The organism is Streptomyces sp. NBC_01142 (assembly GCF_026341125.1).
GTDB lineage: Bacteria > Actinomycetota > Actinomycetes > Streptomycetales > Streptomycetaceae > Streptomyces.
Genome location: NZ_JAPEOR010000001.1, coordinates 1,542,303 through 1,657,645 on the forward strand (window position 1 = coordinate 1,542,303; position 115,343 = coordinate 1,657,645).

At 69.5% G+C, this 115,343-nt stretch carries 84 protein-coding genes, 1 tRNA gene, 3 rRNA genes and 1 pseudogene (2 of these 89 cut by a window edge); 61 read left to right on the plus strand and 28 right to left on the minus strand.

The window, feature by feature from the left end:
- From OG883_RS07270 to OG883_RS07290, 5 genes are all read right to left on the minus strand, one after another.
- On the minus strand, positions 1-833 hold the 5' portion of the coding sequence (locus OG883_RS07270) for a serine hydrolase (RefSeq protein ID WP_266536539.1). 349 nt of this gene lie to the left of the window's left edge; only the first 833 of its 1,182 coding nucleotides appear in the window; it begins with the start codon at positions 831-833; the stop codon falls past the left edge of the window.
- A 75-nt stretch (positions 834-908) separates the two neighbouring features.
- Positions 909-1,658 carry a response regulator transcription factor gene (locus OG883_RS07275; RefSeq protein ID WP_266536540.1) on the minus strand — a complete coding sequence of 250 codons (750 nt, stop codon included), beginning with the start codon at positions 1,656-1,658 and terminating at the stop codon, positions 909-911.
- Positions 1,655-2,884, minus strand: a complete 1,230-nt coding sequence (locus OG883_RS07280) for a sensor histidine kinase (RefSeq protein WP_266541327.1) — start codon at positions 2,882-2,884, stop codon at positions 1,655-1,657. The genes OG883_RS07275 and OG883_RS07280 overlap by 4 nt, the downstream gene beginning before the upstream one ends.
- Before the next feature lie 166 nt (positions 2,885-3,050).
- Positions 3,051-3,761: a glycerophosphodiester phosphodiesterase gene (locus OG883_RS07285; protein WP_266536543.1), complete on the minus strand. Its 711-nt coding sequence runs from the start codon at positions 3,759-3,761 to the stop codon at positions 3,051-3,053.
- Between the two features lie 20 nt (positions 3,762-3,781).
- Positions 3,782-4,810: an adenosine deaminase gene (locus OG883_RS07290; protein WP_266536552.1), complete on the minus strand. Its 1,029-nt coding sequence runs from the start codon at positions 4,808-4,810 to the stop codon at positions 3,782-3,784.
- A gap of 110 nt (positions 4,811-4,920) precedes the next feature.
- Here OG883_RS07290 and OG883_RS07295 point away from each other — a divergent pair, with 110 nt between their 5' ends.
- Positions 4,921-5,649, plus strand: a complete 729-nt coding sequence (locus tag OG883_RS07295; RefSeq protein ID WP_266536565.1) for a DUF4190 domain-containing protein — start codon at positions 4,921-4,923, stop codon at positions 5,647-5,649.
- An 85-nt stretch (positions 5,650-5,734) separates the two neighbouring features.
- On the opposite strand, the gene OG883_RS07300 is transcribed toward OG883_RS07295, so the two are convergent.
- A complete protein-coding gene (locus tag OG883_RS07300) occupies positions 5,735-6,307 on the minus strand; it encodes an NADAR family protein (protein ID WP_266536567.1) in 573 nt (190 codons plus the stop codon).
- A gap of 175 nt (positions 6,308-6,482) precedes the next feature.
- On the opposite strand from OG883_RS07300, the gene OG883_RS07305 reads away from it, so the two are divergent.
- The 6 genes from OG883_RS07305 to OG883_RS07330 all read left to right on the plus strand — a co-directional run bounded on the left by OG883_RS07305 (position 6,483) and on the right by OG883_RS07330 (position 13,666).
- Complete coding sequence (locus OG883_RS07305; protein ID WP_266536569.1) at positions 6,483-7,997, plus strand: gamma-aminobutyraldehyde dehydrogenase; 1,515 nt, start codon at positions 6,483-6,485, stop codon at positions 7,995-7,997.
- A gap of 72 nt (positions 7,998-8,069) precedes the next feature.
- A complete protein-coding gene (locus OG883_RS07310) occupies positions 8,070-9,317 on the plus strand; it encodes a spermidine/putrescine ABC transporter substrate-binding protein (RefSeq protein ID WP_266536571.1) in 1,248 nt (415 codons plus the stop codon).
- 36 nt (positions 9,318-9,353) lie between these two features.
- Positions 9,354-10,505, plus strand: a complete 1,152-nt coding sequence (locus OG883_RS07315) for an ABC transporter ATP-binding protein (RefSeq protein ID WP_266536573.1) — start codon at positions 9,354-9,356, stop codon at positions 10,503-10,505.
- Positions 10,502-11,428 carry an ABC transporter permease gene (locus tag OG883_RS07320; RefSeq protein ID WP_266536574.1) on the plus strand — a complete coding sequence of 309 codons (927 nt, stop codon included), beginning with the start codon at positions 10,502-10,504 and terminating at the stop codon, positions 11,426-11,428. Before OG883_RS07315 ends, OG883_RS07320 begins: the two co-directional genes overlap by 4 nt.
- Positions 11,428-12,225, plus strand: a complete 798-nt coding sequence (locus OG883_RS07325; protein WP_266536576.1) for an ABC transporter permease — start codon at positions 11,428-11,430, stop codon at positions 12,223-12,225. Before OG883_RS07320 ends, OG883_RS07325 begins: the two co-directional genes overlap by 1 nt.
- A gap of 28 nt (positions 12,226-12,253) precedes the next feature.
- A complete protein-coding gene (locus OG883_RS07330) occupies positions 12,254-13,666 on the plus strand; it encodes an FAD-binding oxidoreductase (protein WP_266536577.1) in 1,413 nt (470 codons plus the stop codon).
- Between the two features lie 100 nt (positions 13,667-13,766).
- On the opposite strand, the gene OG883_RS07335 is transcribed toward OG883_RS07330, so the two are convergent.
- Together OG883_RS07335 and gabT are read right to left on the minus strand one after the other, a co-directional pair.
- The gene (locus OG883_RS07335) at positions 13,767-14,564 is read right to left on the minus strand and encodes a phosphatase PAP2 family protein (protein ID WP_266536578.1); all 798 of its coding nucleotides are present in this window, start codon (positions 14,562-14,564) and stop codon (positions 13,767-13,769) included.
- A gap of 129 nt (positions 14,565-14,693) precedes the next feature.
- On the minus strand, positions 14,694-16,028 hold the full coding sequence (gene gabT / locus OG883_RS07340) for a 4-aminobutyrate--2-oxoglutarate transaminase (protein ID WP_266536580.1): 1,335 nt from the start codon (positions 16,026-16,028) through the stop codon (positions 14,694-14,696).
- 271 nt (positions 16,029-16,299) lie between these two features.
- On the opposite strand from gabT, the gene OG883_RS07345 reads away from it, so the two are divergent.
- The 11 genes from OG883_RS07345 (at position 16,300) to OG883_RS07395 (ending at position 32,103) form a co-directional block, all read left to right on the plus strand.
- Positions 16,300-18,441: an ATP-binding protein gene (locus OG883_RS07345; protein ID WP_266536582.1), complete on the plus strand. Its 2,142-nt coding sequence runs from the start codon at positions 16,300-16,302 to the stop codon at positions 18,439-18,441.
- Between the two features lie 117 nt (positions 18,442-18,558).
- Positions 18,559-20,124 carry a PucR family transcriptional regulator gene (locus OG883_RS07350; protein WP_266541329.1) on the plus strand — a complete coding sequence of 522 codons (1,566 nt, stop codon included), beginning with the start codon at positions 18,559-18,561 and terminating at the stop codon, positions 20,122-20,124.
- A 147-nt stretch (positions 20,125-20,271) separates the two neighbouring features.
- The gene (locus OG883_RS07355) at positions 20,272-21,717 is read left to right on the plus strand and encodes an aldehyde dehydrogenase family protein (RefSeq protein ID WP_266536585.1); all 1,446 of its coding nucleotides are present in this window, start codon (positions 20,272-20,274) and stop codon (positions 21,715-21,717) included.
- 206 nt (positions 21,718-21,923) lie between these two features.
- Positions 21,924-23,870: an acyl-CoA dehydrogenase family protein gene (locus OG883_RS07360; protein WP_266536588.1), complete on the plus strand. Its 1,947-nt coding sequence runs from the start codon at positions 21,924-21,926 to the stop codon at positions 23,868-23,870.
- Positions 23,871-24,021: 151 nt separating this feature from the next.
- Positions 24,022-24,828, plus strand: coding sequence for a hypothetical protein (locus OG883_RS07365; protein ID WP_266536590.1), 807 nt, complete (start codon positions 24,022-24,024; stop codon positions 24,826-24,828).
- A 46-nt stretch (positions 24,829-24,874) separates the two neighbouring features.
- Complete coding sequence (gene dxr / locus OG883_RS07370; RefSeq protein WP_266536592.1) at positions 24,875-26,137, plus strand: 1-deoxy-D-xylulose-5-phosphate reductoisomerase; 1,263 nt, start codon at positions 24,875-24,877, stop codon at positions 26,135-26,137.
- The gene (locus OG883_RS07375) at positions 26,134-27,435 is read left to right on the plus strand and encodes an RIP metalloprotease (RefSeq protein ID WP_266536594.1); all 1,302 of its coding nucleotides are present in this window, start codon (positions 26,134-26,136) and stop codon (positions 27,433-27,435) included. The genes dxr and OG883_RS07375 overlap by 4 nt, the downstream gene beginning before the upstream one ends.
- A gap of 161 nt (positions 27,436-27,596) precedes the next feature.
- Positions 27,597-28,775, plus strand: coding sequence for a flavodoxin-dependent (E)-4-hydroxy-3-methylbut-2-enyl-diphosphate synthase (ispG, locus tag OG883_RS07380; RefSeq protein ID WP_266536596.1), 1,179 nt, complete (start codon positions 27,597-27,599; stop codon positions 28,773-28,775).
- A gap of 128 nt (positions 28,776-28,903) precedes the next feature.
- Positions 28,904-29,746 carry a GNAT family N-acetyltransferase gene (locus OG883_RS07385; RefSeq protein WP_266541332.1) on the plus strand — a complete coding sequence of 281 codons (843 nt, stop codon included), beginning with the start codon at positions 28,904-28,906 and terminating at the stop codon, positions 29,744-29,746.
- A gap of 30 nt (positions 29,747-29,776) precedes the next feature.
- A complete protein-coding gene (locus tag OG883_RS07390) occupies positions 29,777-30,346 on the plus strand; it encodes a GNAT family N-acetyltransferase (protein WP_266536599.1) in 570 nt (189 codons plus the stop codon).
- A 65-nt stretch (positions 30,347-30,411) separates the two neighbouring features.
- Positions 30,412-32,103: a proline--tRNA ligase gene (locus OG883_RS07395; protein ID WP_266536602.1), complete on the plus strand. Its 1,692-nt coding sequence runs from the start codon at positions 30,412-30,414 to the stop codon at positions 32,101-32,103.
- Positions 32,104-32,341: 238 nt separating this feature from the next.
- Here OG883_RS07395 and OG883_RS07400 read toward each other — a convergent pair whose 3' ends face one another.
- Genes OG883_RS07400 through OG883_RS07410 form a run of 3 tightly spaced genes read right to left on the minus strand, consistent with a single transcriptional unit; the run spans position 32,342 to position 34,112 of the window.
- A complete protein-coding gene (locus OG883_RS07400) occupies positions 32,342-33,217 on the minus strand; it encodes an aminoglycoside phosphotransferase family protein (protein WP_266536605.1) in 876 nt (291 codons plus the stop codon).
- 17 nt (positions 33,218-33,234) lie between these two features.
- Positions 33,235-33,666, minus strand: coding sequence for a ferritin-like domain-containing protein (locus OG883_RS07405; RefSeq protein WP_266536607.1), 432 nt, complete (start codon positions 33,664-33,666; stop codon positions 33,235-33,237).
- Positions 33,666-34,112, minus strand: a complete 447-nt coding sequence (locus tag OG883_RS07410; RefSeq protein ID WP_323180891.1) for a hypothetical protein — start codon at positions 34,110-34,112, stop codon at positions 33,666-33,668. The genes OG883_RS07405 and OG883_RS07410 overlap by 1 nt, the downstream gene beginning before the upstream one ends.
- 192 nt (positions 34,113-34,304) lie before the next feature.
- Here OG883_RS07410 and rimP point away from each other — a divergent pair, with 192 nt between their 5' ends.
- From rimP to OG883_RS07455, 9 genes are all read left to right on the plus strand, one after another.
- Positions 34,305-34,802 carry a ribosome maturation factor RimP gene (gene rimP / locus OG883_RS07415; protein WP_266536612.1) on the plus strand — a complete coding sequence of 166 codons (498 nt, stop codon included), beginning with the start codon at positions 34,305-34,307 and terminating at the stop codon, positions 34,800-34,802.
- A gap of 2 nt (positions 34,803-34,804) precedes the next feature.
- Positions 34,805-35,809, plus strand: a complete 1,005-nt coding sequence (gene nusA, locus OG883_RS07420) for a transcription termination factor NusA (RefSeq protein ID WP_266536614.1) — start codon at positions 34,805-34,807, stop codon at positions 35,807-35,809.
- A 119-nt stretch (positions 35,810-35,928) separates the two neighbouring features.
- Positions 35,929-36,207: a YlxR family protein gene (locus tag OG883_RS07425; protein WP_266536617.1), complete on the plus strand. Its 279-nt coding sequence runs from the start codon at positions 35,929-35,931 to the stop codon at positions 36,205-36,207.
- A 148-nt stretch (positions 36,208-36,355) separates the two neighbouring features.
- On the plus strand, positions 36,356-39,478 hold the full coding sequence (gene infB, locus OG883_RS07430; protein WP_266536620.1) for a translation initiation factor IF-2: 3,123 nt from the start codon (positions 36,356-36,358) through the stop codon (positions 39,476-39,478).
- Positions 39,479-39,644: 166 nt separating this feature from the next.
- Entirely contained in the window at positions 39,645-39,938 is a 294-nt protein-coding gene (locus OG883_RS07435) for a DUF503 domain-containing protein (RefSeq protein ID WP_266536623.1), read from the plus strand.
- A gap of 25 nt (positions 39,939-39,963) precedes the next feature.
- Positions 39,964-40,419, plus strand: coding sequence for a 30S ribosome-binding factor RbfA (gene rbfA / locus OG883_RS07440; RefSeq protein ID WP_266536625.1), 456 nt, complete (start codon positions 39,964-39,966; stop codon positions 40,417-40,419).
- The gene (gene truB, locus OG883_RS07445) at positions 40,416-41,315 is read left to right on the plus strand and encodes a tRNA pseudouridine(55) synthase TruB (RefSeq protein WP_266536628.1); all 900 of its coding nucleotides are present in this window, start codon (positions 40,416-40,418) and stop codon (positions 41,313-41,315) included. Before rbfA ends, truB begins: the two co-directional genes overlap by 4 nt.
- A 212-nt stretch (positions 41,316-41,527) precedes the next feature.
- Entirely contained in the window at positions 41,528-45,382 is a 3,855-nt protein-coding gene (locus OG883_RS07450) for a trypsin-like peptidase domain-containing protein (RefSeq protein WP_266536630.1), read from the plus strand.
- Positions 45,383-45,423: 41 nt separating this feature from the next.
- Entirely contained in the window at positions 45,424-46,389 is a 966-nt protein-coding gene (locus OG883_RS07455; protein WP_266536632.1) for a bifunctional riboflavin kinase/FAD synthetase, read from the plus strand.
- Positions 46,390-46,445: 56 nt separating this feature from the next.
- Here the strand turns inward: OG883_RS07455 and OG883_RS07460 are convergent, their stop codons facing one another.
- The 8 genes from OG883_RS07460 to eccE form a co-directional block, all read right to left on the minus strand.
- Entirely contained in the window at positions 46,446-47,420 is a 975-nt protein-coding gene (locus OG883_RS07460; protein ID WP_266536635.1) for an ABC transporter ATP-binding protein, read from the minus strand.
- A gap of 38 nt (positions 47,421-47,458) precedes the next feature.
- Complete coding sequence (locus OG883_RS07465; RefSeq protein WP_266536637.1) at positions 47,459-48,439, minus strand: ABC transporter ATP-binding protein; 981 nt, start codon at positions 48,437-48,439, stop codon at positions 47,459-47,461.
- Positions 48,436-49,341, minus strand: coding sequence for an ABC transporter permease (locus tag OG883_RS07470; protein WP_266536640.1), 906 nt, complete (start codon positions 49,339-49,341; stop codon positions 48,436-48,438). The genes OG883_RS07465 and OG883_RS07470 overlap by 4 nt, the downstream gene beginning before the upstream one ends.
- Positions 49,338-50,387, minus strand: a complete 1,050-nt coding sequence (locus OG883_RS07475; protein WP_266536642.1) for an ABC transporter permease — start codon at positions 50,385-50,387, stop codon at positions 49,338-49,340. The genes OG883_RS07470 and OG883_RS07475 overlap by 4 nt, the downstream gene beginning before the upstream one ends.
- A 3-nt stretch (positions 50,388-50,390) precedes the next feature.
- On the minus strand, positions 50,391-52,310 hold the full coding sequence (locus OG883_RS07480) for an ABC transporter substrate-binding protein (protein ID WP_266536645.1): 1,920 nt from the start codon (positions 52,308-52,310) through the stop codon (positions 50,391-50,393).
- Positions 52,311-52,520: 210 nt separating this feature from the next.
- On the minus strand, positions 52,521-55,655 hold the full coding sequence (locus tag OG883_RS07485; protein WP_266536647.1) for an SCO5717 family growth-regulating ATPase: 3,135 nt from the start codon (positions 55,653-55,655) through the stop codon (positions 52,521-52,523).
- 286 nt (positions 55,656-55,941) lie between these two features.
- On the minus strand, positions 55,942-56,661 hold the full coding sequence (locus tag OG883_RS07490; RefSeq protein WP_266536648.1) for a hypothetical protein: 720 nt from the start codon (positions 56,659-56,661) through the stop codon (positions 55,942-55,944).
- A complete protein-coding gene (gene eccE / locus OG883_RS07495; RefSeq protein WP_266536651.1) occupies positions 56,661-57,956 on the minus strand; it encodes a type VII secretion protein EccE in 1,296 nt (431 codons plus the stop codon). The genes OG883_RS07490 and eccE overlap by 1 nt, the downstream gene beginning before the upstream one ends.
- A gap of 222 nt (positions 57,957-58,178) precedes the next feature.
- Here eccE and eccB point away from each other — a divergent pair, with 222 nt between their 5' ends.
- The 4 genes from eccB (at position 58,179) to OG883_RS07515 (ending at position 61,817) form a co-directional block, all read left to right on the plus strand.
- On the plus strand, positions 58,179-59,729 hold the full coding sequence (gene eccB / locus OG883_RS07500) for a type VII secretion protein EccB (RefSeq protein WP_266536654.1): 1,551 nt from the start codon (positions 58,179-58,181) through the stop codon (positions 59,727-59,729).
- Positions 59,730-59,744: 15 nt separating this feature from the next.
- Positions 59,745-60,992: a type VII secretion-associated serine protease mycosin gene (gene mycP / locus OG883_RS07505; RefSeq protein WP_266536657.1), complete on the plus strand. Its 1,248-nt coding sequence runs from the start codon at positions 59,745-59,747 to the stop codon at positions 60,990-60,992.
- A gap of 149 nt (positions 60,993-61,141) precedes the next feature.
- Positions 61,142-61,480, plus strand: coding sequence for a WXG100 family type VII secretion target (locus tag OG883_RS07510; RefSeq protein WP_266536660.1), 339 nt, complete (start codon positions 61,142-61,144; stop codon positions 61,478-61,480).
- 43 nt (positions 61,481-61,523) lie between these two features.
- Positions 61,524-61,817, plus strand: a complete 294-nt coding sequence (locus tag OG883_RS07515; protein ID WP_266536663.1) for a WXG100 family type VII secretion target — start codon at positions 61,524-61,526, stop codon at positions 61,815-61,817.
- Positions 61,818-61,911: 94 nt separating this feature from the next.
- Here OG883_RS07515 and OG883_RS07520 read toward each other — a convergent pair whose 3' ends face one another.
- Complete coding sequence (locus tag OG883_RS07520; RefSeq protein WP_266536666.1) at positions 61,912-62,157, minus strand: DUF397 domain-containing protein; 246 nt, start codon at positions 62,155-62,157, stop codon at positions 61,912-61,914.
- Between the two features lie 99 nt (positions 62,158-62,256).
- Positions 62,257-66,210 (minus strand): type VII secretion protein EccCa, encoded by a 3,954-nt coding sequence (gene eccCa, locus OG883_RS07525; RefSeq protein WP_266536669.1) that lies wholly within the window; start codon positions 66,208-66,210, stop codon positions 62,257-62,259.
- 194 nt (positions 66,211-66,404) lie between these two features.
- On the opposite strand from eccCa, the gene eccD reads away from it, so the two are divergent.
- The 6 genes from eccD to OG883_RS07555 all read left to right on the plus strand — a co-directional run bounded on the left by eccD (position 66,405) and on the right by OG883_RS07555 (position 73,441).
- Entirely contained in the window at positions 66,405-67,883 is a 1,479-nt protein-coding gene (eccD, locus tag OG883_RS07530) for a type VII secretion integral membrane protein EccD (protein ID WP_266536671.1), read from the plus strand.
- Between the two features lie 181 nt (positions 67,884-68,064).
- Positions 68,065-68,355, plus strand: coding sequence for a 30S ribosomal protein S15 (gene rpsO / locus OG883_RS07535; protein ID WP_093600212.1), 291 nt, complete (start codon positions 68,065-68,067; stop codon positions 68,353-68,355).
- Positions 68,356-68,620: 265 nt separating this feature from the next.
- The gene (locus OG883_RS07540) at positions 68,621-70,837 is read left to right on the plus strand and encodes a polyribonucleotide nucleotidyltransferase (RefSeq protein ID WP_266536677.1); all 2,217 of its coding nucleotides are present in this window, start codon (positions 68,621-68,623) and stop codon (positions 70,835-70,837) included.
- Complete coding sequence (locus tag OG883_RS07545) at positions 70,834-72,213, plus strand: pitrilysin family protein (protein ID WP_266536678.1); 1,380 nt, start codon at positions 70,834-70,836, stop codon at positions 72,211-72,213. The genes OG883_RS07540 and OG883_RS07545 overlap by 4 nt, the downstream gene beginning before the upstream one ends.
- Positions 72,214-72,230: 17 nt before the next feature.
- The gene (gene dapB, locus OG883_RS07550) at positions 72,231-72,983 is read left to right on the plus strand and encodes a 4-hydroxy-tetrahydrodipicolinate reductase (protein ID WP_266536681.1); all 753 of its coding nucleotides are present in this window, start codon (positions 72,231-72,233) and stop codon (positions 72,981-72,983) included.
- Between the two features lie 5 nt (positions 72,984-72,988).
- Entirely contained in the window at positions 72,989-73,441 is a 453-nt protein-coding gene (locus OG883_RS07555) for a hypothetical protein (RefSeq protein WP_266536683.1), read from the plus strand.
- A 173-nt stretch (positions 73,442-73,614) separates the two neighbouring features.
- On the opposite strand, the gene OG883_RS07560 is transcribed toward OG883_RS07555, so the two are convergent.
- Together OG883_RS07560 and OG883_RS07565 are read right to left on the minus strand one after the other, a co-directional pair.
- A complete protein-coding gene (locus OG883_RS07560; RefSeq protein ID WP_266536686.1) occupies positions 73,615-74,172 on the minus strand; it encodes a hypothetical protein in 558 nt (185 codons plus the stop codon).
- Between the two features lie 94 nt (positions 74,173-74,266).
- Positions 74,267-74,506 (minus strand): hypothetical protein, encoded by a 240-nt coding sequence (locus OG883_RS07565; RefSeq protein WP_266536688.1) that lies wholly within the window; start codon positions 74,504-74,506, stop codon positions 74,267-74,269.
- 176 nt (positions 74,507-74,682) lie between these two features.
- On the opposite strand from OG883_RS07565, the gene thyX reads away from it, so the two are divergent.
- The 7 genes from thyX (at position 74,683) to OG883_RS07600 (ending at position 84,539) form a co-directional block, all read left to right on the plus strand.
- Entirely contained in the window at positions 74,683-75,423 is a 741-nt protein-coding gene (gene thyX / locus OG883_RS07570) for an FAD-dependent thymidylate synthase (RefSeq protein WP_266536691.1), read from the plus strand.
- Between the two features lie 189 nt (positions 75,424-75,612).
- A complete protein-coding gene (gene dapA, locus OG883_RS07575) occupies positions 75,613-76,512 on the plus strand; it encodes a 4-hydroxy-tetrahydrodipicolinate synthase (protein ID WP_266536694.1) in 900 nt (299 codons plus the stop codon).
- Between the two features lie 129 nt (positions 76,513-76,641).
- On the plus strand, positions 76,642-78,327 hold the full coding sequence (locus OG883_RS07580) for a ribonuclease J (protein WP_266536697.1): 1,686 nt from the start codon (positions 76,642-76,644) through the stop codon (positions 78,325-78,327).
- A gap of 547 nt (positions 78,328-78,874) precedes the next feature.
- A 16S ribosomal RNA gene (locus tag OG883_RS07585) occupies positions 78,875-80,400 on the plus strand.
- 299 nt (positions 80,401-80,699) lie between these two features.
- Positions 80,700-83,822 (plus strand): 23S ribosomal RNA (locus OG883_RS07590).
- Positions 83,823-83,901: 79 nt separating this feature from the next.
- Positions 83,902-84,018 (plus strand): 5S ribosomal RNA (gene rrf, locus OG883_RS07595).
- The 16S, 23S and 5S rRNA genes sit together here with 1 tRNA gene alongside, the layout of an rRNA operon.
- 448 nt (positions 84,019-84,466) lie before the next feature.
- A tRNA-Thr gene (locus OG883_RS07600) sits at positions 84,467-84,539 on the plus strand.
- Between the two features lie 47 nt (positions 84,540-84,586).
- On the opposite strand, the gene OG883_RS07605 is transcribed toward OG883_RS07600, so the two are convergent.
- A complete protein-coding gene (locus OG883_RS07605) occupies positions 84,587-87,238 on the minus strand; it encodes a SpoIIE family protein phosphatase (RefSeq protein ID WP_266536699.1) in 2,652 nt (883 codons plus the stop codon).
- 268 nt (positions 87,239-87,506) lie between these two features.
- Here OG883_RS07605 and OG883_RS07610 point away from each other — a divergent pair, with 268 nt between their 5' ends.
- The 10 genes from OG883_RS07610 (at position 87,507) to OG883_RS07655 (ending at position 102,348) form a co-directional block, all read left to right on the plus strand.
- On the plus strand, positions 87,507-92,993 hold the full coding sequence (locus OG883_RS07610; protein ID WP_266536702.1) for a HAMP domain-containing protein: 5,487 nt from the start codon (positions 87,507-87,509) through the stop codon (positions 92,991-92,993).
- Positions 92,994-93,237: 244 nt separating this feature from the next.
- Positions 93,238-93,915, plus strand: coding sequence for a two-component system response regulator (locus tag OG883_RS07615; RefSeq protein WP_266536705.1), 678 nt, complete (start codon positions 93,238-93,240; stop codon positions 93,913-93,915).
- A gap of 115 nt (positions 93,916-94,030) precedes the next feature.
- Complete coding sequence (locus OG883_RS07620) at positions 94,031-96,856, plus strand: DNA translocase FtsK (protein WP_266536708.1); 2,826 nt, start codon at positions 94,031-94,033, stop codon at positions 96,854-96,856.
- Positions 96,857-97,045: 189 nt separating this feature from the next.
- Positions 97,046-97,894 (plus strand): helix-turn-helix domain-containing protein, encoded by an 849-nt coding sequence (locus tag OG883_RS07625; protein WP_266536709.1) that lies wholly within the window; start codon positions 97,046-97,048, stop codon positions 97,892-97,894.
- Between the two features lie 105 nt (positions 97,895-97,999).
- The gene (gene rimO, locus OG883_RS07630) at positions 98,000-99,466 is read left to right on the plus strand and encodes a 30S ribosomal protein S12 methylthiotransferase RimO (protein ID WP_266536712.1); all 1,467 of its coding nucleotides are present in this window, start codon (positions 98,000-98,002) and stop codon (positions 99,464-99,466) included.
- On the plus strand, positions 99,463-100,128 hold the full coding sequence (gene pgsA / locus OG883_RS07635; protein ID WP_266536714.1) for a CDP-diacylglycerol--glycerol-3-phosphate 3-phosphatidyltransferase: 666 nt from the start codon (positions 99,463-99,465) through the stop codon (positions 100,126-100,128). The genes rimO and pgsA overlap by 4 nt, the downstream gene beginning before the upstream one ends.
- On the plus strand, positions 100,125-100,634 hold the full coding sequence (locus tag OG883_RS07640) for a CinA family protein (protein ID WP_266536723.1): 510 nt from the start codon (positions 100,125-100,127) through the stop codon (positions 100,632-100,634). The genes pgsA and OG883_RS07640 overlap by 4 nt, the downstream gene beginning before the upstream one ends.
- Positions 100,635-100,743: 109 nt before the next feature.
- A complete protein-coding gene (locus OG883_RS07645; RefSeq protein WP_266536726.1) occupies positions 100,744-101,127 on the plus strand; it encodes a helix-turn-helix domain-containing protein in 384 nt (127 codons plus the stop codon).
- A gap of 183 nt (positions 101,128-101,310) precedes the next feature.
- Entirely contained in the window at positions 101,311-101,781 is a 471-nt protein-coding gene (locus tag OG883_RS07650; RefSeq protein ID WP_266536729.1) for a Dps family protein, read from the plus strand.
- Positions 101,782-102,108: 327 nt separating this feature from the next.
- The gene (locus OG883_RS07655; protein WP_266536731.1) at positions 102,109-102,348 is read left to right on the plus strand and encodes a hypothetical protein; all 240 of its coding nucleotides are present in this window, start codon (positions 102,109-102,111) and stop codon (positions 102,346-102,348) included.
- On the opposite strand, the gene OG883_RS07660 is transcribed toward OG883_RS07655, so the two are convergent.
- The 3 genes from OG883_RS07660 to OG883_RS07670 are packed head-to-tail and all read right to left on the minus strand — an operon-like array spanning position 102,296 to position 108,549.
- Entirely contained in the window at positions 102,296-103,060 is a 765-nt protein-coding gene (locus OG883_RS07660) for an SDR family NAD(P)-dependent oxidoreductase (protein WP_266536734.1), read from the minus strand. The genes OG883_RS07655 and OG883_RS07660 overlap by 53 nt on opposite strands.
- A gap of 32 nt (positions 103,061-103,092) precedes the next feature.
- A complete protein-coding gene (locus OG883_RS07665) occupies positions 103,093-103,881 on the minus strand; it encodes an Fpg/Nei family DNA glycosylase (protein ID WP_266536736.1) in 789 nt (262 codons plus the stop codon).
- 42 nt (positions 103,882-103,923) lie between these two features.
- Complete coding sequence (locus tag OG883_RS07670; RefSeq protein WP_266536739.1) at positions 103,924-108,549, minus strand: ATP-dependent helicase; 4,626 nt, start codon at positions 108,547-108,549, stop codon at positions 103,924-103,926.
- A gap of 91 nt (positions 108,550-108,640) precedes the next feature.
- Here OG883_RS07670 and OG883_RS07675 point away from each other — a divergent pair, with 91 nt between their 5' ends.
- The 3 genes from OG883_RS07675 to OG883_RS07685 all read left to right on the plus strand — a co-directional run bounded on the left by OG883_RS07675 (position 108,641) and on the right by OG883_RS07685 (position 110,741).
- Positions 108,641-109,474, plus strand: a complete 834-nt coding sequence (locus tag OG883_RS07675; protein WP_266536742.1) for an AraC family transcriptional regulator — start codon at positions 108,641-108,643, stop codon at positions 109,472-109,474.
- Positions 109,475-109,659: 185 nt separating this feature from the next.
- Complete coding sequence (locus OG883_RS07680; RefSeq protein ID WP_266536745.1) at positions 109,660-110,436, plus strand: AzlC family ABC transporter permease; 777 nt, start codon at positions 109,660-109,662, stop codon at positions 110,434-110,436.
- Complete coding sequence (locus OG883_RS07685) at positions 110,433-110,741, plus strand: AzlD domain-containing protein (protein WP_266536748.1); 309 nt, start codon at positions 110,433-110,435, stop codon at positions 110,739-110,741. Before OG883_RS07680 ends, OG883_RS07685 begins: the two co-directional genes overlap by 4 nt.
- A 57-nt stretch (positions 110,742-110,798) precedes the next feature.
- On the opposite strand, the gene OG883_RS07690 is transcribed toward OG883_RS07685, so the two are convergent.
- Positions 110,799-111,734, minus strand: a complete 936-nt coding sequence (locus OG883_RS07690; RefSeq protein ID WP_266536751.1) for a hypothetical protein — start codon at positions 111,732-111,734, stop codon at positions 110,799-110,801.
- Between the two features lie 79 nt (positions 111,735-111,813).
- Here OG883_RS07690 and OG883_RS07695 point away from each other — a divergent pair, with 79 nt between their 5' ends.
- From OG883_RS07695 to recX, 4 genes and pseudogenes are all read left to right on the plus strand, one after another.
- A complete protein-coding gene (locus tag OG883_RS07695; protein WP_266536753.1) occupies positions 111,814-112,008 on the plus strand; it encodes a DUF3046 domain-containing protein in 195 nt (64 codons plus the stop codon).
- A 284-nt stretch (positions 112,009-112,292) separates the two neighbouring features.
- Entirely contained in the window at positions 112,293-113,480 is a 1,188-nt protein-coding gene (locus OG883_RS07700) for an AI-2E family transporter (protein WP_323180922.1), read from the plus strand.
- 464 nt (positions 113,481-113,944) lie between these two features.
- Positions 113,945-115,075, plus strand: a complete 1,131-nt coding sequence (gene recA / locus OG883_RS07705) for a recombinase RecA (protein WP_266536755.1) — start codon at positions 113,945-113,947, stop codon at positions 115,073-115,075.
- Positions 114,964-115,343 (plus strand): annotated as a pseudogene (gene recX / locus OG883_RS07710) (recombination regulator RecX); its annotated part runs 325 nt beyond the window's last position; the annotation flags it as partial. The gene recA and the pseudogene recX, both read left to right, overlap by 112 nt.

Sequence of the window (115,343 nt, forward strand, 5' to 3'; positions counted from 1 at the left end):
ATGATGTCGCCCGCGGCCCAGCCGTCGGTGGGGCTCCACACACTCACATCGCGCAGACCGGTGGTGCCGTCCGACAGCTTCATCTTCTGGTAGCCGCGGTTGTGCGGGCCGTGGATCCGGGGGTCGGTGCCGGGGAAGGAGGTGCCGCGCAGACCGAGAGGCCCGATGATGCGGCGGGCGACCTCGTTCTCGTACGAGTGGCCCGTGACCTTCTCGATCAGCAGCCCGGCCACCGTGTAGCCGATGTTGCTGTAGTTCTGCTTCGTGCCGGCGGGGAACAGCTCCCTTTTCGCCGTCGCGGAGGCGACCATCTCGCGGGGCGTGAAGACCTGGAAGCGGTTGGCGTACCAGTCCTCCACGGTCTTCCCGGGGAAGTCGGGGGTGGGCAGGCCGCTGGTGTGGTTCAGCAGCTGGCGCACGGTGACCTTCTCGTACGCCGCCGGGATCAGCTCCGGCAGATAGGTGCGGACCGGGCGGTCGAGGCCGACCTTCCTCTCGGCGGCGAGCTGAAGCACCACGGCGGAGGTGAAGACCTTGGTCACCGAGCCGGCCCGGAACCGGGCATGCGGGTCGGCCTTGCGGCCGGACGGGAGGTCGTGGACGCCCGTGCTGCCGCGCCAGCTGCCCTCCGTGCCGCCGACCCGGGCCAGGGCGGCAGTCGCGTCGGCATTCGGCAGCGCGGCGATCGCGGCGTCCAGGGCGTCACTGTCCGGGGCCCGGTGCCCGGTCGTGAGGGAGGCAAGGGCAGGAGCGTCGGCGAAGGCGGGGGCCGCCGGCCCCGCCACTGCGAGAACCAGGGCGGCGGCAAGGACGGTACGGGTACGGGCGTTCATGGTGGTGAGCCTCCTGGGCGTGGAATGCGTAACTGCCGGCGCACTCCATCCTGTTGATCAGAAGGCTTCGGCGGATCACCGGAGCGAGCGGTCCTCGCCCGTCGGTTTCCTCCCCTGCGCGGGGGAGACGAGGGCGGCGTCTCCCTCCGCGGAGGGAGCGATCAGCCCGGTCTCGTACGCACAGATGACCGCCTGGATACGGTCGCGCAGCCCCAGCTTGGCCAGCACATTGCCCACATGGGTCTTCACCGTGTGCTCGCTGACGACCAGCGCGGCCGCGATCTCCGCATTGGACAGGCCGCGCGCCAGATGCAGCAGCGTCTCGCGTTCGCGGGCGGTCAGCAGGCCCAGCAGGCCGAGCCGGGCGGAGGGCTGATGGGCGGAGGGCAGGCGGACTGCTGCCGGGCGCGCGGTGTAGTCGGCGATCAGACGGCGCGCCACGGAGGGCGCCAGCAATGAGTCGCCGGCCGACACCACCCGTACCGCATGCACCAGATCGTCGCGGCGTACATCCTTGAGCAGAAAACCGCTCGCGCCCGCGTGCAGCGCCTCGTACACGTACTCGTCGGAGTCGAAGGTGGTCAGCATGACCGCACGGCAGCCGCTCTCGGCGCAGATGGTGCGGCAGGCCTCGATGCCGTCCGTGCCCGGCATCCGGATGTCCAGAAGCGCCACGTCCGGGGCCAGCCTGCGCACCGCGTCCACCGCCTGCGCGCCGTCCCCGGCCTCGGCGACCACCTCGATGTCCGGCTGTGCGTCCAGGATCATCGCGAAGCCGCTGCGTACCAGCTCCTGGTCGTCGGCCACCACCACACGGATCGTCAATTCCCCACCTCCAGCGGCGAGGTTACTAGCGGCAGCCTGACACGGACGCGGAAGCCCCGGCCGCCCGGACCGGGGCCGGTGTCGGCCGTGCCGCCGTGCGCGGCAGCGCGCTCCCGGATGCCGATCAGACCGTGACCCTGACCCTGACCCTGACCCTGGCTCCGGCCCTGGCTCTGGCTCTGGGCGTGGCTGTCACGGTCGGCGGCCGTGATGCCGGGGCCGCGCCCGTCGTCGGTGACCGTGAGCATCAACTCCTCATTCCCGTACGTCAGTTGTACGGTCACCGCACTCGCGGACGCGTGCTTGACCACATTCGTCAGCGCCTCCTGGACCACCCGGAAGACCGTGGCCTCGGTGTCCATCGGCAGTGGGCGGGCGCGTCCGGCGGTTTCGTACGAGACCCGCAGGCCGCTTCCCGCCACCCGCTCCACCAGCGCGGGCAGTTCGGCCAGTGCGGGCTGAGGCTCCCGCGGGGCGTCCGGAGGAGCGCCGTCCTCCCGCAGTACGCCGAGAAGCCGCCGCAGCTGCACCATCGCGTCCCGGCCGGTCTCCGAGATCGAGTCGAAGGCGGCCTCGGCGCGCTCGGGTGCGCTGCGGATGGCGACGGGGCCCGCCTCCGCCTGGACGATCATGATGCTGACCGCGTGCGAGAGGATGTCGTGCATCTCGCGGGCGATACGGGCGCGTTCACGGGCCGCCGCCTGCTCGGCCTCGATCCGGTGGGTCCGCTCCAGCTGGGCGGCCCGGTCCTCCACGGCGCGGGTGTACGCCTGCCGGGTATGGGTCAGCCGGCCCAGAACATACGCGGCGGTGAAGACGATGAGCGAGAACAGCAGCTCCCGTACCTCGCCCGAATTCCACCGGACCGAGGGGAAGACGCTCGCGATCACCAGCCCGCCCGCGATCTGGCGCCTGGGTGACGGCGACAGGGTGGCGATGGTGTAGAGGGCGACCAGGCCGACGTACGGAAGGGTCTGGCCGGGGCCGTCGATCGCGCATACGTAGAGAAGCTGCGCCGCTCCGACGGCCAGGAGCACGCCGACGGGTGCCCTGCGGCGCCAGATCAGCGGCACCACGGTGAGCGTGGTCAGCAGATACGCGACGAGTGTCGCGTCCGGCATGCCGGGCTGACGGGGGATGAGCCAGGGAACGGTCATCACCGCCTGCACCAGCAGCGCGACACCGATGTCCAGGACCCGGGGCCGGGCGCTGACGGCGCGGCGCATGTCCGTCAGTTGCCCGCGAGGCACCGCTCTGCGTGGCACCTCTCTGCGAGGCACGTGTCCGTGACGCGTCTGTCTGTCGGACACCTGTCTGTGGGGCGCTTCTCCGTCAGCCATCTGTCCGCCGCTCCTCCGGTGCCGGAGTGTGGCTGCCATCATGGCGCAACGATCAAGAAGCCTTGCCCGCGGGGGCGTTGAGCGAAGCAAGAAGTACGCCGGACAGCGCATCCACCCGGTTGGTGGTGATCGAGTCGACGCCGAACCCGATCAGCCGGCGCATGGTGCGCCGGGTGTCGGCCGTCCAGGCCGAAACCAGAAGCCCGTCCCGGTGGAGGCGGTCCGTCAGCTCCCGGCCGACCAGGCCGAAACGGTAGTTGAGCCAGCGGGCCCCCACCGCCTCCAGCAGCGCGGGGCGGGGCGGCGCCGCCGTCGTCCAGGTCATCGCGAGCTCGGCGGACGGATCGGCGGCGCGGACGGCGAGCATGGTGGCGGGGCCCGCGCAGTAGTACACGCGCTCGCTCGCCCCGCACTCGCGGACCGCGGCGACCACCGTCCGTACCGACTGCTGCGAAGCCCCGGGCAGATCGATCATCACGCGGTGCTCCCCGACCGCGAGCAGCGCCTCGTGCAGCGTCGGGACCCCGCCGCCGGTCAGCGCCCGGACCTGCGCGCGGGTGAGTTCGGCGAGTGGCCGGTCGTGACCCCACAGCCGCTTCAGCGAGGCGTCGTGCAGCAGCACGGGCTCGCCGTCGCGGGTGAGGCGTACATCGATCTCGACCGCGTCCGCGCCCCGCTCGATCGCCGAACGGAGCGAGGGCAGGGTGTTCTCGCGGATACGGTACGGATCGCCGCGGTGACCCACGACAGTGACGGTGCGCATGGGCCTGTTGCCGGCGCCGGTCAGCGGGCCGCGAGCCACGCGGTGGTGTACGCGTCGATCTCCGCGGCAATCCGCGCCTTGCCTGCCGCGTCGAGGAACGACGCCTCGACGGCGTTCTTGGCGAGTTCGGCGAGGCCGCGTTCGTCCAGCTCCAGCAGCCGGGCGGCGACCGCGTACTCGTTGTTGAGGTCGCTGCCGAACATCGGCGGGTCGTCGCTGTTGATGGTCACCAGCACACCGGCAGCGACCATCTCCTTGATCGGGTGCTGGTCGATGTCGGTGACGGCGCGGGTCGCGATGTTCGAGGTGGGGCAGACCTCCAGCGGAATCCGATGCTCTGCGAGGTACGCCAGCAGCGCCGGGTCCTGCGTCGCGCTGGTGCCGTGACCGATGCGCTCGGCGCCCAGTTCGTTCAGCGCGTCCCAGATGGTCTGCGGACCGGTCGTCTCGCCGGCGTGCGGCACGGAGTGCAGCCCCGCGGCGATCGCCCGGTCGAAGTAGGGCTTGAACTGCGGGCGCGGCACACCGATCTCGGGACCGCCCAGACCGAAGGAGACCAGGCCCTCGGGGTGCAGATCCACCGCGAGGCGGGCGGTCTCCTCCGCGGCCTCGAGCCCGGCCTCGCCGGGGATGTCGAAGCACCAGCGCAGTACGACCCCGAGCTCGGCCTCGGCCGCCCTGCGGGCGTCCTCGATCGCCGCCATGAAGGACTTCTCCTCGATGCCGCGGCGGGTCGAGCTGAAGGGCGTGATGGTCAGCTCGGCATACCGGATGTTCTGCCGGGCCATGTCACGGGCGACCTCGAAGGTGAGCAGCCGTACGTCCTCCGGCGTGCGGATCAGGTCCACGACGGAGAGGTAGACGTCGATGAAGTGCGCGAAGTCGGTGAAGGTGAAGTAGTCGGCGATCGCCTCGGGATCGGTCGGAACCTTCGAGTCCGGGTGACGGGCCGCCAGTTCGGCGACGATGCGCGGGGATGCGGAACCGACATGGTGCACATGCAGTTCGGCTTTGGGAAGCCCCGCGATGAAGGGGTGCAGATCGGTCATCGGGGTCCTCCGTGTGCAAGGGGCCGTTCGGGTCAGGGATCATCGTAGGCGGCCCGGTCCGGCAGGGGGCACTGGCCGTAGCATGACCGAACCACCGATGGGGGAGAACCATGCCAGACAACCAGGCCCAGCCGTCCGGCGGGCCGGAGCCGCGCGACCCGTGGGCTCCGCCGGAGAGCAGCTCCGGCAGCTCCGGCGCACAGAACAAGGTGCCGCTCGACAAGCCCGCTGCCACGCCGCACCCGCACGTGCACGACCAGCAGACGGTCACCTCGATACCCGGCGTCGGAAGCGGTCCCGACACGGGCGCCGTGCCGCCGCCCCCGATAGCCCCGGGCGGACCGGCCCAGCCCGCCGCCGGTCCTTACGGCTACCCCGCGGCCCCGGCCACCCCCCAGTCCGCGTCCGGTGCGTACGGTCCCGCCACCGGCGCCGATCCGTACGGCAGCGGCTACCCCGGCTACCCCGGATACCAGGGCTACACCCAGCCCGGCTGGCAGGCCGGCCCCGCGAACGGCATGGGCATCACCGCGATGGTGCTCGGCATCCTCTCCGTCTGCCTGTTCTGCCTGTACGGAGTGGTCGCGATCGTCCTGGGCGTGCTCGCCCTGATCTTCGGCATCATCGGCAGGAAGCGCGCCCAGCGGGGCGAGGCCACCAACGGCGGCATGGCCCTGGCCGGCATCATCCTCGGCACCATCGGCATCGTCATCGGAGCGATCGTCATCGTCCTGATCGCCTGGGGGATCACCACGGCGATCAACGAGGAGAACAAGAAGGACAGCGAAAGCGACTACGACACCTACTCCAACTCCCTGGTCGTCGACGTCACTCGCTAGCCGTCACTCGCCAGCCGTCACCTGCCGGCCGCAGAGCGGGCCGCCGCCCGCTGACCGTCACCGTCCGGCCACCGGCCACCGGCTGCTAGCCGGCGACCGCCGGCCGCAGCGGCTCCCGCGCCCGCAGCTCCTCACGTGCCTCCATCAGCGCGAACCCCAGCAGATTGAGCCCGCGCCAGCGCGCGGGATCCTGTGCCCGCTCGTCGTCCGCGGCCAGCCCGATGCCCCAGATGAGGTCCAGCGGGCTGGCCTCGACGAGCACCCGGTCCCCCGTGGCCAGCAGAAAGCCGCGCAGCGCGGGATCCTGCCCGAACTTGTGCACACTGCCCGAGCGCACGATGGCGAGCCGTTCGCGCTTCCATATCGTCTCGTCGAAGCCGCGCACCAGCCGCCCTGCCTTCTTGGCCGCCGCCGGACTGTCCGCATCGACCGCCGCCCGCTCGGCTTCCGCATCGCCGAAAAGCCGCGCCTTGGACGCCATCATCCAGTGCTCCGCGGTGGCATAACGCACGCCGTCGACCACGAACGGTGACGGCCACCACTGGCTGAGGCAGCTCGCGTCGAGCCTGTCCTCGCGGCGCGGCGTATGGCCCCAGAAGAGCAGATACTTGATTCGATTCCCGCTGCTGACCCGGTTCATCAGTTCTTCCATCCCCATGCACGCGAGTCTGGCATTCACCACTGACACTCCGTACGGCTATCTGCCGGACGACGCGACACATGGTCGACCGATTCCGTTGCGTAACCAAAAGGCAACAACGGAATCACTTGTTGAGGAAGTCGCGCTCTGCCAGGATCGGCACTCAAATCGAGCTGGAACAACGGAGAGCGTCATGGGCAACCGCTTCCAGGTGCAGCACCGCTTCGCGGACGGCGCACAGTACATCGGCGGGCAGCTGCGGCCCGGCACATCAGGACGTACGCAGGACATCGTGAACCCCGCGACCGGCGAAACGGTCCACACCTACGAGCTGGCCGGCACCGCGGACGTGGACGCGGCCGTGGCCGCGGCCCGAGAGGCCTTCCCCGGCTGGGCGGGCGCCACCCCGGGCGAGCGCTCCGACGCCCTGCACAGCTTCGCGTCCGTACTCGCGGGCCAGGCGGCCGACCTCGCGGAGGCCGAGTCCCTGCAGTGCGGCAAACCCATCAAGCTCACCACCGAGTTCGACGTGCCGGGCACCATCGACAACACCGCGTTCTTCGCCGGTGCCGCCCGTCATCTCCAGGGGCAGTCCGCGGGTGAGTACAGCGGCGACCACACCTCCTACGTACGCCGGGAGCCGATCGGTGTCGTCGGCTCCATCGCCCCCTGGAACTACCCGCTCCAGATGGCCGCCTGGAAGGTCCTGCCGGCCATCGCCGCAGGCAACACCATCGTGCTCAAGCCCGCCGAGATCACCCCGCTCACCTCGCTGATGTTCGCCCAGGCGGCGAAGGAGGCCGGGATCCCCGACGGCGTCGTCAATGTCATCAGCGGCGCGGGCAAGGACGCGGGCGAACATCTCGTCGGCCACCCCGATGTCGCCATGACCTCCTTCACCGGCTCCACCCCCGTCGGCAGGCGCGTCGCCGAGATCGCCACCGCCACCGTCAAGCGACTCCACCTGGAACTCGGCGGCAAGGCTCCCTTCCTGGTCTTCGACGACGCCGACCTCGAGGCCGCCGTGCACGGCGCGGTCGCGGGATCGCTCATCAACACCGGCCAGGACTGCACCGCCGCCACCCGCGCCTATGTCCAGCGGCCCCTGTACGACGCCTTCGTCAGCAACGTCGCCGACCTGATGGCGACCGTCCGCCTCGGCGACCCCTTCGATCCGTCCACCGACCTCGGCCCGCTCGTCTCGCACCTCCAGCGCGACCGGGTGGCGGGCTTCGTCGACCGGGCGCGCGCCTACGCCACCGTCGTCACCGGCGGCGAAGCGCCCCAGGGAAAGCTCAAGGACGGCGCGTACTACCTCCCCACCCTGGTCGCCGGCGCCGCCCAGGACAGCGAGATCGTCCAGTCCGAGATCTTCGGGCCGGTCCTGGTCGTCGTCCCCTTCGACTCCGACGACGAAGGCATCGCGCTCGCCAACGACACCCCCTACGGCCTCGCCGCCTCCGCCTGGAGCCGCGACGTCTACCGCGCCAACCGCGCCACCCGCGAGATCAAGGCGGGCTGCGTCTGGGTCAACGACCACATCCCGATCATCAGCGAGATGCCGCACGGCGGCTACAAGGCCTCCGGCTTCGGAAAGGACATGTCGGTGTACTCCTTCGAGGAGTACACGCAGGTCAAGCATGTGATGTACGACAACACGGCGGTGGTCCGCAAGGACTGGCACCGCACGATCTTCGGGGACCGCTAGCACCGCATCCACTCGCGGCCACCGCCGCGCGGCCGCCCGACCAGCGGCCACCATCCCGAAAGGGCACAGCTCATGGATCAGAACGAGCCGGACGGCCTGTCCGCAGCCCAGCTGGCGGCGATGCGCCGCAGCCTGACGAACGGCCGGGGTGCCCTCTCCCGCCGTTCACTGCTGCGCGCGTCGGGTGTCGGCGCGCTGACGGTCGGCGGCGCCGGAGTACTGAGCGGCTGCGGGATCCCGCCCGCCAAGCGGGAGGGCGACGCAGCCGCCTCGAACGACCACTCGGACCAGGAGAAGCAGATCAACTTCTCCAACTGGACCGAGTACATGGACATCAGCGAGGACGGGAAGACCCGGCCCACCCTGGCGGCGTTCACCAAACGCACCGGGATCAAGGTCAGGTACACCGAGGACATCAACGACAACGTCGAGTTCTTCGGCAAGATCCAGCCGCAGCTCGCGGCGGGCCAGGACACCGGCCGTGACCTGATCAATGTCACGGACTGGCTGGCGGCCCGGATGATCCGGCTCGGCTGGGTGCAGAAACTCGACGCGTCGCTCCTCCCGCACGCGTACGCCAACCTCTCGCCCCAGTTCCGCAGCCCGGACTGGGACCCGGGGCGTGCCTACTCGTACCCCTGGACCGGAATTCCGGCCGTCATCGCCTACAACATCAAGGCCACCGGCGGCCGCAAGGTCGACTCCGTCACCCAGCTCCTGGACGACCCCACCCTCAAGGGCCGGGTCAGTTTCCTCACCGAGATGCGCGACACGGTCGGCCTGACCCTGCTCGACCTGGGCAAGGACCCCGCCAAGGTCAACGACGCCGACTACGACGCCGCCATCAACCGGCTCCAGAAGGGCGTCGACAAGAAGCAGATACGCCGCTTCACCGGCAACGACTACACCTCGGACCTGGACAAGGGCGACATCGCCGCCTGCGTCGCCTGGGCCGGTGACCTCATCCAGCTCCAGGTCGACAACCCGGACATCAGATACGCGATCCCTGCTGCCGGCTTCATGACAGCCACCGACAATCTGCTGGTCCCGGCGCAGGCACGGCACCAGAAGAACGCCACCCGGCTGATCGACTACTACTACGAACTCCCCGTCGCCGCGCAGCTCGCCGCGTACATCAACTACGTGTGCCCGGTCGCGGGCGTCGGCGCCGAACTCGCCAAGATCGACCCCAAGCTGGCCAAGAACCCGCTGATCCTCCCGGGCGAGGCCATGGCCGCCAAGTCCCACTCCTTCCGCTCGCTCTCCTCCGAGGAAGAGACGGCATACGAAGAGAAGTTCGCCAAGCTCATCGGCGCCTGACCTCCCCCTCCCCCGACACCACTGGGACCGCGACCCATGACTGAAAAGACAGAGGGCGGCGATGTCCGCCTCTCCGGGATCAGCAAGACCTACGGCTCCTTCACGGCCGTGCAGCCTCTCGATCTGACCGTCCCGCAGGGCTCCTTCTTCGCCCTGCTCGGCGCGTCCGGCTGCGGAAAGACCACCACGCTGCGGATGATCGCCGGCCTGGAGGATCCCACCTCCGGCAGCGTCTTCCTCGGCGACAAGGACGTCACCGACCTGCCGCCGTACAAGCGCCCGGTCAACACCGTCTTCCAGTCGTACGCGCTCTTCCCGCACCTCGACATCTACGAGAACGTCGCGTTCGGGCTGCGCCGCCGCGGCATCAAGTCGGTGAAGAAGCAGGTCGGCGAGATGCTCGACCTCGTGGAGCTCGGTGACTTCGCCAAGCGCAAGCCGCACCAGCTCTCCGGCGGCCAGCAGCAGCGCGTCGCCGTCGCCCGCGCGCTCATCAACCACCCCCAGGTGCTCCTCCTCGACGAGCCCCTCGGCGCCCTCGACCTCAAACTGCGCCGCCAGATGCAGCTGGAGCTCAAGCGCATCCAGACCGAGGTCGGCATCACCTTCGTCCATGTCACCCACGACCAGGAGGAGGCCATGACCATGGCCGACACGGTCGCGGTGATGAACGCCGGCCGTGTCGAGCAGCTGGGCGCGCCCGCCGATCTCTACGAGAACCCGCAGACGACCTTTGTCGCCAACTTCCTGGGCACCTCCAACCTCATCGAGGCCGAGGTCGTCGAGAACAGCGGTGGCGAAGTGGTCGTCACGGCCGCCGACGCCAAGCTCCGGCTGCCTGCCGAACGCTGTGCCACACAACCCCGGACCGGCGGAAAGCTGCTGGTCGGCGTACGCCCGGAGAAGATCTCCCTGGCGTACGCGGAAGACGCGGGCACCATCGCCGGCGGCCGCAACCGGTTCACCGGCACGATCGCCGACTCCAGCTTCATCGGCGTCTCCACCCAGTTCGTCATCGACAGCCCGGTCTGTCCGGAGCTCGAGGTGTACGTACAGAACATCGAGCGGGACCCGCGCCTCGTCCCGGGCGCCGAGGTCGTCCTGCACTGGAACCCCGAGCACACCTTCGGGCTCGACGCCGCTCAGGACATCGACGCCGGTGTGGAGACGGTCGAGGTGACGCCGTGACCGTCACCGAGGCGCCCGCCCCGCCCGCCTCCGGGCCGCCGGTCGTCCACAAGAAGTCCGTCCGCCGCCGACTGGTCCCGTACTGGCTGCTGCTGCCCGGCATTCTGTGGCTGGTGGTCTTCTTCGCGCTGCCGCTGGTCTACCAGGCCTCGACCTCCGTGCAGACCGGCTCGCTCGAGGACGGCTTCAAGGTCACCTGGCACTTCCAGACCTACTGGGACGCGATCACCGAGTACTACCCGCAGTTCCTGCGCTCGCTGCTCTACGCCGGCACCGCCACGATCCTGTGTCTGCTGCTCGGCTACCCGCTCGCGTATCTGATCGCGTTCAAGGCGGGCCGCTGGCGCAATGTGCTCCTGGTCCTGGTCCTGGCACCGTTCTTCACCAGCTTCCTGATCCGTACGCTCGCCTGGAAGACGATCCTCGCCGACGGCGGACCGGTGGTGGAGGTCCTCAACACCATCGGCTTCCTGGACGTCACCAGCTGGCTCGGGATGACCGAGGGCGACCGGGTGCTGGCCACCCCGCTCGCGGTGGTCACCGGTCTGACGTACAACTTCCTGCCGTTCATGATTCTGCCGCTGTACACCTCGCTGGAGCGGATCGACCCCCGCCTCCACGAAGCGTCAGGCGACCTGTACGCGAAGCCGTCGACCACCTTCCGCAAGGTGACCTTCCCGCTGTCCATGCCGGGCGTCGTCTCCGGCACGCTGCTGACCTTCATCCCGGCCAGCGGCGACTACGTCAATGCCGAACTCCTCGGCTCCACGGACACCAGGATGGTCGGCAACGTCATCCAGTCGCAGTTCCTGCGGGTGCTCGACTACCCGACAGCAGCCGCGCTGTCCTTCATTCTCATGGCGGTCGTGCTGATCATGGTGACCGTCTACATCCGCCGGGCCGGGACGGAGGATCTCGTCTGATGCGTTGGATACGGCGCAACCTCGTGGTCATCGCGGGCTTGCTCACGCTCGCGTACATGATCCTGCCGAACATCGTCGTGATGGTGTTCTCGTTCAACAAGCCGGCCGGGCGCTTCAACTACACCTGGCAGCAGTTCTCCACCGACGCCTGGAAGGACCCGTGCGGCGTCGCCGACATGTGCGGCTCGCTCGTCCTCTCCCTCCAGATCGCCTTCTGGGCGACCGTCGGAGCGACCGTGCTCGGCTCGATGATCGCCTTCGCGCTGGTCCGTTACCGCTTCCGGGCGCGTGGCGCGATCAACTCGCTGATCTTCCTGCCGATGGCGATGCCCGAGGTCGTCATGGCCGCCTCACTGCTGACGCTCTTCCTCAACCTGGGTGCGCAGCTGGGCTTCATGACCATCCTCATCGCGCACACCATGTTCTGCCTCAGCTTCGTCGTGGTGGCGGTCAAGGCGCGTGTGCTGTCGATGGACCCCCGGCTCGAAGAGGCCGCGCGCGATCTGTACGCCGGACCGGTGCAGACCTTCGTACGCGTCACGCTGCCGATCGCCGCACCCGGTATCGCCGCCGGTGCGATGCTCGCGTTCGCGCTCTCGTTCGACGACTTCATCATCACCAACTTCAACTCGGGCAACACCGTCACCTTCCCCATGTTCGTGTGGGGTTCGGCCCAGCGCGGTACGCCCGTCCAGATCAACGTCATCGGTACGGCCATGTTCGCCATCGCCGTACTGATCGTGGTGGCCGGCCAGGCCATCAGCAACCGGCGCAAGCGCATCGCACAGCCCAAGTAAGCACGCAGGTCCCGAAGGAGTGGAAACCATGGCCCCAGCTGCCATGACCTTTGCCTCATCACTTTCCGACGCCCAGCCCGTCTCCTTTTGGCTGGACGACCCCGCAAAGCCCGGCGCGCTGCCGGCGCTGACCGGCGACGAACACTGCGATCTCCTTGTCATCGGTGGCGGCTACAGCGGACTGTGGACCGCGCTGCTGGCCAAGGAGCGCGACCCCGGGCGGGATGTCGTACTGATCGAGGGGCACGAGGTGGGCTGGGCCGCCTCGGGCCGCAACGGCGGATTCTGCGCCGCCTCCCTCACCCACGGCCTCGGCAACGGACTCGCCCGCTGGCCCGGTGAGCTGGCGAAACTGGAGGAACTCGGCGGCCGGAACCTCGACGCCATCGAGGCGGCGGTCGCGGCCTACTCCATCGACTGCGACTTCGAGCGCACCGGCGAGATCGACGTCGCCACCGAGCCCCACCAGCTCGAGGAACTCCACGAGACGTACGAGGAGGCGAGCAGGCTCGGCTTCACCGGTCTCGAACTGCTCGACCAGGACGCGGTCCGCGCCGAGGTGAACTCCCCGACCTTCCTCGGCGGGCTGTGGGACCGGCGCGGGGTCGCCATGCTCCACCCGGCCCGGCTCGCCTGGGGCCTGAAGCAGGCCTGCCAGGACCTGGGCGTACGCATCTACGAGAACACCCGCGGCACGGAACTGGCCGCGTCCGGCGCCGGGACGGCGGTCCGCACGCCGTACGGCCGGGTCTTCGCCCGCAGCGTCGCGCTCGGCACGAATGTCTTCCCTTCGCTGGTACGGCGCGTACGCGCCTACACCGTCCCGGTCTACGACTATGCGCTGATGACCGAACCGCTCACCGCCGAGCAGCTCGCCGCCATCGGCTGGAAGCGACGGCAGGGCCTGGGCGACAGCGCCAATCAGTTCCACTACTTCCGGATCACTGCCGACCACCGCATTCTGTGGGGCGGCTATGACGCGATCTATCCGTACGGCGGCAGGGTCAGCCCCGAGATGGACCACCGGCCGGAGACCTATCTGAAACTCGCCTCCCACTTCTTCGACTGCTTCCCGCAGTTGGAGGGCGTGCGCTTCAGCCACGCCTGGGGCGGCGCGATCGACACCTGCTCACGGTTCTCCGCCTTCTTCGGCACCGCGCACGGTGGCAAGGTCGCCTATGCCGCCGGATACACGGGCCTGGGCGTCGGCGCGACCCGCTTCGGCGCGGAGGTGATGCTCGACCTGCTCTCCGGAGAGCAGACCGAGCGTACGGAGCTGGAGATGGTGCGCAAGAAGCCGCTGCCGTTCCCGCCCGAGCCCGTCGCCTGGGCCGGTATCGGCCTCACCAAGTGGGCGCTGGCCAGGGCCGATGCGAATGGCGGACGCCGCAATGTGTGGCTGAAGGCGATGGACAGGATCGGCCTCGGCTTCGACAGCTAGGGCGCCCGGAGGCAGTTGTGGACCGGCTTCCCGGTCGCCGCCGACACCACAGGGTTTTCCCCCTGCGGCCTGATGACCTGGTCGAACAACCGGGACCTCGTCAACCAGTGGCAGTTCTCGAGGAACTTCGCCGCGTGTTTCGCACACGCGGCCACCTCGAGCTGATCAGCAGCAGCATCCCGCACAGACACCAACTGCCCAGTACATCAAGGGGCCAGTGGTAGCCGCGCAGTACCAGGCCGATGCCCGTCGCCACCGTCAGCAGGACGGCGACGGGCATCAGCCGTACGGATACGAGCAGGGCCGCGCCGCAGTACGCCACCATCGCCGTCGCCGCGTGTCCCGACGGGTAGTAGCCGGTGTCGGCGGTCAGCGGCCCCACCCGGTCGACGACCGCTTTCAAAGGTGCGACCAGGGCCGGTACGAGCGCCATGGCGAGCGCGACGGCCAGGGCGTCACGGCGCCGGCCGCGCCATACGGCATAGGCGATCGCGGCCGCCAGAACAGGCAGTGCGACGGCCATATTGCCGAGATCGGCGAGGAACTCCGCGAGAGGGAGCGGTCCGTGGCCCGCCACCGCACGGCTTGCGCGCTCGTCCAGCGCGCGCAGCGGCCCGCCGGCAGCGACCTGCCAGGTGATCAGCGCGAAGACAAGGGCGCACAGCGCCGGAAAAAGAGAAGCCGGCCGCCTCGGAACCGGGGGGGTGGTTCCGAGAAGGCCGGCCGGACCGGTTTGCCGCGCGCCCCGGGGGGTTTGGGGCGGGCGGCCATCCGATCGGTGAGGAGTTCCGGAGCCAGAGGCTCCAGTGGTGTGCGCGAGGGCACGACCAGAACGGGGCTGGGGAGGCTCCGCCCTGGAGTCGCCCGCAGTCGCCTGCGAGCGGGGTGTTTCTCTCATCTGCAGGAACCGTACGGCAGGGTGCGAGGGGCCGACAGCCGGATCTCCATCCCGCCATCGGCCCCCCACAGCTTCTTCACAGGCCCCGACTACGGGACCCGGGTGTCCCCGGAACGCAGGGACAGCGCGTCACACGCCCGCGAGCGCCTGCTCGATGATGTCGAGCCCCTCGTTCAGCAGGTCCTCGCCGATGACCAGCGGGGGCAGGAAGCGCAGCACATTGCCGTACGTGCCGCAGGTGAGGATGAGCAGACCCTCGGCGTGGCAGGCCTTGGCGAGCGCGGCGGTCGCCTCCGGGTTCGGCGTCTTGGACACGGGGTCCTTGACCAGCTCGATCGCGATCATCGCGCCGCGGCCACGGATGTCGCCGATGATGTCGTACTTCTCCTGCATCGCGGCGAGGCGGCCCTTCATGACCTCCTCGATGCGCTTGGCCTTGCCGTTGAGGTCGAGCTCCTTCATCGTCTCGATGGAGCCGAGCGCGGCGGCGCAGGCCACCGGGTTGCCGCCGTAGGTGCCGCCGAGGCCGCCCGCGTGCGCGGCGTCCATGATCTCGGCGCGGCCGGTGACGGCGGCGAGCGGGAGGCCGCCGGCGATGCCCTTGGCGGTGGTGATCAGGTCGGGGACGACGCCCTCGTCCTCGGAGGCGAACCACTGGCCGGTCCGGCAGAACCCGGACTGGATCTCGTCCGCCACGAACACGATCCCGTTGTCCTTCGCGAACTTCGCGATGGCGGGCAGGAAGCCCTTGGCCGGCTCGATGAAGCCGCCCTCGCCGAGGACCGGCTCGATGATGATCGCGGCGACGTTGTCGGCGCCGACCTGCTTGGAGATCTGGTCGATGGCCTGGGCGGACGCCTCGGCGCCGCAGTTCTCCGGGCCGGTCGGCCAGCGGTAGCCGTAGGCGACCGGGACGCGGTAGACCTCAGGGGCGAACGGACCGAAGCCGTGCTTGTACGGCATGTTCTTGGCGGTCAGCGCCATCGTCAGGTTGGTACGCCCGTGGTAGCCGTGGTCGAACACCACGACCGCCTGCCGCTTGGTGTGGGCACGCGCGATCTTGACGGCGTTCTCGACGGCCTCCGCGCCGGAGTTGAAGAGCGCGGACTTCTTGGCGTGGTCGCCGGGGGTGAGCTCGGCGAGTTGCTCACAGACCTCGACGTACCCCTCGTAGGGCGTGACCATGAAACAGGTGTGGGTGAAGTCGGCGAGCTGCGCGGCGGCGCGGCGTACGACGGCCTCGGCGGAGGCGCCCACGGAGGTCACGGCGATGCCGGACCCGAAGTCGATGAGGCGGTTGCCGTCCACGTCCTCGATGACACCGCCGCCGGCGCGGGCGGTGAAGACGGGCAGGACGGACCCCACACCACCGGCGACCGTGGCGGTACGGCGGGCCTGCAGCTCGATCGACTTCGGGCCGGGGATGGCGGTGACGACGCGGCGCTCCTGCGGGATTGCGGTCATGAGGGGCTCCTGGGGGTGATCCGGACGCTACTTCTCTTTCTCCGCAGGCTAGGCGCGGGAACCGGACCCGGGCATGCTCCGTTCGGGAGTGTTGGAGGGTGTGTCGTTGTCCCCCGCGGACAAGGGCGCCGGGGGCCGGGTTCTGTCTGCCGGCCGGGGACGAACGGCGCACGCCGCACCCCGGGGGGCGCCGATCGCCGAACTGCCCCTGCAGGGGCACTAGATTGACGGGTGCACAGAGCGGGCCTGGCTGGTCAGGGGGCAGCGGTTCATGGAATCCGAAGGCACATTCGACGCACGGGGCGCGAGCGGTGCGCGCGGTATGCGCGGCAATCCTGTGCCGCGTCCCGCCGGGCCACCCCCGGCCGTGCCCCCCGCCGTCCCACCCGGCATCCCCGCGCTTCCCGGTCACGCCCCCATCACCCGGCCCGCCGTCGTCGACTGGCTGCGCACCCCCCGCCCGGCCGCCGCTCCCGGCATCTGGCGCATCGGCCACCGCGAGCGTCCCGAGGAGGAGCCCGAGCGCGTCCCCGCACGCCGTCTCTTCGCCGGCGCCCTTGTCGCACTGCTCAGCGGCTGGCTCCTGTGGTCCCTGCTCTGGAACGGCTACCTCGGCCGCTACTGGCTCTGGCCCCTCCTCGTCCTGACCCCGGACTCCTGGCGTTCCGACCCGCCCGCCTGGGCCACCGCCAGCTACGTCTACTACGCGATCATCGGCGGCGGACTGCTGGTGTTCTTCGCCCGCATCGGGCACGTCCCGGAGATCTGGCACCGCTACGTACGCCGTGCCGACAAGCCCGTCACCGCCCCTCCACCGCCTCCCGAGGCCGACCCCGCCGACTGGCCGGACCTGCGCTCCGCCGGTCTGCTGGAAGCCGCCGCGCAGCTCGCCGAGGCCACCCGCGCCGGGACGCTCGGCGATGTCGACTACGCCAGGATCAAGCGCGCCTGGCAGGGCGTGCACGCCAGGCCCGACCGGCTGGCCGCCTTCACCGACACCGTGCGCCGGCACGGCGCGGCCGCCTGCGCCCATCCCTCCGGCGTACGGGACCTGCCGGTCCGCAGCGCCACGCACGATCTGGCCACCGCACAGGTCAAGATCGGCACCGCCGTCGACGACCCCCGCAACCCCTACGCGCGGCGCACCACCGGCGTCGCCCTGGAGCCCGCGCTGCTCGGCACCTCGCTGGTGGCCGTCGGGCCCTCCGGGTCCGGCAAGAGCGTGCGGCTGGTGCGCCCCGTCGTCGAGTCGATGTGCCTGCTCGCGCTCGCCAACCGTGCCGCCGTCGTCGCCGTCACGGCGTACGGCACCGGACTCGCCCCCGACGACGCCTTCGACCTCGTCATCGCCGTCGGCCGCCCCGACTCCACCCATGACCTCGACCTCTACGGCGGCGCCGACGACCCCGACGAGGCCGCCCGGATGCTCGCCGAAGCCCTCGTCGGAGACCTCGCCGCCACTCTCCCCAGCGGTGACAGCAGGCGCGCCGCCACCGCGCTGGCCCAGCTGATCGGCCCGTATCAAAGCGTCCACGGCCACTTCCCTCCCGTACCGGAGCTGCGCGAACTGCTCGGCGGCGCACCCGCCGCAGTCGATGCGCTGCGCACCGCCCTGGACGCCTCGGACGACCCCGGCGCCGCCGCCCAGCTGCGTGAACTGGACGCCCGTGAGCGGCAGTCCGCCCGCGCCGACGACATCGGCGTACTGCTGTCCGAGCGGATCGCCTTCCTGGACCGGCCCGCGTTCGCGCAGTTCTTCCGTACCGACGGCGGCGGCCGGCAGTTCTCGCTGCGCGCCATCGAGCACCCGCTGCGGGTCCGTATCGACCTGCCCGAGCGCGGCCACGCCGAGGCCTCCCGGATCCTCGCCCGCCTGGTCCTCGCACAGTTCACCGAGGCCGCGCTCACCCGCTCCGACCAGTCGCTCTTCGCCTGTCTGGTCCTGGACGACGCGACGTACACCGTGACCGGCGACTCGGTGCGCGCGGTACAGCGGCTGCGGTCGGCCAACGCCGGGGTGGTGCTGGCGCTGCGCACCCTGGAGGACGTACCGGAGCCGCTGCGCGGCCCGCTGCTCGGCGCGGTCGGCTGCCGGATGGCGTTCGCCGGACTCGCCCCCTGGGACGGCGGCCGCTTCGCCGAGACGTGGGGCACCGAATGGGTGCAGACCCGGGACGTCACCAACCGGCAGATCATCTCCGACGAGCCGCTGACCAAGGCGCTGCACCTGATGCGCCGCCTGGTCACCGGAAAGGCCGCAACCGCCGAGGCGATCACGGTGCGCGAGGTCGAGCGTGCCCGCTGGTCCGCGTCCGACCTCGCACATGCCGTGCCCGCGGGGCACGCCGTGCTCTCGCTGACGACCGTACGGGGGGAGCACGCGCCGCCCCTGCTGGTGGATCTGCGGACCTGACCTGGCCCCGGCACTGCTACGCCCTGGCAGAATCGACGTATGCCGTTCATACGGGACGGCGAAATGCGCTGCACCTTTCTGCCCCTGCACCTCCAGCTCGAAGGGCCTACGGTCCCCATGCCGCCCACGCTTGCCTCGCTCGTCCAGCACTCGGCGCTCAAACTCACCGTGCGCGCCGGGGAGGACCGGCTGGAGACACCCGTGCGCTGGGCGCATGTCAGTGAGCTCGCCGACCCCGTTCCGTACATGGAGGGCGGCGAGCTGCTGCTCGTCACGGCGATGACCCTGGACGCCGAGGATCACGAGGCGATGCGCCGCTATGTGCGCAGGCTGGTGGGCGCCGGCGTCGTCGGGCTCGGCTTCGCCGTCGGCGTGTACTACGAGGACATCCCCGACGCGCTCGTCGACGCGGCGAAGGAGGAGGGGCTGCCGCTGCTCGCCGTCCCGCGCCGCACCCCCTTCCTCGCCATCAGCAAGGCGGTCTCGGCCGCGAACGCCGCCGACCAGTACCGGGCGGTGACGGCTGGCTTCGAGGCCCAGCGCGAGCTGACGCGCGCCGCCCTCGCCGAGGGCCCCGACGGTGTCGTCGCCCGCCTCGCCACGCACATCGACGGCTGGGCGGCGCTGTACGACGCCTCCGGCGCGGTCGTCGCCGCCGCGCCCGAGTGGGCGGCGCGGCGGGCTGCCAGGCTCACCGGCGACGTGGAGCGGCTGCGCGAGCGCCCGGCGCCCGCCAGCGCGGTGGTCGGCGACACGGACGACGACCGGGTCGAGCTGCAGTCACTGGGCACCGGGCGTCGCGTGAGGGGCGCGCTGGCAGTCGGCACGGGAGCGCCCCTGGGCACCGCCGAGCGGTACGCCGTGCACTCCGCCGTCGCCCTGCTGACGCTGTCCACGGAGCGTTCGCGCGCCCTCCAGGCGGCGGAGCAGCGGCTCGGCGCGGCGGTGCTGCGGATGCTTCTCTCCGGCCAGCAGGACCATGCGCGGGCGGTTGCCGGTGATCTGTACGGCGGCCTGCTGGACGCCCCCTTCCGGCTGCTGATCGCCGAATCCGCCGGAGAGCCGGATCCCGCGGCCGAGCATCCGCTCCAGGCGTTCGCCGAGTTGCTGGAATCGGCGGCCGCGCGGGCCGGCGAGGCGGTCCTGGCCGTACCGGACATCGACGACCGGCTGGTGGTGCTGGCCGCGGACGGCGGCGCGGTCGTCGCGGCCTGCGCGACGGCGTACGCGGACAAGGAGTCCGAGGACGCCGCGGTGGTCGTCGGGCTCTCGGCAACGACCGGGCCGATAGCCGCCGCAGGCGCCTACAAGCAGGCCGAGCAGGCCCTCTCGGTCGCCCGGCGCCGCGGTCGCGCCCTGGTCGAGCACGAGGAGCTGGCGTCCGGGTCGATCCTCCCGCTTCTCGCCGACGACGCGGTCCGCGCCTTCGCGGACGGGATGCTGCGCGCGCTGTACGAACACGACGCGACCGGCCGAGGCGACCTGGTCGCCTCGCTGCGGGCCTGGCTCTCGCGCCACGGCCAGTGGGACGCGGCCGCCGCCGACCTGGGCGTACACCGCCACACGCTGCGATACCGGATGCGCCGGGTGGAGGAGATCCTGGGCCGCTCGCTGGACGATCCGGACGTCCGGATGGAGCTGTGGCTGTCGCTGAAGACGACCTCGGCGCCGTCGACGGAGTAGCGGGCGCGGCGCGCGGGGCGCTGGTACGACGAAGTGGCGTGCGGCCCTCCCCGTACGCTCCACCCCGGACAAACGCGCAGACGCCGTCCCGGTCCTACGGTGGGGCGAGACACCCCCAACTACCTCGGAAGGGCCGGGACCCGAATCATGACTTCCACCCACGCCTTCTGGCTCGCCGGCCGCCAGGCCACCGGCGAGGCCACCTTCGACGTCACCTCCCCCTGGGACGGCCGGCTCGTCGGTCAGGTCTCCGTCCCGACCGAGGCCCAGATCGAGGAGGCCGTCGCCGCCGCGCACGCCGTGCGGGACGAGTTCGCGGCCACCCCGGCCCATGTGCGCGCCGCCGCCCTCGACCATGTCTCGCGCCGGCTCGTCGAGCGCACCGAGGAGATCGCCCAGCTGATCTCCGCCGAGAACGGCAAGCCGGTCAAGTGGGCCCGCGGTGAGGTCGGCCGTGCGGTCTCCGTCTTCCGCTTCGCGGCCGAGGAGGCCCGCCGCTTCAACGGCGGCGAGGCCCAGCGCCTCGACACCGACGCCGGCGGCCAGGGCCGGCTCGCGCTGACCCGCCGTTTCCCCAAGGGCACCGTCCTTGGCATCGCGCCGTTCAACTTCCCGCTGAACCTGTGCGCGCACAAGATCGCCCCGGCCCTCGCCGTCGGCGCGCCGATCATCCTCAAGCCCGCCCCGGCGACGCCGCTGTCCGGGCTGATCCTCGGTGAGCTGCTCGCCGAGACCGAGCTGCCCGCCGGTTCCTGGTCCGTGCTCCCGGTCCCGAACGACCGGATGCCCGCCCTCGTCCAGGACGAGCGGCTGCCGGTCATCTCCTTCACCGGCTCCGACAAGGTCGGCTACGCGATCATGGACTCGGTCCCGCGCAAGCACTGCACCCTGGAGCTGGGCGGCAACGGCGCGGCCGTCGTCCTCGCCGACTTCGCGAGCGAGAAGGACCTGGACTGGGCGGCGACCCGCATCGCCACCTTCTCCAACTACCAGGGCGGCCAGTCCTGCATCTCCGTGCAGCGCGTGATCGCCGACGCGTCGGTGTACGACCGCCTCCTGCCGAAGATCGTCGCGGCCGTCGAGACCCAGGTCACCGGCGACCCGTCCGACTCCGCCACCGACGTCGGCCCGCTGGTCAGCGAGGACGCCGCCAAGCGCGTGGAGTCCTGGGTGGAGGAGGCCGTGCAGGCCGGCGCGAAGCTGCTGGCCGGCGGCAAGCGCGACGGTGCCTCCTACGCGCCCACCGTCCTCGCCGACGTCCCGGCGGACACCACCCTCGCCTGCGAGGAGGTCTTCGGACCGGTCCTCACTGTCACCAGGGTCGACGGCGAGGCCGAGGCCTTCGCCGCTGTCAACGACTCCAAGTACGGCCTGCAGGCGGGCGTGTTCACGCACGATGTGCAGACCGCCTTCCGCGCCCACCGCGCACTCGAGGTCGGCGGCGTGATCGTCGGCGACGTCCCCTCGTACCGCGCGGACCAGATGCCGTACGGCGGCGCCAAGCAGTCCGGCGTCGGCCGCGAGGGCGTGCGGTACGCGATGGACGACTACACGTACGAGCGGGTGCTGGTCCTCACCGGACTGGCGCTGTAACGCGCGTACGCCCAGGACGACGGCCGGAGCCCACTGTGCGGGGGCTCCGGCCGTCCGTCGTGGCCCCCCGGGCGTGTCATCTGCTGTGCGCGCACTGGTGGAGAGGTCGGTAATCGGGTACTACGGACGAGTAGCAACTGTCGGCACGGCGCCCCGCGCCCCGGCCTACGCCCTGGAAGTCCCCGACTCGCGGCGAGGTGACCCTCATGTCCGCTCCACTCGAAAAGACCCAGCCTCCGAAGGTCAGTGAGCGCGAAGCACGACAGGTCGCCGAGGCCGCGCGCGAACAGAACTGGCGCAAGCCCAGTTTCGCCAAGGAGCTGTTCCTCGGCCGCTTCCGGCTCGATCTGATCCATCCGCATCCGATGCCGGCCGGCGAGGACAGCCGGCGGGGCGAGGAGTTTCTCTCGAAGCTGCGCGTCTTCTGCGAGACGAAGGTCGACGGCGCCCTCATCGAGCGCGAGGCGCGGATTCCCGACGAGGTGATCAATGGGCTCAAGGAGCTCGGCGCCCTCGGTATGAAGATCGACATCAAGTACGGCGGCCTCGGTCTCACCCAGGTGTACTACAACAAGGCGCTGGCTCTGGTCGGCTCGGCGAACCCGGCGCTGGGCGCGCTGCTCTCCGCCCACCAGTCGATCGGCGTCCCGCAGCCGCTGAAGCTCTTCGGCACGCAGGAGCAGAAGGACGCCTTCCTGCCGCGCCTGGCCCGCACCGACATCTCCGCCTTTCTGCTCACCGAACCCGACGTCGGCTCCGACCCCGCACGCCTGGCCACCTCGGCGATCCCGGACGGTGACTCGTACATCCTCGACGGCGTCAAGCTCTGGACGACGAACGGCGTGGTCGCCGACCTCCTCGTCGTCATGGCCCGCGTCCCCAAGTCGGACGGTCACAAGGGCGGCATCACGGCCTTCGTCGTCGAGGCGGCGAGCGAGGGCATCACCGTCGAGAACCGCAACGCCTTCATGGGCCTGCGCGGCCTCGAGAACGGCGTCACCCGCTTCCACCAGGTGCGCGTCCCCGCCGCGAACCGCATCGGCCCCGAGGGCGCGGGCCTCAAGATCGCCCTGACCACCCTCAACACCGGCCGCCTCTCCCTCCCCGCGATGTGCGTCGGCGCCGGCAAGTGGTGTCTGAAGATCGCCCGCGAATGGTCGACGGTGCGCGAGCAGTGGGGCAAGCCGGTCGCCCGGCACGAGGCCGTCGGCGCCAAGATCTCCTTCATCGCCGCCACCACCTTCGCCCTCGAGGCGGTCGTCGACCTCTCCTCGCAGATGGCCGACGAGGACCGCAACGATATCCGTATCGAGGCGGCGCTGGCCAAGCTGTACGGCTCCGAGATGGCCTGGCTGATGGCCGACGAACTGGTCCAGATCCGCGGCGGCCGCGGCTTCGAGACGGCGGACTCGCTGGCGGCCCGCGGCGAACGGGCCGTCCCGGCCGAGCAGATGCTGCGCGATCTGCGCATCAACCGCATCTTCGAGGGCTCGACCGAGATCATGCACCTCCTGATCGCCCGCGAGGCGGTCGACGCCCACCTCGCCGTGGCCGGCGACATCATCGACCCCGACAAGCCCCTGTCGGCCAAGGCCAAGGCGGGCGCGAACGCAGCGGCCTTCTACGCCCGCTGGCTCCCGAAACTGGTCACCGGACCGGGCCAGCTCCCGCGTACGTACGGTGAGTTCCACCCGCCCGGATATCCGGACCTCTCCTCGCACCTGCGCTACGTCGAGCGCTCGTCCCGCAAGCTGGCCCGCTCCACCTTCTACGCCATGTCCCGCTGGCAGGGCCGTATGGAGACCAAGCAGGGCTTCCTCGGCCGGATCGTCGACATCGGCGCGGAGCTCTTCGCGATGAGCGCGGCCTGCGTACGGGCCGAACTGCTGCGCACCTCCGAGGAGTACGGCCACGAGGCGTACCAACTGGCCGATGTCTTCTGCCGCCAGTCCCGTATCCGGGTCGAGGAACTCTTCACCCGCCTGTGGTCCAACACCGACGACCTCGACCACAAGGTGGTGAACGGCGTCCTGTTCGGTTCGTACACCTGGCTGGAACAGGGCATCGTCGACCCCAGCGGCGAAGGCCCCTGGATCGCCGACGCAAGCCCGGGCCCGGCCGAACGGGACAACGTGCACCGCCCGATCCGCTGAGGCGTACGGGGCGCGTCCACCCGCCCGCGGACGCGCCCCGCAAACGCACTTCTTGCAACCCAATGCCCCAACCCCGGGCCCCGTTCCCTCCCCGTGCCCCACAATCGGTCCCTCAGTGCGCGATCACGGGCAACACGGAATCGGGGCAGGGATGTTCGGGGCGGGGATGTTCGGGGCGCGGAATCAGGGCAGCCGGCAGCGGCGGCGTGGTGCGGTCACCGCGCTCGCCGTGCTCGCCGGGGCCGTGCTGAGCGGCGTCGCCGCGTGCGGCAGCGGCGACAGCGACGGCGACAGGAGTGGCAGCGACGAGACCGGCGGCAAGCCGTCCGCATCCGTCTCTGGGCCCGGGCGGGGGACCGAGTCCCTCACCGAGGCGCAGCTCAAGGCCGCCGCCTTCACCGACGGGGAGCGGATCGGCAGGTACACCGCCTCCGAGTCCGCCCTCGGCGCGCCCCTGGGGGAGGACTACACCGCCGACCCCGCCGTATGTCAGCCCCTCGTCAGCCTCGTCGAGGGCGCGACCGGCCACGATCCCGCCGCCGAGGTCCACCGCGAGGTCGATGTCGCCGACGAGATGATCGGGATCAGTGTGCTCGTACAGCTGCGCTCGTACGGGAGGGGCGAGGCCGCGGCCGTCATGAAGGAGCTGGCTGCCGCGGGCACCGAGTGTGCCGAGGGCTATGTCGAGGAGCGCGCCATCGCGAAGGCGAAGGTCCTCACGGTGGAGCCCGCCAAGGCGCCCGCCCTCGGCGACGAGGCGAAGGCGTACCGCTTCACCACCCTCGACGTGAAGGGGAAGCTGAAGCTCTACGAATACCTGACCGTCGTCCGGTCCGGTTCGACCACGCTCTCCTTCCGTGCCGACTACCTCGGCACCAAGGACATCGGGGCAGTGCCCGAGGAGGTCATCACGGCGCAGTGGGAGAAGTTCCGGACGGGCCACAAGTCCGGCGCATAGGGGACGCACTGTCCGGACGGACAGGAGGAGCGGCCACAATGGGGGGATGAGCGACAGCCCATCCCCCCTCGCCGACCCGCACATCGCCTTCGACGCGTCCGACGGCCGCCGGGACATCGTCGTCCTCGGCTCCACCGGGTCCATCGGCACGCAGGCCATCGACCTGGTCCTGCGCAATCCCGACCGCTTCCGCGTCACCGCGCTCTCCGCAGCGGGCGGCCGGGTCGGACTCCTTGCCGAGCAGGCACGGCAGTTGCGTGTCGACACGGTCGCGGTGGCCCGCGAGGACGTGGTGCCCGCGCTGCGCGAGGCGCTGGCGCAGGAGTACGGAAACGACTCCGTACCCGAGATCCTGGCCGGCCCCGACGCCGCCACCGAGCTCGCCGCCTCCGCCTGCCACACCGTGCTCAACGGCATCACCGGCTCCATCGGCCTCGCCCCCACCCTTGCCGCGCTCGAAGCCGGCCGGACGCTTGCCCTCGCCAACAAGGAATCGCTCATCGTTGGCGGGCCGCTGGTCAAGGCCGTCGCCAAGCCGGGACAGATCATCCCCGTCGACTCCGAGCACGCCGCCCTCTTCCAGGCCCTGGCGGCCGGGACGAGGGCCGATGTACGCAAGCTCGTCGTCACCGCCTCCGGCGGGCCCTTCCGGGGCCGTACGCGAGCCGAGCTGGCGAACGTGACCCCCAAGGACGCCCTCGCGCACCCCACCTGGGCGATGGGCCCGGTGATCACGATCAACTCCGCGACCCTCGTCAACAAGGGCCTGGAGGTCATTGAGGCGCATCTCCTCTACGACATCCCCTTCGACCGTATCGAGGTCGTCGTCCACCCCCAGTCGTACGTCCACTCGATGGTGGAGTTCACGGACGGCTCGACCATGGCCCAGGCCACCCCGCCCGATATGCGTGGTCCGATCGCCATTGGCATCGGCTGGCCGGAGCGGGTCCCGGACGCGGCCCCCGCCTTCGACTGGTCGAAGGCCTCGGCCTGGGAGTTCTTTCCGCTCGACACGGAGGCCTTCCCGTCGGTGGGACTCGCCCGGCAGGTGGGGGAGCTGGGCGGAACGGCCCCGGCGGTGTTCAATGCCGCGAATGAGGAGTGCGTGGACGCGTTTCTCGCCGGTCGGCTGCCGTTCAACGGAATCATGGATACGGTCACCCAAGTCGTCGCGGAACACGGCGCCCCCGCCGCGGGAACCTCACTCACGGTGGCGGACGTCCTCGAAGCGGAGACCTGGGCCCGGTCCAGGGCCCGTGAGACGGCAGAGAAATTCAGTGAAGGACGGCCCGCGGAGGCTCGCGCATGACGATTCTGTTGACGGTCCTCGGCATAGCGCTGTTTGCCGTGGGGCTGCTGTTCTCCATTGCCTGGCACGAACTGGGCCATCTCTCGACGGCCAAGCTCTTCGGCATCCGGGTGCCCCAGTACATGGTCGGCTTCGGTCCGACCGTGTGGTCCCGGCACAAGGGCGAGACGGAGTACGGCGTCAAGGCCATCCCCATGGGTGGCTACATCCGCATGATCGGGATGTTCCCGCCGGGGGAGGACGGCCGGATCGAGGCCCGGTCCACCTCGCCCTGGCGCGGGATGATCGAGGACGCCCGCTCGGCGGCCTTCGAGGAGCTCGAGCCGGGTGACGAGAAGCGGCTCTTCTACACGCGCAAGCCGTGGAAGCGCGTCATCGTGATGTTCGCGGGACCGTTCATGAACCTGGTCCTCGCCGTCGTGATCTTCCTCGGTGTGGCCATGTCCTTCGGCTTCCCGACCCAGACCACCGATGTGGCCGGGGTCCAGAAGTGCGTCATCTCGCAGAGCGAGAAGCGCGACACGTGCAAGAAGGGCGACCCGGTCTCGCCCGCCCAGGCCGCGGGCCTCCAGGAGGGCGACAAGATCGTTGCCTTCAACGGGCAGCGCGTCGAGGACTGGTCCACGCTCTCCCGCCACATCCGCGAGACGATCGGCCCGGCCACCATCACCGTGGAGCGCAACGGCCAGGAGGAAGTCCTCAAGGCCACGCTCGCCAAGAACATGGTCGCGGCGAAGGACGCGGACGGTGAGGTCATCCCCAAGAAGTTCGTCGAGGCCGGCTACCTCGGCTTCGCGGCCAGGACCGAGATCCTCCCGCTCACCTTCACCGATTCCGTGGACCGCATGGGCGACATGATCCAGAACGGTGCCGAGGCGATCATCGTGCTGCCGTCCAAGGTCCCCGACCTGTGGAACGCGGCCTTCGGTGACGGAGAGCGCAAGGACGACTCCCCGGTCGGTGTGGTCGGCGCCGCCCGCATCAGCGGTGAGCTGATGAACGTGGACGCCCCGACACAGAACATCGTGGCGTGGTTCATGCTGCTGCTCGCGGGCTTCAACCTCTCGCTGTTCCTGTTCAACATGCTGCCGCTGCTGCCGCTGGACGGCGGGCATATCGCGGGAGCGCTGTGGGAGTCCGTACGCCGTAAGGTCGCGAAGGTGTTCCGGCGCCCCGACCCCGGTCCGTTCGACGTGGCCAAGCTGATGCCGGTCGCGTACGTCGTGGCGAGCATCTTCATCTGCTTCACCCTGCTCGTGCTGGTCGCCGACATCGTCAACCCGGTCAAAATCAGCTGAGTGGTTCCCTTTGTGACGGCCGGGCACTCTTTTTGCCCGGCCGTCGCCTTTGGGTGGATTTTGCGGAGCGGTGTGCTGGGCGGAACCTCAGTGCCGTAATCTCGAAGGCTGGAGCCCGCCGATCTCGGGACCTTGATCCACACCTTGGGGTTGCACAGCAGATGACTGCAATTTCTCTCGGAATGCCGTCCGTTCCGACGAAGCTCGCCGACCGGAGGGTCACCCGCAAGATCCAGGTCGGCTCGGTGGCCGTGGGCGGGGATGCCCCCGTGTCGGTGCAGTCGATGACGACGACCAGGACTTCCGATGTCGGGGCGACGCTGCAGCAGATCGCCGAGCTGACGGCGTCGGGCTGTCAGATCGTGCGGGTGGCCTGTCCCACTCAGGACGACGCGGACGCGCTGGCGACGATCGCGCGCAAGTCGCAGATCCCGGTGATCGCGGATATTCACTTCCAGCCGAAGTACGTCTTCGCGGCGATCGACGCGGGCTGTGCGGCGGTCCGGGTCAATCCGGGCAATATCAAGCAGTTCGACGACAAGGTCAAGGAGATCGCCAGGGCGGCCTCCGCGGCCGGCACCCCGATCCGTATCGGCGTCAACGCCGGTTCGCTGGACGCGCGGCTGCTGAGGAAGTACGGCAAGGCCACCCCGGAGGCGCTGGTGGAGTCCGCGCTGTGGGAGGCGTCCCTCTTCGAGGAGCACGGTTTCCGTGACATCAAGATCTCGGTCAAGCACAACGATCCGGTCGTGATGGTCAACGCCTACCGCCAGCTGGCCGCGCAGAGCGACTACCCCCTGCACCTCGGCGTCACCGAGGCCGGTCCCGCCTTCCAGGGCACCATCAAGTCCGCGGTCGCCTTCGGTGCGCTGCTGAGCGAGGGCATCGGCGACACGATCCGTGTCTCGCTCTCCGCGCCGCCCGTCGAGGAGGTCAAGGTCGGCCTCCAGATCCTGGAGTCGCTCAACCTCAAGCAGCGCCGCCTGGAGATCGTCTCCTGCCCCTCCTGCGGCCGCGCCCAGGTCGACGTCTACAAGCTCGCCGACCAGGTCAGTGCCGGTCTGGAGGGCATGGAGGTGCCGCTGCGCGTCGCGGTCATGGGCTGTGTCGTCAACGGCCCGGGCGAGGCGAGGGAAGCGGACCTCGGTGTGGCGTCGGGCAACGGCAAGGGCCAGATCTTCGTGAAGGGCGAGGTCATCAAGACCGTTCCCGAGTCGAAGATCGTCGAGACCCTCATCGAAGAGGCGATGAAGATCGCCGAGCAGATGGAGAGGGACGGCGTCCCCTCCGGGATGCCGGTGGTCGATGCCGTGGGCGAGCCCGAGGTCTCCGTCCGCTGACGACGCAGAGCGCCGCACACGGGCCCCGTCGCACCGAGCGGCGGGGTCTCGTCGTGCACGGGGCACGCCGCGGACCTGCCAGGTACAGTTTCGGAGACCAGCAGACCGTATGGTGAGGCCCCCTCGTGTTGACGCAGACCACCACCCGGGTCCTCGAACCCAGCGACCTCGGCGCAGCGCTCGCCATCCTTGAGAGCGAGCCCGTGGCGAACGCTTTCGTCACATCCCGTGTCCAGGTCGCCGGGCTCGACCCCTGGCGCCTCGGCGGCGAGATGTGGGGCTGGTACGCGGACGGACGGCTGCGCTCGCTCTGCTACTCCGGCGCCAATCTTGTTCCCATCTGCGCCACCCCCGAAGCCGTGCGCGGCTTCGCCGACCGGGCACGCAGGGCGGGCCGTCGTTGCTCCTCCATCGTCGGCCCGGCCGAGTCCACCGCCCAGTTGTGGCGTCTCCTCGAGCCGGGCTGGGGCCCGGCCAGGGACGTACGCGGCCATCAGCCGCTCATGGTGACCGAGCAGCTCGCGGACGGCATCGAGCCCGATCCGTACGTCCGCCGCATCCGCAAGGACGAGATGGACGTGATCATGCCGGCGTGCATCTCCATGTTCACCGAGGAGGTCGGCATCTCGCCGATGACCGGCGACGGTGGACTGCTCTACCAGGCGAGAGTGGCCGAACTGGTCGGCGCCGGGCGGGCGTTCGCCCGCATCGACGACGGCAAGGTCGTCTTCAAGGCCGAGATCGGCGCGGCCACGTCCCAGGCCTGCCAGATCCAGGGGGTGTGGGTCGCCCCGGAGTTCCGCGGCCGCGGGCTGTCCGAGACCGGTATGGCGGCGGTGCTGCGCTACGCGCTGGCGGACGTCGCGCCGGTGGTCAGCCTGTACGTCAACGACTACAACACCGCGGCCAGGGCGGCGTACCGGCGGGTCGGCTTCAGTGAGGTCGGTGCCTTCATGAGCGTGCTGTTCTGACCGAGCGTGGGGACAAGTAGGGTTTCGCGCATGGCAGCACTTTCTGGAGGCGGACCCGCGACACCCAGCGTTGCGATCGGACCGGTCGATCTCGCCGACCGGGTGGACGACGCCCTCGCGGTGCAGGCCCTCGCCTTCGGTCTCAGCGACGACGAGATCGACGTACGCCGCTTCATCGTGCTCCGGCACCTCCTCCACCCCGGGGCCCGCGCGCTCGGGGCGATGACGGAGTCCGGCCGGCTCGTCGGATTCGTGTACGGAATGCCGAACGACCGCACCCACTGGTGGTCCACCGTCGTCGAACCGTATCTGCGCAACACCGGCTCCGACGCGTGGCTCGACGACTCCTTCGTCATCACCGAACTTCATGTCCACCCCGACTTCCAGGGGCGGGGCATCGGCCGCACACTGATCACCACGATCACCGACGGGGCCGGCCAGCCGCGCTCCATCCTGTCCGCCATCGACATCGAGAGCCCGGCCCGCGGCCTGTACCGCAGGCTCGGATACCAGGACCTCGCGCGCCAGGTGATGTTCCCCAGTGCGCCCAGTCCGTACGCCGTGATGGGCGCCACGCTGCCGCTGCTCCGCGAGAACTGATTTCCGCCTGCCGGTGCGCCCCGGCTAACCTCCTGCTCATCACACATTCCGAGCAGGAGTTCACCATGGCCCAGGTCCAGCGCATGTCCCGTCTGATGATCAAGACATTGCGCGACGACCCGGCGGACGCCGAGACGCTCAATCACAAGCTGCTGGTGCGCGCCGGGTATGTCCGCCGCAACGCCGCGGGCATCTGGAGCTGGCTGCCGCTCGGCAAGCAGGTCCTGGAGAACGTCACGCGTGTGGTGCGCGAGGAGATGGACGCGATCGGCGCGCAGGAGGTGCTGCTGCCGGCGCTGCTGCCCAAGGAGCCGTACGAGGCAACGGGCCGCTGGGAGGAGTACGGCGCCGAGCTGTTCCGCCTCAAGGACCGCAAGGGGGCCGACTATCTCCTGGGCCCGACGCACGAGGAGATCTTCACCCAGCTGGTCAAGGACCAGTGCACGTCCTACAAGGACCTGCCGGTGATCCTCTACCAGATCCAGACGAAGTACCGCGACGAGGCACGTCCGCGCGCGGGCATCCTGCGCGGCCGTGAGTTCCAGATGAAGGACTCGTACTCCTTCGACACGACCGACGAGGGCCTGGCCGAGTCGTACGCCCTGCACCGCGAGGCGTACATCAAGATCTTCCAGCGGCTGGGCCTGGACCACCGGATCGTCTCGGCGATCTCGGGCGCGATGGGCGGCTCGGCGTCGGAGGAGTTCCTGGCACCGGCCCCGGCCGGCGAGGACACCTTTGTGGACTGCCCGAACTGCGAGTTCGCGGCCAACACCGAAGCCGTGACCTTCAGGACCGAGCCGGAGGACGCCTCCGGGATCGGCCCGGTCGAGGAGCTGGACACCCCCGACACCCCGACGATCGAGTCGCTCGCCGCGCACCTGGGTGTACCGGCTTCCGCCACCCTGAAGAACCTGCTGGTCAAGGTGGACGGCGAGATCGTCGCGGTGGGCGTGCCGGGCGACCGCGAGGTGGACCTCGGCAAGCTCTCCGACCACCTGGCCCCGGCAGTCGTCGAGCTGGTCACCGCAGAGGACTTCGCCGACCGCCCAGACTTGGTGCGCGGCTATGTCGGCCCGCAGGGCCTGAAGATCCGCTACATCGCTGACCCGCGCGTCGCGCCGGGCACGGCCTGGGTCACCGGCGCCAACAAGCCCGACACGCATGCGAAGAATGTCGTTGCCGGCCGCGACTTCGAGGTCGACGAGTACCTCGACGTCGTCGTGGTCGAGGACGGCGACCCCTGCCCGCTGTGCGGCAGCGACCTCAGCCTCGACCGCGCGATCGAGATCGGTCACATCTTCCAGCTGGGCCGCAAGTACGCCGACGCCTTCCAGCTCGATGTACTGGGCCAGCAGGGCAAGCCGGTCCGCGTGACCATGGGCTCGTACGGCATCGGCGTCTCGCGCGCGGTGGCGGCGCTGGCCGAGCAGACGGCCGACGACAAGGGTCTGTGCTGGCCGCGCGAGATCGCGCCGGCGGATGTCCACGTGGTGGCGGCGGGCAAGGCGCTCCAGACGGAGCTGGCGATCGAGGTCGCGGAGAAGCTCGCGGCGGCGGGCCTGCGGGTGCTGGTCGACGAGCGCCCCGGAGTCTCCCCGGGCGTGAAGTTCACCGACGCGGAGCTGATCGGCGTCCCGAAGATCCTGGTGGCGGGCCGTCGCTCGGCCGAGGGCGTGGTGGAACTCAAGGACCGCCGCACCGGAGAGCGCGAGGAACTGACGGTGGCCGAGGCGATCGCCCGCCTCAGCGCCTGACGGTCTGACGGCCTGACGGCCCGGGGGGTGGGGCGGTGGACTGGCCCCGCCCCACCCTCCCCGCTCGCGCGGGCCACGTGTGCCGCCTGGGCGGGGAGTGGGCGCCTTCGAGCATCGGCCCGCGTCCGGCCCCCTGCGGAGCCGCCGAGTTCCGGGGCCTTCACGCCGTAAAGCCGGTGCTTTCCGGGGGTGTGGCGGCGTCAGCCCCCCGTTCAACTCCCCCCGAGAAGGGGGAAAACTACAGCCAGGACGCGAACTCCAGCGCCAGTTCGCCCTCCTGGCGGCGTCCCGCCCTGATCGCCCGCGTTCCCGACTCCACCGCGCGGAACAGCGTCCAGCCGCGCAGGCGTTCGCGGTCCACCTCCAGGGAGTCCGCGAGCCTGTTGACCCTGCGGCGGGCCGCCGCTGCCCCCGCGGAGGCGGCGATCAGGTCCTCCACCCGGTCGCGGACCAGGCGCGCCAAGTCGTAGGCGCGTTCGCCGACGAGTGGTTCCGGGCCGACCGCCAGCCACGGCGTACGGTCGCCGCCGAGCACCTTGCCCTGGCGGAAGTTGCCGTGCAGCAGCAGGAGTTCGGGCGAGGACGCGGTGAGCTCGTCGCGGGCGGCCACGGCCGCCGAGACCAGCCCGGCCGCCGTCGGGTCGCCGAAGCCCCGCACCGCCTCCGCCTCGCGCGCCGTGCGCTCGGCGACCGTCTCGAAGCCGTGGCCGGCGGGCGGCTCGATCCACAGCCGCCGTACCGTTCCCGCCGCCTCCAGCAGGGCCTTCGCCTCCGGCAGGGACCGCAGCGAGACCTCCGGGTGCAGCCGCTCCAGCAGCAGGGCGTCCTCCGCACGTGCGAGCAGACGCACCGCGCCCCACCCGTCCCAGTGCTCCAGCGCCGCTTGTTCCAGCGCGGGGGAGGCGAGGGGCGGCGCGATCTTCAGGGCCGCGGGGGTGCCGTCGGGCCGGCGTACGAGAACGACCAGGCTGCTCCGGCCGCCCGGCACCACCACGCGCTCGACCTCCAGCCCGTGCCGGTCCACCGCCTCCTGGGCGATCTTGGGCAACTGCCCGAGCCAGTCGTCACTCTCGCCGAGTGCCCGGACGAGCCGCTGTGGCGGTTCGAAAGCCATACGTTGGTTGTTCCCTTTCAGCGCGCTCGACTGCCGGTCCGCTCGGCGAGCCCAGGAAAGGCTACGCCGCTGCCGCGCCAGCGCACCGCACGGACGGCCGCCTCGCGCAGCGCGCCCGCGGCCTCCTGCCGCAGCGGCCCCTCCGCGGCCCGTACGAGATCGGAGTAGACGCCCGCGACCCGGTCCTCCAGCACCGCGGCGAGGCGGACCGCCGCGGCCGCGTCCGGCACCGGGAAGGGCAGAGCGTACGCCGCCTCCGACGCGACCGGCTTCCCGTCCAGGTCACGCACGGTGCGCGCCAGCGCGTCCCGCCGGGCCCGGTGCGCGTCGTACCCGGCGGTGGCCTCGCCCTCGCGGTCCTTGCCGATCCGGGCGCCGACGACCCCGTATCCGTACACCGCCGCATGTTCCGCGGCGAGCGCGGCCTGTACGGCGTCCAGTGTGCTCATCAGGAGTCCCCCTTCGACAGCAGGTACGCATGCGCGGCGCCGGCCGCCGCGACCGAGGCGAGCAGCCGTGCCAGCTCGGGCTCCGCGTCCGCGAGGGCGGTGGTGTACGCGTCGGAGGTACGGCGCTCTGCCGCGCCCAGTGCCTTCAACGCGGCCCCGGGATCGCCCGCCGACGCAGCCGCGGCGGGCGCGGCGGGCGATCCCCCGAGCGCCTTCGCGTGCTCGGCCACCGCCTCCCGCATGTCCGTCAACTTGCGTGCCAGCGAGGGATGTTGCGCGATGACGGCGTCGTACTGGTCCCGCAGCGCGCCGCTCGCCGCGGCGAGTCCGCGACGCAGCGCGGCCTCGGTGCGGGCGGAGTCGGGAGCGGAACCGGACGTACGCCGCCCCTCGGGCTCCTCGCTCGAACAGCCCGTCAACAGGGAGGCAGCGGCAGCCCCCGTCACGATGAGCGCACGCCTTCGTGTTGTCCCGGTGCGCCCCACGCGTGTCTCCCTCGGGCTCGCAGTGATCATCGCCGCAGGCGAGCGTACCTGCGGGTCCGGCGGAGGTGGACGGCAACACCCCCTGGGACCGGATACCCTTTGATCTGACACGACGATCCCCACAACAGCACACGCGGCCGAGGAGTCACCCGGATGAGCACCACCCAGAGCGACAGGCTGCGCGGGCTGCTGGAACCGCTCGTCAGCGCCGCGGACCTGGATCTGGAAGAGATCGAGGTGTCCCGGGCGGGCAGACGCGGCATGCTGAGGATCATCGTGGACTCCGACGAGGGCGTCGAGCTGGACGCCTGCGCAGAGCTCAGCCGCGCCATCTCCGAGAAGCTCGACGAGAGTGACGCGATGGGAGAGGGCGAGTACGTCCTCGAGGTGAGCTCGCCCGGAGCCGACCGTCCCCTGACCCAGCACCGCCACTATGTGCGCGCCGTCGGACGGCTGGTGAAGCTGCAGCTGCACGAGGGCGGCGAGCTGGTGGCCCGCATCCTCACCGTGGACGACGAGGGACTCGACCTCGAAGTGCCGGGCGTGAAGGGGCGCAAGCCCACCGCCCGCCGTGTCACCTTCGCGGACATCGCCAAGGCCCGCGTGGAGATCGAGTTCAACCGCAAGGACAAGAAGGAAGAGGAGGCGTAGCCGTGGACATCGACGTGAAGCTCCTGAAGGGCTTGGCACAAGAGAAGGAGATCCCCTTCGACCTGCTGGTCGAGGCGATCGAGTCGGCCCTCCTCATCGCGTACCACCGCACCGAGGGCAGCCGCCGCCACGCGCGCGTCGTGCTCAGCCGGGACACCGGCCATGTGACGGTGTGGGCGAAGGAGGAGGCGGCCGACCTCGAAGAGGGCCAGGAGCCCAAGGAGTTCGACGACACCCCGTCGGACTTCGGCCGGATCGCCGCCACCACCGCCCGCCAGGTCATCCAGCAGCGGCTGCGGGACGCGGAGAACGACGTCACCTTCGGCGAGTACGCCCGCCGTGAGGGCGATGTCGTCGCCGGTATGGTGCAGCAGGGCAAGGACCCCAAGAACGTCCTGGTCAAGCTGGACGACAAGCTCGAGGCGATCCTGCCGGTGCAGGAGCAGGTGCCGGGCGAGGAGTACACCCACGGCCTGCGGCTGCGTACGTACGTGGTCCGGGTGGCCAAGGGTGTGCGCGGACCGTCCGTGACGCTGTCCCGTACCCACCCCAACCTGGTGAAGAAGCTCTTCGCGCTGGAGGTCCCGGAGATCGCGGACGGCAGCGTCGAGATCGCGGCGATCGCCCGCGAGGCCGGCCACCGCACCAAGATCGCCGTCCGTTCGACCCGCTCGGGCCTCAATGCCAAGGGCGCCTGCATCGGCCCGATGGGCGGGCGTGTGCGTAATGTCATGGCCGAGCTGCTCGGCGAGAAGATCGACATCGTCGACTGGTCGGACGACCCGGCCGAGATGGTGGCGAACGCCCTCTCGCCGGCCCGCGTCAGCAAGGTCGAGGTCGTCGATCTGGGCGCACGTTCCGCGCGGGTGACCGTGCCGGACTACCAGCTGTCGCTGGCGATCGGCAAGGAAGGGCAGAACGCCCGGCTGGCCGCCCGCCTCACCGGCTGGCGCATCGACATCCGCCCCGACACGGAGCAGCCCGACCAGGGCTCCGACCAGGGCTGAGGAATGTTTCCAGGCGGGATCCGGTTCCGTTGATGGCGGGATCTCGCCGAGATCAGGACAACAACCGTTCGATTCTTGCCCCAAAGGGGTGAGGTCGGTGCGGGGAGGTAGACTTAAACGTGTCTGGCCGGACGCAGACCCGCGTATGCCCTGAGCGAACCTGTGTGGGATGCCGGGAGCGAGCGGTCAAGCGCGATCTGCTGCGCATCGTGATGACCGAGGACGCCTGCGTCCCCGATGATCGCGGTACGCTGCCCGGCCGGGGTGCGTACGTTCACCCCGCCTTGGTCTGTCTCGACCTGGCGGTCCGCCGCCGGGCGTTTCCCCGGGCCTTCAGGGTCAAGGGACCACTCGGTACCGCCGAAATCAGGCGGTACGTCGAGCAGGCAGCACTGTAAGAAGAAGTACGGCACGGAACCCCGTGCGGTCAGGTACCTCGCGAGTTGGAAGTAGGTCGAGATTGCGATGAGCACTCGATGAGTACGCGATGAGTACGCCCATGAAGTAGCGACGGTCCGGCGGTAACCCGGACCTAAAAGGAGCGAAGTGGCTAAGGTCCGGGTATACGAACTCGCCAAGGAGTTCGGCGTCGAGAGCAAGGTCGTCATGGCCAAGCTCCAAGAACTCGGTGAATTCGTCCGTTCGGCGTCCTCGACGATCGAGGCGCCGGTTGTACGCAAGTTGACTGACGCACTGCAGGGGCCCGGCGGCAACGCCGGCAAGTCCGCTGCCAAGCCTGGCGCGCCTCGCAAGGCCGCGCCTGCCAAGCCCGGCGCGCCCTCCCCGGCGCCGTCGGCACGTCCCGCTGCCCCCAAGCCCGGCGCCCCGGCTCCCAAGCCGGCCGCGGCCGAGGCACCCGTGAGCAGCACCCCCACAGCGCCGTCTCCGACGGCGGGTGGCCCCCGTCCGGGTCCCAAGCCCGCGCCGGCCAAGCCCGCTCCGGCGGCTCCGGTGCCCGCAGCCGAGTTCTCGGCTCCGGCTCCGGCCCAGCCCGCCGCACCGCAGGCCCCGCGTCCCGCGGGTGCCACGCCCGGCCCGCGTCCCGCCCGTCCGGCTCCGGCCGGCGGTCAGCGTGACGGCGGTCAGCGCGACGGTGGCCAGCGTGACGGTGGCCGTGGTGGCGAGCGTCCCGCACGTCCCGCCGGTCAGGGCGCCCCGCGCCCCGGCGGCAACCGTCCGGCCGGTCCCCGTCCGGGCAACAACCCCTTCACCTCGGGTGGCTCCACCGGAATGGCGCGCCCGCAGGCGCCCCGTCCGGGTGGCGCTCCGCGTCCCGGCGGTGCCGGTGCCCCCGGTGGCGCCCCGCGTCCGCAGGGTGGTCCCGGTGGCGCTCCGCGTCCGCAGGGCCAGGGCGGCGCCCGTCCGAGCCCGGGCGGCATGCCCCGCCCGCAGGGCGGCGCTCCGCGTCCCGGCGGTGCCCCCGGTGGTAACCGTCCGAACCCCGGCATGATGCCGCAACGCCCTGCTGCCGGTCCCCGTCCTGGTGGCGGTCCCGGTGGCGGCGGAGGCCGTGGTCCCGGTGGCGGCGGCGGTCGTCCCGGCGGTGCCGGTGCCGGTCGTCCCGGTGGTGGCGGCGGCTTCGCCGGCCGTCCTGCCGGTCCCGGTGGCGGTCGTCCCGGTGGCGGCGGCGGCTTCGCCGGTCGTCCCGGTGGCGGTGGCCCCGGTGGTGGCGGCGGCTTCGGTGGCGGCGGTGGCCGTCCCGGCTTCGGCGGACGTCCGGGTGGTCCCGGTGGCCGTGGTGGCACACAGGGCGCGTTCGGCCGTCCCGGCGGGCCTGCCCGTCGCGGTCGCAAGTCGAAGCGGCAGAGGCGCCAGGAGTACGAGGCCATGCAGGCCCCGTCGGTCGGCGGTGTGATGCTGCCTCGTGGCAACGGACAGTCCGTCCGTCTGTCGCGCGGTGCGTCCCTCACCGACTTCGCGGAGAAGATCAACGCCAACCCGGCGTCGCTCGTCGGCGTGATGATGAACCTCGGCGAGATGGTCACTGCCACGCAGTCCGTCTCCGACGAGACGCTGAAGATGCTCGCGGACGAGATGAACTTCGTCCTCGAGATCGTCAGCCCGGAGGAGGAGGACCGCGAGCTTCTCGAGTCCTTCGACATCGAGTTCGGTGAGGACGAGGGTGGCGAGGAGTTCCTCGTCGCGCGTCCGCCGGTCGTGACCGTCATGGGTCACGTCGACCACGGTAAGACCCGACTGCTCGACGCGATCCGCAAGACGAACGTCGTTGCGGGCGAGGCCGGCGGTATTACGCAGCACATCGGTGCGTACCAGGTCGGTACCGAGGTCAACGGCGAAGAGCGCAAGATCACCTTCATCGACACCCCCGGTCACGAGGCGTTCACCGCCATGCGTGCCCGTGGTGCGAAGTCCACCGACATCGCGATCCTCGTGGTGGCGGCGAACGACGGTGTGATGCCCCAGACGATCGAGGCGCTGAACCACGCCAAGGCGGCCGGTGTGCCGATCGTGGTCGCGGTCAACAAGATCGACGTCGAAGGCGCCGACCCCGTCAAGGTGCGCGGTCAGCTCACCGAGTTCGGTCTGGTGGCCGAGGAGTACGGCGGCGACACGATGTTCGTCGACATCTCCGCCAAGCAGGGTCTGCACATCGACTCCCTGCTGGAGGCCGTGGTCCTGACCGCGGACGCCTCGCTCGACCTGCGTGCCAACCCGGAGCAGGACGCACAGGGTATTGCGATCGAGGCCCACCTCGACCGCGGTCGCGGTGCTGTCGCCACTGTGCTCGTCCAGCGCGGAACGCTCCGCGTCGGTGACACGATGGTCGCCGGTGACGCGTACGGCCGTGTCCGGGCGATGCTCGACGACAACGGCAACAACGTCGAGGAAGCGGGTCCTGCGACCCCCGTCCTGGTCCTGGGTCTCACCAACGTCCCCGGCGCCGGCGACAACTTCCTGGTCGTCGACGAGGACCGCACCGCCCGTCAGATCGCCGAGAAGCGTGCCGCTCGTGAGCGGAACGCCAACTTCGCCCGCAAGGGTGTCCGGTTCTCCCTGGAGAACCTGGACGAGGCGCTCAAGGCCGGTCTGGTGCAGGAACTCAACCTCATCATCAAGGGCGACGCGTCCGGTTCGGTGGAGGCTCTCGAGTCCTCGCTGCTCCAGCTCGACGTCGGCGAAGAGGTCGACATCCGCGTCCTGCACCGTGGTGTGGGTGCGGTCACGGAGTCGGACATCGACCTGGCGATGGGCTCCGACGCCATCGTCATCGGCTTCAACGTCCGTGCGGCCGGCCGTGCTCAGCAGATGGCCGAGCGCGAGGGCGTCGACGTCCGCTACTACTCGGTGATCTACCAGGCCATCGAGGAGATCGAGGCGGCCCTGAAGGGTCTGCTCAAGCCGGAGTACGAAGAGGTCGAGCTCGGTACGGCGGAGATCCGCGAGATCTTCCGCTCGTCCAAGCTGGGCAACATCGCGGGTGTTCTCATCCGTTCCGGCGAGGTCAAGCGCAACACCAAGGCCCGGCTCATCCGCGACGGCAAGGTCATCGCGGAGGACCTCAACATCCAGGGTCTGCGCCGCTTCAAGGACGACGTCACCGAGATCCGCGAAGGCTTCGAGGGCGGTATCAACCTCGGAAACTTCAACGACATCAAGATCGACGACGTCATCGCGACGTACGAGATGCGCGAGAAGCCGCGAGGCTGATCCGCACCACCCGGGGGCGCAGCCCCCTGGGCACTGCAGTGGTCGGGGCCGGTCGACGGGTCATATATCCGTCGATCGGCCCCGGCCGTTGCGTGTACGGTTCTTGTGTCCCTGCCAAGCTTCGGAGGGACCCTCTAACCCGTACCGGCGGGACATCCGGACATACATGTACGTGGGGACGCTGTCCTTCGATCTGCTCCTCGGCGACGTACGGTCGCTGAAGGAGAAACGCTCCGTCGTCCGCCCGATAGTCGCCGAGCTGCAGCGGAAATTCGCAGTCAGCGTGGCGGAAGTCGGTGACCAGGACCTTCACCGCAGGGCCAGGATCGGCCTGGCGGTGGTGTCGGGGGACACGGGGCATCTCACAGACGTACTGGACCGGTGCGAGCGCATGGTTGCCGGCCGGCCCGAAGTGGAACTGCTGTCGGTACGACGGCGGCTGCACAGCGACGAAGACTGAGCAAGGAAATGAAGGAGAAGGACCAGTGGCCGACAACGCGCGGGCGAAGAAGCTGGCGGACCTCATCCGGGAGGTGGTGGCCGAGAAGCTGCAGCGCGGCATCAAGGACCCTCGCCTGGGGACACACGTGACCATCACGGACACCCGTGTCACCGGTGACCTGCGGGAGGCCACGGTCTTCTACACGGTCTACGGCGACGACGAGGACCGGGCGAGCGCGGCAGCCGGACTGGAGAGTGCCAAGGGCATTCTGCGCTCGGCGGTCGGTGCGGCGGCGGGGACGAAGTTCACGCCCACCCTGACGTTCGTGGCGGACGCACTCCCGGAGAACGCCAAGACGATCGAGAACCTGCTGGACAGGGCGCGGGCCTCCGACGCCAAGGTGCGGGAGACGTCCTCGGGCGCCATGTACGCGGGCGAGGCGGACCCGTACCGCAAGCCCGGTGACGAGGACGACGAGGACGGCGCCGCCGCGGAATGAGCACTGCAGCAAAGACGCCCGACGGGCTTGTCATCGTGGACAAGCCGTCGGGCTTCACTTCGCACGACGTCGTCGCCAAGATGCGCGGGATCGCCAGGACCCGCCGGGTCGGACATGCGGGGACGCTGGACCCGATGGCCACCGGTGTACTGGTGCTGGGCGTCGAGAAGGCCACCAAGCTTCTCGGGCACCTCGCACTGACCGAGAAGGAGTACCTCGGCACCATCCGGCTGGGGCAGAACACCGTCACCGACGACGCGGAGGGTGAGATCACCTCCTCGGCCGATGCCTCCGGGGTCACCCGGGAGGGCATCGACGCGGCGGTCGCCCGGCAGACCGGCGCCATCATGCAGGTGCCGTCCAAGGTCAGCGCCATCAAGATCGACGGCAAGCGGTCGTACGCGCGTGTGCGCGGGGGCGAGGAGTTCGACATCCCGGCCCGGCCGGTGACCGTCTCCTCCTTCCAGGTGTACGACGTCCGGGAGGCGGTGGCCGAGGACGGTACGCCGGTCGTGGACCTGGTTGTCTCCGTGGTCTGCTCCTCCGGTACGTACATCCGCGCCCTCGCCCGTGACGTCGGCGCCGAACTGGGCGTCGGTGGGCATCTGACGGCGCTGCGGCGCACCCGGGTCGGTCCGTACGGACTGGATGCGGCGAAGACGCTCGACCAGCTCCAGGAGAAGCTGGTCGTGATGCCGATCGCCGAGGCCGCGGCGGCCGCGTTCCCGCGCTGGGACGTGTCCGAGAAGAACGCCAAGCTGCTGACCAACGGCGTACGGCTGGACATGCCGGCGTACGACACTTCGCCAGTGGCCGCCTTCGCCCCCGACGGCCGCTTCCTGGCGCTGGTGGAGGAGCAGAAGGGCAAGGCCAAGAGCCTCGCCGTCTTCGGCTGAGCTCTCGCGCGCGATCTCGCGGCCCATTGCCGCACCGTGGAACGGGCAGGGTCGCTGCCCGTTCCACGATCCCCCTCGCAGAGGGTCTATCCGCCGTGCCCCCGGGATTCACCCCATCGGCCCAGCGCTCGGAGTGAACCGCGGGTGCAGTGGGGGGCGCTTTTGCCGCGCGTTCTTCTCTTGGTGATCACTGCCGACCTACCGTCGACACCATGGGAAGCGAGGACCTGGCGACGCTGGTCCGGATCTGCGATCCGGCCGGGCGGCCGCGCGGGACCGGGTTCGTCGCCGACGATCTGGGCACGGTCGTCACCGGCCATGAGGCCGTCGACGGGCTCGCACGGGTCGTACTGCACGCCCCCGGCGAGCGGACGTGCCTCGCCGAGGCCGATGCCATCACCGCACTGCCCGAGGCGGGGCTCGCCCTGGTGCGCACCGAAGGGCTCGGGGTGCGGCCGCTGCCCATCAGCGCGCGGGAGCGGGTCGAGCCCGGGACGTATGTACGGCTCGTGGCCCGCGGCTGGCGCGAGGCGCGCGTCCTCGGTACCGCACAGGTGACCTACACCGCGATCGACCGCTCCCATCTGGTCGGCGACGCCATGGAGTTGGCGATCGGGACGGACGGCAGTGACGCGCTGCGGCTGGGCGGCGAGGCGGCCGGCGGACCGGTGCTGGACGCCGGGACCGGTGCGGTGCTGGCCGTGCTCGGCACCGCGCTGCAGTCCGGGCACCGGGCGGCGGGATTCGCGCTGCCGCTGCGGGCCGCGGCGCTGGAGCCGGACGGGCCGCTCACCGCACTGCTGCGGCGCAACGCGAGGACCGTCCCCGCCTATGGGCACGACCTCAACCTCGCCGCCGTGCTGGAGCTCACCGCCACCTCCGTCGGCCCGTACGGCGGGCCGAGCGTCTGGCCCGACCCCGTGGAACGGCTCGACACGGTACGGGAGTTCGCGTCCTTCACCGCCCTGGTGATGGGGCTCGTCGGCGATCCCGGCACGGGCCGTACGACCGAACTCGCCGCGCTCGCCGATCGCCGGGCGTGCGGGGAGGAGCCCGCGCCCACCGTGTGGCTGCGCGGCGCCGATCTGCGCGCCGACGACACCTCGGTCGCCGACGCCGTGGCCCGCACCCTCCACCGGGCCGGCCGTATCCTCGCCGCGTCGGGCGTGCGGGGAGACATGGACGTTCTCACTCCGGAGCGGGTGGCGCGCCTTGCCCGCGAGGCCGGGCGGCCGCTGCTCGTCCTGCTGGACGGATCCGAGGAGATGCCGCCCGCACTGGCCCATCGGCTGCCCGGCTGGACGGCGGGGACGGTGAGCTGGCTGAGATCGTGCGGCGTGCGGCTGGTCGTCGGCTGCCGGCCCGAGCACTGGGAGCAGGCCGGGGCGCTCTACCCGCCGGAAGTCCTGCACCGGCCTTCCGGGCCCTCGGACCGGCCGGCCGGGCCCCTGCACCGGCCCTCAAGTCCCGTACAGCGGCCCTCGGGTTCCCTCCACCGGCCCTCGGCTTCCCTCCATCGGCCCGCAGGTCTCCTGCAGCGGCCTTCCGGGCCCGCACACCGCCCGGCTGGGTCACCGCACCAGCCTTCCGGGACCGGGGACCGGCTGCCGCCCGCACTCCGCCTGGCCGATCTGTCCGCGGGCGAGGCACAACGCGCGCGTGAGCGGTACGGGCTCCCGGCCGGAGCCCTCGCCGCCGCTGACGAGCGGCATCCGCTCGCGCTGCGGCTGCTCGCGGAGGTAAGGGAGGCGCTGCCCGCAGCGGTGCCGGGGAGGCCCGGCCGGGAGGACGTCTTCGCAGCCCATCTGGATCTGCTGTGCCTGCGCATCGCGGTCCGTGTCGCCGCGGCACGCCGGCCGCCGCTGCGCGGCTCGGCCGTGCGCCGCCTCGCCGCGAAAGTGGCGGGCCAGGTCCACGAGGCGGCCCGGCGCTGCCTCGGCCCCGGGCAGGGGGAGCTGGACCGCGAGTCCTTCGAGGAGATTTTCCCGTGGAGAACGGGCTGGGCCTCCGCGGTGCTGACCGAGGGCCTGCTGGTCCCGGCGGGTGTCGGCTACCGCTTCGCGCACGAGGAACTCGCGGACTGGGTCCAGGGCGCGCACCTGGACCTCGACGCGGCGCTCCACTCCCTGGTCCACTCCCTGGTCCACTGCTGGCGCGCCCGGCCGCCTACGGGCCTGCAGCCCGGGCCGGGCACGGGCGGCCGGGGAAGCGCGTGCGTCCCCCCGCCGACGGGCTCTGCCGCTCCCGAAACCCGCCCCTTCCCGGTCCCGCGTCACCGCCTGGGCCCGGTTGTCCAGTCCCTGCTGCTCCTCGACCGGTCCGGCCGTCGGTCCCAACTGGTCGGCAGGCTGGAGGAGTTGGTGGAAGCGCTGAACAGGCTGGAAGCGATGGCCGGACCGTGCGGCTCCAAAGAAGGGCGCGGCTCCGAAGAAGCGTGCGGCTCCGAAGAGGCATGCGGCCTTGACGGGGCGTACGGCTTTGAGGGGGCACCGCACTCCGGGCACGGACAGGGCAGGGGCGAGGCCGGCGCGCGGCTCGACGATGCCCGGTGGTGGGCGGCCAGGCTCCTGAGGGAGACATTGCTCCGGGTGCCCGACGCGGGGGCGTACCTCCCCGTGCTGCGGCTGCTCGCCGCACGCATCACCCGGCGGTCCGCATCCCGAGGAGCGTCCCCGTGGCTCGGCGGCCCGGACGAGTTCGGGCCCTGGTTCTGGGAGCGGCTGCGGGTGACCGAGGCCGACCGGATCGATCTGCTGCGCCGGCTCGTGCCCGCCGACGCCCCACCCGGTCCCGGGACCGGGCCCCGCTATCTGGACGCCGTCGCCGCGCGGCTCGCCGCCGAGCCCGGCGCCGTACAACCGCTGCTGTGCCGCTGGTTCAGCGACGAGACGCCGCTTCCCGCCGCCCCGGACGCCGAGCTGCGGCCCACAGTCGCCGCCGCCGCGCAGGCGCTGCTGTACGCCCGTCGCCACCTCGCCGTCGACGACCTCACCGATGCTCTCGTCGCCACCGTCCACCCCCGCGCCGACGAGCTGCTCGCCGCAATCGCCGAGGACGAGCCGTCCGCCCTCTGTCGCGCTGTCGACCGCTGGGCCCACGACCCCCGGCCCGAGCGGCGCGTCGCCGCCGCCGCGTACGGGTCGGCCGTCGTGGACCGCGCCACCACCGGATCCGACCGCGAACTGCTCCGGTACTCCGCCCGTGCGCTGCTCGCCCGCCCCGCCGACACCGCCCTGCACGGTCCGGCACTCAGCCTCCTCGTCCGTGATCCGCACACCCGTTCCGGGTATCTCGCCGAGGCGCTGACGGCCTTCGGGGCGGGCGAGCTGCCCGCGGACGCCCTCGGCGTCGCGCTCACCACGCACCCCGAGCCCGTGCTCGCCGCCTTCCAGGCGCGGCTGCACCGGCCGGGCGAGGGTGCGGCCGACGTACTGCGCGTTCTCGCCGAGGTCACGACCCCCGCCCTGGCCCGCCGGTCCGCCGCGCTCGTCTGCGAGTACATCGACCTCCGGCCCGAAGGCGCGGTACACGCCGCCGCGTACGTCGACCGCCGCCTCGAGCAGGGCCCGGGCGCCCGCGCCATGCTCTTCCCGCTCGTCACCGGCCTGCTGCGGGGCCGCCCGGTCCCGGTGCGCCGTGCGCTCGCTCTCGTACTGGCAGCGCCCGGCAGTGCGGCCTCGTGGCCGCTGCGGGCCGAGCTCCTCGAGATGCTCCTCGAGTACGAGCAGTACGCGGCACGGGACCTGGGCGTCCTGGACGCCGTGCTGCGGGCCGCCGCGCTCGGCTGCGGGGCCCGCGCCGAGGCCCGCACCCGGGAGCTCGTGCACCGCACCGGGCTGCTCCTGGTCCGTACGCCCGAGGGCGCGACCTGCTTCGACCGGCAGCTGGTCCAGCTGGCCCGCGAGGTCCCCGGCTTCGCCGCGCTTGTCTCGGAGTGGCTGGCCCGCGCCCCGCAGGACTGGGCCGTGGTGGTCGGTCCGAGCGCACGCCGGATGGTCGAGACCCTGGGCAGCCCGATGCCGATGCGGACCGGGAGCCACGGGCATGGCAGTCTTAGACCTGCGTAATCGGCAATCACGTACACGGGTTCGGGCGAGGAGCGGTCACAGTGCAGCGCTGGCGTGGCTTGGAGGACATCCCCCAGGACTGGGGACGCAGCGTCGTCACCATCGGCTCCTACGACGGAGTGCACCGCGGGCACCAGCTGATCATCGGCCGGGCCGTGGAGCGGGCGCGTGAGCTGGGGGTGCCGTCGGTCGTGGTGACCTTCGACCCGCACCCCAGCGAGGTCGTACGCCCCGGCAGCCACCCGCCGCTGCTCGCACCGCACCACCGGCGTGCCGAGCTGATGGCCTCGCTCGGTGTCGACGCGGTGCTCATCCTCCCCTTCACCACCGAGTTCTCGAAGCTCTCGCCGGCCGACTTCACCGTGAAGGTACTGGTCGACAAGCTGCACGCGCGGGCGGTCATCGAGGGCCCGAACTTCCGGTTCGGTCACAAGGCGGCCGGCAATGTCGCGTTCCTGTCCGAGCTGGGTGCGACGTACGACTACGAGGTCGAGGTCGTCGACCTGTTCGTGAGCGGCGAGGCGGGCGGCGGAGAGCCGTTCTCCTCGACGCTGACCCGCCGCCTTGTAGCCGACGGCGATGTCGAGGGCGCCGCCGAGATCCTGGGCCGCCCGCACCGCGTCGAGGGCGTGGTGGTGCGGGGCGCGCAGCGCGGACGTGAGCTGGGCTACCCGACGGCGAACGTGGAGACGCTGCCGCACACGGCGATTCCGGCGGACGGGGTCTACGCGGGGTGGCTGACGGCGGACGGCGAGCGGATGCCGGCGGCCATCTCCGTGGGGACGAACCCGCAGTTCGAAGGGACGGAACGGACGGTGGAGGCGTACGCGATCGACCGCGTGGGTCTTGATCTGTACGGGCTGCATGTGGCGGTGGACTTCCTGGCGTATGTGCGGGGCCAGGAGAAGTTCGACTCGATCGAGGGGCTGCTGGAGGCGATCGGCGCGGACGTGAAGAAGTGCCGCGAGCTGACGGAGTCGTACGACGCGGGCTCGGCCCGCGGCTGAGGCTTCCCGGCCCGGCGGGACCGGCGCCGGGGGCCCGCGTCCGGGTACCCCCGCCGCTACCGTGCGGACCAGTGGCAGGCCACCCCTGCCCCCGTCCCGCTCGGCAGGATCGGGAGGTCCCTCGTGCGGCAGCTCTCCGCCACGCCCGCCCGGTCCGCCTCGCCCGAGGCCAGCACCTGGCAGCGTGCATGGAAACGGCAGCCCGCCGGGATACGGGACGGGTCCGGTGGTTCGCCCGTCAGCACCACCGGGGCGCCCTCCGACTCCGGCAGGACCGACAACAGCGCCTGGGTGTACGGGTGCCGGGGCGACGTCAGTACCTCCTCCACCGAGCCCGACTCCACGATCCGGCCCAGGTACATCACCGCCACGCGGTCCGCGATGTTCCACGCCAGCCCCAGATCGTGCGTCACCACCAGTGCGGACAGGCCCAGTTCGTCCCGCAGGCGCAGCAGCAGGGCCAGGATCTCGCCGCGTACGGACGCGTCCAGCGAGGCCACCGGCTCGTCGGCGACGATCAGTTCGGGCTCGAGGACCAGCGCGCCCGCGATGACGACACGCTGGCGCTGACCGCCCGAGAGCTCGTGCGGGTAGCGGAGGAAGAAGCGCTCGGGCGGCCGCAGCCCGGCCCGCGAGAGCGCCTCGGCGACGGCCTCGCGCTCGTCGCCGGCGTACCCGTGGATCCGCAGGCCCTCGGCCACCGCGTCGTACACCGTGTGCCGCGGATTGAGCGAGCCGCTCGGATCCTGGAGCACCAGCTGGACGCGCTTGCGGTACGACTTGAGGGCGCGGGAGGTGTACGCGAGCGGCACACCGCCGAAGGTGACACGTCCCGACGTCGGCGGCACCAGGCCGAGCAGGGAACGGGCCAGCGTCGTCTTGCCGCATCCGGACTCGCCGACCAGCGCGACGATCTCGCCCGTACCGATGTCCAGGTCGACGCCGTCGACCGCACGGGCGGACGGGCCGCCGCGCCGCCCGGGAAAGGCGACGTGCAGATCGGCGGCCGACAGCAGGGGAGTGGTGGTCACGACGGGCTCCTGACTGCCGGGTGAAGCGGGCAGCGCGGTCACAGGCTCTTCTCCGACCGCACCGCGCCCACATGCACGCACGCCGCCCGGTGTCCGTCCGCCGCCACCGACAGCGGCGGGTCCTCCGCGGCGCATGCGTCCAGCACGACCGGGCAGCGGGGGTGGAACGTACAGCCGCCGGGCAGCGCGGCAGGGTCGGGAGGATCCCCCGGCAGGCCGCGCGGCGCCCGGCGCGAGGCCGCGTCACCGACGCGCGGGAAGGCGGCGGACAGGGCACGCCCGTACGGATGCTCCGCCGCGGCGTACACGCTCTGCGCAGGTCCCTCCTCGACGATCCGGCCCGCGTACATCACCGCCAGCCGGTCGCAGGTGTCCGCCAGCACCGCCAGATCGTGGCTGATCATCAGCAGGCTGATGTCCTGCTCGGCGACCAGCTGCTCGATCAGCCGCAGAATCTGGGCCTGGATCATCACATCGAGCGCGGTGGTCGGCTCGTCGGCGACGATCAGCCGGGGATCGCAGGCGAGTGCCATCGCGATCATCACGCGTTGCCGCTGCCCGCCGGAGAGTTCGTGCGGATACGCGTCCGCGCGGGCGGCCGGCAACCCCACCTGCTGGAGGAGCCCGGCAACGCGTTTCTTCGCCGCGGCCGGGGTGGACCTGTGGTGCAACAGCACGGGCTCGGCGATCTGTTCGCCGATCCGGTACACCGCGTTGAGCGAATGCATCGCGCCCTGGAACACGATCGAGGCGCCCGCCCACCGCACGGCACGAAGCCGCCCCCACTTCATGGTCATGACGTCCTCGCCGTCGAGGAGAATCTCCCCGCTCAGGCTGGCGGAGGCGGGCAGCAGCCGGAGCAGGGCGAGCGCGAGAGTCGATTTTCCGCAGCCGGACTCGCCGGCGATCCCCAGCTTCTGGCCTGCGGCGACGGAGAGGTCGACACCCCGTACGGCGGGCACGGCCCGCGCCCCGGAGCCGTACGTCACACGCAGGTTCCTGACGTCGAGCAGACTCATCGAGCCACCCCCAGCTTCGGGTTGAGCACGGCCTCGATCGCGCGCCCGCACAGGGTGAAGGCGAGGGCCACCAGCGCGATGGCGATACCGGGCGGCGCCAGATACCACCAGTGCCCGGAGGAGACCGCGCCCGCCTCCCGCGCGTCCTGCAGCATGCCGCCCCACGAGACGACCGTCGGATCGCCGAGTCCGAGGAAGGCGAGCGTCGCCTCCGTCAGGATCGCGCTCGAGATGCCGAGGGTCGTCTGGGCCAGCACCAGCGGCATGACATTGGGCAGCACATGGCGGCTCATGATGTGACCGTGCCCGCCGCCCAGTGCCTTCGCGCGTTCGATGTACGGGCGGGACTCGACGGCGATGGTCTGCGCACGCACCAGCCGCGCCGTCGTCGGCCAGCTGGTGACGCCGATCGCGATGATGACGGTCCAGACGCTGCGGGACATCACGGTCGCGAGCACGATCGCCAGCACCAGCGTCGGCATCACCAGGAACCAGTCCGTGATCCGCATGAGCACGGTGGAGAACCAGCCGCCGTAGTGACCGGCGATGATGCCGACCAGGGTGCCGATGGCCACCGACAGTGAGGCGGCCAGCAGTCCCACGGCGAGGGAGATCCGCGCTCCCCACACCAGCAGGCCCAGCAGGGAGCGGCCGAACTGATCGGTCCCGAGCGGAAACTCACCGCTCGGCGGCTCCAGGGCCGCACCCGGTGCGTGCGTCACGCTCTGCACGTCGCTGCCGACGAGCAGCGGCGCGGCGAGCGCCACCAGGGCGATGAGCGCCAGCGCACCGAGACCCAGGAGCCCCGCCCGGTGCGAGCGGTACGAGTGCCAGAAGCGGGCCACCGAGTCGCGGCGGCGCGCCCAGGCGAGAGACGTTGCGGTGGCGGTCGTCGTCGTCATCGGCCCACCCGGGGATCGAGCAGCGGATAGAGCAGGTCGGCGAGGAGGTTCATCACGATCATCGCGCCCGCGAAGACCACGAAGAGACCCTGGACGAGCGGCAGATCGGGCACGCTCAGCGCCTGGTAGAAGAGCCCGCCGAGGCCCGGCCAGGAGAAGACCGTCTCGACGAGGATCGAGCCGGCCGCCACATGGCCCAGGTTGATGAAGACCATGGTGACGGTGGGCAGCAGGGCGTTGGGCACGGCATGCCGACGGCGGACGGAATCGTCCCGCAGCCCCTTGGCCCGCGCCGTCGTCAGATAGTCGCTGCCCATCTCGTCCAGCAGCGAGGAGCGCATCACCAGCAGCGTCTGGGCGTATCCCACCGCGACCAGGGTGAGGACCGGCAGCACCATGTGGTGCGCGACATCGGCGACGTAGGCGAATCCGGTCTCGTCGCCCGACTCCATGCCGCCGGTCGGGAACATGCCGGGGATCGGGCCGATGCCCACCGAGAAGGTGATGATCAGCAGCAGCCCGAGCCAGAACGACGGCACGGACCACAGGGTCAGCGCCACACCCGTGTTGAGCTTGTCGCCGAGACTGCCGTGGCGCCAGGCGGAGCGGGTGCCGAGCCACAGCCCGATCGCCGAGTAGATCACCACCGCAACACCGGTGAGCAGGAGCGTCGCGGGCAGCTTCTGGGCGATCAGCTCACCGACGGGGGCGTGGAACTGGTACGACGTACCGAGATCGCCCGTCAGTGCCTTGGCGCAGTAGTCGGTGAACTGCTGCCACATCGGCTGATCGAGACCGAACTGCCGACGGAGTGTGGCCAGTTGCCCGGCGGATGTCGGCATGCCGTGCGTCATGGCCTTCACCGGGTCACCGGGGATGATCCGGAAGAGGAAGAAGCTGGTGACGAGCACGGCGAGCAGCGAGATCGCCGCGCCGCCCAGCTTGCCCGCCACATAGAGGAGATAGGCGCGCGCGTTGCCGCTCGTGGCGCGGGCATCGGAGGCCCGCGCCACAGCGGAGGTGTTCGTGGTGCTCGTCGTGCTCATCGACTATTCACGGTCTTCCGCGGTGGTACGCCGGCGCATCACGACGAAGACCCCGAGTGCGGCGGCGAGGACGACGACCGCGCCGATACCGATCACGACACCCGTCGAGGAGCCGCTGTCGGAGCTGCCGTCACCCGCTGCCGGCTCGGCCGACCACCAGCTCCAGTAGCCGTCCTGGCCCCAGAGATTGCCGGCGGCCTCCGGCATCGTCTTGATGGACTTGATCTGGTCGGTACGGTACGCCTCGACAGCGTTGGGATACGCGAGGACATTCATGTATCCCGTGTCGTACAGCCGGGATTCCATCTGCTTGACCAGCGCGGCCCGCTTGGCGGGGTCGTACTCGACGGCCTGTTCGGCGTACAGCTCGTCGAGCTTCTTGTCGCAGATGAAGTTGTCGGTGGCCCCGGTGTCCTTCGGCGTGGCCGGCAGTGCCGAACAGGTGTGGATGGAGAGGACGAAGTCCGGGTCCGGGTTGACGGACCAGCCGTCGAAGGCCAGGTCGTAGTCGCCCTTGAGCCACGGGTCGGAGACATTGTCGAGACAGTCGACCTTGAGGCCGATGCCGAGCTCGCCCCACCACTCCTGGAGATATTTGCCGATCGCCTTGTCGTTGGGGTCGGTGGCGTGGCAGAGAATACGGAAGTCGAGCGCCTTGCCGTCCTTGCCGACGCGCTTGCCGCTGTTGTTCTTCCGGTAGCCGGCCGTGTCGAGGAGAGCGGCCGCCTTCGCCGGGTCGTACGCGATCTTCTGGCTCGCGTCCGGCTTCCAGAAGTACGGTGCGAAGCGCGGCGGGAGGTATCCCTCGCCCTCCACCGCGTGTCCCTGGAAGACCTTGTCGACGATGGTCCTGCGGTCGGTGGCGTGGAAGAGGGCCTTGCGTACGGCCGGGTCGAGCAGCGCCTTGTGGCCGTTGCCGAAGGTCTTGCCGTCCTTCGACCTGGCCCCCGGGTTGGTGGCGAGTGCGAAGAAGCGGCGGCCCGGCGCGTCATTGACCTTGATGTTCCTGGCGCTCTTCAGGGACGCGGCCTGGGCGGGGGTGAGGCCCTGGACGAAGGAGACCTCGCCCTTCCGCAGTGCCGCGACCGCCGCGTCGCCATCCTTGTAGTACTTCAGCACCAGCTCGTCGAACTTGGGCGCGCCGCGCCAGAAGTCCTTGTTGGGCTTGAGCTTGACGAACTGGTCGACCTTGAAGTCGGTGACGATGAACGGGCCGTTGCCGACGATCGGGAACTGCTTGTCGTTGTTGAACTTCGAGAAGTCGCCGACCTTCTCCCAGACGTGCTTGGGCACGATCGGGACGTCGAGCGCCGTCATGGTGGCCTGCGGCTTCTTCAGCTCGATGACCAGCGTCTCGGGGTCGGGGGCGGTGACCTTCTTGAAGTTGGAGGTGAAGCTGCCGTTGGCGGTGGCGGCGTTCTCGTCCGTCATCATCTTGTTGAAGGTCCAGGCGGCGTCCTCGGCGGTGGCCCGCTTCCCGTCGGACCACGCGGAGTTCTTCCTTATGGTGTACGTCCACGTGAGCTTGTCCGGGGACGGCTTCCACTCGGTGGCGAGGCCGGGGACCGCGTGCGCGTCCTTGACGTCGTAATTCGTGAGGTAGTCGTAGGCCAGTCGGTGGACGGTGGTGCTGACCAGCCGCTGCGCCAGGAACGGGCTGAGGGAGTCCACGCTCTGCGAAATGGCGACGGTGAGGACCTTCTTGCCACTGCCGCTGCCCTCGGCAGCCTGGGCTTGGGACCGGGCTTGAACCAGGGACCGGGCTTGAACCTGGGGCTGGGTCTGGGGCTGGGTCTGGGCCGCCTGGGCCTGCGGGGCCACTGCCGGGGCCATCACCAGCGCGGAGGCGGCGGCGCCGGTGGCGAGGACCAGTCGGAGGCGGGGGCTGTGCCGGGGGGAGGGGTACGGAGCCTTAGTGACCATGGGACGGGGACCTCGCGTCATCACTCGCTCGGAGAAGGCGGGTAGATCTGTGGTTCGCCAGCTGGTGAAGCGTAGGTTTATCAGCGGTGGTCGAGTCAGTCAACGGCCCGTCAAACCCCTTGTGGGCTGGGAGAATGCGATGAGGGAATGCGATGAGGGCCCGCACCGTGGAGACGGTACGGGCCCTCATTGGTAGAGACCTCTGCAGCGTTACTGCTGAGGGGCTGGCGGTGCCTGCGGAGGCTGCTGCTGGGGCCATCCGGCGGGCGGTACGGGCCCCTGCAGCTCGGGCTGTCCGGGAGCACCGGGCTGGCCCTGCTGGCCCTGCTGCGGCGGCTGGCCCTGGTGCCCCGGCGGGGGTCCGGCCGGACTCGCGGCGGACTGGGCCTGGGAGGGCAGCGACTGCTGCCACCCCTGCGGCGGGTACGGCTGCTGGGGTTGCTGCTGCCCGCCGTACGGAGGCTGAGGCTGCTGCGGCGGGTACGGCTGCTGGGGTTGCTGTGGCGGGTAGGGCTGCTGACCGGGCATCGGCTGTCCCTGTCCCTGTCCGTGCTGCTGCCCCTGCCACTGCTGCTGGCCCGGCGCCTGCGGCTGTCCCTGGCCGTGACCCGGCATCGGCGGGGCCAGATGCGGCGGCGGGTTGCCGTCGGCGGTCCACAGCCCCTGCTGCTGCTGGGCGCGTACGAAGTCCTCGGCGATCAGGGCCGAGAGGTTGAAGTACGCCTCACGGGTCTTGGGACGCATCATGTCGAGGTCGACCTCGGCGCCCGCGGACAGGTGCTCGTCGAAGGGCACCACCACCACACCGCGGCAGCGCGTCTGGAAGTGCTGGACTATGTCGTCGACCTTGATCATCTTGCCGGTCTCGCGGACCCCGGAGATGACCGTGATGGAACGCTGCACCAGCTCGGCGTACCCATGGGCGGACAGCCAGTCGAGCGTCGTCGAGGCGCTGCTCGCACCGTCCACGGACGGCGTGGAGATGATGATCAACTGGTCGGCGAGGTCCAGCACACCGCGCATCGCGCTGTAGAGCAGACCGGTACCCGAGTCCGTGAGGATGATCGGGTACTGCTTGCCCAGTACCTCGATCGCGCGCCGGTAGTCCTCGTCGTTGAAGGTCGTGGAGACCGCCGGGTCGACGTCGTTGGCGATGATCTCCAGCCCGGAGGGCGCCTGCGAGGTGAACCGGCGGATATCCATGTACGAGTTGAGGTACGGGATCGCCTGAACGAGGTCACGGATGGTGGCCCCGGTCTCGCGCCGCACGCGGCGGCCGAGCGTACCGGCGTCCGGGTTGGCGTCGATCGCCAGGATCTTGTCCTGCCGCTCGGTGGCGAGGGTCGAGCCCAGTGCGGTGGTCGTGGTGGTCTTGCCGACCCCGCCCTTGAGGCTGATGACCGCGATGCGGTAGCAGGACAGCACCGGCGTACGGATCAGCTCGAGCTTGCGCTGGCGCTCCGCCTCCTCCTTCTTGCCGCCCAGCTTGAAGCGGGCGGCGCTGGAGGGATTGCGGCTGCTCTTGGCCTTCTGCTTGCCGCGGACCAGGCGGTCGGAGGAGAGCTCGACGGCGGCCGTGTAGCCGAGCGGGGCGCCCGGCACGGAACGCTCCCGCTGGTCATGGGTGACCGGCGTGGGCCAGGCGGCACCGGTCCGCGGGTCGGTGGGCTGGCCGACCGGCGGCTGGGCGTGCGGCTGGGTCTGGGGGTGAGCCTGCGGGTGGCTCTGCTGCGCGGGCAGATGGGGCGTGGCGGGCGCAGGCAGGTTGGGCGTCTGCGACGCCTGCGGCGGCAGCGGTACGGGCGCCTGCGCGCCGGGCTGCGGCCCTGGCTGACCGGGCTGGGGGAATCCGTATCCACCGTGCGGGGTCGGCTGCCCGGGTGCGGGCTGTACGGGCTGGCCCTGCTGGGGGAATCCGTAACCGCCCTGCTGCGTCTGGGGGTTGGGGTTCTGCGCGGCGGGGGGCAGCGGTGCCGCGGGAGCGGGCTGACCGGGCTGAGGGAATCCGTATCCACCGTGCGGGGCAGGCTGCCCGGGTGCGGGCTGTACGGGCTGGCCCTGCTGGGGGAATCCGTAACCGCCCTGCTGCGTCTGGGGGTTGGGGTTCTGCGCGGCGGGGGGCAGCGGTGCCGCGGGAGCGGGCCGGTCCTGCTGCGGGAACCCGTAACCGCCCTGCTGCTCGGCGGGCGCCGAGTGCCAGGCAGGCGCGGCCTGAGGGGTGTTCTGCACCGGCGGCTGAGGATGCTGCTGTTGCTGCGGTTGGGGGGCGGACTGCTCGGCGGTCTGCACGGGCATGGGCCACTGTGGTGCGGACGTCGGCGCGGCCGGCTGGAAGGCGGGCGGCAGCGGCGGCAGTCCGGCGTTCTGTGCGGCCGGTGCCGGTGCCGGTGCCGGTGCCGGTGCCGGTGCCGGTGCCCAGGGCTCAGCGGGCGCGGGCGGAGTGTCCTGGGGTACGGCATCGGTGACCGCGGGCACGGCATCGGCCGGCTCCTCGGCCGTGGCCTCCGCCTCCGGCGCAGTGCCCGGGGCAGCCTCGTCGCCGGACTCGGCGTCGCCACCGGAGTCCTGCACCTCCGCATCCTGTACCTCGGAGTCCTGCACTTCCGCGTCCTGCATCTCCGCGTCCTGGGCGCCCTCGGGCTCCCCGGCCGTGGCCTCGGCGGCATCACTCTCGTCCACCGCGTCGGGCTCGGCGTCGCCGTCGGTCCCCGTACCGGTCTCGCTCCCGGGCTTGCTCCCGGTCGCGGAACCGGGATCGTCCGCCTCCTTGGCCGCCGCCAGCTCCGCCATCTCGCGCTTCAGTGAGGCAGGGGAGAACCGCATGGTCGCCCCGCTCTCCACATCGCCGCCGCCGAAAGGCTGCGGCGCCTCGGGCGCGGGCTCCGGGGACGCTTCGGCGGCGGGCGCCGGAGCGGGCGCCGCAGGCGGCGTCGGCTCAGCCGCCTGCACCGGAGCAGGAGCAGCAACAGGGGCAGGCGCGGGGACGGACGCAGGCGCAGGCGCGGGCGCGGGAGCGGGCGCAGGCGCAGCGACGGGATCCGGCGCGGGTGCCGGAACGGGCGTCGCAGGCGGCGTCGGCGCGGGCGTCGGCGCCCAGTTCGGCTCGAAGCCACTGCCCGCGGGCAGCCCCGGCACGGCCACCGGCGCCCCATTGGGCGGCGGAGGAGTCGGTGCATGCTGACCCGCGCCCCCGCCCGACGTATCGCCTGTCGCATTCTGCGTGTACCAGGCCGGCGGGGTGTAGTCGATGGTGAACTCACCCGTCATCTCGGCGGGCTCCGCGTCGGACTGATCATCGACGGGAATGTTCCAGCCCCCGTGGATCTCGTCCCGATCGCCGTTCACTTTGCCTCCTGGTGTGGTCGAGCACCCTTGTGCCGTGGTGGGTGGGGGCGACCGCTGTCTTCCGATCGGCCCGGCTCTCCCCCTTGGGACGCGGACAACCTGCCCGTAGGTTCTTCTGCCGCGCCCCGACCCACCCTAATCGCCAACAAAGCCGGTCCGGCAGGCCCGCCCACCCGTCGGCTGCTGTCCCGTACGTCACGCCCTGCCCCCAAGTGATGCGAGTGCGGCAGAGCGTAAGGAAACCGAGGGGGTAAATCGGTACAACTGCGTACGGACTTCAGTCCGCTCAGTCCATCCGGCGAGCGCTGCCCAACAATCCGGTCTCGGCGTCAGTGGCCTGTGTCATGACGAACCGGCGGTCCCGCGGCGTGCACCAGAGTGTGACGCCGTCCGAGAGGGTGGACAGCGCCTCCGCCTCGGCTCTCGGGAGATGCATGATGCGCCCGATCTGGCGTGCCTCGTCGGGCGAAACGCGCTGAATGCCGACCAGACCCGACTTCTCCATCAGCCGCGGCGCCACCGGGCTCAGATACGGCAGCAGCGTCACCACCGACTGCCACGGTGCCGAGACCACCCGCCCGCGAGGCGGCCGCATTCCGCAGTCCCGCACCACGACCACCGGACTGCCGGCCGAGGCTCCCTGGGGCGGCACCCGGCCCACGTCGTGCAGCGCGATGCACTGCTGCCCGCCGCCCGCCGCCTGGGCGAGGGCCGTCCAGGCGGGCGCACGGCCCGTCTCCACGGTGACCCGCGCACCCGTCGCGGCCGCGCGCAGCGCGAGCACCTGCGCCGTCCACAGGCCGCCGATGAGTGTGACGTCGTACGGCGTGGGGCGGTTGATGCCGAGCACCGCGGGCTTGCTCTCGGCGTCGACACCGATGACCACGCCGTCGTCGCCGACCGGCAGCGCCAGCGCGGCCAGTTGGTCGACGGACATCGCATGGCGGTCCCGGCGCGGGCCGATCAGTCCGAAGCCGATACGCGGCTTGGCGGCGGGTGCAGACATCAGCGGGCTCCCCCGAGCGGCAGAGTGGCGAGCATCCCGGGCAGCTGTTCGCGGTCGAGCCGCACCAGCCCGGTCTTGACCCCACGGGCGGCGCGCTCCAGTTCGTGGCGCGCGGTGACCAGTTCCTCGTCGCTGCGTCCGGTGATGCGTACGTGCCCGGTGACCGTCACACCCTGCCGGTCGCCGTGCCCCAGCGTCAGGCTGAAGGTCGTCGCCAGCGCGGGGATCGAGGTGAGCAGGGCGACGGGCTGCGGCATCGGAGCCCCGCCGCCGCCCAGTTGGGGCCAGCGGCCCACCCAGTACGTGGTGTGGCGCCGGTCGTCGACGCGCCAGGTGCGCGAGGTCTCCTGGGTGCGTCGCGCGGGCGCCTCGGCCCGGCCTGCCTGGGCGATGGCCATCGGGCTGGCGCAGGAGGAGGTGGCGACGGCCGCCGTCAGCTCCTGCTCGGTCAGGACGGTCGCCCGGAACCCGGCGCCGGTCAGCCTGCTCGCGAGCTGGTCGGCGGCCCGCACCAGGCACTTCTGCGCGCCTTCGAGGCCGCCACCGCGTGCTGCCACCGCCTCGGGGCAGAGCTCGGGGTCGAGTTTGAGCGCGATCCAGGTGATCCGGAGCGCGGGCGCCCCGGTCTGGGCCTGCAGGGGCGCGTAGTTGCGCGCGGCCACCGACTGCTGCGGCAGATGCGGGGCGGGGGCGGGCTGGGTGTGCTGGACGATCTGCGCCGACTCCAGCCGTACGCCGTCGACGTCCATCACATCCCGTACGAGAGCCATGGGCAGCGGCCGCGCGGTGCGGTCGGGCCGCAGGGCCGTCGCGTCCGACTCGACCTGCAGCACGGCCGTCAGAAACGTGCCGTCGCCGATCATCCCCACCGGGCGGCGGTCGCGGTCGCTGTAGGTGTACGTCCGCAGGGCGGGATCGCACTCGACGGCGGGCGCGAGCCCCGGTTCCGTATCGGGCGCAAGGACCGCGGAGGCGGCCCTGCGCCTGCGCGCGCGCAGGGCGAAAACGGTGGCGAGCCATTCGGGCAGCGAACGCCGGTGCCGGCGCACCAGGGCCAGCAGCACCAGCAGCGCGGCCACCACACCGGCCGGCACCAGCAGCAGAGGGTCGATCACCCAGGCCACCAGCAGCAGCGCGGCGGCGATCTCGATCAGTACGAGTTGTTGCAGTCGGAACGGACCGAAGTGCCCCGGGCGTGCCTTGAGTCGGGGTGCGGCCGGTGCCTGGGACGGCGCGGCGGGCCTGACGGCGGCCTGCCCATGGGCTGTTGGCCGCACCCGCGTCGCGGAAGCCATTATCGCGCCACCCCCCGGTTCATTAGGCCCCAATTCATCCCGATCACCCCTGTCCGGCCCTGCTCAGCAAGGCCTCTGGCGGCTGGATCACCCTACCCGCCCCACAACCACCACCGATCAACAGGCATAGTAGGGGCCCGGTCCGACAACCAGGGCCCGGGGACCGTGCTCACCACAACGTCCCCGCGGGGAGACAGTGCCTTTCTTTACCAATGGGGACTCATGGCATCACGGCGGGATGAGCTCAACGCGTACACCTTTGCGAAGAAGCGCACGGTCGCGGCATTCCTCCAACCCTCCGCCACGGGTACGGAGGAGGGGGCGCCGCGCCCGATGCGCGCGATCATCCCCAGCCTGATCGTCGGCGCGCTGATCCTCGCGGGCTTCGGTGCGTTCGGCATGTTCAAGCCGAAGGCACCCAAGGACTGGGCGGCGCCCGGCACCAAGGTGATCGTCGGCAAGGACTCCACCACGCGCTATGTGGTGCTGGAGACCCCCGGCAAGGGCAAGGACAAGAAGGCCCTCCTCCACCCCGTACTGAACCTCGCCTCCGCGCGACTGCTGCTCACCCCCCAGCAGTTCAAGGTCATCCAGGTCAGCGACGACATCCTGGACGCGGGCAAGCCCCCGCGCGGTCCGATCCTCGGGATCCCCTACGCACCGGACCGGCTGCCCAGCCACACCGAAGCGGCCAAGCCCAAGCGGTGGGCCGTCTGCGAGCAGCCCGGTGGCGGCAAGGGCAACACCGTGCAGAAGGCGACGTTCGTCTTCGGCGACCGTGATCTGGAGCTCACCGAGGGCGAGCAGAAGCTGAGCGGCGGACAGGTCCTGTACGTCAAGGGGCAGAAGGGGAAGCTCCGTTACCTGGTGGACGCCTCCGGTACCAAGTACCTGGTGCGCGGCACCACAGAGGACGCCGACTTCCTCACCCGCGCGCTCGTCGGTGAAAGGGTGGAGCCGCAGGCAGTCACCGACGACTGGCTGGCGACACTGCACGACGGCAGCCCGATCGACTTCCCGGTGATCCCCGGCACGGTCGGCGCCGACGCCGGTGTCGGCGGAGGGCTGACGCCCGAGCAGGACAAGGTCGGCATGGTCCTGAAGGCTGAGACCGGCTCCGGCCGTGTGTACTACGTCGTCCTGGCCGGCAAGGTCCAGCCGGTCTCCGCATTCACCGCCTGGCTGCTCATCAACTCCCCGCAGACCCTGAAGCTCAACATGCGCGGCGAGGCGACCAGCGTCGACGTGGCGTCCTTCGCTCCGGAGAACGACATCTTCGGAGCGCAGAACCGCTGGCCCGAACTGAGGACCAAGCAGGTCAACTCGGCGAGCGGCGACCGCGACACCATCTGCAGCGTGCTGCGCAAGGTCGACGGCAAGGGCCGTACGACCCTGTCGACCTGGGCCGGCTCCAAGTACCCCGCGGAGATCACCGCGGGCGGTACCAGCACCTACGTCACCCCCGGATCCGGTCTGCTCTACACCCAGGTCCAGGGCAAGCAGACCAGGCCCGACGGCTCGCTGTTCCTGGTGACCGACACCGGACTGCGGTACGCGGTCCAGGCGAACGGCGACAGCGACACGGACCGCTCCGACATCGGCACGGGCGGCCAGGAGAAGCAGCAGGACGGCCGCCCCGAGCCCAGCCAGGCGCAGATCCGGCTCGGCTACGAGAAGGTCACCCCCTCCTTCGTACCGATCACCTGGTCGGAGTTCCTGTCCAAGGGCCCCCGGCTGGACACCAACAGCGCGCGTCAGCCGCAGGGTTCGTAAGAGGGAGTGCGAACGATGCTGCACATGCGCGCAAAGACCGCCCTGCTGACCGCCGCGACGGCGCTGACGGGCCTGACGGCGATGCCCCCGGCCGCGTACGCCGCCGAAACCCCGCACCACCTCGGCATCAACGGCAGCGGGGAGTGCACCTTCCCGATGACGAAGCAGATCGCGGGCATTCCCTGGCCGCTCCAGCGGGTGTTGCTCGACGAGCTGTGGCAGGACACCAAGGGCAAGGGCATCCGGGTCGCGGTCATCGACACCGGCGTGGACATCAAGAACGACCAGCTCGAGTCGGCGGTCGACGCCTCTGCGGGCAAGGACCTCCTCAAGCCCGACAAGGACGCCGGGGAGGACGACAAGCGCGGCAAGACCAACGGCACGGTCGACGAGGTCGGCCACGGCACCAAGGTCGCCGGGATCATCGCGGCGCGCCCCCGTAAGGGCACCGGCTTCGTCGGTCTGGCGCCCGAGGCGACGATCATCCCGATCCGCCAGAACGACGAGAACAACAGCGGCAACGACCTCACCATGGCCACGGCGATCGATCACGCCATCGCCAAGGGTGCCGATGTCATCAACATCTCCCAGGACACGACGAAGCCGCTGCCGCTCACCTCGAAACTCAACCAGGCGGTGCAGCGGGCGATCCAGGCAAAGGCCGTCGTGGTCGCCTCCGCCGGCAACGACGGCATGGACGGCAAGCTGAAGAACACCTTTCCCGCGGCGTTCCCGGGTGTCCTCGCCGTAGCCTCCTCCGACCGCAACAACGAACGTGCCGCCTTCTCGCAGGCGGGCGAGTTCGTGGGCGTCGCCGCCCCGGGCGTCGATGTCGTCTCCACCGTTCCCGGTAACGGCCAGTGCGTCGACAACGGCACCAGCTTCTCGGCGCCGTACGTCGCCGGGGTCGCGGCGCTGCTGAAGGCCAAGTACCCGAAGTGGACGGTCTCGCAGATCATCGCGCAGATCGAGCAGACCGCGGAGCGCAGCATCAACGGCCGCGACAACTTCGTCGGTTGGGGTGTGATCGACCCGGTACGGGCGATGGACGGCGCCGACGGCCCGCCGGAGGCCCCGACGGCGGACCCGGGGCCCCCGAAGCCGCCCGCTCCCGAGCCGGCGCATCTGGCGATGTCCGAGACCGTCCAGGAACGCAACGAGCGGTACGCAACCTATGCGTTGGGAATCTGCGTCGTACTGGTGTCGGTGATCGCCGGTGGGGCGACGGTCGTCCGGGACACCCGGCGCAGGAGAGCCCGGTGAGCCAAGTCTCCCTACGGGGCTTTGCAGTTGGAACTGTCGTATCAAGTGGATAGAGTGACGGCGGGACTCAGTGAGAACTGATGTCCGGCACGGGGGCGGCATCCAATCGGCTTCCGTCTACATCGCCGTCGTAGAAAGAAGGGGCACAGATGTCGGGTAAAGACCTGAAGGTAACTAGTTCCGATATTGGGGAACTTTCCGGCAAGATCCAGGCGTTTCAGACGAACCTGAGCGGCCGGATCGGCGACCTCAACCGCGTCGTCGACCTCATCCAGGGTGGCTGGAAGGGTGCGGCGAGCCAGCAGTACGACGTCACGCAGACGGAGCTGAACCGGAAGCTCAAGAACCTGCAGCAGAGCCTCGAGAACCTCGAGAACATGGTCAAGATGAGCGCCGACGGGTTCGACGCGCAGGAACGCGAGCGCATGTCGTCCTTCACCAAGATGGAGAACGCCAAGGGCAACAGCAGCGCCATTCTCGACGTCTGAGTCGTCCGCACTGTTCGCTGAACTTCGCCACGAGGAGTAAAGAATGACCACTGCCGTCAATTACGACACAGTGACCCAGGCGGCCCGTGACACCACCAAGACCGCCTCGGACCTGAGCGACCAGCTCCGTACCCTGCTGGGCCACGTCAACAAGGTCGCGGGCGACTGGGACGGTGAGGCCAAGGAGGCCTACATCGCGATCCAGCGCCAGCTGGCGACCGACATGGACGGGCTGAACCAGGACCTGAACACGATCGCGCGTCTGCTCAGCGACTCCGTCGTGGGCTACCAGGACACGGACAAGGGCAACGCCGCTCGCTTCCGCATGATGATGTGACGAGCGCTGCTCCATCGACAAGGGGGGTTGCCCGCGCGAGCGGGCAACCCCCCTTATCGTATCCGTACGCCTGCCTGAGCGATTGCCCCAGTGCCTACTTGAGATCGAACTCGCCGTCACGCGCTCCGAGGACGAACGCCCGCCACTCGGCTTCCGTGTAGCGCAGCACCGTCCCCGGGTCCAGGGACGAGCGCATGGCCACGGCCCCGTCCGGCAGATACGCGATCTCGACCCGCTCCTCGTCCTGGCTCGTGCCGGGCGCGCCGACCCACTCCACGCCGGAGATGTCGAGGGCGTACAGCTCTTCCTTCTGGCGTTCCTTCTCGCTTGCGTCAGCCATCGGCGCGGTCCTCCCACAGGTATGTCGAACGAGGTGCGTGGCCACACTACTTGGTGCGTTCCGGCGGCCTTGACCGCCGCCGGAACGCATGCTGTCGTGCTACTGCTGCTCCGGCAGCCAGCCCAGCTGCACCAGCGGAGCCCCCCGCTTGCGGGAAGCGAACGTGGCGCGTCCCGGCGGCATCGGACGTGCCCTGACGTTGCCCATGACGTCGCCCTCACTCGGGTCGCCCGAGAGGATCAGGCCCTGCGCGCCCAGCTCCTTGACGCGCTGCATGAACGACTCGTACATCGAACGCGACGCACCTGCCGCGTTGCGCGCGACGATGAAGCGGATACCGACATCACGCGCGAACGGCAGATGCTCCACCAGCGCCGAGAGCGGGTTGCCGGAGCTGGTGGCGACCAGTTCGTAGTCGTCGATGATCACGAACAGCTGGGGGCCCGTCCACCAACTGCGGTCACGCAGCTGCTGCGGGGTGATGTCCGGCTTGGGTGCGCGCCGCTCCATGACCGTGGCGATCGCGTCCATGTGCGTTTCCATGGCCGACGCCATCGGCGCGTACTCCAGCAGATGGGAGGCCGGGACGGCCTCCAGCATCGTGCGGCGGTAGTCACCGACCACGATCCGCGCCTGCTCCGGCGTGTACCGCTCCGAGATCTGCTTGGCGATGAGCCGCAGCAGGTTCGTCTTGCCCGACTCGCTCTCGCCGAAGACCAGGAGGAACGGGTCGGTCTCGAAGTCGATGAACACCGGCTCCAGATTGGTCTCGTCGATGCCGATCGCGACCCCGTGCTGCGGGTACTCGAAGCCCTTGGGCAGCTGGTCGGCAGGCAGCCTGCGCGGCAGCAGACGGATGGTCGGCGCGGCCGGCCCCGCCCAGTTGCCCTTGACCGCCTGGACGAAGGCGGCCGTGCCCTCCGAGAGATCCACGGCGCTGCTGATCGAGTCGATACGCGGCAGAGCGGTCATGAAGTGCAGCCGCTCCGGGACCTGGCCACGGCCCGGCACACCGGCGGGGACGTTCGCGGCGACCTTGCGGTCGAACTCGGAGTCCATGACGTCACCGAGCCGCAGCTCGAGCCGCCCCAGCATCTGGTCCTTGAGCGCCGCACGCACCTCCATGTAGCGGGCGGCGGTGATCACGACATGGATGCCGTAGCCCAGACCGCGCGCCGCGAGATCGGCGACGACCGGCTCCAGCATGTCGTAGTCGTTCTTGAAACCGCCCCATCCGTCGATGATGAGGAAGACATCTCCCCATGCCTCGCCGGGCAGTTCGCCCGCGGCCCGCTTGCGCCGGTAGGTGGCGATGGAGTCGATGCCGTTGGAGCGGAAGAACTCCTCGCGCCGGTTGAGCACGCCCGACACCTCGGCTACCGCACGGCGTACCCGCTCCGGGTCGAGGCGCGAGGCGATACCGCCGACATGCGGCAGGTCGGAGAGCGAGGACAGACCGCCACCACCGAAGTCCAGTGCGTAGAACTGCACTTCGCTGGGGGTGTGGGTGAGCGCGAACGACGAGATCAGCGTACGCATCAGCGTCGACTTGCCGGACTGCGGACCGCCGATGACCATCATGTGGCCGGCCGCGCCGGAGAAGTCCCGGTACAGCACCTCACGGCGCTGCTCGAAGGGCTTGTCTATCAGGCCGAGCGGGACGACGAGACCACCCGGGCGCGTGTACTCGGTCGCGGTCAGACCGCGGTCCGCGGTCGGCGCCAGACCGGGCAGCAACTGGTCCAGGGTGGGCGCCTGGTCCAGCGGCGGCAGCCACACCTGATGCGCGGGCACACCCTGACCCTCCAGGCGGCGCACGATCACATCCAGCACGGTGTCCGCGAGCGCCTCGTCGTCGGAGGCACGTGCGGCCGTCGCGGCCGGATCGGGGGCCGCGTACACGACCGGGACCGGCGTGGCCGTGAAGACCGCGGGCCGCCGTTCGATGGGCAGCTGGCCGGCCGACAGATCCGGACCACCGGTGCGGTACGTACCCGAGACGTACGCCGCCTTGAAGCGGGTCATCTCCTCGGTGCCGAACTTCAGATAGCCGGAACCGGGCACGGAGGGCAGGTGGTAGGCGTCGGGCACACCGATCGCCGTACGCGATTCGGCCGCCGAGAAGGTCCGCAGACCGATCCGGTACGAGAGATACGTGTCCAGGCCGCGCAGCTTGCCCTCCTCCAGGCGCTGCGAGGCGAGCAGCAGATGCACACCCAGCGAACGGCCGATACGGCCGATCTGGATGAACATGTCGATGAAGTCCGGCTTGGCGGTGAGGAGTTCGGAGAACTCGTCGAGGACGAGCACGAGCGAGGCGAGCGGCTCCAGCGGGGCGCCGGCCGCACGTGCCTTCTCGTAGTCGTGGATGTTGGCGTAGTTGCCGGACTTGTGCAGCAGCTCCTGGCGGCGCTGCAGCTCACCCTTGATCGCGTCACCCATGCGGTCGACGAGTGTCAGGTCGTCCGAGAGGTTGGTGATGACGGCCGCGACATGCGGCATCTGCGACATTCCCGCGAAGGTCGCACCACCCTTGAAGTCCGCGAGGACGAAGTTGAGCGTCTCCGAGGAGTGCGTGACCGCAAGGCCCAGCACCAGCGTGCGCAGCAGCTCCGACTTGCCGGAACCGGTCGCGCCGACACACAGACCGTGCGGGCCCATGCCCTCCTGCGCGGCCTCCTTGAGGTCCAGCATCACCGGCTGGCCGTCCTCGCCGACGCCGATCGGCACCCGCAGCCGCTCGGCGACCGACCGCGGCCGCCAGGTCCTGGCCACATCGACAGCGCCCGCGTCGCCCAGGTTCAGCAGATCGGTGAAGTCCAGGTTGGCGAGCAGCGGTTCGTCGTCGTCGCCCCCGCCCATCCGCAGCGGCGCCAGCTGGCGCGCCAGAGCCTCGGCGGCAGGCAGCGAGATCCCGTCGGGCACACCTTCGTACGCCACCCGGGCACCGGACTCCAGCCACAGCCGGCCGGGCCGTACGACCACCGAAAGGCCGCCGCGCGGCTCGTCCAGGTCACCGGAGACCACCTCGACGATGGTGACGCCCTGCAGCCCCTCCGGCGCCGCGAACAGCGAGTCCGGCGGAACCCGCCCGCCGTCCAGTACGACGACGATGTGCGGCTGGTCCATCACCGGCTGGTTCTCCCGGCTGAAGCGCGGCCGGCCGTCCAGCCGGCTGTGCAGCAACTGCTCCAGCTCGGCGAGGTCGTCGCCGAACAGCCGCTTGGTGCCCGCGCCGTCCATCTGGCCCGGCACCTGCGTGTGCGGCAGCCACTTCGTCCAGTCCCAGCGCGCGACCGCGCCGGGCGCCGCCACGACCACCACCATCAGGTCTTCGGGGGAGTGCAGCGTCACCAGTTGGGACACCAGCGCCCGCGCCGCGGAATGTGCCGACTCCTGCTCGCCGGAGACCGTCACGTGGTAGAAGGCGCGCATCGAGACCGCCATCGGCAGCCCGTCCAGCGAACCGTGCACGGCCAGGAACTGCTGCATGGCACCGGCCGACAGCGGCTCCAGCTCGTCCACCGGCGCGGTGTCGGGGGCGACCAGCGGCGTGGCGAGCTGCTGCGCGCCGAGGCCGACGCGTACCTGCCCGAAGTCCTTGTCTCCCACGCGGCGTTCCCAGACCCGCGAGCCCTCTGCCACCACGGACCAGAGCTGCTCGGGGGAGGGGTGCAGATACAACTGCGCGTCGCGCTGCTTGCGCGCGGTCTTGCGCACCGTACGCCGCGTCTGCGCGAGGTATTTGAGGTAGTCGCGCCGGACATCTGCCATTTGCCCCTGCGTACCACGGCGGAATCTGACGACCTGGGCGACGACCATCGCGACGGTCGAAACCAGCATCAGGACACCCATGATGCGCATGAACGGAGGTGCCTGCGGCGAGAAGAAGAAGACTACTGAGGAGCCCATGCCGAGAACCGGCAGGATCTGCATCAGCATGCCCTCCTGCTGACCCCGGGGCAGCTCCGGAGGCGCCTCCAGAGTCAGTGCCTCCGTGGGCACTTCAGGCGGCAGAGACCTCGGCGGGCGTTTCACGACGATCTGGCTCACCGGAGCATCAATCCCTCGATACGGACGGAAGGCGGACGGGCATGTTCCGCACCGACGCCCCCGTGACCGGTTGATCGGCGGGCTCCCCTCCGCGCGACGGTGATCCTACTTGCAGACCCATCACCCGCGTCCCGGTAGGGTGGCGCGCGCACCGTGCGCAACCGCGAATCAGCGCGAATCAGGGGGTCCAGACAGTGAGTACGACCGCAGCGACCGGCTTCTGCCGCGTCACCGTCGTGGCGCCGGACAGCCGTATCGATGTCGCCCTCCCGGAGGACATCGCCGTCGCCGACGTCTACCCGGAGATCCTGCGCCTCACCGGCCAGACCCAGTCTGCGGGCACCCCGACCGGCTACCACCTCGTACGCCGCGACGGCACCGTACTCGACGGCGCCCGCACGCTCTCCGCCCAACAGGTGCTGGACGGCGAGGTGCTGAGCCTGCGTCCGTTCGCCGAGTCATTGCCGCCCGCCGTCTTCGACGACGTCTCCGACGCCGTCGCCTCGGCCGTGGTGCGCGACCGCCACCTGTGGAGCGACGACCTGCTGCGCGGCGCCGGCCTCGTCGGCGGCGTCCTGCTGCTCGTCCTGATGGGCTTCGTGCTCTGGTTCGCCGACCCGGTCCGCCACGACATGCACAGCCTGCCGGGCATCATCGCGGGCGCGGGCGGACTGCTGCTCACCGCCTTCGCCGGCGTACGGGCCCGGGTCTACTCCGACCGGGCCACCGCCGTCGCCCTCGGCCTCGGCGCCCTGCCACTGCTGCTGATCGCGGGCTCCGGGATCGTCGGCGCGGGTGCCGGCGAGGGCCCCGGCCGGCTGCAGTTCCTGCTCGGCTGCGTGGCGGTCCTGGTCGCCTCTGTGGCCCTGGTCGCGCTCACCCCCAGCGGCGACGCCCCCTTCGTCGCGGCCACCTTCCTGGCCGCCACCGGCACCCTGGCGACCTTCGTCGCGATCCTGACCGAGTTCTCGGCCACCGAGACCGCCGCCGTCGTCGCCCCGGTCGCCATCGGCCTCGTCGCCTTCCTGCCCGGCCTCTCCGCCCGCTTCGCCCGGCTGCCCATCGGCTACGCCTCCCCGCGCAGCGCGACCGAGGGCTACGACGACTCCTTCGCCGACCCCAACGAGACGCCCGAGGCCCAGCCCGTCGACGGCGAGCGGATCGCCGCCCAGGCCCGCCGCGGCCACGAGATGCTGCTCGGTCTGGTCGGCGGCTGCGCCGCGGTCGTCGTCGCGTGCGCCGCCGTACTCGGCTTCTCCAGCAGTGTGTGGGGCCAGCTCCTCGCTCTGGCCGCCGGCCTCGCGATGCTGCTGCGCGCCCGTCTCTTCCGCTACACCTCGCAGGTCGCCTGCACCCTGGTGGCGGGTATCGCCGCAATCGCGCTGCTGATCCTCGGTCTCTCCCTGAACCCGCCGGTCGACCTGGTCAAGGACCTGCTGATGTACAACGACCGGGGCGGCCTGGACATCCGTACGATCTGGCTGACCGCGGCCGTCGCCGCCGGCGCCGCCCTGATCACCGCGATCGGCCTGGTCATCCCGAAGAAGGGTCTCTCCCCCTTCTGGGGCCGCCTCCTCGACCTCGCCGAGGGCGCCGTGCTGCTGTCCCTGGTGCCGCTCTGCCTCGCCGTGCTCGACGTCTTCAATGCCGCCCGCTCATTGACAAGCAAGTAAAGAGCGCTCCGACGGGCTGGTACGCTGTGTGACGGCCGTTTGTGTACGCGACCTCCGGAGTTTCCTGAAGGAACTCTGCGGTCTGCGCTCATCGGACCTTCGCCTCCGAGTCACGGAAGCTCCCCTGAGATCAAGACCAGGGGCACTCGTGGGCGCATCGAACATCAAAGAGGAGTACCGAGTGTCTCTCGACGCCGCTACGAAGAAGCAGATCATGACCGAGTTCGGCACCAAGGAGGGCGACACCGGCTCCCCCGAGGTTCAGGTTGCGATGCTCTCCCGCCGCATCTCGGACCTGACCGAGCACCTCAAGACCCACAAGCACGACCACCACTCCCGCCGTGGTCTGCTGATCCTGGTCGGCCAGCGTCGCCGCCTGCTGCAGTACCTGGCCAAGAAGGACATCCAGCGCTTCCGTGCGCTCGTCGACCGCCTGGGCATCCGCCGCGGTGCGGCCGGCGGCGCCAAGTAAGACGTTGTGGAGGGAGCGGTTCCCACTCATAGGGGGCCGCTCCCTTTGCTGTACGTGCGCAACCTGCCGGACGCCAATTAGGCTGGATCGCGCACAGCAGAACTGAACGAGCGAGAAGCCGTCTCCCCGCCGCCGGTCCTCGGTAGTGGCCCCCGGAGAACCACACCCCGGGAGCTTCGATCGAAGACCGGCCCGCAGAACGAGAGCTTCTCCGCCACGTCCTCCGCCACACGGGCGAGGGGACGAAGACGAGGAGAAAACGCTAGTGGAGAACGAGACCCACTACGCCGAGGCCGTTATCGACAACGGTTCCTTCGGCACCCGCACCATCCGCTTCGAGACGGGCCGCCTGGCCAAGCAGGCCGCAGGTTCCGCCGTGGCGTACCTGGACGACGACACCATGGTGCTGTCGGCCACCACCGCTTCCAAGAAGCCCAAGGACCAGCTCGACTTCTTCCCCCTGACGGTGGACGTCGAGGAGCGGATGTACGCAGCCGGAAAGATCCCCGGCTCCTTCTTCCGTCGTGAGGGCCGGCCCTCCGAGGACGCGATCCTCACCTGCCGCCTGATCGACCGCCCGCTGCGCCCCTCCTTCCGCAAGGGCCTGCGCAACGAGATCCAGATCGTCGAGACGATCATGGCGCTCAACCCCGACCACCTGTACGACGTGGTCGCGATCAACGCCGCCTCCTGCTCCACGCAGCTGGCCGGCCTGCCCTTCTCCGGCCCGATCGGCGGCACCCGTGTCGCGCTGATCAAGGGGCAGTGGGTCGCCTTCCCGACGCACACCGAGCTCGAGGACGCCGTCTTCGACATGGTCGTCGCCGGTCGCGTCCTCGAGGACGGCGACGTCGCGATCATGATGGTCGAGGCCGAGGCCACCGAGAAGACCATCCAGCTCGTCAAGGACGGCGCCGAGGCTCCCACCGAGGAGATCGTCGCCGCCGGTCTCGAGGCCGCGAAGCCCTTCATCAAGGCGCTCTGCAAGGCCCAGTCGGACCTCGCCGCCAAGGCCGCCAAGCCGGTCGGCGAGTTCCCGGTCTTCCTCGAGTACCAGGACGACGTCCTGGAGGCGCTCACCGCCGCCGTCAAGGACGAGCTCTCCCAGGCGCTCACCATCGCCGGCAAGCAGGACCGCGAGGCCGAGCTGGACCGCGTCAAGGAGATCGCCGCCGAGAAGCTGCTCCCGCAGTTCGAGGGCCGCGAGAAGGAGATCTCCGCCGCGTACCGCGCGCTGACCAAGAAGCTGGTCCGCGAGCGTGTCATCAAGGACAAGGTCCGCATCGACGGCCGTGGCGTCACGGACATCCGTACGCTCGCCGCCGAGGTCGAGGCCATCCCGCGCGTGCACGGCTCGGCGCTGTTCGAGCGTGGCGAGACCCAGATCCTGGGCGTCACCACCCTGAACATGCTCCGTATGGAGCAGCAGCTGGACACCCTCTCCCCGGTGACCCGCAAGCGCTACATGCACAACTACAACTTCCCGCCGTACTCCGTCGGTGAGACCGGCCGCGTCGGTTCGCCGAAGCGCCGCGAGATCGGCCACGGAGCGCTCGCCGAGCGCGCCATCGTGCCGGTGCTGCCGACGCGCGAGGAGTTCCCGTACGCCATCCGCCAGGTCTCCGAGGCGCTGGGCTCCAACGGCTCGACGTCCATGGGCTCGGTCTGCGCCTCCACCATGTCGCTGCTGAACGCCGGTGTGCCGCTCAAGGCCCCCGTCGCCGGTATCGCCATGGGTCTGATCTCCGAGGAGATCGACGGCAAGACCCACTACGTCGCCCTCACCGACATCCTCGGTGCGGAGGACGCCTTCGGTGACATGGACTTCAAGGTCGCCGGTACCAAGACCTTCGTCACCGCGCTCCAGCTCGACACCAAGCTCGACGGCATCCCCGCCTCGGTCCTGGCCGCCGCGCTGAAGCAGGCCCGCGACGCCCGCCTCCACATCCTCGATGTGATGAACGAGGCCATCGACGTCCCGGACGAGATGTCCCCGAACGCCCCCCGGATCATCACCGTCAAGATCCCGGTGGACAAGATCGGTGAGGTCATCGGCCCCAAGGGCAAGATGATCAACCAGATCCAGGAGGACACCGGCGCCGACATCACGATCGAGGACGACGGCACCATCTACATCGGTGCCGCCCAGGGCTCGCAGGCCGAGGCCGCCCGCGCCACGATCAACAGCATCGCCAACCCGACCATGCCGGAGGTCGGCGAGCGCTACCTGGGTACGGTCGTCAAGACCACCACCTTCGGTGCGTTCGTGTCCCTGCTCCCGGGCAAGGACGGCCTGCTGCACATCTCGCAGATCCGCAAGCTCGCCGGTGGCAAGCGCGTGGAGAACGTCGAGGACGTGCTCGCGATCGGCTCCAAGGTCCAGGTCGAGATCGCCGAGATCGACTCCCGCGGCAAGCTCTCCCTCATGCCCGTCATCGAGGGTGAAGAGGCCGAAGACAAGAAGGACGACACCGACAAGTGACGTCGCGTAGTTCCAGGACGACGGCCCGCACCTCTTCGGAGGCGCGGGCCGTCGCCCGTACCCAAACGCTTCTCAAGGGCAAGAACGGCATCGGCACGGTCCGCCGTACCACGCTCCCAGGCGGCCTGCGTGTCGTCACCGAGACCCTGCCCTCCGTACGCTCCGCCACCTTCGGGATCTGGGCGAACGTCGGCTCCCGCGACGAGACGCCGTCCCTCGGCGGCGCCACGCACTACCTCGAGCACCTCCTCTTCAAGGGCACACACAAGCGCTCCGCCCTCGACATCTCCTCGGCGATCGACGCGGTCGGCGGCGAGATGAACGCCTTCACGACGAAGGAGTACACCTGCTACTACGCACGGGTGCTCGACACCGACCTGCCGCTCGCCATCGACGTGGTCTGCGACATGCTCACCGGCTCGCTGATCCTTCAGGAGGACGTCGACGCCGAGCGCGGCGTCATCCTTGAGGAGATCGCGATGACCGAGGACGACCCGGGCGACTGCGTGCACGATCTCTTCGCGCACACCATGTTCGGCGACACCCCGCTCGGCCGCCCGGTCCTCGGCACCGTCGACACCGTCAACGCGCTCACCGCGGACCGCGTCCGCCGCTTCTACAAGAAGCACTACGACCCCACGCACCTGGTGGTCACCGCCGCGGGCAATGTCGACCACGCCGCGGTCGTACGCCAGGTCCGCAGTGCCTTCGAGAAGGCAGGCGCGCTGTCCCGTACGGACGCGGTCCCCACCCCTCCCCGCGACGGTCGCCGCTCCCTGCGCACGGCGGGCCGCGTCGAGCTGCTGAACCGCAAGACCGAGCAGGCCCATGTGGTTCTCGGCATGCCGGGCCTGGCCCGCACGGACGAGCGCCGCTGGGCGCTGAACGTACTGAACACGGCCCTCGGCGGCGGCATGTCCTCGCGCCTCTTCCAAGAGGTACGGGAGAAGCGTGGACTCGCCTACAGCGTGTACTCGTACACCTCGGGCTTCGCCGACTGCGGCCTCTTCGGCGTCTACGCCGGATGCCGTCCCAGCCAGGTCCACGACGTCCTGAAGATCTGCCGCGGCGAGCTCGACCGAGTCGCCTCCGACGGTCTGTCGGACGAGGAGATCGGGCGCGCCGTCGGCCAGCTCTCCGGCACCGGGGTGCTGGGTCTCGAGGACACGGGATCGCTGATGCACGGTATCGGCAAGAGCGAGCTGTGCTGGGGCGAGCACATGTCGGTCGACGACTTGCTGACGCGGATCGCCGCCGTCACCCCCGACGAGGTACGCGCGGTGGCCGCCGAGGTCCTCGGACAGCGCCCGTCGCTGTCGGTGATCGGTCCGCTCAAGGACAAGCAGGCGGACCGCCTGCACGAAGCGGTCTCCTAACCGTAAGGAAAAGAGCAATGAGCAAGCTGCGTGTGGCCGTTCTCGGCGCCAACGGCCGTATCGGCTCGGAAGCGGTACGAGCCGTCGAGGCCGCCGACGACCTGGAAATGGTCGCGGCACTGGGCCGGGGCGACAGGCTGGAAGCCCTGGTGGAGTCCGGCGCACAGGTCGTGGTCGAACTGACCACCCCCGCCTCGGTGATGGACAATCTCGACTTCTGCGTACGCCACGGTATTCACGCGGTCGTCGGCACCACCGGCTGGACCGACGAACGGCTCGCGCAGCTGCACACCTCGCTCGCCGCATCCCCGCAGACCGGTGTGCTCATCGCGCCGAACTTCTCCATCGGCGCGGTCCTCACCATGAAGTTCGCGCAGCAGGCCGCGCGTTACTTCGAGTCCGTCGAGGTCGTCGAGCTGCACCACCCGAACAAGGCCGACGCCCCCAGCGGCACCGCCACCCGCACCGCCCAGCTGATCGCGGCGGCCCGCGCCGAGGCGGGCTGCGCCCCGCAGCCCGACGCGACCGTCACCGCGATGGACGGTGCCCGCGGCGCCGACGTCGACGGGGTTCCCGTTCACGCCATCCGGCTGCGCGGCCTCCTCGCCCACCAGGAAGTCCTGCTCGGAGGTGAGGGCGAGACCCTCACCATCCGTCATGACTCGCTGCACCACAGCAGCTTCATGCCGGGCATCCTGCTGGGCGTGCGGCGTGTGGTGTCCGCTCCAGGCCTTACCTTCGGCCTGGAACACTTCCTGGACCTGGGCTGACGGCCATGGGCGGAAAGATCACGTACTTCTTCCTCGCCACCGTGCTGGTCCTCGTCTTCGGTGTGGTGGCGATGGAGGGTGTGCTGCTCATGCTGACCGGTGAGCCGGCCGCCATGGGGATGGGCGCGGTGGCCTTCCTGCTGCCGTGCGTCGGCGCCTGGTTCCTCTGGCACAACACGCGCTTCGCACGCAATGCCCAGCGGCTGGCGCGCGAGCTGGAGGCCGAAGGCGGCCTGCCGGTCGACGAGTCGAGGCGCACGCCCGGCGGACGCATCGACCGTGACTCGGCCGACAAGGTCTTCGCCGAGCGCCGCGCCGAGACCGAGGATTCACCGGACGACTGGCGCTGCTGGTTCCGCCTCGCGGTCGCCTACCACGACGCCCGCGACACCCCGCGCGCCCGCAAGGCCATGCAGCGCGCGATCGCGCTGCACGACGGCAGGCCCGTCCCCGCCTGAGGAGTGTCGGGGAAGGAGCGCCGTCCGCCCGCAGGGCGGGCCCTGCGGCGTCCGGTGCGTGCAGTCGCACGGCGCAGGACCGCCCTCGTACGGGACGTACGTGGGTGACTCCGGCAAGATCGCGAGTGTAGGTGCCATGCGGCGCGGGGCAGGCGGGACTTCCCCCAGACGCCCTAGACCAGCCGGTACTCGGAGCCCCAGGCCTCTACGGTGTCGGCTGCCCGGTTGAAGGCCTCGGCCCGCGACAGGAAGTCCGCGTTGTGATCGGTGAGCAGGGGCAGCGGCTCGTCCCCCTGTCGTACGAGGACGAGCGCCTGCCCCTGCACCGTGCGCGGCAGTCCGAGCCAGCGCACCGGCTGCTGCACGGTGCGCACCCCGGACGCGTTGTTCCACGGCACCGTGGCCGTCGACAGGAAGGCCACGCGCCGCACTCCGTGCCGGCTGACCCAGACGCCCATACGCAGCAGCCGCAGCGCGGCGCCGATCAGCAGCAGCCCCACACCCAGGCACACTCCCGCGCCCGGCAGAGCACCGGCGAACGCGATGATCATCGCCGCGAGGAGCACGAACGAGGCGAGCAGCAACTGCAGGGCCGCCGCGGCGACCCGCCACGGGCCCGGCCGGTACGGACGGCGCCAGTGGTCGTGATCGTCGAAGGGCAGCGCGACATCGTCGGCGTTCTCGGCGTTTGTGCCAAATGCACGGTCGGCCATCAGGAAGGGCAGGGGCACGACTGATCCTCACTCACCAGCACATTCGATTGGGCTGTGCCCGGTGAGGCTACCGAGGCGGTCACTGCCCGACCACCCCAGGGGGCCGTACGAGTCAGCGGCTGTGGGAGGCCTCGGACTGCTGTGTATGCCCCGCCGCCGGTCCGGACTCCAGCGCGGGGAGCCCGAACAGCAATGAGCCGACCAGTCCACACACGACGGTCAGCCCGACCAGGGTACGGCTCGCGAGCTGCGACGTGCTGGGACGTTCACGGGGCGGGGGAGTGACGTTACTGCGGAAGCGGTCGGCCTCGGCGACGAATGCGAACGGAACGGCCTCTCGCCGGCGGAACATCAGGGGACTCTCCTTGGATCTTGTGACTGGATGCTGCTACTGGTATAGACGCGCTCAGTCGCCATTTGGTGCCCTCATTCCCCGAATTGACCAAGGCAAGGGGGGCGAGTGCCTTCCGGGTCCGTTCCGTCGTTAAGGTGGGCGCCGCCCAAGCGTTCAACCGGAAGGACCCCGTGGTGCCCGACACCCCCGCCGAGACCGCTGCACCCAGCTTCCGTAGCGATGTCACCGTCGAACTGGTGAAGCACACCGCCGGCGACTCCGATGTCCTGTGGGCCGCCCGGGTCTCCACGGCAGGCGAGCAGTCCCTCGAAGAGCTCTCCAAGGACCCGGAGCGCTCCAAGGGGCTCATCAACTACCTGATGCGGGATCGGCACGGCAGCCCCTTCGAGCACAACTCCATGACCTTCTTCATCAGTGCCCCGATCTTCGTCTTCCGCGAGTTCATGCGGCACCGCGTGGGCTGGTCGTACAACGAGGAGTCCGGCCGCTACAGGGAGCTGCAGCCGGTCTTCTACGTTCCTGGCGGGGAGCGCAAACTGGTCCAGGAGGGCCGCCCCGGCAAGTACGTCTTCGCCGACGGCACTCCGGAGCAACAGAAGATTGTTACCGAGGCGATGGAGCACTCGTACGTCCAGGCGTACGAGGCGTACCAGGAGATGCTGGCCGCGGGCGTCGCCCGCGAGGTGGCCCGCGCCGTCCTCCCGGTGGGGCTCTACTCCTCCATGTACGCGACCTGCAACGCACGCTCGCTGATGCACTTCCTCGGCCTGCGCACCCAGCACGAACTGGCGAAGGCCCCGTCCTTCCCGCAGCGCGAGATCGAAATGGTCGGCGAGAAGATGGAAGAGCAGTGGGCGAAGCTCATGCCGCTCACCTACGCCGCCTTCAATGACAACGGCCGTATCGCTCCGTAGGGCACAGATGTACGGCCTGCTCGACGAAGTGTCCGGATTGCGGCGTTTCGAGAAGTTCATCTAGGCTGATCAAACGGACCCGGCACTGCTTGAACCCCCGAGCAGGCAGTGCCGGGCTCCTCTTGCCACGTTGTACGTCACGTCCCCCGAGGGGACACTGCGTGCTGAGCAGCGAGTAGCGTGTTACCCATGGCTCCGATCTCCACTCCGCAGACCCCCTTCGGGCGGGTCCTCACCGCTATGGTCACGCCCTTCACGGCGGACGGCGCACTCGACCTCGCCGGCGCCCAGCGGCTGGCTGCCCACCTGGTGGACGCAGGCAACGACGGCCTGATCATCAATGGCACCACCGGTGAGTCGCCGACCACCAGCGACGCGGAGAAAGACCAGCTCGTACGGGCCGTACTGGAAGCGGTCGGAGACCGGGCCCATGTGGTCGCCGGAATCGGCACCAACGACACCCGCCACAGCATCGACCTCGCCCGCACGGCCGAACGCTCCGGCGCACACGGCCTGCTCGCCGTGACGCCGTACTACAACAAGCCCCCGCAGGAGGGCCTGTTCCGTCACTTCACGGCGATCGCCGACTCGACCGAGCTGCCCGTGATGCTCTACGACATCCCCGGCCGCAGCGGCGTCCCGATCGACACCGAGACGCTCGTACGCCTCGCCGACCACCCCCGTATCGTTGCCAACAAGGACGCCAAGGGCGACCTCGGCCGCGCCAGCTGGGCCATCGCCCGCAGCGGACTGGCCTGGTACTCCGGCGACGACATGCTCAACCTGCCGCTGCTCTCGGTCGGCGCAATCGGCTTCGTCTCCGTCGTAGGCCATGTCGTCACCCCGGAACTCCGCGCCCTGATCGACGCCCATCTCAGCGGTGACGTCCAGAAGGCCACCGAGATCCACCAGCAGCTGCTCCCGGTCTTCACCGGCATGTTCCGTACGCAGGGCGTCATCACCACCAAGGCGGCGCTGACCCTCCAGGGCCTCCCGGCCGGCCCCCTCCGGCTCCCCCTGGTCGAGCTGTCCCAGGAGGAGACCGCCCAGCTCAAGATCGACCTCGCTGCCGGTGGGGTACAGCTCTAAACACAGACTTCACAACTGAATACGCGAAGAAAACCGACCCCAACGGTCGGACACAGACAACTGCAAGTGCACGAATGTCATGTACGCCACGTGCCTCCGGTACGTGGCGTGCGTGGTGAGGAGAGTCTTTTGAGTCATCCGCATCCTGAACTCGGCGCCCCGCCCAAGCTGCCGAAGGGTGGCCTGCGCGTCACCCCGCTCGGCGGTCTCGGCGAAATCGGCCGGAACATGACCGTCTTCGAGTACGGCGGCCGCCTGCTGATCGTCGACTGCGGCGTTCTCTTCCCGGAAGAGGAGCAGCCCGGAATCGACCTGATCCTGCCGGACTTCACGTCCATCAGGGACCGTCTCGACGACATCGACGGCATCGTGCTCACGCACGGCCACGAGGACCACATCGGTGGCGTTCCCTTCCTGCTCCGCGAGAAGGCGGACATCCCGCTGATCGGCTCCAAGCTGACTCTCGCCCTGATCGAGGCGAAGCTCCAGGAGCACCGCATCCGTCCGTACACCCTCGAAGTCACGGAGGGCCACCGCGAGCGCATCGGCCCCTTCGACTGCGAGTTCGTGGCGGTCAACCACTCCATCCCCGACGCCCTTGCGGTCGCCATCCGCACACCCGCGGGCATGGTGGTCCACACCGGCGACTTCAAGATGGACCAGCTCCCGCTGGACGGCCGCCTCACCGACCTGCACGCCTTCGCGCGGCTCAGCGAGGAGGGCATCGACCTCCTGCTGTCCGACTCGACGAACGCAGAAGTTCCGGGCTTCGTTCCGCCGGAGAAGGACATTTCCAATGTCCTGCGCACGGTCTTCGCGAACGCCCAGAAGCGCATCATCGTGGCCAGCTTCGCCAGCCACGTCCACCGCATCCAGCAGATCCTCGACGCGGCACACGAGTACGGCCGCCGTGTGGCCTTCGTCGGCCGCTCAATGGTCCGCAACATGGGCATCGCCCGCGACCTGGGCTATCTGAAGGTCCCGGCCGGCCTGGTGGTCGACGTCAAGACGCTGGACGACCTCCCCGACCACGAGGTCGTGCTCGTCTGTACCGGCTCGCAGGGCGAGCCGATGGCTGCGCTCTCCCGGATGGCCAACCGAGACCACCAGATCCGGATCGTCCAGGGCGACACCGTGATCCTGGCGTCGTCGCTCATCCCGGGCAACGAGAACGCGGTCTACCGCGTGATCAACGGCCTGACCCGATGGGGCGCGAACGTCGTCCACAAGGGCAATGCCAAGGTCCATGTCTCGGGCCACGCCTCGGCGGGCGAGCTGCTGTACTTCTACAACATCTGCAGGCCGAAGAACCTGATGCCGGTCCACGGCGAATGGCGGCACCTGCGCGCCAACGCCGAGCTCGGTGCGCTGACGGGTGTCCCCAAGGACCACATCGTCATCGCCGAGGACGGAGTCGTCGTCGACCTCGTCGACGGCAAGGCCAAGATCGTCGGCAAGGTCCAGGCGGGCTATGTCTATGTCGACGGCCTCTCGGTCGGCGACGTCACCGAGGCCTCGCTCAAGGATCGCCGCATCCTGGGCGACGAGGGCATCATCTCGGTCTTTCTCGTGGTCGACTCGTCGACCGGCAAGATCGTCGGCGGCCCGAACATTCACGCGCGAGGCTCGGGCATCGATGATTCGGCGTTCTCCGGCGTGATGCCGAAGATCGACGAGGTCCTGAACAAGTCCGCCCAGGACGGTGTCCTGGAGCCCCACCAGGTGCAGCAGCTCATTCGCCGCACGGTGGGCAAGTGGGTGTCGGACAACTACCGCCGGCGCCCGATGATCCTCCCCGTCGTCGTCGAGGTCTGACGCCGACGCTGATTGATCCTGGAGCGGGCCGCCCCGATTTGCATCGGGGCGGCCCGCTCCAGTACGTTTACGGCTCCACCTGAACGGGACCCCAGAGCACACTCGTGTGCCTGGACAGCCCCAAACAGGGTGGGAATTCCGACTCAGAATCTCTGATAAAGTCGGAGTCGCCGGAAAGGGAAACGCGAAAGCGAAGAACTGGAAAGCGAAACCCCCTTCCGACGGGGAATCGGACACGAAAGAGTCTGATAGAGTCGGAAACGCAAGACCGAAGGGAAGCGCCCGGAGGAAAGCCCGAGAGGGTGAGTACAAAGGAAGCGTCCGTTCCTTGAGAACTCAACAGCGTGCCAAAAGTCAACGCCAGATATGTTGATACCCCGACCTGCTTCGGCAGGTTCGAGGTTCCTTTGAAAGTCCTGCACGCCCATGCGGCGGGCAGGCAATAACACAGCGAGGACGCTGTGAACGATCGGTCATATTCCGACCTGATCGTTCCGCTCTTGTGGTGTTGCCCCGCAGTCTTTAATCGGACGCAGTCGGGAAAGCATTCATGGAGAGTTTGATCCTGGCTCAGGACGAACGCTGGCGGCGTGCTTAACACATGCAAGTCGAACGATGAAGCCCTTCGGGGTGGATTAGTGGCGAACGGGTGAGTAACACGTGGGCAATCTGCCCTTCACTCTGGGACAAGCCCTGGAAACGGGGTCTAATACCGGATAACACCCACTCCTGCATAGGAGAGGGTTAAAAGCTCCGGCGGTGAAGGATGAGCCCGCGGCCTATCAGCTTGTTGGTGGGGTAATGGCCTACCAAGGCGACGACGGGTAGCCGGCCTGAGAGGGCGACCGGCCACACTGGGACTGAGACACGGCCCAGACTCCTACGGGAGGCAGCAGTGGGGAATATTGCACAATGGGCGAAAGCCTGATGCAGCGACGCCGCGTGAGGGATGACGGCCTTCGGGTTGTAAACCTCTTTCAGCAGGGAAGAAGCGAAAGTGACGGTACCTGCAGAAGAAGCGCCGGCTAACTACGTGCCAGCAGCCGCGGTAATACGTAGGGCGCAAGCGTTGTCCGGAATTATTGGGCGTAAAGAGCTCGTAGGCGGCTTGTCACGTCGGATGTGAAAGCCCGGGGCTTAACCCCGGGTCTGCATTCGATACGGGCTAGCTAGAGTGTGGTAGGGGAGATCGGAATTCCTGGTGTAGCGGTGAAATGCGCAGATATCAGGAGGAACACCGGTGGCGAAGGCGGATCTCTGGGCCATTACTGACGCTGAGGAGCGAAAGCGTGGGGAGCGAACAGGATTAGATACCCTGGTAGTCCACGCCGTAAACGTTGGGAACTAGGTGTTGGCGACATTCCACGTCGTCGGTGCCGCAGCTAACGCATTAAGTTCCCCGCCTGGGGAGTACGGCCGCAAGGCTAAAACTCAAAGGAATTGACGGGGGCCCGCACAAGCAGCGGAGCATGTGGCTTAATTCGACGCAACGCGAAGAACCTTACCAAGGCTTGACATATACCGGAAAGCATCAGAGATGGTGCCCCCCTTGTGGTCGGTATACAGGTGGTGCATGGCTGTCGTCAGCTCGTGTCGTGAGATGTTGGGTTAAGTCCCGCAACGAGCGCAACCCTTGTTCTGTGTTGCCAGCATGCCCTTCGGGGTGATGGGGACTCACAGGAGACTGCCGGGGTCAACTCGGAGGAAGGTGGGGACGACGTCAAGTCATCATGCCCCTTATGTCTTGGGCTGCACACGTGCTACAATGGCCGGTACAATGAGCTGCGATGCCGCGAGGCGGAGCGAATCTCAAAAAGCCGGTCTCAGTTCGGATTGGGGTCTGCAACTCGACCCCATGAAGTCGGAGTTGCTAGTAATCGCAGATCAGCATTGCTGCGGTGAATACGTTCCCGGGCCTTGTACACACCGCCCGTCACGTCACGAAAGTCGGTAACACCCGAAGCCGGTGGCCCAACCCCTTGTGGGAGGGAGCTGTCGAAGGTGGGACTGGCGATTGGGACGAAGTCGTAACAAGGTAGCCGTACCGGAAGGTGCGGCTGGATCACCTCCTTTCTAAGGAGCACTTCTAGGCCGGTTTTCCGGTCCAGAGGCCAGTACATCGGCGAATGTCCGGTGCTGGTTGCTCATGGGTGGAACGTTGACTATTCGGCACGGTTTCTTGGCTTCACTAGTACTGCTTCGGCGTGGAACGTGTGGGTTGAGGGGTCGTGCCGGGCGCGCTGTTGGGTATCTGAGGGTACGAGCGTGAGCTCGTCCTTCGCGATGTCGGCCCCAGTGAACTCGCCCGTGAGGGTGGGGTGGTGGGTGGCTGGTCGTTGCTTGAGAACTGCACAGTGGACGCGAGCATCTGTGGCCAAGTTTTTAAGGGCGCACGGTGGATGCCTTGGCACCAGGAACCGATGAAGGACGTGGGAGGCCACGATAGTCCCCGGGGAGCCGTCAACCAGGCTTTGATCCGGGGGTTTCCGAATGGGGAAACCCGGCAGTCGTCATGGGCTGTCACCCACTGCTGAACACATAGGCAGTGTGGAGGGAACGAGGGGAAGTGAAACATCTCAGTACCCTCAGGAAGAGAAAACAACCGTGATTCCGGGAGTAGTGGCGAGCGAAACCGGATGAGGCCAAACCGTATGCGTGTGATACCCGGCAGGGGTTGCGCATACGGGGTTGTGGGATCGCACTTCAACAGTCTGCCGGCTGTTGGGCGAGTCAGAAACCGTTGATGTAGGCGAAGGACATGCGAAAGGTCCGGCGTAGAGGGTAAGACCCCCGTAGCTGAAACATCAACGGCTTGCTTGTGCGACACCCAAGTAGCACGGGGCCCGAGAAATCCCGTGTGAATCTGGCGGGACCACCCGTTAAGCCTAAATATTCCCTGGTGACCGATAGCGGATAGTACCGTGAGGGAATGGTGAAAAGTACCGCGGGAGCGGAGTGAAATAGTACCTGAAACCGTGTGCCTACAAGCCGTGGGAGCGTCGCTGTATGTGCTTGCGCATACAGTCGTGACTGCGTGCCTTTTGAAGAATGAGCCTGCGAGTTTGCGGTGTGTTGCGAGGTTAACCCGTGTGGGGAAGCCGTAGCGAAAGCGAGTCCGAACAGGGCGATTCAGTAGCGCGCTCAAGACCCGAAGCGGAGTGATCTAGCCATGGGCAGGTTGAAGCGGAGGTAAGACTTCGTGGAGGACCGAACCCACCAGGGTTGAAAACCTGGGGGATGACCTGTGGTTAGGGGTGAAAGGCCAATCAAACTCCGTGATAGCTGGTTCTCCCCGAAATGCATTTAGGTGCAGCGTCGTGTGTTTCTTGCCGGAGGTAGAGCACTGGATAGGCGATGGGCCCTACCGGGTTACTGACCTTAGCCAAACTCCGAATGCCGGTAAGTGAGAGCGCGGCAGTGAGACTGTGGGGGATAAGCTCCATGGTCGAGAGGGAAACAGCCCAGAGCATCGACTAAGGCCCCTAAGCGTACGCTAAGTGGGAAAGGATGTGGAGTCGCAGAGACAACCAGGAGGTTGGCTTAGAAGCAGCCACCCTTGAAAGAGTGCGTAATAGCTCACTGGTCAAGTGATTCCGCGCCGACAATGTAGCGGGGCTCAAGCGTACCGCCGAAGTCGTGTCATTCGTACATATATCCCCAACGGGAGTACGGATGGGTAGGGGAGCGTCGTGTGCCGGGTGAAGCAGCCGCGGAAGCGAGTTGTGGACGGTTCACGAGTGAGAATGCAGGCATGAGTAGCGATACACACGTGAGAAACGTGTGCGCCGATTGACTAAGGGTTCCTGGGTCAAGCTGATCTGCCCAGGGTAAGTCGGGACCTAAGGCGAGGCCGACAGGCGTAGTCGATGGACAACCGGTTGATATTCCGGTACCCGCTTTGAAACGCCCAATATCGAGCCCATTAATGCTAAGGCCGTGAAGCCGCCCTGGAGCCTTCGGGCAAAGGGGAGTGGTGGAGCCGCCGGTCCAAGGTGGTAGTAGGTAAGCGATGGGGTGACGCAGGAAGGTAGTCCAGCCCGGGCGGTGGTTGTCCCGGGGTAAGGGTGTAGGCCGTGTGATAGGCAAATCCGTCACACATTAAGGCTGAGACCTGATGCCGAGCCGATTGTGGTGAAGTGGATGATCCTATGCTGTCGAGAAAAGCCTCTAGCGAGTTTCATGGCGGCCCGTACCCTAAACCGACTCAGGTGGTCAGGTAGAGAATACCGAGGCGTTCGGGTGAACTATGGTTAAGGAACTCGGCAAAATGCCCCCGTAACTTCGGGAGAAGGGGGCCATCACTGGTGAGAGGACTTGCTCCTTGAGCTGGGGGTGGCCGCAGAGACCAGCGAGAAGCGACTGTTTACTAAAAACACAGGTCCGTGCGAAGCCGTAAGGCGATGTATACGGACTGACGCCTGCCCGGTGCTGGAACGTTAAGGGGACCGGTTAGTCACATTTCGGTGTGGCGAAGCTGAGAACTTAAGCGCCAGTAAACGGCGGTGGTAACTATAACCATCCTAAGGTAGCGAAATTCCTTGTCGGGTAAGTTCCGACCTGCACGAATGGCGTAACGACTTCTCGACTGTCTCAACCATAGGCCCGGTGAAATTGCACTACGAGTAAAGATGCTCGTTTCGCGCAGCAGGACGGAAAGACCCCGGGACCTTTACTACAGTTTGATATTGGTGTTCGGTTCGGCTTGTGTAGGATAGGTGGGAGACTGTGAACTCTGGACGCCAGTTCAGGGGGAGTCATCGTTGAAATACCACTCTGGTCGTGCTGGATGTCTAACCTGGGTCCGTGATCCGGATCAGGGACAGTGTCTGATGGGTAGTTTAACTGGGGCGGTTGCCTCCTAAAGAGTAACGGAGGCGCCCAAAGGTTCCCTCAGCCTGGTTGGCAATCAGGTGTTGAGTGTAAGTGCACAAGGGAGCTTGACTGTGAGACCGACGGGTCGAGCAGGGACGAAAGTCGGGACTAGTGATCCGGCGGTGGCTTGTGGAAGCGCCGTCGCTCAACGGATAAAAGGTACCCCGGGGATAACAGGCTGATCTTCCCCAAGAGTCCATATCGACGGGATGGTTTGGCACCTCGATGTCGGCTCGTCGCATCCTGGGGCTGGAGTCGGTCCCAAGGGTTGGGCTGTTCGCCCATTAAAGCGGTACGCGAGCTGGGTTTAGAACGTCGTGAGACAGTTCGGTCCCTATCCGCTGCGCGCGCAGGAGTCTTGAGAAGGGCTGTCCCTAGTACGAGAGGACCGGGACGGACGAACCTCTGGTGTGCCAGTTGTCCTGCCAAGGGCATGGCTGGTTGGCTACGTTCGGAAAGGATAACCGCTGAAAGCATCTAAGCGGGAAGCCTGCTTCGAGATGAGGACTCCCACCTCCTAGAGAGGGTAAGGCTCCCAGTAGACGACTGGGTTGATAGGCCAGATGTGGAAGCCGGGCAACCGGTGAAGCTGACTGGTACTAATAGGCCGAGGGCTTGTCCTCAGTTGCTCGCGTCCACTGTGTCAGTTCTGAAGTAACGACCGTATTTGTAGCTGTTGCTCCGGTCAGAATTTCATAGAGTTTCGGTGGTCATTGCGTTAGGGAAACGCCCGGTTACATTCCGAACCCGGAAGCTAAGCCTTTCAGCGCCGATGGTACTGCAGGGGGGACCCTGTGGGAGAGTAGGACGCCGCCGAACAATCATTGTGGGAAAGCCCCGCACCTTATGGTGCGGGGCTTTTCTGCGTTCAGGGTGATTTTCTGGGATGCGTGCGGTGTCGTTCGTGATGGGGCAGCCGTGGCCGCCGCTCACCGGGGCGACGGCGTAAGGGGGCCGGGAGCCCGGCAGTAAGTGGGTAGGCCATGCCTGCGGCGCCGTTCGAGATGCCAGTCGCGTAGACGCGGTCCGGGCCGGCCTGCTCGATGCTTCGGCTGTGGATCGGCCTCGCCGTCGTCGAGGCCGCAGTCGGCCGGGAGGAGGGCCACCGCGCCGGCGAGGGCGATCCTGGGCGGTCTGGGACCTGCCGGCCTTGGCGCAGGGTGGCAGCGGGGCGGCGGGTGGTCCAGAGAAATGGCTGGGAGGGATGGCTGGTTCGAAACAGCCGTGCGTTCGGGGTATGATTCATCCCGTTGCCACAGCGCAGCAAGCCCCAATAGCTCAGTCGGTAGAGCGTCTCCATGGTAAGGAGAAGGTCTACGGTTCGATTCCGTATTGGGGCTCGGTACAGAGGAAGGCCCCCGCCAAGTGGCGGGGGCCTTCCTCGTGTTCAGGCCTGGGGCTCCGGGACGCGCATCGCGAGGATTGCCATGTCGTCGGAGGCGGGCTCGGCCGCGAAACGCTCGACCGCGCGCAGGACGCGGGCGGCGACCGCGCCCGCCGTGAGGCCGGTACAGGTGGTCAGTACGTCGATCAGCCCGTCGTCGCCCAGCATGCGGGTGCCCTCGCGGCGTTCGGTGACTCCGTCGGTGACGCAGAGCAGGACGTCGCCCGGGTCGAGGGTCACCATCTGCTCGTACAACTCCAGGTCGTCCATGACGCCGAGGAGGGGCTGCGGCTCCGCTGCCGGTTCCACGCTGCCGTCCTGACGCAGGCGCAGCGGAAGCGGGTGGCCGGCGCAGACGACCTTGAGGATCGCGCTGCCGTCCTCCTGGGGCCACAACTCCCCGTAGAGCAGCGTCAGGAAGCGGCTGCGGGCGCCTTCGTCGAGGATGGCCGCGTTCAGGCGTTCCAGGACCGCGGGGCCGCCGAAGCCCTCGCGTGCGAGCAGGCGCAGGGCGTGGCGGGCGAGGCCCGTGACGGCCGCGGCCTCCGGGCCCGTACCGCAGACATCGCCGATGGCGAAGCCGTACGCGCCGTCGCGGATCGGGAAGAGGTCGTAGAAGTCGCCGCCGACTTCGTTGCCTTCACCGGCCGCGCGGTAGATGACCTCGACCTCGACGCCCGGGATCTGGGGGAGCCCCGGCGGCAGCAGGCTGCGCTGGAGGGACTGGCTGATGGCCGTGCGTTCGGAGTAGAGGCGGGCGTTGTCGAGGGCGAGAGCCGCCCGTCGGGAGAGGTCCTCCGCCAACTCGAGGATCTCCTGGCGGAAGTGGTCGTCGGAGGGCTTGCCGAGGGTCAGCATGCCGATGACGCGGTTGCGGGCGACGAGCGGGAGCACGACCGTCTCGCCACCGACCGCGGCGGCCGTCGCGAGGGTGGTGCCGATGCCGGAGGAGACGGGCGGGCTGGATCCCAGGCCGAGTTCGCGCTTGGAGGAGAGCAGGGCCGCTCGCTGGGCGGCTTCGGCGGGAGCGGTCCATACACGGGCGCCGGGGGTCGGGACCGGGTCGGGCGGGGCGATCTTGGAGAGCAGGGCCTTGAGGCCGTCGATGCGCTCCTCGTCCTCGTGGAGCACGTAACTGAGGTACGGCTCCGAGACCTGGTCGGCGATGGTGTAGACGGCGCACCAGGTGGCGAGGGTGGGAACCGTCATCTGGGCCATCAGCGCCAGGGTCTGATCGCGGTCGAGTGTTCCGGCGAGCAGGTCGGAGGCTTCGACAAGGAAGGAGAGGGAGCCGCGGCGCAGACGTTCCAGTTCGCCCAGGCGGGCCGATTCGACGGCCAGGGCGATGCGGTCGGCGGCGAACTGGAGGCGCAGGGCCTCCTCGTTGGAGTAGCGGCCTGCGGATTCGGCGGCCACGCCGAGGGAGCCGGTGAGGCGGCCCTCGACCTTGAGCGGGACGGTGACGACCGAGCGCATGCCGGTGGAGCTGAGCAGCGGCACAGCCCCGGGGACGGCCGTGAGGTCCTCGTGGACGGCGGGCATCCGGGCGGAGCCGTATCGGTTCGTGCCGGCCTCGACGGGGACGCGGGCGAAGCGCTGGCGGGCAGAGGGCAGTCCCGTGGTGGCCCGCACTTCCAGTTCGGTTTCGTCGTCGGTGGCCAGCAACAGGAAGGCGGCATCGCCGTCGAGCATGTCGCGGGCGCGTTCGACGGTGCGCTGGAGAAGGCCGTCGAGGTCGTCGGGGGCAGGGGAGCCGATGAAGACCTCGAACGGGTCGGTGGTGCGGCTCTCGGCACCCGAATCGGTCACCGGAGCGCGCTGCGGGCTCTGCAGGACGGCGCGTTCGTCGTCCCGTACGAGCAGGCAGACAGTGGAGGGCTCGCCGTTCGTGTCGCGTACCCGGAGGTGGGAGGCGTAAACGGGCAGGACGCGGCCGTCGGTGCCGCGGATGCCGTAGCTGCCTTCCCAGCGGGAGAGTTGAAGTGCCTCGGCGATGCCGGTGCCGATGCCCGGGGTGTGCGGCCAGGCGGCGAAGTCGGTCAGCGGCTTGCCGATGACCTGCTCCGCGGCGTACCCGAACAGGTGCTCGGCGTCCTCGTTCCAGACGACGATCGAGCCGGTCCGGTCGATCTGGGCGACGGCGACGCGTACGCGCTCCTCGGCGACCGGGAGGAGGGCGGTGGGCAGAACCGGGCCGGCGGAGCGGGTGCCCACCGGGCGCTGGGGCAGGTCGAGTTGGAACCACACCTGTTTCTGGGTGGGGCTGTACTCGACCCCCCAGCGGGAGGCGAGGGCGGCGCACAGGAGAAGCCCCCGGCCGTTCTCGCGGTCGGGACTGCCGAGGGACCGGCCCGTGCCCTGCATCGGGACTTCACGTTCGGGGTAGCGGTCGGCGACCTCGACACGTACGCCGTCCTCCGAACGCAGACACAGGACATCGGCCGAGGTGCCGGCATGCACGACGGCATTGGTGACGAGTTCGCTGGTGAGTACGACCGCGTCGTCGACGACGTCGGAGAACCCCCAGCCGTGGAGGGTGTCGCGGACAAAGGCGCGGGCGATCGCGACGGACCGCCCGACAGGGTCGAAGCTGGCAGCCGCCCGCGCGGTGATCACAGAACTCCTCGTACGCGTTTCGACGCCCGGCTCTGCCATGATTCGGCCTGCCCCTCCCGGTGCCCGGTGTAGTACGTGCGTCACATCGCCCCCGCCGGGCGGACCGGGGCGGGTGGACAGTCGCATGCCAGGTTACTTACCTTCGCTGTCCGAGCGGATGCCGGTCGCCGCTGTTTCCGCCCTGCGTGAGCGGGGACGCTGTGCGAAGCTGCCGAACTGTTATGGCCTGGTTCGGCCATGGTGAAACACTGGGCAGGCTTCCTGAGACAGCCCGGGCAGTACGGTCAACCCCTGCGGGAGGGACACGGTGGAGTCTGGCGTGGCAGCGCGTGGCAAGAATACGCGCGCGAAAGGCGGACAGTCCCGGAACAATGGGACGACCGAAGTAGATACGGCGGCTCTGAACAGGCTGCTTGCCGGCCTCGTGTCGATGCGAGACGGGAACTTCCGGCGACGCCTGACGGTGTCCGGCGACGGAGTCATGTCCGAAATCGCCGCCGTTTTCAACGAGGTCGCGGACCGCAATCTCCATCTGACGGGTGAGATTGCTCGCGTACGCAGGATGGTCGGACGCGAGGGGAAGTTGACCGAGCGGCTGGAGACGGGGGCCTGTGAGGGCTCCTGGGCGGCCGCGATCGACGCCTCGAACGCGCTGGTGGACGATCTGGCGCGGCCGGTGTCCGAGGTGGGCCGGGTCCTCTCGGCGGTCGCCGAGGGCGACCTGGAGCAGCGTATGGAGCTGCGTTCGCACTCCACGGACGGGGCGGACGGATCCGTACGTCCGCTGCGCGGCGAATTCCTGAAGGTCGCGCGTACCGTCAACAACCTGGTCGACCAGCTGTCGGCATTCACCGACGAGGTGACCAGGGTGGCGCTCGAGGTGGGCACCGAGGGCAAGCTCGGTGGTCAGGCCCAGGTGCGCGGAATGTCCGGTTCGTGGAAAGACCTCACGGATTCGGTGAACACCATGGCGTACCGGCTGACCGCGCAGGTACGTGATATTGCTCTCGTCACCACGGCCGTGGCCAAGGGCGATCTGTCACGGAAGGTCACCGTCCATGTGGCCGGCGAGATGCTTCAGCTGAAGAACACCGTCAACACGATGGTCGATCAGCTGTCTTCTTTCTCCTCCGAGGTGACCCGGGTCGCCCGGGAGGTCGGCACGGAGGGCGAGCTCGGCGGCCAGGCGGCGGTGCCGGGTGTGGCAGGGGTGTGGAAGGACCTCACCGATTCGGTGAACACCATGGCCGGCAACCTCACCTCCCAGGTGCGCGGTATCGCCGAAGTGACGACCGCGGTTGCCAACGGTGATCTGTCGCAGAAGGTCACGGTGAGCGCGCGCGGCGAGGTGGCTCAACTTGCCGAGACCATCAACCAGATGACCGAGACGCTGCGTACGTTCGCGGACGAGGTCACGCGCGTGGCGAGCGAGGTCGGGGCCGAGGGGCTGCTCGGCGGCCAGGCGCAGGTGCCGGGAGCCGCCGGGACCTGGAAGGATCTCACCGACTCGGTGAACACCGTCTTCCGCAACCTGACCACCCAGGTGCGGGACATTGCGCAGGTGACGACGGCGGTCGCGAACGGTGATCTGTCGCAGAAGGTCACGGTCGATGTCGCGGGCGAGATGCTCGAGCTGAAGAACACCGTCAACACGATGGTGGACCAGCTCTCCGCCTTCGGTTCCGAAGTGACGCGGGTGGCGCGGGAGGTCGGCGTCGAGGGGCGCCTGGGCGGCCAGGCGGAGGTGCCCGGTGCGGCGGGGACGTGGAAGGACCTCACCGATTCGGTGAACACCGCGTTCCGTAACCTCACCGGTCAGGTGCGGGACATTGCGCAGGTGACGACGGCGGTCGCCAATGGTGATCTGTCGCAGAAGGTCACGGTCGATGTCGCGGGCGAGATGCTCGAGCTGAAGAACACCGTCAACACGATGGTGGCGCAGCTGTCGTCGTTCGCCGATCAGGTGACGCGGATGGCGCGGGACGTGGGCACGGAGGGTCGCCTCGGCGGCCAGGCGCGCGTCGACGGCGTCAGCGGTACGTGGAAGGAACTCACCGACTCCGTCAACTTCATGGCGGGGAACCTGACTTCGCAGGTGCGGCAGATCGCGCAGGTCACGACCGCGGTGGCCCGTGGTGACCTGTCGCAGAAGATCGATGTGGATGCGCGCGGCGAGATCCTCGAGCTCAAGAACACCATCAACACGATGGTCGACCAGCTCTCGGCCTTCGCCGAGCAGGTGACCCGGGTCGCGCGTGAGGTGGGTACGGACGGCCGTCTCGGCGGTCAGGCGCAGGTGCCCGGCGTCGCCGGTGTGTGGCGCGATCTGACCGACTCGGTGAACGGCATGGCCGAGAACCTCACCGGGCAGGTCCGCAACATCGCCCAGGTCGCCACCGCGGTGGCCCGTGGTGACCTGTCGCAGAAGATCGATGTGGATGCGCGCGGCGAGATCCTCGAGCTGAAGAACACCCTCAACACGATGGTCGACCAGCTCTCGAACTTCGCCGAGCAGGTGACGAGGGTGGCCCGCGAGGTGGGCACCGAGGGCATCCTCGGCGGTCAGGCCGAGGTCCAGGGCGTCTCGGGCACTTGGAAGGACCTCACCCAGTCCGTCAACTTCATGGCGAACAACCTGACGTCCCAGGTACGCAATATCGCCGAGGTGACGACGGCGGTCGCCAAGGGCGACCTCTCGAAGAAGATCACCGTCGACGCCAAGGGCGAGATCCTCGAACTGGTGACGACGGTCAACACGATGGTCGACCAGCTGCTGGACTTCGCCGACGAGGTGACCCGAGTCGCCCGCGAGGTGGGCACGGAAGGTGTGCTGGGCGGTCAGGCGCGGGTGCGCGGTGTCACCGGCATCTGGAAGGACCTCAGCGACAACGTCAACCTGATGGCCAACAACCTCACCAATCAGGTGAGGAACATCGCGCGGGTCTCCGCGGCGGTCGCCAACGGCGATCTGACGAAGAAGGTGACGGTCGAGGCGCGCGGCGAGGTCGCTGAGCTCGCCGAGACCGTGAACACGATGGTGACGACCCTGTCGTCGTTCGCCGACGAGGTGACCCGGGTCGCCCGCGAGGTGGGCACGGAGGGCGAACTGGGCGGCCAGGCGCATGTGCCGGGCGTCTCCGGTACCTGGAAGGACCTCACCGAGTCCGTGAACTCGATGGCGTCCAATCTGACCGGCCAGGTGCGGCAGATCGCCACGGTCACCACCGCCATCGCCAAGGGCGATCTCACCAGGAAGATCGACATCGACGCCCGGGGCGAGATCCTCGAGCTGAAGACCACCATCAACACGATGGTCGACCAGCTGTCGTCGTTCGCCGAGGAGGTCACCCGGGTGGCCCGCGAGGTGGGTACGGACGGCCAGCTGGGCGGTCAGGCGCGGGTGCGGGACGTCGACGGAACCTGGCGCGACCTCACCGAATCGGTGAACGAGATGGCCGGGAACCTCACCCGCCAGGTGCGTGCGATCGCGGCCGTCGCGACCGCGGTGACCCGCGGCGATCTGAATCTCAAGATCGATGTGGATGCGGCGGGCGAGATCCAGGTCCTCCAGGACAACATCAACACGATGATCGCGAACCTTCGCGACACCACCCTCGCCAACGAGGAACAGGACTGGCTCAAGGGCAACCTGGCCCGTATCTCCGGTCTGATGCAGGGCCGGCGTGACCTCGACGACGTGGCTTCGCTGATCATGAGCGAGCTCACGCCGGTCGTCTCGGCGCAGCACGGCGCGTTCTTCCTGGCGCTGCAGACGGGCGTCGGCGCCGAGTTGTCGACGGGCGGGGAGACGCCGTACGAGCTGTGCATGCGCGGCAGTTACGGCTACTCCGCCGGTCTGATGCCGACGACGTTCCGGCCGGGCGAGACCCTGATCGGCACCGCGGCCGAGGAGAAGCGGACGATCCAGGTCAATGTGCCGCCGGGCTATCTGCGGATCTCCTCGGGGCTCGGCGAGGCCTCGCCCGCGTATGTGATCGTGCTGCCGGTGCTCTTCGAGGGGAAGGTCCTCGGTGTGATCGAGCTGGCGTCGTTCCAGCCCTTCACCCAGATCCAGCGGGACTTCCTCAACCAGATCGCCGAGATGATCGCGACGAGCGTCAACACCATCAGCGTCAATACGAAGACCGAGGTGCTGCTCAAGCAGTCGCAGGAGCTGACGGAGCAGCTGCGTGAGCGCTCCGCCGAACTGGAGAACCGGCAGAAGGCGCTGCAGGCCTCCAACGCGGAGCTGGAGGAGAAGGCCGAGCTGCTGGCGCGACAGAACCGCGACATCGAGGTGAAGAACACCGAGATCGAAGAGGCCCGGCAGGTGCTCGAGGAGCGCGCCGAACAGCTCGCCGTCTCGATGCGCTACAAGTCGGAGTTCCTGGCGAACATGTCGCACGAGCTGCGTACGCCGCTCAACTCCCTGCTCATCCTGGCAAAGCTGCTCGCTGACAACGCGGAGGGCAATCTCTCCCCGAAGCAGGTGGAGTTCGCCGAGACCATCCATGGGGCAGGATCCGACCTGCTTCAGCTGATCAACGACATCCTCGATCTGTCGAAGGTCGAGGCGGGCAAGATGGACGTCAGCCCGACCCGTATCGCGCTGGTTCAGCTTGTCGACTATGTCGAGGCGACGTTCCGGCCGCTGACCGCGGAGAAGGGGCTCGACTTCTCCGTACGGGTGTCGCCGGAGCTGCCCGCGACGCTGCACACCGACGAGCAGCGACTGCTGCAGGTGCTGCGCAACCTGCTGTCCAACGCGGTGAAGTTCACCGACAGCGGCGCGGTGGAGCTGGTGATCCGGCCGGCGAGCGCCGATGTGCCGCAGTCGATCCGCGAGCAGTTGCTGGAGGCGGGCTCGCTGCGTGAGGCGGACGGCGATCTGATCGCCTTCTCGGTCACCGACACCGGCATCGGGATCGCGGCCGGGAAGATGCGAGTGATCTTTGAGGCGTTCAAGCAGGCCGACGGCACGACCAGCCGCAAGTACGGCGGTACGGGTCTGGGGCTGTCGATCAGCCGGGAGATCGCGCGGCTGCTGGGCGGCGAGATCCATGCGGCGAGCGAACCGGGGCGCGGTTCGACCTTCACGCTCTATCTGCCGCTCCACCCCAGTGAACTGCCGCCGCAGGGCTACCCGCAGCTCGCCCCCGGCGCGGTCGACCCGCAGGGCAGCAGTGCCGACGAGACTGCGGTGCAGGAGACGGGTCCGCAGGCCCGGCAGGAGCCGTCCGCGTACGTCGACCACGCCGGTCCGGCCGCGCTGTTCCGGCGGCGCCGCAAGGCGCTGGGATCCATGGAGAAGCGGCCCGCGCTGCCCGGCCAGCCGGGCGGGCCGGCGTCGGGTCAGGAGCAGTGGGCCGGAGCGGGAGGCGTGCAGGAGGCGCCGGAGCCGCGTCGTACCTTCACCTTCGACGGTGAGAAGGTGCTGATCGTCGACGACGACATCCGCAATGTCTTCGCGCTCACCAGCGTGCTGGAGCAGCACGGCCTTTCGGTGCTGTACGCGGAAAACGGCCGCGAGGGCATCGAAGTCCTGGAACAGCACGACGATGTGACGGTCGTACTGATGGACATCATGATGCCGGAGATGGACGGATATGCGACGACGACGGCGATCCGCAGGATGCCGCAGTTCGCCGGACTGCCCATCATCGCGCTCACCGCGAAGGCCATGAAGGGTGACCGGGAGAAGGCCATCGAGTCCGGCGCTTCCGACTATGTCACCAAGCCGGTCGACCCCGATCATCTGCTTTCGGTGATGGAGCAATGGATGCGTGGGGAGTGATCGATTTCTGAGCGATTCCGTGCGAGTTGCTGACTGACTGTGGCCGATGGCGTGTGAGGCGGCGGTATTCGGGGAACCTTCTGGTCTCCCGCTACGTTTCTGCTACGTGCACAGTGACATCGCGGTGACAGGGTGTGTCGACAGGCGGGGTGCGGCTACCATGACCGGCACAAGGACGGGCGGCGCAAGGGAGTCGTCCCCTGGGGCGGCGCCCGGTGCACTTCCGGGGCGAGGAGGACGGGCCATGGTGCAGAAGGCCAAGATCCTCCTGGTCGATGACCGGCCGGAGAATCTGCTCGCGCTGGAGGCCATCCTCTCGGCGCTCGATCAGACACTGGTGCGGGCATCGTCAGGGGAGGAAGCGCTCAAAGCGCTGCTGACGGACGACTTCGCGGTCATTCTGCTGGACGTTCAGATGCCAGGTATGGACGGTTTCGAGACGGCTGCGCACATCAAGCGGCGGGAGCGGACACGGGACATCCCGATCATCTTCCTGACCGCCATCAACCACGGCCCGCACCACACCTTCCGTGGATACGCCGCCGGTGCGGTCGACTACATCTCCAAGCCGTTCGACCCGTGGGTGCTGCGCGCGAAGGTCTCGGTCTTCGTCGAGCTCTACATGAAGAACTGCCAGCTGCGTGAGCAGGCGGCGCTCCTGAGGCTCCAGCTGGAGGGCGGCGGACACGCGAGCGCCACCAAGGAGCCCGCGGGACTGCTGGCCGAACTATCGGCGCGGCTCGCGGCAGTTGAGGAGCAGGCGGAAGCCCTCTCCAAGCAGCTCGACGACGACTCGGCGGACGCGGCGGCCGTCGCCACCGCAGCCCATCTCGAGCGCAAACTGACCGGTCTGCGCCGAGCGCTCGACGCGCTGGAGCCCGGCACCGGCGGCGGCGCCCCTTCACTGCCGTCACAGAACTGAGCCGTGGCGCAGCGCTTGAGGGTGCGTCAGTTTCCTGCCCCTGCCGGGGCGACACGAACGGGTGAAGCAGTGGGCACACGTGTCCCCTGCCGTCAACACCGGTAACCTCACCCCCATGGCCTCACGTACGTCCGGCAAGGGTTCCCAGGGCACGGCGGGCACCGCGAAGCCGCGCGCCGGCCGTACGACCGGCGCTGCGAAGAAGGCGGCGCCCGCCAAGAAGGCCGCCGCGAAGAAGACCGCGCCGCCGAAGAAGGCACCCGCCAGGAAAGCGGCGGCCAAGAAGGCTGCCGCGCCGAAGCCGGCACCGTCCCCCACGGCGGGCGTGTACCGCCTGGCGCGCGCCGTCTGGCTCGGCCTCGCGCACGCCGTGGGAGCGATGTTCCGCGGCATAGGGCGCGGCGCCAAGGGACTCGACCCGGCGCACCGCAAGGACGGACTGGCGCTGCTGCTGCTCGCTCTGGCGCTCGTGGTCGCCGCCGGTACCTGGTCCAATCTGCACGGCCCGGTCGGCGATCTCGTCGAGATGCTGGTGACCGGAGCGTTCGGCCGGCTCGATCTGCTCGCGCCGATCCTGCTGGGCGCCATCGCAGTACGCCTGATCCTCTATCCGGAGAAGCCCGAGGCCAACGGCCGGATCGTCATCGGTCTGTCCGCTCTCGTCATCGGCGTGCTCGGACAGGTCCACATCGCCTGCGGCTCGCCGGGCCGCGGTGAGGGCACCGAGGCGATGCAGGACGCGGGCGGGCTGATCGGCTGGGCCGCATCCAAGCCGCTGATCTTCACCATGGGCGAGGTGCTCGCCGTACCGCTGCTCGTTCTGCTCACCCTCTTCGGTCTGCTCGTCGTCACCGCGACACCTGTCAACGCCATTCCGCAGCGGTTGCGGCTGCTCGGCTCCAAGCTGGGCATCGTCGAGCCGGCGTACGAGCCCGGGGCCGACAGCGAGGCCACGGACGACGACGAGCGGTACGACGAGCACTGGCGCGAGGCGGTGCCCGCCCGCCGCCGTTCGTCCGCGCGCCGGAGCGAGGCACCGGCGGACTACGACCCGGACCACGCCGAGGAGGAGGCGCTCTCCCACCGCAGGCGACCGCGCAGGGCGTCCGTGCAGCCCGCCATGGGCCGTTCGATGGACGCCGTGGATGTGGCCGCAGCCGCGGCCGCCGCGCTCGACGGGGCCGTGCTGAACGGCATGCCGCCCTCGCCGCTCGTCGCGGATCTCACCCGTGATGTCACCGCGGAACGGGAGCGGGCCACCGCCACCCCCGTACCGGGCGCGCGCGAGCCCGAGACGCCGCAGGCCCCCGAGCGCGAGGCCGGGCCGAAGGCGTCCCAGGGTGAGGCCGCGAAGGCGTCCGAGCGCCGGGCCGGGCACAAGGCGTCCGTACCGGATCTGACCAAGCCCGCCCGTGACGAGTCCCAGCCCCTGCCGCCGCGTGCCGAGCAGTTGCAGCTCCGCGGGGACATCACCTACTCCCTGCCCTCCCTCGACCTGCTGGAGCGGGGCGGTCCCGGCAAGACCCGCAGCGCCGCCAACGACGCGATCGTCGCCTCGCTCAGCAATGTCTTCATGGAGTTCAAGGTCGACGCGGCCGTCACCGGCTTCACCCGTGGACCGACGGTCACCCGGTACGAGGTGGAGCTGGGGCCGGCCGTGAAGGTCGAGCGGATCACCGCGCTCACCAAGAACATCGCGTACGCCGTCGCAAGCCCGGATGTACGGATCATCTCCCCGATCCCCGGCAAGTCCGCGGTCGGCATCGAGATCCCCAACACGGACCGCGAGATGGTCAACCTCGGTGACGTGCTGCGCCTCGCCGACGCCGCCGAGGACGACCACCCGATGCTGGTCGCACTCGGCAAGGACGTCGAGGGCGGCTACGTGATGTCCAACCTCGCGAAAATGCCGCACATGCTGGTCGCGGGCGCGACCGGCTCAGGAAAGTCGTCCTGCATCAACTGCCTGATCACCTCGGTGATGGTCCGGGCGACCCCGGAGGACGTACGGATGGTGCTCGTCGACCCCAAGAGGGTCGAGCTCACCGCCTACGAGGGCATTCCGCACCTGATCACGCCGATCATCACCAACCCCAAGCGGGCCGCCGAGGCGTTGCAGTGGGTCGTGCGGGAGATGGATCTGCGCTACGACGACCTCGCGGCGTACGGATACCGCCATATCGACGACTTCAACCAGGCCATCCGAAGCGGAAAGGTCAAGCCGCCCGAGGGGAGCGAGCGCGAGCTCACCCCGTATCCGTATCTACTGGTGATCGTCGACGAGCTCGCGGACCTGATGATGGTCGCGCCGCGTGACGTCGAGGACGCCATCGTCCGTATCACCCAGCTGGCCCGCGCCGCCGGTATCCATCTGGTACTGGCCACCCAGCGGCCCTCGGTCGATGTCGTCACCGGGCTGATCAAGGCGAATGTGCCCTCGCGACTCGCCTTCGCGACCTCCTCGCTCGCCGACAGCCGGGTCATCCTCGACCAGCCGGGCGCGGAGAAGCTGATCGGCAAGGGCGACGGGCTCTACCTCCCGATGGGTGCCAACAAACCCACCCGTATGCAGGGCGCCTTCGTGACCGAGGATGAAGTCGCGGCGGTGGTCCAGCACTGCAAGGATCAGATGGCGCCGGTCTTCCGCGAGGACGTGGTGGTCGGGACGAAGCAGAAGAAGGACGTCGACGAGGACATCGGCGATGACCTCGATCTGCTCTGTCAGGCCGCTGAGCTGGTCGTTTCCACCCAATTCGGTTCGACATCGATGCTCCAGCGGAAGCTGCGCGTCGGTTTCGCGAAGGCCGGGCGGCTCATGGATCTCATGGAGTCGCGGAACATCGTCGGTCCGAGCGAAGGCTCCAAGGCCCGTGACGTTCTGGTGAAACCTGATGAATTGGATGGAGTGCTCGCCGTGATCCGGGGGGAGTCTCACTCTTAAGGGTTTGACGGGCAACCGTTTCCCTTGGTCGTACGTCAAGTTGGAGGGAGGGACAGACAGATGTCCCACCATCAGGACGTCCGGCCATTCTGATGGCGTACAAACACCCTCCGCCCGGTTGCCCCACCCTTTCGTACCACCCATAGACTGAACCTCCAGCAGGTGGTTACACGCTCGAAAGGCGCCCCCGTGTCCATCGGCAACTCTCCCGAAGACGACCGGCCTTCCATCGAAGACAACCAGCTTTCGATCGAAGACGACCGGCCTTCGATCGGTCGTGCGCTCCAGCAGGCCCGCATCGATGCAGGACTGACCATTGACGAGGTCAGCTCCTCCACCCGGGTGCGCGTCCCCATCGTGCACGCCATCGAAGAGGACGACTTCTCGCGCTGCGGCGGCGACGTCTATGCCCGCGGGCATATCCGCACGCTCGCCCGTGCCGTAGGCATCGATCCCGATCCCCTCGTCGCGCAGTACGACGCCGATCACGGCGGACGCCCTTCGCCGACGCCCGCCGCGCCGCTCTTCGAGGCGGAACGCATCCGTCCCGAACCGCGCCGGCCCAACTGGACCGCCGCCATGGTCGCGGCGATCGTCGCCGTGGTCGGCTTCGTCGGCTTCACCCTCTTCAACGGCAGTGAGGACGGCAGCAAAGGCAGCAAGGTGGCGGACGGTCCGGCGCCCGAGCAGAAGCCCAGCCCGACGAAGTCGCCCGCCAGTAAGCCCGCCGATCCCAAGCCCGACCCCTCGGACAGCGCCATCGCGGCGGTTCCGAAGGACAAGGTGACGGTGAAGCTCTCCGTCCTGGACGACAAGAGCTGGATCTCCGCCAAGTCCCACAACGGCAGGCTGCTCTTCGACGGCACCCTGCTCAAGGGCGAGTCCAAGACCTTCCAGGACGACGAGCGGGTCGACCTCATCCTCGGCAATGCCGGGGCGATCGAGCTGTTCGTGAACGGCAAGAGGGTCGATGAGGAGTTCGAGACCGGCCAGGTCGAGCGGCTGTCGTACACCAAGGGCGACCCCGAGGTCGGCTAGCCCACAGGGCCCACAGCAGGCCCCACGACCGGGCCCAGGAGCACAGTCCGGGGCCGGGAACCCTCGCGGCAGGGGTGTGGGCCAGGACAAAGTAGTCTTGAGCCCATGCCCGAACGCCGTACCGTCGCCCTTGTCACTCTTGGCTGCGCCCGTAACGAGGTGGACTCGGAGGAGCTCGCAGGCCGCTTGGCAGCGGACGGCTGGGAGCTCGTCGAGGAAGCCGCCGACGCGGATGTCGCAGTCGTCAACACCTGTGGGTTTGTCGAAGCCGCCAAGAAGGACTCCGTCGACGCCCTGCTCGAAGCCAACGATCTCAAGGACCACGGCAGAACCCAGGCCGTGGTCGCTGTCGGCTGCATGGCCGAGCGGTACGGCAAGGAACTGGCCGAGGCCCTGCCCGAGGCCGACGGCGTGCTCGGCTTCGACGACTACTCCGACATCTCCGACCGCCTGCAGACCATTCTGAACGGCGGCATCCACGCCTCCCACACCCCGCGCGACCGGCGCAAGCTGCTGCCGCTGAGCCCTGTCGAGCGCCAGGACGCCACCGACGTGGCCCTGCCCGGCCACGGAGATGTCGCGCCGGCTCCCGAGGACCTGCCGGAGGGCGTCGCTCCCGTGTCCGGGCCGCGGGCGCCCCTGCGGCGTCGGCTGGGGACCAGCCCCGTGGCCTCGGTGAAGCTCGCCTCCGGCTGCGACCGCCGCTGTTCCTTCTGCGCCATCCCGTCCTTCCGCGGCTCCTTCATCTCGCGCCGGCCGAGCGATGTGCTCGGCGAGACGCGCTGGCTCGCCGAGCAGGGCGTGAAGGAGGTCATGCTGGTCTCCGAGAACAACACCTCGTACGGCAAGGACCTCGGCGACATCCGCCTGCTCGAGACCCTGCTGCCGGAGCTCGCGGACGTCGACGGCATCGAGCGGGTACGGGTCAGCTATCTGCAGCCCGCCGAGATGCGGCCGGGGCTGATCGACGTCCTGACGTCGACGCCGAAGATCGCTCCGTACTTCGACCTCTCCTTCCAGCACTCCGCGCCGGGTGTGCTGCGCGCGATGCGGCGCTTCGGTGACACCGAGCGGTTCCTCGAGCTGCTGGGGACGATCCGCGGCAAGGCCCCGCAGGCGGGTGTGCGGTCCAACTTCATCGTCGGCTTCCCCGGCGAGAGCGAGGCGGACTTCGCCGAGCTGGAAGGCTTCCTCACCGAGGCGCGCCTGGATGCCATCGGCGTCTTCGGGTACTCCGACGAGGACGGCACCGAGGCCGTCTCCTACGACGGCAAGCTGGACGCCGACGAGATCGCGGAGCGGCTCGAGCACCTCTCGAGGCTCGCGGAGGAGCTGACGGCGCAGCGCGCCGAGGAGCGGCTCGGCGAGAGCCTCGAGGTGCTGGTCGAGTCCGTGGACGGCGAGGACGGTGCGGTGGGCCGCGCGGCGCACCAGGCGCCCGAGACCGACGGACAGGTGGTCTTCACCACGAGCCGGGGGCTTGTCCCCGGTCGTATGGTCGAGGCAAAGGTCGTGGGTACGGAAGGCGTCGACCTGGTGGCCGAGTGTCTGGATGAGGAGGCGGGCAGATGACCGGAGTGCCGGCATCCGCGGCGGGCGGCACCGGTAGGCCGGCGCCCGGCGGCAAGCTGGGCGCTGCGGCGGTCAATCAGGCCAGCCTGTGGAACATCGCCAACATCCTGACCATGGTGCGGCTGGTGCTCGTGCCGGCCTTCGTCATGCTGATGCTGCAGGACGGCGGCTACGACCCGGCCTGGCGGGCCTGGGCGTGGGCGGCGTTCGCCGTCGCCATGATCACCGACATCTTCGACGGCCATCTGGCGCGTACGTACAACCTGGTCACCGACTTCGGGAAGATCGCCGACCCGATCGCCGACAAGGCGATCATGGCGGCGGGACTGATCTGTCTGTCGGCGCTCGGGGACCTGCCGTGGTGGGTGACCGGCGTCATTCTCTTCCGTGAGCTCGGGATCACGCTGATGCGGTTCTGGGTGATCCGGCACGGGGTGATTCCGGCCAGCCGCGGCGGCAAGATGAAGACGCTCGTGCAGGGTACGGCGGTCGGGATGTACGTCCTCGCGCTGACCGGGCCGCTGGCCACTCTGCGCTTCTGGGTGATGGCTCTGGCTGTCGTGCTGACCGTGCTCACCGGCCTCGACTATGTGCGGCAGGCGATTGTGCTGAGGCGCAAGGGGCTTGCCGACGAGCGGGCGGCGGAGGGAAACGGGCGGTGAAAACCGCGGCCCGGGTGCTGGCGCTGCTTGCGGAGCGTGGCGAGACGCTTGCCGTCGCGGAATCGCTCACCGGCGGTCTGGTGGCCGCGGAGCTCACTTCCGTACCTGGCGCGTCAGAGTCCTTCCGTGGCTCCGTCACGGCGTACGCAACTCATCTGAAGAGGGACATCCTGGGGGTCGACGGGACCCTGCTGGCGGAGCGCGGCGCAGTGGACCCCGAGGTCGCCCAGCAGATGGCGGCCGGGGTACGGGGAGTGCTGGGGGCCACCTGGGGGATCGCGACCACGGGTGTCGCGGGGCCGGAGCCGCAGGACGGACAGCCGGTCGGAACGGTCTTCGTGGCCGTCGCCGGGCCGGACGGCCAAGGGAAAGTGGCCGCTTTGAGATTGAACGGTGGCCGGGCGGAAATCCGTAGAGAGAGTGTACGGAGCGTGCTCGAGCTGCTCTCCGGCGAACTGCACGAAAATGCGCGGACACAGGATACGGAACGGAACGGGGGGACTTGATGTTTGCAGCCCTGAGTGAACACGACATCGCTCCCCGCACGGCCGCGGCGCGAGGCGGTACGGTGGGGCGTGAAGGATGCGGCTACGCGGTCCGAGGAGGGAGCCACCGATGATTCTGCTCCGTCGCCTGTTGGGTGACGTGCTGCGTCGGCAGCGCCAGCGCCAGGGCCGTACTCTGCGCGAAGTCTCCTCGTCCGCCCGAGTATCACTCGGCTATCTCTCCGAGGTGGAACGGGGGCAGAAGGAGGCTTCCTCCGAACTGCTCTCCGCGATCTGCGACGCGCTTGACGTACGGATGTCCGAGCTCATGCGTGAAGTGAGCGACGAGCTGTCGTTGGCCGAGCTGGCCGAGTCGGCAGCGGCGAGTGAGACGGTGCCCGCGCCAGTACGCCCGATGCTCAACTCCGTCTCCGTGACGTCGGTGGCGGGTGTACCGACGGAGCGGGTGACGATCAAGGCGCCTGCGGAGGCGGTCGACGTCGTCGCCGCCTGATCCGTACGGTTCTGCACGACTCTGCATGACTCTGCGCGATTGGTGTGCAGCTGAGCCCCGGTCGGCCCCTTGTGGTCGGCCGGGGCTTTCGCTTGTCCGGAACTCCAGATACGCGGATGCCCGAAATGGTGGGGTTGTGTCATGGTGGACGGACGGTAGCCGCGAACCGATGGGAGGACATGGATGTCTGTCGTGAAGAGCCCTCTGTCCGAGGCGGATCTCACGTCGGTCGGCGATGCGCTGCGGGGCGCCCTCGTGGACTTGGTGGATCTCTCGCTGGTCGCGAAGCAGGTCCACTGGAATGTGGTCGGACCACGCTTCCGGTCCGTGCACCTGCAGCTCGACGAGGTTGTCGACTCGGCGCGGCGGCACTCCGACACGGTGGCGGAGCGGGCGTCGGCGATCGGTGTGGCACCGGACGGGCGGGCCGCGACGGTGGCGGCGCAGAGCGCGATCGGCGCGGTGCCGGAGGGGTGGATCAAGGACGTGGACGCCGTGCAGACCCTCGTGGACGCGCTCGGCGCGGTGATCGGGCGGATGCGGGAGCGGATCGGGGTGACCGGGGATCCGGACCCGGTGACCCAGGACGTGCTGATCGGGCTCACTGCGGACCTGGAGAAGCATGCGTGGATGTTCCAGGCGGAGAGCGCGTAGGCGCGGCGGCGGTTTGAGGCGGGCGCAACCGCGGCGGCGGTTCGGAGAGGGTGAAGGTCCCCGGCCAGGTGGTCAGGGACCTTCGCTGTGCCGCGGGCGGTCCGCTGGGCGTCGGTGGTCCGGCCCGGCATCGGTGGTCCGGATCTGCCTGGTCCGGCTCGGCCTGGGGCGGTGGTCCGGCTCGGCATCGGGGGCCCGGTCTGCGGGAACCGGATTCTCGTCGCACCCTGGGACGTGAGGGTCGCGCTTCTGTGCGCCGGCTCTGCAACCCGCGCGCCCTCCCATCGGGTGATCGTGCCGGGCTAGCGTGGGCCGGAGGAGGTAGCCATGGCAGCACGCGGGGTCGCCCTCGTGCCGGTGGCCGCTCTCGGGCTCGTGGCGGGCGGGCTGTGGTGGTGGGCCGTGCTCCGGCTGGCACTCGTGCCGGATCAGGCGGGCCTGGTCGAGGGTGCGGTGGCTGCAGGCGGGTGGGGGCTGAGTCTGCTGCCGGTACATGTGACCGCTTCCCGCGGAGTCACCAGGGCATCACGACGCCGCCGTTCGGGCGGAGGATCTGCCCCGTTGTGAAGGCGGACGCGTCGGACACCAGATGAAGCACTGTGTGGGCGACGTCCTCGGGCTCGCCGACGCGGCGGAGCGGTGACATCCGGACCAGCGCGGCCTCGGCCTGCTGCTGGAGTTCGGCGTCGTGGCGATCGGTCATGGGGGTGCGGATCCAGCCGGGGGCGACGGCATTGACACGGATGGAGTGTGGTCCGAGCTCGGTCGCCAGGGTCTTGGTGAGCTGGACCACCGCCGCCTTGGCCGCGCTGTAGCAGAGCAGCCCGGCGCCGGCGGTGTCGACGGCGCCGGAGGCCATCGTGACGATGGAACCCGGGGTGCCGGCGGCGATCATGGCCCGTGCAGACTCCTGGCAGGCGTACAGAACCCCCTTGAAGTTGACCGCGAGGACGCGGTCGAGATCCTCGTCCCTCGTCTCGAGGACTGAGCTGGTGTGCATGATGCCGGCGACGGCTGCCATGACATCGAGCCGGTCGGTGGTGTCGATGGCGGCCTTGAGCTGGGCCCGGTCGGTGACATCGAGGGTGTGGATGTGCGCGGTGCCGCCCGCCTCGGTGATCAGGGTGCGGGTCTCGTGCAGGCCCTTCTCGTCGACGTCGGCGCAGTGGACGGTGGCTCCCGCCTCGGCGAGCAGGACGGCGGAGGCACGGCCTATGCCGCTGCCCGCGCCGGTGAGGAACGCGGTTCGGCCGGTGAGGTCGTACGCCTTCAGGGGCATGCGGGGACGGTACGACTGGATCTGACGGACCGTCAACCAGTGGGCCCGGATTGACATCTGGGGCACCAGTAGGAGATACGGTCCTGCTGTTCTGCTCTGCGGACGGGGGTGCCGCAGCGGGGGCAGGGGTGTCCCTCGCGGCCATAGACATGCAGGCGTTGGCCGGGGCGGGAGGTGCGGGTGGTGCGGCGATCGAGGCGGTCCTTGTTCACCTCCAGCAGACGGTGCGCCGTGGCGACCAGCCGCTCGGGGACGCCGGCAGGCAGCTCGCCGACGGGGAGCCAGGGGGTGACCCGGGCCAGGAAGGCGAGCTCCGACTTGTAGACATTGCCGATGCCCGCGAGATTGCGCTGGTCGAGGAGGGCCTCACCCAAAGGGCGGGCGGGATCGGCCAGCAGATTGGCGAGCGCGGTGTCCGGGTTCCAGTCGGGGCCCAGCAGGTCCGGGCCGAGATGGCCCACCGCCTGGTCCTCGTCTGCGGTGCGCAGCAGCTCCAGGACGGGGAGGCGGTAGCCGACGGCGGTGTGGGCGGCGGTGCCGAGGATCGCGCGGATCTGGTGGGCGGGGCCGCCGCGCCAGCGCTCGCCGGGGCCGTACACCTGCCAGGAGCCGTCCATACGCAGATGGGAGTGGAGGGTGAGGCCGCCCTCGATGCGGGCGAGGAGATGCTTGCCGCGTGGGGTGACGTCCAGGACGGTCCGGCCGGTGAGATCGGCGGTGGCGAAGCGCGGGACGCGCAGGTCGGACCGGGTCAGGGTGTCCCCGGCGAGGGCGGTGTGCAGGCGCCGGGCGGTCTGCCAGACGGTGTCTCCTTCGGGCATGGCATCCATCATGCGGGACGCGGCGGTCGGCTGTGGCCGGGGTCAGGGGCGCAGGCGCAGCCCCCTGGGGGTGGCGTGGAAGCCCGCGGTCTCCAGGACCCGGGCCAGGGGGGAGGTCAGGGCCGCTGTGCCGTTGGCGCGCTCCACCGTGACCGTGCCCAGGGTGCCCGCGCGGGCAGCGGCCGCCAGGGCCTCGGCCGCCGCGTGGAGGGCGGGCGCGTCCGGGTCGGCCGGCCAGGCGAGCAGCGTCTTGCCGCCGCGCTCCATGTACAGGGTGAGCTCGCCGTCGACGAGGACGACCAGAGAGCCCGCCTTGCGGCCGGGTTTGTGGCCTGCGTCGGTGGGGGGCTCGGGCCAGGGCAGGGCCGCCCCGTAGGCGTTGGCCGGGTCGGCGGCGGCCAGCACCACGGCGCGCGGCGACGCCTGCCCGTCGCTACGGTCCCGGGCGGTGGCCGCCGCCCGGAGGCGGTCCACCGCGCCGTCCATCGCGAACTGCGCCGCGCCCAGCCCCTCCACCACATAGCCGCGGCGCGCCTGCCCGCTGTCCTCGAAGGCCGAGAGGATCCGGTACGTCGCGGAGAAGCCGCCCTCCACACCCTCGGCCGCCACCGCCCCCCGGGTCACCACGCCATGGCGGTCGAGGAGGGTGCGGGCGAGAGCGTGTGCCCGGTGGGTCGGGTCGGGCTCGGCGGCCGGGAGCAGCGACCAGCGGCCGGAGACCGTCGGCGGGCCCGTACGGGAAGCGGGACGGGCGGCCGCCGTGAGGCTGCCGTAGCGGCCGCGCGGAACGGTGCGCTTGGCGCGGTGGGCCGTGGAGCCGGCGGTGCGGCCCGATCCGAGCAGTGAACGGAGAGGCGCCAGAGTGTCATTGGTGAGCCGGCCGGACCAGGCCAGATCCCACAGGGCGTCGGCCAGTTGGGGATCGGTGGCGTCGGGATGGGTGGTGGCCCGGACCTGGTCGGTGATCTGGCGGAAGAACAGGCCGTAGCCGGGGGAGAGGGCGCCGAGGATCGACTCGTGAAGTGCGGAGAGCTCCAGGGGGTGAGGTGGTGGGAGCAGCAGCGGGGCGGCGTCGGTGAGATAGAGGGAGATCCAGCCGTCCTTGCCGGGGAGTGAGCCGGCTCCGGCCCACACGACCTCGCCCGTCGTGGTGAGTTCGTCGAGCAGGGCGGGAGCGTATCCGAGGACGCGGGACGGGAGGATCAGCTTCTCGAGGGCCGAGGCGGGGACCGCGGCTCCCTGCAACTGCTCCACTGCGCGCGCCAGTCCGTCGATGCCGCGCAGGCTGTTGCTGCCCAGGTGCTGCCACTGGGGGAGGAAGGTGGCGAGCGCCGCGGGCGGGACCGGCTCCAGCTCATGGCGGAGGGCAGCCAGCGAGCGGCGGCGCAGCCGGCGCAGCACGGTCGCGTCGCACCACTCCTGGCCGATGCCGGAGGGATGGAACTCGCCCTGCACCACTCGCCCGTTCGCCGCGAGCCGGTGCAGGGCGCCGTCGGTGACGGCCGCGCCCAGGCCGAAGCGGGCCGCGGCCTCGGTCGAAGTGAACGGGCCGTGCGTACGCGCGAACCGGGCGAGGAGATCGCCGAGCGGGTCCTTGACCGGCTCGGTGAACGCTTCGGGGACGCCCACCGGGAGCGCGGTGCCCAGCGCGTCGCGCAGCCGGCCCGCGTCCTCGATCGCCACCCAGTGGTCGGCGCCCGCGATCCGTACACGAATGGCCCGGCGCGCGGCGGCCAGCTCTCTGGGCCACTGCGGGTCACCGCCGCGCTCGGTCAACTCGGTGTCGGTGAGCGGGCCGAGGATCCGCAGCAGGTCGGCGACGCCCTCCGCGTCCTTGATCCGGCGGTCCTCGGTGAGCCACTGCAGCTCCCGCTCCAGCTCGGTGAGGACATCGGCGTCGAGCAGCTCGCGCAGCTCGGCCTGGCCGAGCAGCTCGGCGAGCAGCCGGGAATCCAGGGAGAGAGCGGCGGCGCGCCGCTCGGCGAGCGGCGAGTCCCCCTCGTACAGGAACTGGGCCACATACCCGAACAGGAGCGAGCGGGCGAAGGGGGAGGGCTCGGGGGTGGTGACCTCGACCAGCCGGACCCGGCGGGACTCGATGTCGCCCATGAGCTCCGTGAGACCGGGGACGTCGAACACATCCTGCAGGCACTCACGGACCGCTTCGAGGACGATCGGGAAGGAGCCGAACTCGCTTGCCACCTGAAGGAGTTGAGCAGCGCGCTGACGCTGCTGCCAGAGAGGCGTGCGCTTTCCGGGGCTGCGCCGAGGCAGCAGCAGCGCACGCGCGGCGCACTCACGGAACCGGGAGGCGAACAGCGCGGAGCCGCCCACCTGGTCGGTGACGATCTGTTGGATCTCGCCCTTGTCGAAGACGGCGTCCGCGGCGCCGACCGGGGCCTGCTCGCTGTCGAACGCCGAATCGAGGTGGACGGGATCCTGGTCGAGGAGATCCAGGCCCATCAGGTCCGCGTCGGGCAGCCGCAGCACAATGCCGTCGTCGGCATGCATGACCTGTGCGTCCATGCCGTACCGCTCGGCGAGGCGGGCCCCCAGCGCCAGCGCCCAGGGGGCGTGTACCTGAGCGCCGAAAGGAGAGTGGATCACCACCCGCCAGTCGCCCAACTCGTCACGGAATCGCTCGACCAGGATCGTCCGGTCGTCGGGGACATGGCCGCAGGCACGGCGCTGCTCGTCGAGATAGGCGAGGACATTTTCGGCGGCCCAGGCGTCCAGACCGGCGGCGAGCAGGCGCAGCCGGGCATCCTCGGCGGACAGGGCGCCGACCTCGCGCAGGAACGCGCCCACCGCGCGGCCCAGTTCCAGGGGGCGGCCCAGCTGGTCGCCCTTCCAGAACGGCAGCCGGCCGGGCACCCCTGGGGCGGGGGTGACCAGCACCCGGTCGCGGGTGATGCCCTCGATCCGCCAGGACGTGGTGCCCAGGGTGAAGACATCGCCCACCCGGGACTCGTACACCATCTCCTCGTCCAGCTCGCCGACCCGGCCGCCGCCCTTCTTGGGGTCGGTACCGACGAGGAATACGCCGAAGAGGCCGCGGTCGGGGATGGTGCCGCCGGAGGTGACGGCAAGGCGCTGCGCACCCGGCCGGCCCGTGACCGTACCCGCGACGCGGTCCCACACCACGCGCGGGCGCAGCTCGGCGAAGGCATCGGAGGGATAGCGCCCGGCGAGCATGTCCAGGACGGCGGTGAACGCCGACTCGGGAAGCGAGGCGAAGGGCGCGGCCCGGCGGGCCAGGGCCAGCAGGTCGTCGACCTGCCAGGTGTCCAGGGCGACCATCGCGACCAGCTGCTGGGCCAGCACATCCAGCGGATTCGACGGGATGCGGAGCGCCTCGATGGAGCCGGAGCGCATTCGCTCGGTGACCACGGCCGACTGCACCAGGTCGCCCCGGTACTTGGGGAAGACGACGCCTGTGGAGACCGCGCCCACCTGGTGTCCGGCGCGGCCGACCCGCTGCAGGCCGGAGGCGACGGACGGCGGCGACTCGACCTGGACTACCAGGTCCACCGCGCCCATGTCGATACCCAGCTCCAGGCTGGACGTGGCGACGACGGCGGGCAGCCGGCCCGCCTTCAGATCCTCCTCGACCAGGGCCCGTTGCTCCTTGGAGACCGAGCCGTGATGCGCGCGGGCGAGGAGAGCCGGGGCTCCCCGGGCGGCCCCGGACTGCGCCATGATCTCGGCCGGTGGCGCCCCTTCGGGCATCGCCTCGCCCGTGGCCCGTTCGTACGCGATCTCATTGAGGCGATTGCACAGCCGCTCGGCGAGACGGCGGGAGTTGGCGAAGACGATCGTCGAACGGTGTGCCTGGACAAGATCGGCGATCTTCTCCTCGACATGCGGCCAGATGGACGGCCTCTCCCCGCTGTCGGAGGAGGATTCGGAGGCGGGGGAGCCGCCGAGCTCGCCCAGATCCTCGACCGGTACGACCACCGAGAGGTCGAACTCCTTGTCGGAGGGCGGCTGGACGATCTCGACCTTGCGCTGCGGCGACAGATAGCGGGCCACCTCGTCCACCGGCCGCACCGTCGCGGACAGGCCGATCCGGCGGGCCGGGCGCGGCAGCAGCTCGTCGAGCCGCTCCAGCGATACGGCGAGATGGGCGCCCCTCTTCGTACCCGCGACGGCGTGCACCTCGTCGAGGATCACCGTCTCGATGCCCGACAGTGCTTCTCGCGCCGAGGAGGTGAGCATCAGGAACAGCGACTCGGGCGTGGTGATCAGGATGTCCGGCGGCTTGATGACCAGCGACCGCCGCTCGGCGGGCGGGGTGTCGCCCGAGCGGATTCCGACCCGCACCTCCGGCTCCGGCAGCCCGAGCCGCACCGACTCCTGTCGGATCCCGGTGAGCGGGCTGCGCAGATTGCGCTCCACATCGACCGCGAGGGCCTTGAGCGGCGACACATACAGCACGCGGCAGCGCATCCGGGTGTCCGCGGGCGGGGGTGTGGAAGCCAGCCGGTCCAGGGCGGCGAGGAAGGCGGCCAGGGTCTTGCCGGAGCCCGTCGGGGCCACGACCAGCACGTCCGAGCCTTCCCCGATGGCCTGCCAGGCTCCCTCCTGCGCGGCGGTGGGCGCGCTGAATGCCCCCGTGAACCACGAGCGGGTCGCGGGGGAGAAGGAGTCGAGTGCAGTCCTGGCCATGTCCCCCATCGTGCACCGCACCACTGACAATCGACTGTCCAGGTCATGGACGCGCAGGTCAGCGGCGGGGTGGCCGGAGCACAATGGCTGCATGGGGAGTCTGACGCAGCACGAATGGGCGAGGCACTGGCAGCCGGAGGAGCTGCCGGGCCTCGATCTGCTGCGCGCCCGCTATGTCCGGCACACCTTCCCCCGCCACAGCCACGAAGGCTTCACGCTCGGCGCGGTCAGCGGTGGGCTCGAGGACGTGAGCCTGCCGGACGGCATTGTCCGGGCGGGCCCCGGCACCGTCGTCATGATCAACCCCGAGGTGCCGCACTCCGCCCGTGCCGGCGTCCCCGAAGGCTGGACGTACTCCACCCTCTACCCCTCCGTGGAGCTCGTCTCCGACATCGCCGGGGACGTGACCACACTCCGCGGCACCCCCGGATTCACCGAGACGATCGTCCGGGATCCGCAGACCGCCGAGCTGATCCGCGGGGTGCACAGGGCGGCGGAGGAAGGCAACGCGCTCGCCGCCGACAGCGTGCTGCGTCTCGCCGTCGCGCGGCTGCTGGGCCGTTACGGCAGCGCGCTGCCTTCCCGGGCAACCGCGGCCTCCGGCGCCCGCTCAGCCGCCCTCGCCAAGCAGCTTCTCGAGGAGCGGATGGAGGAGCCGCCCTCCCTGGAACGGCTGGCGAAGGAGCTCGGTACCAGCCCCTTCGCGCTGATGCGCGCGTTCAAGGCGGCATACGGCATGCCGCCGCACACCTGGCTCACCGACGCGCGCGTGCGCCGCGCCCGCCATCTGCTGGACGCCGGTACAGCGCCCGCCGAGGCGGCCGTCGCCGTCGGCTTCACCGACCAGCCGCATCTGAACCGGCACTTCACCAGGATCGTCGGCGTCCCGCCGGGCGCCTACCGCAAGGAGCGCGCGAGAACATGAGCGCGAGAACGTAAGCCCGCACGCAAGGACGTGGACGAGCGGGCCAGAGGTGAGCGAGCGGACCGGAAGCGAACGGGCATGCAGGAAGCGAACGAGCGGGCCAGATGTGAACGGGTGCGCAAGCGTGAACGGGTGCGCAAGAACGTACAAGACCGCCGATCAGGGTCCCCCGTAACGTCCGGGACGTGCCAGAACAGACAGCTCTCCCAGAGACTCCCCCAGAGATACGCGGCATCCCGGGGCCCGTAGCGCCGTCCAAGCCGGACTCGGCGGTCGTCCGCGACGCACTCGGCGTCGGCATCGCCGTCGGCCTTTCCGGCTTCGCCTTCGGCGTGACCTCCGCGGGAGCGGGCCTCAGCCTGCTCCAGACCTGCGCGCTCAGCCTGCTGGTCTTCACCGGCGCCTCGCAGTTCGCGCTGGTCGGCGCGATCGCGGCCGGAGGAAACCCGCTCGCCGCGGCCGCGGGCGCCTTCTTCCTCGGCGTACGCAACGCCTTCTACGGGCTCCGCCTGTCGCAGCTGCTCGCCCTGCCCCGCTTCGTGCGCCCCCTCGCCGCGCACTGGGTCATCGACGAGACCACGGCCGTCGCGCTTGCCCAGCCGACGCGGCGCAGCGTACGTCTCGGCTTCACCGTGACCGGCCTGACGCTGTACGTGCTGTGGAACCTCACCACGCTCCTCGGGGCGCTCGGCGCCGAAGCACTCGGTGACACCGACGCGTGGGGGCTGGACGCGGCGGGTCCCGCGGTCTTCCTCGCGCTGCTCGCGCCCATGCTGCGTACGACGACCGAGCGGGCGACCGCCGGGCTCGCGGTCGTCCTCGGGCTCGCGTTCCTGCCGGTGCTCCCCGCCGGCGTACCGGTACTGGTCGCGGCGCTGGCCGCGCCCGCCGTCCTCTGGTTCAAGGGCCGCGGGATCGGCGACCGCAACAAGGCCGACATCACGAAGGGCGAGGACCGTTGAGTATCTGGATCGCGATCGCGGCGACCGCCGTCGGCTGCTACCTCGTCAAACTGATCGGTCTGCTCGTGCCGGCGAACGCCCTCGAGCGTCCTGTCGTCCAGCGGCTGGCGGCGCTGCTGCCCGTGGCGCTGCTTGCCGCGCTCACCGCGCAGCAGACGTTCAGTACGAACAGCTCGCTGGCCCTCGACGCACGGGCCGCGGGGCTGGCAGCGGCAGCGCTCGCGCTGGTCCTGCGCGCTCCCTTCCTGGTGGTCATCGGGGCGGCGGTGGCGGTCACCGCGGGCGTGCGGGCGCTCGGCGGCTGACCGCTGATCGCTGACCGCCGGCGGCAGGAGAGGGAGCCGGGGAGGGGCCCGGTCGCGTCAGCCGATGGCGCGGCCGTGGGCCCGCAGCGTACGCAGCGCCTCGATCGTCCTGATCGGCCGTGCCTCCAGGGCGGTCCCGGGAGCCCACTCGCGCCAGCGGATGGGCCAGCCGCCGTCCTCCCCCTGCTCGCCGGCGAGTTGTTCCAGTGAACGGTCCATCTCCTCGTCCGTGAACCAGCGACGGCCGAGCGACTGCGGCGTACGGGCGTAGTCGTACGGGAAGTGATGCTCGCCCGGCGCATAGCCGGCGGCGACCGGATACTCGTCCAGCCTCTCCGGATCCAGTACTGCCATGCGCTGCTCCCGCACCAGCCTGCCCAGCCGGTCCGCCGCGGCCTCCGCACGCGAACGGTCCGGGGCCCCGTCCAGGAAGGCGACCGCGGCCTGGATCTCGTACGGATGCGACTTCTCGATCGTGTCGATGGCGGCCCAGCAGAAGTCCGTGGCCCGAAACAGCCATGCGTGCCACACCTGATTGCGATGCAGCAGCCCCACCACCGGGCCGGTCGCGAGCAGCTCGCTCGGCGGGTCGTCGACGATCGGGATGAAGGGCGCGGCCGGATAGCCGCGCTGGGACGGGTGGATCGCGGGCAGCGCACCGTCGTGCGTCGACACGTCCGTGAGATAGCGGCACATCCGCTCCACGCGCAGCCCGCCGCAGCGGCCGATGGAGTCGAGGATGCGCAGAGCGTGCGCGGTGTGCAGCGGCTGGCTGACGGGGCCGCGCAGGTCGGGTTCGAGGGCATGGCCGTAGCCGCCGTCCTCGTTGAGATACGCGGCCAGGGCGGTCTCGACGGCGTCCGAACCGCCGCCCAGGAAGTGGTACGCGAACCGCCGCTGTTCCAGCACCCGGGCCGTCAGCCAGATGAAGTGCTCGGCGCGGGCGAGAGGAAACGCGAATCGGGTCGCGGGGGTTGCTCCGGTTCCAGCCATGTTCCGACCGTAGGGCGGAAAGGGCTTTCGGCAAGCAGGACGGACAGGGCTGCACCCTCAGGGGCGGGATACTGGCGTCATGCGGTTGACGATTTTCTGGGAGCGGATGGCGGATCACTTCGGTGAGGGGTACGCCGACTCATTCGCGCGCGACCACGTGATGGCCGAACTCGGGGGTCGCACGGTGCATGAGGCGCTGGCCGCAGGCTGGGAGGCGAAGGACGTGTGGCGCGGGGTGTGTGCCGCGGTCGGGGTCCCTGCGGACAAGCGATGAAACGGGGAGACGGGTGAGCCGGTGAGACACGGGCCGGTCGATCAGCACCGGGACCCGTAGGCGACACTGGCCCCGTGGCCCCGACCGACAAGACCGCCCAGGACGCGAGCACGCAGGACACATCCGCCCAGGACACCTCTGCCCGGGACGCGTCCGAGCAGGACACATCCGCGCAGGATGCGGCCTCGCAGGATGCGACGAAGCAGGGTACGACCCCGCCGGGCACGACCCCGCCGACCGTGCCGCCTCCCGCAGCCGAGGCCGGGGTGGGGGGACCCGGCCGTATGCCCCGCTGGCTGCCGCGCGCCATGGTGCTCGCGCTGGCGCTCTACGCCTGCTTCCAGCTCGGCAGCTGGGTCTTCCACCAGCTCATCGGGCTGCTGATCAATATCCTGATCGCATTCTTCCTGGCGCTGGCCATAGAGCCGGCGGTCGGCCGGATGGCGGCGCGCGGTATGCGCCGCGGCCTCGCCACCTTCCTGGTCTTCTTCGCGGTACTCATCGCGAGCGTCGGCTTCGTCGTCCTGCTCGGCTCGATGCTGGCGGGCCAGATCGTCGACATGGTCGAGGACTTCCCCCAGTACCTCGACTCCGTGATCCGCTGGATCAACGAGACCTTCCACACCGAGCTCTCCCGGGTGGAGGTCCAGGACAGCCTGCTGCGTTCGGACTGGCTGCGGAAGTATGTCCAGAACAGTGCCAGCGGCGTGCTGGACATCTCCGCCACTGTGCTCGGCGGACTGTTCAAGCTGCTGATGATCTTCCTGTTCTCGTTCTACTTCGCGGCCGACGGGCCCCGGCTGCGCCGCGCGCTCTGCTCCGTACTGCCGCTGGCCAAGCAGACCGAGGTGCTGCGCGCCTGGGAGATCGCGGTCGACAAGACCGGCGGCTATCTCTACTCGCGCGGTCTGATGGCGCTGATCTCCGGCGTCGCCCACTACATCCTCCTGGAGATCCTGGGGGTGCCGTACGCCCCGGCGCTCGCGGTCTGGGTCGGCCTGGTCTCGCAGTTCATCCCGACCATCGGCACCTACCTGGCGGGCGCACTGCCTATGCTGATCGCGTTCACCGTCAACCCCTGGTACGCCCTGTGGGTGCTCGGCTTCGTCGTGATCTACCAGCAGTTCGAGAACTATGTGCTGCAGCCCAAGCTCACCGCCAAGACCGTCGACATCCACCCGGCGGTGGCCTTCGGCTCGGTGGTCGCGGGCACGGCGCTGCTGGGGGCGGTGGGTGCGCTGATCGCGATCCCGGCGATCGCGACGCTCCAGGCGTTCCTCGGTGCGTATGTGAAGCGGTACGACGTGACGGACGACCCGCGCGTCCACAGCCACAGCCGGCACGGCGCCCGGGCACTCGCGAGGGGGCTGCAGGCGCTGCGCAAGGGGCGTAATGCCCCGGCAGGCGGCGAGACCGGGCCGGACGACACGCACGACACGGACGACACGGCAGGGACCGACGGCCGCTCCTGAGCCGCCAGGTCGACGACACCTCCCTCTCCCTCGCCGTGCTCCGGCCACCGGTCTGACGGGACTCGGCGAAGGGCCCGGCCGATGAGCGTGCGGGACAGCGGCTCGCTCTACTGCCGCATCGGCACCGGCGTTCAGCCGACCACGACGGCAGTGACCACGATCGCGCCGCGGGGGCGTCGGCCGCATGCGAGGAAAGCGCGGACAGCCCTCCAGACGGCCGCCTCGGATGCGGGAGTGGAGGACCATGGCAGAAGGACGCCCCGCAGACGACGGTGATTGCGGCCCTGAGGGACGCGCCGGGTGGTGTGCTTGACACCAAAATCGAACATCCGTTCTTATGGGATTCCGGCCCTCGGTTTCCGAGAGTTATCCACAGGCTGGCAGGACGTCGGAGCCCATTGTCAGTGGCAGGGGTTAGCGTCTTTCACGTGAAGCGATCGACTCAAGCAAATCGGGTGGAACCCATGGCAGGAACCGACCGCGAGAAGGCGCTCGACGCCGCGCTCGCACAGATTGAACGGCAATTCGGCAAGGGCGCGGTGATGCGCCTGGGCGAGCGGCCGAACGAGCCCATCGAGGTCATCCCTACCGGGTCGACCGCGCTCGACGTCGCGCTCGGCGTCGGCGGCCTGCCGCGCGGCCGTGTGGTGGAGGTGTACGGACCGGAGTCCTCCGGCAAGACGACCCTCACGCTGCACGCCGTGGCGAATGCACAGAAGCTCGGCGGCTCGGTGGCCTTCATCGACGCCGAGCACGCCCTCGACCCTGAGTATGCGAAGAAGCTCGGGGTCGACATCGACAACCTGATCCTGTCCCAGCCGGACAACGGCGAGCAGGCGCTCGAGATCGTCGACATGCTCGTCCGCTCCGGCGCCCTCGACCTGATCGTCATCGACTCCGTCGCCGCCCTGGTGCCGCGAGCGGAGATCGAGGGCGAGATGGGCGACTCGCACGTCGGTCTGCAGGCGCGGCTGATGAGCCAGGCGCTCCGGAAGATCACGAGTGCGCTGAACCAGTCCAAGACCACAGCCATCTTCATCAACCAGCTCCGCGAGAAGATCGGCGTGATGTTCGGCTCGCCGGAGACCACGACCGGTGGCCGTGCGCTGAAGTTCTACGCCTCGGTGCGGCTCGACATCCGCCGTATCGAGACCCTGAAGGACGGCACCGACGCGGTCGGCAACCGCACCCGCGTCAAGGTCGTCAAGAACAAGGTCGCGCCGCCCTTCAAGCAGGCCGAGTTCGACATCCTCTACGGCCAGGGCATCAGCCGAGAGGGCGGCCTGATCGACATGGGCGTGGAGAACGGCTTCGTGCGCAAGGCAGGCGCCTGGTACACCTACGAGGGCGACCAACTGGGCCAGGGCAAGGAGAACGCCCGTAACTTCCTGAAGGACAACCCCGATCTCGCCAATGAGATCGAGAAGAAGATCTTGGAGAAGCTGGGCGTCGGCGTGAAGCCGGAGGCCGCCCTGGCGCCCGAGCCGGGAGTGGACGCGGCCGGTGCGGCGGCCTCGGCCGAGGATGCGGCCAAGTCGGTGCCCGCGCCCGCCTCCAAGGCCAAGTCGGCCAAGTCCGCGGCGGCCAAGAGCTAGCCGGTACCGTGCCTTTTTCCCAGAAGAGGCGAACCGAATGGCCGGGCGACAGCGCCGACTCGTCGAGGGCCGAGAAGGAGCTGTCGCCCCCGGATCCGGCCGAGCGGGCGCGGGCGATCTGCCTGCGCCTGCTCACCGGGACCCCACGGACCCGCAAGCAGCTTGCGGACGCGCTGCACAAACGCGAGATTCCCTCGGAGGTGGCAGAGGAGGTCCTTTCCCGTTTCGAGGATGTGGGCCTGATCAACGACGCGGCCTTCGCGGACGC

Bases quoted from the DNA above. Each gene is read 5' to 3' on its own strand.
- dapA (WP_266536694.1), top strand. From the start codon at position 75,613: ATGGCTCCGATCTCCACTCCGCAGACCCCCTTCGGGCGGGTCCTCACC.
- OG883_RS07300 (WP_266536567.1), bottom strand. From the start codon at position 6,307: ATGGGGATGGAAGAACTGATGAACCGGGTCAGCAGCGGGAATCGAATC.
- OG883_RS07285 (WP_266536543.1), bottom strand. From the start codon at position 3,761: ATGCGCACCGTCACTGTCGTGGGTCACCGCGGCGATCCGTACCGTATC.
- OG883_RS07360 (WP_266536588.1), top strand. From the start codon at position 21,924: ATGTCCGCTCCACTCGAAAAGACCCAGCCTCCGAAGGTCAGTGAGCGC.
- OG883_RS07520 (WP_266536666.1), bottom strand. From the start codon at position 62,157: ATGGCTGACGCAAGCGAGAAGGAACGCCAGAAGGAAGAGCTGTACGCC.
- rimP (WP_266536612.1), top strand. From the start codon at position 34,305: ATGAGCACCACCCAGAGCGACAGGCTGCGCGGGCTGCTGGAACCGCTC.
- OG883_RS07470 (WP_266536640.1), bottom strand. From the start codon at position 49,341: ATGACGACGACGACCGCCACCGCAACGTCTCTCGCCTGGGCGCGCCGC.
- OG883_RS07660 (WP_266536734.1), bottom strand. From the start codon at position 103,060: ATGCCCCTGAAGGCGTACGACCTCACCGGCCGAACCGCGTTCCTCACC.
- OG883_RS07375 (WP_266536594.1), top strand. From the start codon at position 26,134: ATGACGATTCTGTTGACGGTCCTCGGCATAGCGCTGTTTGCCGTGGGG.
- OG883_RS07400 (WP_266536605.1), bottom strand. From the start codon at position 33,217: ATGGCTTTCGAACCGCCACAGCGGCTCGTCCGGGCACTCGGCGAGAGT.
- OG883_RS07670 (WP_266536739.1), bottom strand. From the start codon at position 108,549: ATGGCCAGGACTGCACTCGACTCCTTCTCCCCCGCGACCCGCTCGTGG.
- OG883_RS07290 (WP_266536552.1), bottom strand. From the start codon at position 4,810: ATGACCGATCTGCACCCCTTCATCGCGGGGCTTCCCAAAGCCGAACTG.
- OG883_RS07450 (WP_266536630.1), top strand. From the start codon at position 41,528: ATGGGAAGCGAGGACCTGGCGACGCTGGTCCGGATCTGCGATCCGGCC.
- OG883_RS07365 (WP_266536590.1), top strand. From the start codon at position 24,022: ATGTTCGGGGCGGGGATGTTCGGGGCGCGGAATCAGGGCAGCCGGCAG.
- OG883_RS07490 (WP_266536648.1), bottom strand. From the start codon at position 56,661: ATGTCTGCACCCGCCGCCAAGCCGCGTATCGGCTTCGGACTGATCGGC.
- truB (WP_266536628.1), top strand. From the start codon at position 40,416: ATGAGCACTGCAGCAAAGACGCCCGACGGGCTTGTCATCGTGGACAAG.
- OG883_RS07700 (WP_323180922.1), top strand. From the start codon at position 112,293: ATGCCCCGCTGGCTGCCGCGCGCCATGGTGCTCGCGCTGGCGCTCTAC.
- OG883_RS07510 (WP_266536660.1), top strand. From the start codon at position 61,142: ATGTCGGGTAAAGACCTGAAGGTAACTAGTTCCGATATTGGGGAACTT.
- OG883_RS07655 (WP_266536731.1), top strand. From the start codon at position 102,109: ATGGCAGCACGCGGGGTCGCCCTCGTGCCGGTGGCCGCTCTCGGGCTC.
- OG883_RS07465 (WP_266536637.1), bottom strand. From the start codon at position 48,439: ATGAGTCTGCTCGACGTCAGGAACCTGCGTGTGACGTACGGCTCCGGG.
- dapB (WP_266536681.1), top strand. From the start codon at position 72,231: ATGAGCAAGCTGCGTGTGGCCGTTCTCGGCGCCAACGGCCGTATCGGC.
- OG883_RS07690 (WP_266536751.1), bottom strand. From the start codon at position 111,734: ATGGCTGGAACCGGAGCAACCCCCGCGACCCGATTCGCGTTTCCTCTC.
- OG883_RS07325 (WP_266536576.1), top strand. From the start codon at position 11,428: ATGCGTTGGATACGGCGCAACCTCGTGGTCATCGCGGGCTTGCTCACG.
- OG883_RS07310 (WP_266536571.1), top strand. From the start codon at position 8,070: ATGGATCAGAACGAGCCGGACGGCCTGTCCGCAGCCCAGCTGGCGGCG.
- OG883_RS07565 (WP_266536688.1), bottom strand. From the start codon at position 74,506: ATGTTCCGCCGGCGAGAGGCCGTTCCGTTCGCATTCGTCGCCGAGGCC.
- OG883_RS07405 (WP_266536607.1), bottom strand. From the start codon at position 33,666: ATGAGCACACTGGACGCCGTACAGGCCGCGCTCGCCGCGGAACATGCG.
- OG883_RS07650 (WP_266536729.1), top strand. From the start codon at position 101,311: ATGTCTGTCGTGAAGAGCCCTCTGTCCGAGGCGGATCTCACGTCGGTC.
- OG883_RS07280 (WP_266541327.1), bottom strand. From the start codon at position 2,884: ATGCGCCGCGCCGTCAGCGCCCGGCCCCGGGTCCTGGACATCGGTGTC.
- OG883_RS07480 (WP_266536645.1), bottom strand. From the start codon at position 52,310: ATGGTCACTAAGGCTCCGTACCCCTCCCCCCGGCACAGCCCCCGCCTC.
- OG883_RS07315 (WP_266536573.1), top strand. From the start codon at position 9,354: ATGACTGAAAAGACAGAGGGCGGCGATGTCCGCCTCTCCGGGATCAGC.
- gabT (WP_266536580.1), bottom strand. From the start codon at position 16,028: ATGACCGCAATCCCGCAGGAGCGCCGCGTCGTCACCGCCATCCCCGGC.
- OG883_RS07475 (WP_266536642.1), bottom strand. From the start codon at position 50,387: ATGAGCACGACGAGCACCACGAACACCTCCGCTGTGGCGCGGGCCTCC.
- OG883_RS07675 (WP_266536742.1), top strand. From the start codon at position 108,641: ATGGGGAGTCTGACGCAGCACGAATGGGCGAGGCACTGGCAGCCGGAG.
- OG883_RS07620 (WP_266536708.1), top strand. From the start codon at position 94,031: ATGGCCTCACGTACGTCCGGCAAGGGTTCCCAGGGCACGGCGGGCACC.
- OG883_RS07645 (WP_266536726.1), top strand. From the start codon at position 100,744: ATGATTCTGCTCCGTCGCCTGTTGGGTGACGTGCTGCGTCGGCAGCGC.
- OG883_RS07350 (WP_266541329.1), top strand. From the start codon at position 18,559: ATGCCGCCCACGCTTGCCTCGCTCGTCCAGCACTCGGCGCTCAAACTC.
- recA (WP_266536755.1), top strand. From the start codon at position 113,945: ATGGCAGGAACCGACCGCGAGAAGGCGCTCGACGCCGCGCTCGCACAG.
- OG883_RS07330 (WP_266536577.1), top strand. From the start codon at position 12,254: ATGGCCCCAGCTGCCATGACCTTTGCCTCATCACTTTCCGACGCCCAG.
- OG883_RS07665 (WP_266536736.1), bottom strand. From the start codon at position 103,881: ATGCCCGAAGGAGACACCGTCTGGCAGACCGCCCGGCGCCTGCACACC.
- OG883_RS07390 (WP_266536599.1), top strand. From the start codon at position 29,777: ATGGCAGCACTTTCTGGAGGCGGACCCGCGACACCCAGCGTTGCGATC.
- OG883_RS07295 (WP_266536565.1), top strand. From the start codon at position 4,921: ATGCCAGACAACCAGGCCCAGCCGTCCGGCGGGCCGGAGCCGCGCGAC.
- OG883_RS07515 (WP_266536663.1), top strand. From the start codon at position 61,524: ATGACCACTGCCGTCAATTACGACACAGTGACCCAGGCGGCCCGTGAC.
- eccB (WP_266536654.1), top strand. From the start codon at position 58,179: ATGGCATCACGGCGGGATGAGCTCAACGCGTACACCTTTGCGAAGAAG.
- OG883_RS07555 (WP_266536683.1), top strand. From the start codon at position 72,989: ATGGGCGGAAAGATCACGTACTTCTTCCTCGCCACCGTGCTGGTCCTC.
- OG883_RS07605 (WP_266536699.1), bottom strand. From the start codon at position 87,238: ATGGCAGAGCCGGGCGTCGAAACGCGTACGAGGAGTTCTGTGATCACC.
- ispG (WP_266536596.1), top strand. From the start codon at position 27,597: ATGACTGCAATTTCTCTCGGAATGCCGTCCGTTCCGACGAAGCTCGCC.
- mycP (WP_266536657.1), top strand. From the start codon at position 59,745: ATGCTGCACATGCGCGCAAAGACCGCCCTGCTGACCGCCGCGACGGCG.
- OG883_RS07305 (WP_266536569.1), top strand. From the start codon at position 6,483: ATGGGCAACCGCTTCCAGGTGCAGCACCGCTTCGCGGACGGCGCACAG.
- OG883_RS07695 (WP_266536753.1), top strand. From the start codon at position 111,814: ATGCGGTTGACGATTTTCTGGGAGCGGATGGCGGATCACTTCGGTGAG.
- pgsA (WP_266536714.1), top strand. From the start codon at position 99,463: ATGACCGGAGTGCCGGCATCCGCGGCGGGCGGCACCGGTAGGCCGGCG.
- OG883_RS07395 (WP_266536602.1), top strand. From the start codon at position 30,412: ATGGCCCAGGTCCAGCGCATGTCCCGTCTGATGATCAAGACATTGCGC.
- dxr (WP_266536592.1), top strand. From the start codon at position 24,875: ATGAGCGACAGCCCATCCCCCCTCGCCGACCCGCACATCGCCTTCGAC.
- OG883_RS07345 (WP_266536582.1), top strand. From the start codon at position 16,300: ATGGAATCCGAAGGCACATTCGACGCACGGGGCGCGAGCGGTGCGCGC.
- OG883_RS07435 (WP_266536623.1), top strand. From the start codon at position 39,645: ATGTACGTGGGGACGCTGTCCTTCGATCTGCTCCTCGGCGACGTACGG.
- eccE (WP_266536651.1), bottom strand. From the start codon at position 57,956: ATGGCTTCCGCGACGCGGGTGCGGCCAACAGCCCATGGGCAGGCCGCC.
- OG883_RS07615 (WP_266536705.1), top strand. From the start codon at position 93,238: ATGGTGCAGAAGGCCAAGATCCTCCTGGTCGATGACCGGCCGGAGAAT.
- OG883_RS07335 (WP_266536578.1), bottom strand. From the start codon at position 14,564: ATGAGAGAAACACCCCGCTCGCAGGCGACTGCGGGCGACTCCAGGGCG.
- OG883_RS07355 (WP_266536585.1), top strand. From the start codon at position 20,272: ATGACTTCCACCCACGCCTTCTGGCTCGCCGGCCGCCAGGCCACCGGC.
- rimO (WP_266536712.1), top strand. From the start codon at position 98,000: ATGCCCGAACGCCGTACCGTCGCCCTTGTCACTCTTGGCTGCGCCCGT.